Annotated in this window: 104 protein-coding genes and 1 pseudogene (1 of these 105 running past the window's edge); 71 read left to right on the top strand and 34 right to left on the bottom strand. The window is 60.4% G+C overall.

The genetic code is table 11. From position 1 onward, the window contains the following. Both FBY04_RS25225 and FBY04_RS25220 read left to right on the top strand, forming a co-directional pair. Window positions 1-137: the end of an FAD-binding oxidoreductase gene (locus tag FBY04_RS25225; RefSeq protein ID WP_306092733.1), read on the top strand. 1,285 nt of this gene lie to the left of the window's left edge; 137 of the gene's 1,422 nt are visible here — the last part of the coding sequence; its start codon lies off the left edge, out of view; its stop codon occupies window positions 135-137. An 18-nt stretch (window positions 138-155) separates the two neighbouring features. Then, window positions 156-515, top strand: a complete 360-nt coding sequence (locus FBY04_RS25220; protein WP_256667161.1) for a cupin domain-containing protein — start codon at window positions 156-158, stop codon at window positions 513-515. An 89-nt stretch (window positions 516-604) separates the two neighbouring features. On the opposite strand, the gene FBY04_RS25215 is transcribed toward FBY04_RS25220, so the two are convergent. Further along, window positions 605-1,906: a glycosyltransferase gene (locus FBY04_RS25215; protein WP_084317830.1), complete on the bottom strand. Its 1,302-nt coding sequence runs from the start codon at window positions 1,904-1,906 to the stop codon at window positions 605-607. A 96-nt stretch (window positions 1,907-2,002) separates the two neighbouring features. Beyond that, a complete protein-coding gene (locus FBY04_RS25210) occupies window positions 2,003-2,935 on the bottom strand; it encodes a GntR family transcriptional regulator (protein WP_145317730.1) in 933 nt (310 codons plus the stop codon). Window positions 2,936-3,129: 194 nt separating this feature from the next. Between FBY04_RS25210 and FBY04_RS25205 the strand changes: the two genes are divergently transcribed. The 11 genes from FBY04_RS25205 to FBY04_RS25155 all read left to right on the top strand — a co-directional run bounded on the left by FBY04_RS25205 (window position 3,130) and on the right by FBY04_RS25155 (window position 14,231). Then, on the top strand, window positions 3,130-4,185 hold the full coding sequence (locus FBY04_RS25205) for a spermidine/putrescine ABC transporter substrate-binding protein (RefSeq protein ID WP_145317727.1): 1,056 nt from the start codon (window positions 3,130-3,132) through the stop codon (window positions 4,183-4,185). A gap of 97 nt (window positions 4,186-4,282) precedes the next feature. Further along, on the top strand, window positions 4,283-5,143 hold the full coding sequence (locus FBY04_RS25200; RefSeq protein ID WP_084317827.1) for an ABC transporter permease: 861 nt from the start codon (window positions 4,283-4,285) through the stop codon (window positions 5,141-5,143). Further along, the gene (locus FBY04_RS25195; RefSeq protein WP_145317724.1) at window positions 5,140-5,946 is read left to right on the top strand and encodes an ABC transporter permease; all 807 of its coding nucleotides are present in this window, start codon (window positions 5,140-5,142) and stop codon (window positions 5,944-5,946) included. The genes FBY04_RS25200 and FBY04_RS25195 overlap by 4 nt, the downstream gene beginning before the upstream one ends. Next, window positions 5,939-7,018, top strand: coding sequence for an ABC transporter ATP-binding protein (locus tag FBY04_RS25190; RefSeq protein WP_145317721.1), 1,080 nt, complete (start codon window positions 5,939-5,941; stop codon window positions 7,016-7,018). Before FBY04_RS25195 ends, FBY04_RS25190 begins: the two co-directional genes overlap by 8 nt. 34 nt (window positions 7,019-7,052) lie before the next feature. Continuing rightward, window positions 7,053-8,336 (top strand): glycosyltransferase, encoded by a 1,284-nt coding sequence (locus FBY04_RS25185; RefSeq protein ID WP_084317824.1) that lies wholly within the window; start codon window positions 7,053-7,055, stop codon window positions 8,334-8,336. Next, entirely contained in the window at window positions 8,329-8,697 is a 369-nt protein-coding gene (locus FBY04_RS25180; RefSeq protein ID WP_145317718.1) for a cupin domain-containing protein, read from the top strand. The genes FBY04_RS25185 and FBY04_RS25180 overlap by 8 nt, the downstream gene beginning before the upstream one ends. 160 nt (window positions 8,698-8,857) lie before the next feature. Further along, a complete protein-coding gene (locus FBY04_RS25175; RefSeq protein ID WP_145317715.1) occupies window positions 8,858-9,202 on the top strand; it encodes a cupin domain-containing protein in 345 nt (114 codons plus the stop codon). Window positions 9,203-9,207: 5 nt separating this feature from the next. Next, window positions 9,208-10,281: an aminoglycoside phosphotransferase family protein gene (locus tag FBY04_RS25170; protein ID WP_145317712.1), complete on the top strand. Its 1,074-nt coding sequence runs from the start codon at window positions 9,208-9,210 to the stop codon at window positions 10,279-10,281. Further along, window positions 10,262-11,770 (top strand): aldehyde dehydrogenase, encoded by a 1,509-nt coding sequence (locus FBY04_RS25165; protein WP_084317821.1) that lies wholly within the window; start codon window positions 10,262-10,264, stop codon window positions 11,768-11,770. The genes FBY04_RS25170 and FBY04_RS25165 overlap by 20 nt, the downstream gene beginning before the upstream one ends. An 18-nt stretch (window positions 11,771-11,788) precedes the next feature. Continuing rightward, on the top strand, window positions 11,789-12,754 hold the full coding sequence (locus tag FBY04_RS25160; RefSeq protein ID WP_256667160.1) for an NTP transferase domain-containing protein: 966 nt from the start codon (window positions 11,789-11,791) through the stop codon (window positions 12,752-12,754). After that, window positions 12,747-14,231 carry an aldehyde dehydrogenase family protein gene (locus tag FBY04_RS25155; RefSeq protein WP_145317709.1) on the top strand — a complete coding sequence of 495 codons (1,485 nt, stop codon included), beginning with the start codon at window positions 12,747-12,749 and terminating at the stop codon, window positions 14,229-14,231. The genes FBY04_RS25160 and FBY04_RS25155 overlap by 8 nt, the downstream gene beginning before the upstream one ends. Window positions 14,232-14,647: 416 nt before the next feature. On the opposite strand, the gene FBY04_RS25150 is transcribed toward FBY04_RS25155, so the two are convergent. Beyond that, entirely contained in the window at window positions 14,648-14,848 is a 201-nt protein-coding gene (locus FBY04_RS25150; RefSeq protein WP_145317707.1) for a hypothetical protein, read from the bottom strand. A 235-nt stretch (window positions 14,849-15,083) separates the two neighbouring features. Here FBY04_RS25150 and FBY04_RS25145 point away from each other — a divergent pair, with 235 nt between their 5' ends. Then, window positions 15,084-15,278 (top strand): hypothetical protein, encoded by a 195-nt coding sequence (locus tag FBY04_RS25145; RefSeq protein ID WP_084317817.1) that lies wholly within the window; start codon window positions 15,084-15,086, stop codon window positions 15,276-15,278. Window positions 15,279-15,323: 45 nt separating this feature from the next. On the opposite strand, the gene FBY04_RS25140 is transcribed toward FBY04_RS25145, so the two are convergent. Together FBY04_RS25140 and FBY04_RS25135 are read right to left on the bottom strand one after the other, a co-directional pair. After that, window positions 15,324-16,361 carry an AraC family transcriptional regulator gene (locus FBY04_RS25140; RefSeq protein ID WP_145317704.1) on the bottom strand — a complete coding sequence of 346 codons (1,038 nt, stop codon included), beginning with the start codon at window positions 16,359-16,361 and terminating at the stop codon, window positions 15,324-15,326. A gap of 9 nt (window positions 16,362-16,370) precedes the next feature. After that, on the bottom strand, window positions 16,371-17,285 hold the full coding sequence (locus FBY04_RS25135; RefSeq protein WP_084323421.1) for a GGDEF domain-containing protein: 915 nt from the start codon (window positions 17,283-17,285) through the stop codon (window positions 16,371-16,373). Window positions 17,286-17,700: 415 nt separating this feature from the next. Between FBY04_RS25135 and FBY04_RS25125 the strand changes: the two genes are divergently transcribed. The 5 genes from FBY04_RS25125 (at window position 17,701) to FBY04_RS25105 (ending at window position 24,254) form a co-directional block, all read left to right on the top strand. After that, window positions 17,701-20,229 (top strand): TonB-dependent receptor, encoded by a 2,529-nt coding sequence (locus FBY04_RS25125; protein ID WP_145317698.1) that lies wholly within the window; start codon window positions 17,701-17,703, stop codon window positions 20,227-20,229. 67 nt (window positions 20,230-20,296) lie between these two features. Continuing rightward, a complete protein-coding gene (locus tag FBY04_RS25120; protein WP_145317695.1) occupies window positions 20,297-22,192 on the top strand; it encodes a phytase in 1,896 nt (631 codons plus the stop codon). A gap of 97 nt (window positions 22,193-22,289) precedes the next feature. Beyond that, the gene (gene tolQ / locus FBY04_RS25115) at window positions 22,290-22,991 is read left to right on the top strand and encodes a protein TolQ (protein WP_145317692.1); all 702 of its coding nucleotides are present in this window, start codon (window positions 22,290-22,292) and stop codon (window positions 22,989-22,991) included. 13 nt (window positions 22,992-23,004) lie between these two features. Then, window positions 23,005-23,451, top strand: a complete 447-nt coding sequence (tolR, locus tag FBY04_RS25110) for a protein TolR (protein WP_145317688.1) — start codon at window positions 23,005-23,007, stop codon at window positions 23,449-23,451. After that, a complete protein-coding gene (locus tag FBY04_RS25105; RefSeq protein WP_145317684.1) occupies window positions 23,448-24,254 on the top strand; it encodes an energy transducer TonB in 807 nt (268 codons plus the stop codon). The genes tolR and FBY04_RS25105 overlap by 4 nt, the downstream gene beginning before the upstream one ends. Before the next feature lie 50 nt (window positions 24,255-24,304). Here FBY04_RS25105 and FBY04_RS25100 read toward each other — a convergent pair whose 3' ends face one another. Next, the gene (locus tag FBY04_RS25100; protein ID WP_084323427.1) at window positions 24,305-24,652 is read right to left on the bottom strand and encodes a DUF6124 family protein; all 348 of its coding nucleotides are present in this window, start codon (window positions 24,650-24,652) and stop codon (window positions 24,305-24,307) included. 43 nt (window positions 24,653-24,695) lie between these two features. Next, window positions 24,696-24,833: an ash family protein gene (locus FBY04_RS33330; protein WP_159439527.1), complete on the bottom strand. Its 138-nt coding sequence runs from the start codon at window positions 24,831-24,833 to the stop codon at window positions 24,696-24,698. Window positions 24,834-25,328: 495 nt separating this feature from the next. On the opposite strand from FBY04_RS33330, the pseudogene FBY04_RS25095 reads away from it, so the two are divergent. Both FBY04_RS25095 and FBY04_RS25090 read left to right on the top strand, forming a co-directional pair. Further along, a pseudogene (locus FBY04_RS25095) lies at window positions 25,329-25,394 on the top strand (transporter); the annotation flags it as partial. A gap of 246 nt (window positions 25,395-25,640) precedes the next feature. Next, window positions 25,641-26,867 (top strand): RtcB family protein, encoded by a 1,227-nt coding sequence (locus FBY04_RS25090; RefSeq protein ID WP_145317681.1) that lies wholly within the window; start codon window positions 25,641-25,643, stop codon window positions 26,865-26,867. A 94-nt stretch (window positions 26,868-26,961) separates the two neighbouring features. Here FBY04_RS25090 and FBY04_RS25085 read toward each other — a convergent pair whose 3' ends face one another. From FBY04_RS25085 to FBY04_RS25070, 4 genes are all read right to left on the bottom strand, one after another. Then, window positions 26,962-27,375, bottom strand: coding sequence for a VOC family protein (locus FBY04_RS25085; protein ID WP_084323434.1), 414 nt, complete (start codon window positions 27,373-27,375; stop codon window positions 26,962-26,964). A gap of 149 nt (window positions 27,376-27,524) precedes the next feature. Next, on the bottom strand, window positions 27,525-28,136 hold the full coding sequence (locus FBY04_RS25080) for a hypothetical protein (RefSeq protein WP_256667159.1): 612 nt from the start codon (window positions 28,134-28,136) through the stop codon (window positions 27,525-27,527). A 99-nt stretch (window positions 28,137-28,235) separates the two neighbouring features. Beyond that, window positions 28,236-28,838, bottom strand: a complete 603-nt coding sequence (locus FBY04_RS25075; RefSeq protein WP_145317678.1) for a TetR/AcrR family transcriptional regulator — start codon at window positions 28,836-28,838, stop codon at window positions 28,236-28,238. After that, on the bottom strand, window positions 28,825-29,676 hold the full coding sequence (locus tag FBY04_RS25070) for a 3-hydroxybutyryl-CoA dehydrogenase (protein WP_084323436.1): 852 nt from the start codon (window positions 29,674-29,676) through the stop codon (window positions 28,825-28,827). The genes FBY04_RS25075 and FBY04_RS25070 overlap by 14 nt, the downstream gene beginning before the upstream one ends. 167 nt (window positions 29,677-29,843) lie before the next feature. Here FBY04_RS25070 and FBY04_RS25065 point away from each other — a divergent pair, with 167 nt between their 5' ends. The 3 genes from FBY04_RS25065 to FBY04_RS25055 all read left to right on the top strand — a co-directional run bounded on the left by FBY04_RS25065 (window position 29,844) and on the right by FBY04_RS25055 (window position 33,616). Further along, window positions 29,844-30,872, top strand: coding sequence for an AraC family transcriptional regulator (locus tag FBY04_RS25065; protein WP_084323437.1), 1,029 nt, complete (start codon window positions 29,844-29,846; stop codon window positions 30,870-30,872). Between the two features lie 170 nt (window positions 30,873-31,042). Continuing rightward, the gene (locus tag FBY04_RS25060; RefSeq protein WP_145317765.1) at window positions 31,043-31,639 is read left to right on the top strand and encodes a DUF6338 family protein; all 597 of its coding nucleotides are present in this window, start codon (window positions 31,043-31,045) and stop codon (window positions 31,637-31,639) included. A gap of 162 nt (window positions 31,640-31,801) precedes the next feature. Next, a complete protein-coding gene (locus FBY04_RS25055) occupies window positions 31,802-33,616 on the top strand; it encodes an ABC transporter ATP-binding protein (protein WP_084323439.1) in 1,815 nt (604 codons plus the stop codon). Window positions 33,617-33,619: 3 nt separating this feature from the next. On the opposite strand, the gene FBY04_RS25050 is transcribed toward FBY04_RS25055, so the two are convergent. The 3 genes from FBY04_RS25050 to FBY04_RS25040 all read right to left on the bottom strand — a co-directional run bounded on the left by FBY04_RS25050 (window position 33,620) and on the right by FBY04_RS25040 (window position 36,979). Beyond that, window positions 33,620-34,576, bottom strand: coding sequence for an alpha/beta hydrolase (locus FBY04_RS25050; protein WP_145317674.1), 957 nt, complete (start codon window positions 34,574-34,576; stop codon window positions 33,620-33,622). A gap of 135 nt (window positions 34,577-34,711) precedes the next feature. After that, on the bottom strand, window positions 34,712-35,710 hold the full coding sequence (locus tag FBY04_RS25045; protein ID WP_145317671.1) for an NAD(P)H-quinone oxidoreductase: 999 nt from the start codon (window positions 35,708-35,710) through the stop codon (window positions 34,712-34,714). Between the two features lie 57 nt (window positions 35,711-35,767). Further along, window positions 35,768-36,979 carry a YbfB/YjiJ family MFS transporter gene (locus FBY04_RS25040; protein WP_145317669.1) on the bottom strand — a complete coding sequence of 404 codons (1,212 nt, stop codon included), beginning with the start codon at window positions 36,977-36,979 and terminating at the stop codon, window positions 35,768-35,770. 112 nt (window positions 36,980-37,091) lie between these two features. Here FBY04_RS25040 and FBY04_RS25035 point away from each other — a divergent pair, with 112 nt between their 5' ends. Continuing rightward, a complete protein-coding gene (locus FBY04_RS25035) occupies window positions 37,092-37,967 on the top strand; it encodes a LysR family transcriptional regulator (protein WP_084323443.1) in 876 nt (291 codons plus the stop codon). Between the two features lie 105 nt (window positions 37,968-38,072). Here FBY04_RS25035 and FBY04_RS25030 read toward each other — a convergent pair whose 3' ends face one another. After that, window positions 38,073-38,795: a pirin family protein gene (locus FBY04_RS25030; protein ID WP_084323786.1), complete on the bottom strand. Its 723-nt coding sequence runs from the start codon at window positions 38,793-38,795 to the stop codon at window positions 38,073-38,075. A 314-nt stretch (window positions 38,796-39,109) separates the two neighbouring features. Between FBY04_RS25030 and FBY04_RS25025 the strand changes: the two genes are divergently transcribed. Together FBY04_RS25025 and FBY04_RS25020 are read left to right on the top strand one after the other, a co-directional pair. Continuing rightward, window positions 39,110-40,060 carry a GlxA family transcriptional regulator gene (locus FBY04_RS25025; RefSeq protein ID WP_145317667.1) on the top strand — a complete coding sequence of 317 codons (951 nt, stop codon included), beginning with the start codon at window positions 39,110-39,112 and terminating at the stop codon, window positions 40,058-40,060. A gap of 177 nt (window positions 40,061-40,237) precedes the next feature. Next, on the top strand, window positions 40,238-41,722 hold the full coding sequence (locus tag FBY04_RS25020) for a winged helix-turn-helix domain-containing protein (protein WP_145317665.1): 1,485 nt from the start codon (window positions 40,238-40,240) through the stop codon (window positions 41,720-41,722). On the opposite strand, the gene FBY04_RS25015 is transcribed toward FBY04_RS25020, so the two are convergent. Further along, the gene (locus FBY04_RS25015; protein WP_084323783.1) at window positions 41,687-44,497 is read right to left on the bottom strand and encodes a winged helix-turn-helix domain-containing protein; all 2,811 of its coding nucleotides are present in this window, start codon (window positions 44,495-44,497) and stop codon (window positions 41,687-41,689) included. The two genes, FBY04_RS25020 and FBY04_RS25015, sit on opposite strands and share 36 nt — an antisense overlap. A gap of 333 nt (window positions 44,498-44,830) precedes the next feature. On the opposite strand from FBY04_RS25015, the gene FBY04_RS25010 reads away from it, so the two are divergent. From FBY04_RS25010 to FBY04_RS25000, 3 genes are all read left to right on the top strand, one after another. Beyond that, window positions 44,831-45,406, top strand: coding sequence for a flavodoxin family protein (locus tag FBY04_RS25010; protein ID WP_084323782.1), 576 nt, complete (start codon window positions 44,831-44,833; stop codon window positions 45,404-45,406). Between the two features lie 31 nt (window positions 45,407-45,437). After that, complete coding sequence (locus tag FBY04_RS25005; RefSeq protein ID WP_084323781.1) at window positions 45,438-46,262, top strand: alpha/beta fold hydrolase; 825 nt, start codon at window positions 45,438-45,440, stop codon at window positions 46,260-46,262. 71 nt (window positions 46,263-46,333) lie between these two features. After that, window positions 46,334-47,776 (top strand): catalase, encoded by a 1,443-nt coding sequence (locus FBY04_RS25000; protein WP_276526379.1) that lies wholly within the window; start codon window positions 46,334-46,336, stop codon window positions 47,774-47,776. 167 nt (window positions 47,777-47,943) lie between these two features. On the opposite strand, the gene FBY04_RS24995 is transcribed toward FBY04_RS25000, so the two are convergent. Further along, window positions 47,944-48,360 carry a helix-turn-helix domain-containing protein gene (locus tag FBY04_RS24995; RefSeq protein ID WP_084323779.1) on the bottom strand — a complete coding sequence of 139 codons (417 nt, stop codon included), beginning with the start codon at window positions 48,358-48,360 and terminating at the stop codon, window positions 47,944-47,946. A gap of 211 nt (window positions 48,361-48,571) precedes the next feature. Here FBY04_RS24995 and FBY04_RS24990 point away from each other — a divergent pair, with 211 nt between their 5' ends. From FBY04_RS24990 to ycaC, 6 genes are all read left to right on the top strand, one after another. Then, on the top strand, window positions 48,572-49,555 hold the full coding sequence (locus tag FBY04_RS24990) for an MBL fold metallo-hydrolase (protein WP_145317661.1): 984 nt from the start codon (window positions 48,572-48,574) through the stop codon (window positions 49,553-49,555). Between the two features lie 31 nt (window positions 49,556-49,586). Beyond that, a complete protein-coding gene (locus FBY04_RS24985) occupies window positions 49,587-50,507 on the top strand; it encodes a LysR family transcriptional regulator (RefSeq protein WP_145317657.1) in 921 nt (306 codons plus the stop codon). A gap of 1,166 nt (window positions 50,508-51,673) precedes the next feature. Further along, window positions 51,674-52,090, top strand: coding sequence for a DoxX family protein (locus FBY04_RS24980; protein ID WP_084323879.1), 417 nt, complete (start codon window positions 51,674-51,676; stop codon window positions 52,088-52,090). Then, the gene (locus FBY04_RS24975) at window positions 52,083-52,673 is read left to right on the top strand and encodes an antibiotic biosynthesis monooxygenase (RefSeq protein WP_145317654.1); all 591 of its coding nucleotides are present in this window, start codon (window positions 52,083-52,085) and stop codon (window positions 52,671-52,673) included. The genes FBY04_RS24980 and FBY04_RS24975 overlap by 8 nt, the downstream gene beginning before the upstream one ends. Further along, a complete protein-coding gene (locus FBY04_RS24970) occupies window positions 52,670-54,508 on the top strand; it encodes an amidohydrolase (protein ID WP_145317651.1) in 1,839 nt (612 codons plus the stop codon). The genes FBY04_RS24975 and FBY04_RS24970 overlap by 4 nt, the downstream gene beginning before the upstream one ends. A gap of 69 nt (window positions 54,509-54,577) precedes the next feature. Continuing rightward, the gene (ycaC, locus tag FBY04_RS24965; protein ID WP_008032694.1) at window positions 54,578-55,204 is read left to right on the top strand and encodes an isochorismate family cysteine hydrolase YcaC; all 627 of its coding nucleotides are present in this window, start codon (window positions 54,578-54,580) and stop codon (window positions 55,202-55,204) included. 112 nt (window positions 55,205-55,316) lie between these two features. Here the strand turns inward: ycaC and FBY04_RS24960 are convergent, their stop codons facing one another. Continuing rightward, entirely contained in the window at window positions 55,317-56,750 is a 1,434-nt protein-coding gene (locus FBY04_RS24960; protein WP_084323876.1) for a mechanosensitive ion channel family protein, read from the bottom strand. 338 nt (window positions 56,751-57,088) lie between these two features. Further along, a complete protein-coding gene (locus tag FBY04_RS24955; RefSeq protein WP_145317648.1) occupies window positions 57,089-58,108 on the bottom strand; it encodes an alpha/beta hydrolase in 1,020 nt (339 codons plus the stop codon). Window positions 58,109-58,268: 160 nt separating this feature from the next. Between FBY04_RS24955 and FBY04_RS24950 the strand changes: the two genes are divergently transcribed. After that, the gene (locus tag FBY04_RS24950) at window positions 58,269-59,165 is read left to right on the top strand and encodes a LysR family transcriptional regulator (protein WP_145317645.1); all 897 of its coding nucleotides are present in this window, start codon (window positions 58,269-58,271) and stop codon (window positions 59,163-59,165) included. 140 nt (window positions 59,166-59,305) lie between these two features. Here FBY04_RS24950 and FBY04_RS24945 read toward each other — a convergent pair whose 3' ends face one another. From FBY04_RS24945 to gspG, 3 genes are all read right to left on the bottom strand, one after another. Continuing rightward, the gene (locus FBY04_RS24945; protein ID WP_178118325.1) at window positions 59,306-59,908 is read right to left on the bottom strand and encodes a hypothetical protein; all 603 of its coding nucleotides are present in this window, start codon (window positions 59,906-59,908) and stop codon (window positions 59,306-59,308) included. A 148-nt stretch (window positions 59,909-60,056) separates the two neighbouring features. Then, window positions 60,057-61,244: a type II secretion system F family protein gene (locus FBY04_RS24940; RefSeq protein WP_145317639.1), complete on the bottom strand. Its 1,188-nt coding sequence runs from the start codon at window positions 61,242-61,244 to the stop codon at window positions 60,057-60,059. A 12-nt stretch (window positions 61,245-61,256) separates the two neighbouring features. Further along, a complete protein-coding gene (gene gspG, locus FBY04_RS24935) occupies window positions 61,257-61,706 on the bottom strand; it encodes a type II secretion system major pseudopilin GspG (RefSeq protein ID WP_084322021.1) in 450 nt (149 codons plus the stop codon). A 195-nt stretch (window positions 61,707-61,901) separates the two neighbouring features. On the opposite strand from gspG, the gene FBY04_RS24930 reads away from it, so the two are divergent. The 20 genes from FBY04_RS24930 (at window position 61,902) to FBY04_RS24830 (ending at window position 84,381) form a co-directional block, all read left to right on the top strand. Further along, window positions 61,902-62,510, top strand: coding sequence for a lytic transglycosylase domain-containing protein (locus FBY04_RS24930; RefSeq protein WP_084322022.1), 609 nt, complete (start codon window positions 61,902-61,904; stop codon window positions 62,508-62,510). A 338-nt stretch (window positions 62,511-62,848) separates the two neighbouring features. Further along, the gene (mnxG, locus tag FBY04_RS24920; RefSeq protein ID WP_145317634.1) at window positions 62,849-68,677 is read left to right on the top strand and encodes a manganese-oxidizing multicopper oxidase MnxG; all 5,829 of its coding nucleotides are present in this window, start codon (window positions 62,849-62,851) and stop codon (window positions 68,675-68,677) included. 101 nt (window positions 68,678-68,778) lie between these two features. Further along, window positions 68,779-70,731 (top strand): YncE family protein, encoded by a 1,953-nt coding sequence (locus FBY04_RS24915; protein WP_145317631.1) that lies wholly within the window; start codon window positions 68,779-68,781, stop codon window positions 70,729-70,731. A gap of 13 nt (window positions 70,732-70,744) precedes the next feature. After that, entirely contained in the window at window positions 70,745-71,401 is a 657-nt protein-coding gene (locus FBY04_RS24910; protein WP_145317628.1) for an SCO family protein, read from the top strand. Next, window positions 71,398-72,018: an SCO family protein gene (locus tag FBY04_RS24905; protein WP_145317624.1), complete on the top strand. Its 621-nt coding sequence runs from the start codon at window positions 71,398-71,400 to the stop codon at window positions 72,016-72,018. The genes FBY04_RS24910 and FBY04_RS24905 overlap by 4 nt, the downstream gene beginning before the upstream one ends. Window positions 72,019-72,027: 9 nt before the next feature. After that, entirely contained in the window at window positions 72,028-73,578 is a 1,551-nt protein-coding gene (locus FBY04_RS24900; RefSeq protein ID WP_145317621.1) for an ABC transporter substrate-binding protein, read from the top strand. A gap of 15 nt (window positions 73,579-73,593) precedes the next feature. Then, window positions 73,594-74,547 (top strand): peptidylprolyl isomerase, encoded by a 954-nt coding sequence (locus FBY04_RS24895; protein ID WP_145317618.1) that lies wholly within the window; start codon window positions 73,594-73,596, stop codon window positions 74,545-74,547. A 223-nt stretch (window positions 74,548-74,770) separates the two neighbouring features. Beyond that, window positions 74,771-75,304: a response regulator gene (locus FBY04_RS24890; RefSeq protein WP_084322029.1), complete on the top strand. Its 534-nt coding sequence runs from the start codon at window positions 74,771-74,773 to the stop codon at window positions 75,302-75,304. 84 nt (window positions 75,305-75,388) lie between these two features. Further along, window positions 75,389-77,095, top strand: a complete 1,707-nt coding sequence (locus tag FBY04_RS24885) for a GspE/PulE family protein (protein ID WP_084322030.1) — start codon at window positions 75,389-75,391, stop codon at window positions 77,093-77,095. Further along, window positions 77,076-77,879, top strand: a complete 804-nt coding sequence (locus FBY04_RS24880) for a hypothetical protein (protein WP_145317615.1) — start codon at window positions 77,076-77,078, stop codon at window positions 77,877-77,879. The genes FBY04_RS24885 and FBY04_RS24880 overlap by 20 nt, the downstream gene beginning before the upstream one ends. A 1-nt stretch (window position 77,880) precedes the next feature. Next, window positions 77,881-78,426, top strand: a complete 546-nt coding sequence (locus tag FBY04_RS24875) for a PilN domain-containing protein (protein ID WP_145317612.1) — start codon at window positions 77,881-77,883, stop codon at window positions 78,424-78,426. Beyond that, the gene (locus FBY04_RS24870) at window positions 78,413-78,961 is read left to right on the top strand and encodes a GspMb/PilO family protein (protein ID WP_084322033.1); all 549 of its coding nucleotides are present in this window, start codon (window positions 78,413-78,415) and stop codon (window positions 78,959-78,961) included. The genes FBY04_RS24875 and FBY04_RS24870 overlap by 14 nt, the downstream gene beginning before the upstream one ends. Next, window positions 78,961-79,479 (top strand): hypothetical protein, encoded by a 519-nt coding sequence (locus tag FBY04_RS24865; protein ID WP_145317609.1) that lies wholly within the window; start codon window positions 78,961-78,963, stop codon window positions 79,477-79,479. Before FBY04_RS24870 ends, FBY04_RS24865 begins: the two co-directional genes overlap by 1 nt. Beyond that, complete coding sequence (locus FBY04_RS24860) at window positions 79,476-81,314, top strand: secretin N-terminal domain-containing protein (protein ID WP_145317606.1); 1,839 nt, start codon at window positions 79,476-79,478, stop codon at window positions 81,312-81,314. The genes FBY04_RS24865 and FBY04_RS24860 overlap by 4 nt, the downstream gene beginning before the upstream one ends. A gap of 2 nt (window positions 81,315-81,316) precedes the next feature. Next, on the top strand, window positions 81,317-81,790 hold the full coding sequence (locus FBY04_RS24855) for a type II secretion system protein (protein ID WP_084322036.1): 474 nt from the start codon (window positions 81,317-81,319) through the stop codon (window positions 81,788-81,790). A gap of 4 nt (window positions 81,791-81,794) precedes the next feature. Then, window positions 81,795-82,169 (top strand): type II secretion system protein, encoded by a 375-nt coding sequence (locus FBY04_RS24850; protein WP_084322037.1) that lies wholly within the window; start codon window positions 81,795-81,797, stop codon window positions 82,167-82,169. Further along, complete coding sequence (locus FBY04_RS24845) at window positions 82,144-82,683, top strand: type II secretion system protein (protein WP_145317602.1); 540 nt, start codon at window positions 82,144-82,146, stop codon at window positions 82,681-82,683. The genes FBY04_RS24850 and FBY04_RS24845 overlap by 26 nt, the downstream gene beginning before the upstream one ends. Continuing rightward, on the top strand, window positions 82,680-83,069 hold the full coding sequence (csgE, locus tag FBY04_RS24840) for a curli production assembly/transport protein CsgE (protein WP_145317599.1): 390 nt from the start codon (window positions 82,680-82,682) through the stop codon (window positions 83,067-83,069). The genes FBY04_RS24845 and csgE overlap by 4 nt, the downstream gene beginning before the upstream one ends. Beyond that, a complete protein-coding gene (locus tag FBY04_RS24835; protein ID WP_145317596.1) occupies window positions 83,066-83,497 on the top strand; it encodes a curli assembly protein CsgF in 432 nt (143 codons plus the stop codon). The genes csgE and FBY04_RS24835 overlap by 4 nt, the downstream gene beginning before the upstream one ends. Before the next feature lie 29 nt (window positions 83,498-83,526). Next, the gene (locus tag FBY04_RS24830; RefSeq protein WP_084322041.1) at window positions 83,527-84,381 is read left to right on the top strand and encodes a CsgG/HfaB family protein; all 855 of its coding nucleotides are present in this window, start codon (window positions 83,527-83,529) and stop codon (window positions 84,379-84,381) included. An 833-nt stretch (window positions 84,382-85,214) separates the two neighbouring features. On the opposite strand, the gene FBY04_RS24825 is transcribed toward FBY04_RS24830, so the two are convergent. From FBY04_RS24825 to FBY04_RS24810, 4 genes are read right to left on the bottom strand one after another with little or no spacing between them, the layout of a single operon-like run. Beyond that, complete coding sequence (locus FBY04_RS24825) at window positions 85,215-86,660, bottom strand: curlin (protein WP_145317592.1); 1,446 nt, start codon at window positions 86,658-86,660, stop codon at window positions 85,215-85,217. 27 nt (window positions 86,661-86,687) lie between these two features. Next, the gene (locus FBY04_RS24820) at window positions 86,688-87,149 is read right to left on the bottom strand and encodes a curlin (protein WP_145317589.1); all 462 of its coding nucleotides are present in this window, start codon (window positions 87,147-87,149) and stop codon (window positions 86,688-86,690) included. 59 nt (window positions 87,150-87,208) lie between these two features. After that, window positions 87,209-89,455, bottom strand: coding sequence for an Ig-like domain-containing protein (locus FBY04_RS24815; protein ID WP_145317586.1), 2,247 nt, complete (start codon window positions 89,453-89,455; stop codon window positions 87,209-87,211). A 35-nt stretch (window positions 89,456-89,490) separates the two neighbouring features. Then, window positions 89,491-90,837: a hypothetical protein gene (locus FBY04_RS24810; protein ID WP_084322048.1), complete on the bottom strand. Its 1,347-nt coding sequence runs from the start codon at window positions 90,835-90,837 to the stop codon at window positions 89,491-89,493. A 274-nt stretch (window positions 90,838-91,111) separates the two neighbouring features. Here FBY04_RS24810 and FBY04_RS24805 point away from each other — a divergent pair, with 274 nt between their 5' ends. The 5 genes from FBY04_RS24805 (at window position 91,112) to FBY04_RS24785 (ending at window position 99,582) form a co-directional block, all read left to right on the top strand. Beyond that, window positions 91,112-92,557: a HAMP domain-containing sensor histidine kinase gene (locus FBY04_RS24805; RefSeq protein ID WP_145317583.1), complete on the top strand. Its 1,446-nt coding sequence runs from the start codon at window positions 91,112-91,114 to the stop codon at window positions 92,555-92,557. Window positions 92,558-92,740: 183 nt separating this feature from the next. Then, entirely contained in the window at window positions 92,741-95,548 is a 2,808-nt protein-coding gene (locus FBY04_RS24800; RefSeq protein WP_145317580.1) for a multicopper oxidase domain-containing protein, read from the top strand. A 17-nt stretch (window positions 95,549-95,565) separates the two neighbouring features. Further along, window positions 95,566-96,576 (top strand): SCO family protein, encoded by a 1,011-nt coding sequence (locus FBY04_RS24795; protein ID WP_256667152.1) that lies wholly within the window; start codon window positions 95,566-95,568, stop codon window positions 96,574-96,576. A gap of 101 nt (window positions 96,577-96,677) precedes the next feature. After that, on the top strand, window positions 96,678-98,183 hold the full coding sequence (locus tag FBY04_RS24790) for an ATP-binding protein (RefSeq protein WP_145317575.1): 1,506 nt from the start codon (window positions 96,678-96,680) through the stop codon (window positions 98,181-98,183). Further along, window positions 98,152-99,582 (top strand): sigma-54 dependent transcriptional regulator, encoded by a 1,431-nt coding sequence (locus FBY04_RS24785; RefSeq protein WP_084322073.1) that lies wholly within the window; start codon window positions 98,152-98,154, stop codon window positions 99,580-99,582. The genes FBY04_RS24790 and FBY04_RS24785 overlap by 32 nt, the downstream gene beginning before the upstream one ends. Here FBY04_RS24785 and FBY04_RS24780 read toward each other — a convergent pair. Continuing rightward, on the bottom strand, window positions 99,573-99,968 hold the full coding sequence (locus FBY04_RS24780; RefSeq protein ID WP_145317571.1) for a hypothetical protein: 396 nt from the start codon (window positions 99,966-99,968) through the stop codon (window positions 99,573-99,575). The two genes, FBY04_RS24785 and FBY04_RS24780, sit on opposite strands and share 10 nt — an antisense overlap. A gap of 170 nt (window positions 99,969-100,138) precedes the next feature. On the opposite strand from FBY04_RS24780, the gene FBY04_RS24775 reads away from it, so the two are divergent. The 8 genes from FBY04_RS24775 to FBY04_RS24740 all read left to right on the top strand — a co-directional run bounded on the left by FBY04_RS24775 (window position 100,139) and on the right by FBY04_RS24740 (window position 107,799). Then, the gene (locus FBY04_RS24775; RefSeq protein ID WP_145317569.1) at window positions 100,139-100,945 is read left to right on the top strand and encodes a bifunctional 2-polyprenyl-6-hydroxyphenol methylase/3-demethylubiquinol 3-O-methyltransferase UbiG; all 807 of its coding nucleotides are present in this window, start codon (window positions 100,139-100,141) and stop codon (window positions 100,943-100,945) included. 234 nt (window positions 100,946-101,179) lie between these two features. After that, window positions 101,180-101,848: an ABC transporter ATP-binding protein gene (locus FBY04_RS24770; protein ID WP_145317566.1), complete on the top strand. Its 669-nt coding sequence runs from the start codon at window positions 101,180-101,182 to the stop codon at window positions 101,846-101,848. A gap of 1 nt (window position 101,849) precedes the next feature. Further along, a complete protein-coding gene (locus FBY04_RS24765; protein ID WP_145317563.1) occupies window positions 101,850-104,321 on the top strand; it encodes an ABC transporter permease in 2,472 nt (823 codons plus the stop codon). Beyond that, entirely contained in the window at window positions 104,311-105,378 is a 1,068-nt protein-coding gene (locus FBY04_RS24760) for a lipocalin-like domain-containing protein (protein ID WP_145317559.1), read from the top strand. Before FBY04_RS24765 ends, FBY04_RS24760 begins: the two co-directional genes overlap by 11 nt. A gap of 148 nt (window positions 105,379-105,526) precedes the next feature. After that, window positions 105,527-105,769, top strand: a complete 243-nt coding sequence (locus FBY04_RS24755) for a hypothetical protein (protein ID WP_145317556.1) — start codon at window positions 105,527-105,529, stop codon at window positions 105,767-105,769. A gap of 11 nt (window positions 105,770-105,780) precedes the next feature. Beyond that, the gene (locus FBY04_RS24750) at window positions 105,781-105,972 is read left to right on the top strand and encodes a hypothetical protein (RefSeq protein ID WP_145317553.1); all 192 of its coding nucleotides are present in this window, start codon (window positions 105,781-105,783) and stop codon (window positions 105,970-105,972) included. An 86-nt stretch (window positions 105,973-106,058) separates the two neighbouring features. Beyond that, window positions 106,059-106,643, top strand: coding sequence for a hypothetical protein (locus FBY04_RS24745; RefSeq protein ID WP_145317550.1), 585 nt, complete (start codon window positions 106,059-106,061; stop codon window positions 106,641-106,643). 334 nt (window positions 106,644-106,977) lie between these two features. Beyond that, complete coding sequence (locus tag FBY04_RS24740; RefSeq protein WP_145317547.1) at window positions 106,978-107,799, top strand: VanW family protein; 822 nt, start codon at window positions 106,978-106,980, stop codon at window positions 107,797-107,799. Between the two features lie 40 nt (window positions 107,800-107,839). Here the strand turns inward: FBY04_RS24740 and FBY04_RS24735 are convergent, their stop codons facing one another. The 7 genes from FBY04_RS24735 to FBY04_RS24710 all read right to left on the bottom strand — a co-directional run bounded on the left by FBY04_RS24735 (window position 107,840) and on the right by FBY04_RS24710 (window position 113,074). Continuing rightward, window positions 107,840-108,913 (bottom strand): DUF6708 domain-containing protein, encoded by a 1,074-nt coding sequence (locus FBY04_RS24735; protein WP_371927857.1) that lies wholly within the window; start codon window positions 108,911-108,913, stop codon window positions 107,840-107,842. Further along, window positions 108,910-110,013 (bottom strand): DUF6708 domain-containing protein, encoded by a 1,104-nt coding sequence (locus FBY04_RS24730; RefSeq protein WP_371927856.1) that lies wholly within the window; start codon window positions 110,011-110,013, stop codon window positions 108,910-108,912. The genes FBY04_RS24735 and FBY04_RS24730 overlap by 4 nt, the downstream gene beginning before the upstream one ends. Window positions 110,014-110,040: 27 nt before the next feature. Continuing rightward, entirely contained in the window at window positions 110,041-110,685 is a 645-nt protein-coding gene (locus FBY04_RS32460; protein ID WP_371927862.1) for a hypothetical protein, read from the bottom strand. Between the two features lie 140 nt (window positions 110,686-110,825). Further along, complete coding sequence (locus FBY04_RS32455; RefSeq protein ID WP_178118327.1) at window positions 110,826-111,092, bottom strand: hypothetical protein; 267 nt, start codon at window positions 111,090-111,092, stop codon at window positions 110,826-110,828. Between the two features lie 311 nt (window positions 111,093-111,403). Beyond that, window positions 111,404-112,339, bottom strand: coding sequence for a hypothetical protein (locus tag FBY04_RS32450; protein ID WP_178118326.1), 936 nt, complete (start codon window positions 112,337-112,339; stop codon window positions 111,404-111,406). Then, window positions 112,330-112,611 (bottom strand): hypothetical protein, encoded by a 282-nt coding sequence (locus FBY04_RS24715; protein ID WP_145317545.1) that lies wholly within the window; start codon window positions 112,609-112,611, stop codon window positions 112,330-112,332. The genes FBY04_RS32450 and FBY04_RS24715 overlap by 10 nt, the downstream gene beginning before the upstream one ends. After that, entirely contained in the window at window positions 112,601-113,074 is a 474-nt protein-coding gene (locus tag FBY04_RS24710) for a hypothetical protein (RefSeq protein ID WP_145317542.1), read from the bottom strand. Before FBY04_RS24710 ends, FBY04_RS24715 begins: the two co-directional genes overlap by 11 nt. A 106-nt stretch (window positions 113,075-113,180) precedes the next feature. Here FBY04_RS24710 and FBY04_RS24705 point away from each other — a divergent pair, with 106 nt between their 5' ends. Then, window positions 113,181-114,035: an SUMF1/EgtB/PvdO family nonheme iron enzyme gene (locus tag FBY04_RS24705; protein WP_256667150.1), complete on the top strand. Its 855-nt coding sequence runs from the start codon at window positions 113,181-113,183 to the stop codon at window positions 114,033-114,035. The last annotated feature ends 78 nt before the right edge of the window (window positions 114,036-114,113 follow it).

The raw sequence follows: 114,113 nt of genomic DNA, 5'->3' as shown, positions 1-114,113 counted from the left end.
TCCCGTTTCCACCCGAGCCCTTGCGTTACGCGGGCGTCTCGCTGGCGCAGCGTTCGCTGGCCCGCGAAGACCTTACCGGGCACCGCGACTGGCTGCTCAAGGGGTTTGATGCGTTGGGCATTGGCTTTGATTCTTGAACTGACGTGAGCATGAACATGAACAATCCCGATCACATCATCGATTTTGCCAGCCCGGAGTTGCCCGTCGTCGAACTGGAAACCAGCGATCCGGCGTTGGTCGACGCCCCGTATCGCAGTCGCAGTTGGCGGCACTTTGTGGCACCGCAGAAAAATGCTGTCGGAGGAATCTGGGAAGCCCCCGAGCACCTTGAGCGCTGTGAATGTGATTACGACGAGCTTTGCCATTTGCTCGAAGGGCACGTTCGGTTGACCGACAGCAAGGGCGTCAGCCAGGAGTTCAAGGCGGGCGCCACGTTCGTGGTCGCCGCCGGATTCAAAGGGACCTGGGAGAACCTGACACCGGTGCGCAAGGTGTTCATGATCCTCAGGAGCTGATGCCTGTAGGAGCGAAGCTTGCTCGCGAAAGCGGTGATCAGTGAATAAATCGGCGACTGACCTACCGCTTTCGCGAGCAAGCTTTGCTCCTACGGGGTGGCGTTTGCTTCAGTGTTGGGCAGTGCCATGATCGCCTTTGCGGCAATGTCAGTGCCACGGGTAGCCTGCATGTTCTCGCTTAACGATTCGAGACGTTGCTTCATTGCCTGATCCGCCAGCAGCTGTTCGAGCGCCGCAGGTAACGCGGACAGCGGATCGGCAAACCGCGGCAAGTACCGACCAACGCCGACTTCCTCGGCGCGTGCGGCGTTGTCGTGACCGTCCCAGCAGTACGGAATGATCAAGGACGGCAAGCCGAAGTACAGCGCTTCGCAGAAGCTGTTGTTGCCGCCGTGGTGGATGAACAGCTGACATTCCTTGAGCACGGCCGGCTGTGGAAACCAGCTGTCCAGGTACACGTTGTCCGGGACGGTGGTGTACATGTCCCGATAAGCGCCAACGTTGATGAGGAAGCGGTAGGGCAGATGTTCGATGGTGCCGATCAGGCGCTTCATCATGTCGGTGTCGGCGGCCCCGAGGCTGCCGAAGCTGATGTAAATCAGCGGCGCGTCGTTGTGCCTTGGGAAGTCGGGAACGATGTAAGGTGCCTCGCGACGTACGCAGCCGTCGAGGTACACATAGCGTTTTGGGTCCAGCGGTGGCTGGCGTTCATAACGCACCGGTGTGGGCGACAGCAGCAGGTTGAGCCACGGTGAATCGACGAGGAACTGGCCGGGCGGGCAGGGCGCGGTGCCGTTGTTCGCGAGAAACTGCGAAAAGCGTTCATGGGCCGGGGCGACGGCTTTGCGGTAGTGCTCGGCAAAACGCTCACGGGCCTCTGTGTCGCCGGCCAGGCAGCCTGACAAGTACGGCGGAACGGCGGCATCCGGCAATTCGGTTTCGGCGCAGGAAACCATCCGCACCCACGGGCATCCGGCGTTGGCGATGGCGGGGAACATGACCACGTTGTCGAGGACGATGACGTCCGGTTTAAGGCGGCCGAGCAACTGTTGCAGCGGCTTTTCCGCTTCGATCGCTGTGTCGATGATCGCTTCCCAGGCCGGCGCCACATAACTGTCGATCTGTGCCAGCGGGGTCTGGTCGAAGTAAGGAATATTGCGCTCGATAAAGCGCTCCCAGTAATGCTGGTGTTCCGCGGCGGACAGTGGGCTGGCTTGCGGAATCGGATACTCGTCGAAGCCGTATTCGGCGAAGAGTCCCTGGAAATGTTCGTGGCAGATAAAGACCGGTTTTGCTCCCAGCTCACGCAGTGACTGGGCGATACCAATGCAGTTCAAGGCCGCGCCGAAACTGGCTTCCGGAAACAAGGCGATCAGTTTGTGTGGGTGCATGGCGAAGAAAGTCCATGGCGGGTAAAGCCCGCCGTGCCTGAGATGACTGGATGCTGTCTTATTTTATAAAAAAAATCATCCTGTTTTTTGAAGTGTTCAGCGACGCCCGAACAAATGGCCCTGCGGAATCCCGCGATTGGCGGTTTGCGGGCGCTGGGCGGCGCTCAGGCGCAGGTGCAGGCGCAGCAGGTCGGCAGCGATCTCCAGTTGTCCGCGCTCGATGTGCGCAATGATTTGCAGGTGCTCGCGCAGAGCCTCCTGCAGACGATGCACGCTGACGGTCGGCAACAGATTCGGCAGGCGCCGCAGGCTCTGATGCTGCAGCAGGGCGTCGCCGATAAAGCGGTTGCCGCAGCTCTGGCCGATCAGTTCATGGAAGCTGATGTCCAGTTCGCGAAATTGCTGGGTGTCGAAGTGTTCGACCGGGCTTGAGAGCAAGGTTTGCATGGCGCTGCGCAGCAGTGCCAGGCGGTGTGGATCGGCGTTGAAGTGCGGGCTGAGCAGCGCTTCCGGCTCCAGGATCAGGCGGAATTTGAGGCTTTCTTCGAGGGCGGCGAGGCTGTTCAGTGAGGGGCGAAACAGCCAGGACTGGCCGGGGCCGCGCTCTATCGCCTGGCTTTCGCTGAGTTGCTGCAGGGCTTTCTGCGCCGCGGGCCGGCCGATGTCGTAACGACGCATCAGCTCGCTGATGCTGATGCTGTCCCCAAGGCGCCCGGCCATGCGGTCGCGCAATACCGAAGTTGCCAGTTCTTCTTCCTCGGCTTGTGGCAAGGCCGCGTTGAAGGCCTGGCCGCTCGGTGCGGCAAGCAGTCGATAGCCTTTGCCGGCTTCATGGCTCAGCAGGTTTTCTTCCAGCAGCACTTTCAGTGCGCCACGAATCAGGGTGCGAGACACCTGGAAGGTGCGCGACAGCGCTTGCTCGGCAACCGGGTCGCCGGCCACCAGCCCGGTTTCCTGGGTGTGTTCCAGAATCCGCCGGGCGAGTTCCAGATGATTGGTGCGAGGTTTTTTCTCGGGTGTTGTGCTCAAGCGTCTTATCTCTTTTGGTCGCTTTGGACTCAGGTGCTCATCTTATGCCATGCGCCGCTGAGTCGTCAGGCACGAAAAAAGCGTTGACAACTTTTCTTGCTGGTCCTAATTTCTAAAAAAAAACACGTGAAACCGTTTCTCTTTTCGCCGTACTGCCTTCGAACACAACAATAATCAATCGTCGGGTGAGTATTATGAGAAAGCTGAAAGGCCTTATGTGTCTGGGATTGAGCGTTTCCCTGGCGATCGCTTCACAGGCCGCAAGTGCAAAAGACATGGTGATTTCGATCTGGGACGGTTACATGGCCCCGGATGCGCTGGACAAGTTCAAAGCAGCCAGCGGCGTTGACGTCGACAAGGCTTTGCACGCGACCAATGAGGAAATCATGGGCAAGCTCATGGCGTCTGGCGGTGAAGGCTATGACGTTGTGTTTGTCTCCTCTCCCTTCGCCGAGGTCCTGCACAAGCAAGGTCTGCTGGCCGATATCGACCCCGTCAAAGTCCCCAACCTGAAAAACCTTTATCCCGAAGCCAACCAGCTGGAATACGACCCGGGCAACCATTTCTCGGTGCCATACACCTGGGGCACGACCGGGATTTGCTACCGCTCCGACAAGGTCACGCCGGCGCCGGTGAGCTGGAACGATCTGCTCAACCCGAGCGATGCGCTCAAAGGCAAAGTGACGATGCTCGCCACCGACCGCTGGATGCTCGGCGCCGGGTTCCTGGCCAAGGGCTGGTCGGTCAACGACAACGATCCCAAGCAGATCGCCGCCGTCCGCGATCAGTTGATCGCCACCAAGAAACGCATCCTCGCCTTCGACGACACCACCTTCTACTCCAAGCTCGCGTCCGGCGAGTCGCTGATGGCGCACGCGTGGGATGGCTGGTGCAACTACGGCACGCAAGCCAATGCGGCTATCAAGTTTGTCGTACCCAAGGAAGGTTCCGACCTCTGGGTGGACACCATGGTCGTGCTGAAAAGCTCCAAGCATCAGGAGGAGGCGTTCAGGTTCGTCAACTTCATGCTCGCCAAAGAAAACCACGCCTGGGTGGCGGAAAACATCCTCTACAAAGTCCCGAACCAGGCCGCAATGGCCGGTTTGTCCGCTGACCTGCTCAAGCAATATCCCAACCTGACGATCGCCCCGAGCGAACTGTTGAAGATGGAGCAATTGCGCGATCTGGGCGGCACCACGCAAAAGGCCTACACCCGGGCTGTCACCGAAATCATGGCGGCACAGAACTAAGTCTCGCCAAACGTAAGCCGCATCGATCCGGGGCATGCCCGTCATGCCTCGCCACGCTCGCAAGCCGCCTTCGTTCCGGGGCGGGAGGATATGGGTAATGAGTGCTTTGCATGCTGACAGGCGTCTGTCGGCCTGGCTTCTTGCGCCCGGCTTTGGCTGGCTGCTGATATTTCTGGTGGTGCCGTGCGTTCTGGTATTGGTCTACAGCTTCGTCGAGCGCGGTGCTTACGGCGGCATCGACTGGCTGTTCACCTGGGAAAACTACCAGCGCGCATTCGATCCGCTGTACCTCGGCATCCTGCTCAAATCGGCAAAAATCGCCGGGCTGGCGACGCTGTTTGCGGTGCTGATCGGCTACCCGGCGGCCTACGCGATTGCCCGTGCACCACGGCGCCACCAAGCGGTGTTCCTGTTTTTGGTGATGCTGCCGTTCTGGAGCAACTACCTGATCCGTACTTATGCCTGGATCGTCCTGCTCAATCGCGAAGGCCTGATCAACCGGATGCTGCAGATGTTCGGCTACAGCGGCGAACCGATCAGCCTGCTGTACACCGAGGCGTCGGTGGTGCTTGGGCTGGTCTACAACTACATCCCGTTTGTGATCCTGGCGATTTTCTCTTCGCTGTCACGCATCAACAACGAACTCTGGGACGCCTCGAAAGACCTCGGCGCTTCGGGCTGGATGACCTTTCGCCGGATCATCCTGCCGCTGAGCGTGCCCGGTGTCGCCGCCGGTGCCGTGTTTGTCTTCGTCCTGAGCATCGGCAACTTCATCACGGCCGACCTATTGGGCGGCAAACAAGTGCAGATGGTCGGCAACCTGATCTACTCGCAATTCCTCACGGCGCGGGACTGGCCGTTCGGTGCCGCACTGAGTTTCTTCCTGATCGCCATCATGCTGATCCTGTTGTTCGTCCAGGCTTTGGTGGCCCGTCGTGCAGAAGGGGGCCGCGCATGAGCCAGTCTCGTTCGCTGGGCGGCACCGCACTCAATACGCACCTGTGGCTGGTGTATGCCTTCCTTTATGTACCGATCCTGGTGTTGATCCTGCTGTCGTTCAACAAGTCCGGATTGCCGACGGCCTGGGGCGGCGTATCGCTGAAATGGTACGTGTCGCTGGCGCATAACTCGGCGATTTTGTCGGCGGCGCTCAACACCCTGATCGTCGCGCTGTCGGCGACCTTCATTGCCTGCGTGCTCGGGACATTCCTCGCGCTGGGCATCGAATTGCGTCGCAAGGACAACGACAAGGGGCAGGTGGTCGACACCTTGTTGATGGCGCCGATGATCATTCCCGACATCGTCCTGGCGATTGCGCTGCTGAGCTTTTTCAACCTGCTCAAGGTCGGGCTCGGCTTGCACTCGATCATCATCAGCCATGCCGTGTTCAACATCGCCTTCGTCTGCGCGGTGGTGCGCACGCGGCTCAAACACTTCGACTATTCGATTCTCGAAGCCTCGATCGACCTCGGTGCGAGCTGGTTCACCACGTTTCGCCGGGTGCTGTTGCCGGCGATTTTTCCCGGCGTGCTGGCGGGTGGTTTGCTCTCGTTCACGCTGTCGGTGGACGAATTCATCATCGCGTTTTTCAACTCCGGTTCCGGCCAGGCTTCCACGACGTTGCCGATGCAGATCTACGCCATGATCCGTTTTGGCGTCACCCCGGAAATCAATGCCCTGGCGACGCTGGTGATGCTGGTCAGCATCACCGCGCTGCTGGCTTCGCAGCGTCTCAACAAGGCTCCTCGCACCCATGAATAATTCATCTGCGGTACTGATCCTGGACAAGGTCAGCAAGTCTTATGGCAACGGTCTGGCGGTCGACGAGGTGTCGCTGAACATCCGCGAGAACGAGTTCTTTGCGCTGCTGGGGCCGTCCGGTTGCGGCAAGACTACGCTGTTGCGCATGCTCGCCGGTTTCGAAACCCCCAGCGCCGGCTGCATTTATCTGGATGGCAAAGACATCTCGCCGCTGCCGGCCAACAAGCGTCCGTTGAACCTGATGTTCCAGTCTTATGCGCTGTTTCCCAACATGACCGTGCGCAAGAACATTGCTTACGGGTTGGAAATGGAGCGCTTGCCCGAGGCAGAAATCCGTCGCCGGGTCGATGAAGTGCTGAGCACCGCACAGCTCGGTGAACTGGCCGAGCGCAAGCCGGATCAGCTCTCCGGTGGTCAGCGCCAACGTGTTGCGCTGGCGCGGGCGCTGGTCAAGCGTCCGCGGGTGTTGCTGCTCGATGAACCGTTGGGCGCACTCGACAAAAAGCTCCGGGAAAAGATGCAGCTCGAACTCAAGCGCCTGCAACTGGAGAGCGGCATCACCTTCATCATCGTCACCCACGACCAGGAAGAAGCGCTGGTGATGTCGGACCGCATGGCGGTGCTCGACGGTGGCAAGGTCTGTCAGTGCGGCAGCCCCACCGAACTTTACGAAAACCCCAACAGCCGCTTTGTCGCCAACTTCATCGGCGTCAGTAATCTGTTTGAAGGCGTGCGTTCGGGTCAGCACACAGTGCGCGTCAACGGTCAGGAGCTGGCTGTCGAGACCGACGCGCCGCTGGTGCCGGGTCAAAAGGTCGCCGTCGTCGTGCGCCCGGAACGTCTACAGGTGCTCACGGAGGAGCACGAGATGTGTGCCAATCAGGTGACCGGCAACATCGTCGAAATCGCCTATCACGGCCTCGACACCAACGTGCATGTACAGACGGCGCTCAGCGACAAGGCGTTGATCGTCCGGGTGCCATCCTCGCAATTCGAATTTGCGCATTTTGCTATCGGTATGAGCGTCCGTCTCGGCTGGCAGGCTCGCCACGCCCGTGTATTGACGCGCTGAACAATAAAAAGAGACCAGGCAGGAGTACCGCTCGATGAAACAGAAAGTGATCGCCTTCTTTCCGGAAGCCGCTTATGGCCCGGCGCTGAACTCAGTCGGCATCGCCCAGGCGTGCGAAGCCCTCGGCCACAAGGCGGTTTTCCTCACCGACCCCGGCATGAGCGGCGTGTATGCCGGCTACGGTTTTGAAGAACACATGGTCAACATGTCGGCGCCGATGCCCGCCGAGGAAATGGCCCGCTACTGGGTCGATTTCATCAACGGCCACATTCCCAACTTTCGCAAAACCCCGCTGGATCAAATCGACAACTACGTGAAGGAATGCTGGGCCGCCATCGTCGACACGGCCAAGTGGGCGCAGAAGGATTTGCCGGCGGTGCTGGACAAGGTCAAACCCGACCTGATCTGCGTCGACAACGTGATCCTGTTTCCTGCGATCAAGCAATACGGCAAGCCTTGGGTGCGGATCATTTCCTGCTCGGAAAACGAGATCGAAGACCCGGATATCCCGCCGCACCTGTCGGGGATGAGCGTTCACGACAAGGCCGGTCACGCGCAATTTCGCCAACGTTTTGAAGAAGTGGTCGGGCCGATTCATGAAGACTTCAACCAGTTCCTGCAAGCCCATGGCGAGCAACCGTATCCGCTCGGCACCTTCTTCGAAGCCTCACCGTACATGAACCTGCTGCTGTACCCGGACGCGGTCAAGTTCGAGCGCCGCCACCCGTTGCCGGCCGAGCGCTTTCACTACCTGCAAGGTTGCGTTCGCCACGATACGGCCTACGACATTCCCGAGTTTCGCGCCAATAACGACAAACCGTTGCTCTACGTCAGTTTCGGTAGCCTCGGTTCGGGCGACGTCGATCTGCTCCAGCGTCTGATCACCGCCGTTGGCAAGTTGCCTTACCGCGCATTGTTCAATGTCGGCGAGCACCTCGATGAATACCCGGACCTGCCCGACAACGTGCTGATCTCCAACTGGTTCCCGCAGCCGTCGGTGATTGCCCAGGTCGATGCGGTGATCCATCACGGCGGCAACAACAGCTTCACCGAGTGCCTGTTTTTCGGTAAGCCGGCGATCGTCATGTCCTACGTCTGGGACGGCCACGACAACGCCATGCGCGCCGAAGAAAGCGGTCACGGGTTCAAGCTCGATCGCTACGAGTGGAGCGAAGCACAGCTCGCGGAAAAGCTCGCGGCGTGCCTCAACGACGAGGCGATGCGCCAACGTCTGCAACGCACCAGCGCACAGATGCAATCACGCAAAGGTCCGGCGGACGCGGCCGCCATTCTCGACAAGGTGCTGAACAATGCCTGAGCAAAACACCACGGCGGGTATCACGCCGTACCTCGAAGCCGTCAGCAGTCGCACCGATCTGGTGGACTGGGGCGTGCAGAGCGACGCCGTCGAAGGCGTCTCGCAGTCCAGCGGCCGGTTGCTGTTCAAAGGTCCGAATAACAGTCCGGAAACCGGGCTCTGGGTCTGCACGCCTGGGCGCTGGCGACTGTCGATTCCCCGTGACGAGCTGTGTCACTTCATTGCCGGCATCGCCACTTACCGCAATGACAACGGCGAGGTGATCGAGATTCGTCCGAACACCCTGGTGCTGTTCCCGGCCGGCTGGACCGGCGAATGCCACGTCCGGGAAACCCTGCGCAACGTTTACATGCTGGCCTGAACCCGATGCCGATCAACTGAAAAACGACAATTACTGTAGGAGCCGGCTTGCTGGCGATAGCGGTGTTCGGGCGACACCTGTGTTGACTGTCACGCCGCCCGCAGCAAGCCGGCTCCTACAGGGGTAAATCCGAGACTGAATTTTTTTCTGGAGAAAATGAATGACTACCCCATTTCTGTACGACCCGCTGAGCCTCACTGACGTCAAGGATTGGGGCGTGATCCCGACCATGCTCGAGGGTGAATCCCGTGTTAGCGGCGTGGTGCTGCACAAAGGTCCCGAAGGCCAGTCCGAGTGTGGTGTGTGGATCTGCACGCCGGGCAAATGGTTCTGCCACGTCACCAGCGACGAGTTCTGCCATTTCCTCGAAGGCCGCTGCACCTACGTCCACGAATCCGGCGAAGTGATCGAGATCAAGCCCGACACCGCAGCCTTTTTTCGCAAGGACTGGAAAGGCGTGTGCACCGTCCATGAGACGGTGAAAAAGGTCTACATGATCCGGTGAATGCCATGACTGAGACACGTGCGTCAACGCCAACCCGCGAGGACCAGCGCGCAGCCTTCCTGGCGCGTGCCGGCTTCGCCGAGGCACAACTGATCGCGCTGCCGGCGGATGCCTCGACCCGGCGCTATTTCCGCTTGGACGGTGAAGGCCTGTTGCTGATGGATTCGCCCCCGCACAGCGAGCCGATCGGTCCGTTTGTCCACGTTGCCCGGCACTTGCACGGACTGGGGCTTTCCGCGCCGGCCTTGCTGCAGGTCGACGAGGCGGCGGGGCTGGCGTTGATCGAGGATTTCGGTCACGACACCTACACCCGACTACTCGCAGCCGGGCATCCGGAAGCGGCGCTGTATCGCTTGGCGATCGACGCGCTGGTGGCGTTGCACCGTGCGCCATCGACGACGGAAATACCGCCTTACGACGCCCGGCAACTGAGTGACGAGTGTGCGCTGTTTATCGATTGGTACGTGCCGTTGCTGATTGGCAAGGAGGCGGCGCTGGAGCTGCGCGAGTCCTACCTGGCGCTGTTCGCCGAGGCTTGCCGCGATGTCGCGCAACGTCGCGAAGCGCTGGTGTTGCGTGACTTCCACGTCGACAACCTGATGCTGCTCGAAGGCCGCGAAGGCGTTGCGGCCTGCGGCCTGCTGGATTTTCAGGACGCACTGATCGGTGCGGCGGCGTACGACTTGATGTCGTTGCTCGAAGACGCACGCCGTGACGTGTCCGAAGCGTTGCGCGTGGCGCTGCTGACGCACTACCTGATGCAGCGCCCGGAGCTTGATGCACCGCGTTTTCTCGAGGATTACCGGCGGCTGGCCGCTCAGCGTCACGCCAAGGTGCTGGGGATTTTTGTGCGCCTGGCGGGCCGCGATGGCAAGCACGGTTACCTGGCGCATTTGCCGCGCACCCTGGGTTTGTTTGTCCGGGCGCTGGAGGCCGAGGCCTTTGCACCGCTGCGCGCCTGGCTCAACGGGCATGTGCCGGGCTGGCGCGATGAGCTGCCGCCCGCGACTCTCGCAGCTTTGCGCGAGACCCCTTATCGATTGGTTCAAGGATTACCCCATGGCCACGTTCAACACTGACACTGCACTGCGTTTCATCAACTCTGAATACCTGCCGCTGACGAATGCCCGCGCGCGCGAAGTGCTCGACCCGGCAACGCTGCAACCTGTCGGGCAGGTCGGCCTGTGCGGCGAAGCGGACGTGCAGGCCGCCGTCGATGCCGCCACCGCCGCGCAGAAACAGTGGCGGCTGATCGACGCGAAAAGCCGCGCCGCACTTTTGCACGCGCTGGCCAACGCCATCGAACAAGACGTCGCCTGCAACCGTGAAGTAGCACGGTTGATGACCCTGGAAATGGGCAAGCCGTTTCCCGAAGCCATGGGCGAACTGGCCAACTGCGCGCCGATCTTTCGCTACTACGCGGAAATGGCCCGTGACGATGCCGGCAAGGTTGCCGGCACCACGCAGATCGGCTCGTTCCAGCATGTGCGCTATGAGCCGTATGGCGTCAGCGTGCACATCATGCCGTTCAACTTTCCGATCCTGTTGATGTGCTGGACGGTCGCTGCCTCGTTGGCCGCGGGCAATGCCTGCATCGTCAAACCGGCGGAAGCCACGACCCTGTGCACGCTCAAATTCATGGAGCATTTCACCTCGTTGCTGCCGGGGCTGGTGTCTTGTGTGCCGGGCGATGCGGTGACGGCGCAGTTGCTGGTGAAGTCGACCGGCACTCACGCGGTCGCCTTTACCGGCAGCGTGGCGGCCGGCAAAGCGGTGGCAGTGGCGTGTGCCGAACAGATGAAACCGTGCGTGATCGAGGCCGGTGGCAGCGACCCGCTGATCATCTCCAGACATGCGCCGCTGGACGTCGCGGCGGCAGGGGCGGTGACCGCCGCGTTCCACCTGAGCGGGCAGATTTGCACCTCGGCTGAGCGCTTCTACGTGGTCGATGAGATCCACGATGAGTTCGTCGCTAAGTTCGCTGAACGCACCCGCGCCTTGCGCATCGGCCATGGTCTGGAGCGTACGGAAATCGGGCCGATGGTCAGCGAAGCCGCGCGCAATAAAGTCATGCGCCTGGTCGACGACGCCCTGGCCAAAGGCGCGACGCTGGTCTGCGGTGGGCGGATTCCGCCACAGCACAGCGTGGGCTGGTTCTATGAGCCGACCATCCTCACCGGTGTGACCGCTGACATGGCGATTCTCCAGGAAGAGTGTTTCGGCCCCGTCGCGGCGATCTGCCGTGTCAGCGATTTCGACGAAGCGGTGCGGCTGGCCAATGATTCACCGTTCGGTCTGGGCGCCTCACTGTTTTCCACCGACCTTGCCGAAGCCATGGAGGCTGCCGAGCGTCTCGAAGCCGGAATGGTCTGGGTCAACAACCCACTGATCGACAACGATGCGTTGCCGTTTGGCGGCTGGAAGATGTCCGGCCTGGGACGCGAACTCGGACGTCAGGGCCTTGAAGCGTTCCGGCGCTCGAAAATGGTCATCATCGATCACCAGCCGAAAATTCAGGACTGGTGGTATCCGTATGCCGACGACGTGTTCTATCGCGATCAGGCTTGACTCATTGGGAGGGTCGCAATGAGCGACAACATTTCCTGGCCGACCCTGGCGGTGATTCTCGCTGCCGGGCAGGGCACCCGCATGCGTTCGCCGCTGCCGAAAGTCATGCACCCGGTGGGTAATCGGCCGCTGCTCGGCCATGTACTGGCGGCGGTCGAGGCGGCGGCTATCGATCAATGTGCGGTGGTGTTGGGCGCAGGCAGTCGGGTGGTTGCCGATTACTTGAAACAGGCAGCGCCGGCTGCGCGGACGTTTACCCAGCAAGCGCAGTTGGGCACGGCCCATGCGCTGCTTGCCGCCCGGCCCGCGTTGCAGGCCCATGAACAGGGTTGCGTGCTGGTGCTGTTTGGCGATTCACCCTTGATCAGCGCGCAGACCTTGTTACGACTGCGTCAGGCACTGATCGACGGTGCCGCCGTGGCGGTCGCGGGATTTCACACCGCACAGCCGGAGCCTTACGGACGATTGCTGGTGGAGGAGGGGCGCTTGCTGGCCATTCGCGAAGCCAGGGACGCCAGCCCGCAAGAGCTTGAGGTCAACTTCTGCAATGGCGGCGTCATGGGTTTGCGTGCCGACACTTGTCTGTGGCTGCTGGACCGGATCGGCAACCAGAATGCGCAAGGCGAGTTTTACCTCACCGATGCCGTGGCAGTGGCCAACAGCGCCAGCCTGCCGGTCACGGCGGTGGAAGTGGATGAAGACGACGTGCTCGGGGTCAATGATCGCGAGCAATTGCATGCGGCCGAGCAGCGTTTCCAGCAGCGTCGACGCCGTTCAGTCATGCAGTCCGGTGTCAGCCTGGTGGCGGCGGACACGGTGTTTTTCAGTGCCGATACGCAACTGGCCACGGACGTGCACATCGAGCCTTGCGTGGTGTTCGGGCCGGGGGTGAGCGTGGGCAGCGGGGTGCGGGTGGATGCGTTCAGTCGCCTGGAGAATGTTCGGCTGGAGCAGCCGGTGAATGAAGGAGTTTGTCATGCGTGACTATCAACGGCTGTATATCGGCGGCGAGTGGATCGCGCCAGTGCAGCGTGGCGTTTTCCAGACGTTTGACCCGAGCGATGAATCGGTGCTGGCACAGGTCGCTGCCGCCACGGTGGAAGACATCGACCTGGCCGTCGTCGCCGCGCGCAAGGCGTTCGACGAAGGTGACTGGCCGCGCTGGACGGGGGCGCAGCGAGCGCAGGTCCTGCGGCGAATCGCTGACGGCATTCGTGCGCGTCAGGACGAACTGGCCGCCATCGAAGTGCGCGACAACGGCAAGCCCCTGCCGGAAGCGCAGTGGGACATCGCCGACACCGCGGGTTGTTTCGATTTCTATGCCGGGCTCGCCGAAGGCGCGGACCAGCAAAGCGAGCAGTCGATCAGCGTGCCCGATGAGCGCTTCAATTCTTCGGTGATCAAGGAACCGGTCGGCGTGGTCGCCGCGATCATCCCCTGGAATTTCCCGATGCTGATGGCGTCGTGGAAAGTCGCTCCGGCGCTGGCGGCGGGCTGCACGGTGGTGCTCAAACCGTCGGAACTGACGCCGTTGACTGCTCTTGAATTGGCAACGATTGCCGATCAGGCCGGCTTGCCCGCCGGGGTGTTGAACGTGGTCAGCGGACTGGGGCGTGAGGCCGGTGCGCCGCTGGCCGAGCACCCGGACGTCGACAAGATCGCCTTCACCGGCAGCGTGCCGACCGGGCGCAAGATCATGCAAGCGGCGGCGGCCGAGATCAAAAACATCAGCCTGGAACTGGGCGGTAAATCGCCGTTCGTGATCTTCGCCGACAGTGACCTCGACGCGGCGGTGGAGTGGATTCTGTTCGGGATTTTCTGGAACCAGGGCCAGGTCTGTTCAGCCACGTCTCGAGTGTTGGTGGAGCGTGCCTTGTATCCGGCACTGTTGGAGCGTCTGATCGAAGCCACCGAGCAAATCCATATTGGCCAAGGCTTTACCGAGGGTGTGAAACTCGGGCCACTGGTCAGTCAGGGGCAATTGGACAAGGTGCTCGACGCCATTGCGACCGGTCAGCAAGAGGGCGCGCGGCTGGTGTCCGGCGGAACACGTCCGGCCCATCTGCAGAAGGGTTATTACCTGACCCCGGCGATATTCGCCGATGTGCCGGAGCACAGTACGGTGTGGCGCGAGGAGATCTTCGGCCCGGTGGTCTGCCTGCGTGCCTTCGACAGCGAAGCCGAAGCGATTCGCCTGGCCAACGATTCGCCCTTTGGTCTGGCGGCCGCGGTCATGTCCCGCGATATCCCGCGTTGTGAACGCGTGGCCCGACGCTTTCGCGCCGGGATCGTCTGGGTCAACTGCTCGCAACCGACTTTTGTCGAGGCCCCTTGGGGCGGCTACAAGCAGAGTGGTATCGGGCGTGAACTGGGCGAGTGGGGCTACAACAATTACCGCGAGACCAAGCAAATCACCCGATACAACGGCGAGGCGTGGGGCTGGTATTTAGGACCGGCCTGACCTGTCGCCGTACGCGTTTTCCCTGTAGGAGCTGGCTTTGCCAGCGATGATCGTTAACGATAACGCGTGCGCACTGGTTAAACGCGGGGCGCTTGAATCCATCGCCGGCAAGCCGGCTCCTACAGGTTTTGCGTGATCCCTACTATTACGCGACACAAAACCTGGAGCTGGCTTGCCAGCGATAGCGCCCGCACAGGCAACACAAAGCTGGAAAAACACAACGGATCGCGAATCAATGTTCTTGCACCCGCCGGCCACAAAATGAATCTCGTACCTTTCCTTCATCGGCCATATGCCTGTCCTTGGTGTTCACTTGAGAAATGTCATCATTTGCCTCAATTGAATGGACACGCTTTTGTCAATTAGCGAAGGAGAGCGCGAGTCAGTGACGCGGGCAAGTGCCGGAGACCCTGACCTCAGAGCACGTAACCCGCTGCCGGAGGATTGTCCTGTACGCCTGCGATGAAATGCAGTGGCATGTGTGAGGGTTCATCAGCGCAGGTGACTGCAAATCCACCGACCACTTGAGGCTGTCGCTCACACACTTCGGTCGACTCTCCCGCCAGTTTTTTCGCCATTTTCGCGTGGTTCGCTGCGATTTCATTGAGAGTTGACACGGTTACATCTCCGGTGACGGACCCAGCGTATCGCTGGCGTCCATAAGTATTGATTGATTGGCCGTCACGTCAGAATTCCGTCGTTCCGGGGCGGCTACGGCCAGCGTTTGCAAAGCTTGAGCCAGAGGTTGTTACAATTTCTTGACGGACGTTTCCAGGCGACGAATGGTGGTCGGTTGCTGGTTATGAATCGGGCGTAAACTGGCAGGGCTACTTCATCAAAAGGAGCCGCACCATGATTGCCGACCGAACGACCGCACAGACGTCTGCGGACAAAGCTGTCTGGGATCAATATTTCTGCGCTGCGCTGATTGCGGAAAGCCATCTGACGGCGCCCGTTGTAGGAGGGGCCACTCATGAGGACAGGCAGAATCTGTTGATTGAAAGAGCCAAGGCGCTCGCTGACAAAATGATGGATACCCGCCAATAAATGAAAAAGCCCGGCCTTTTGAGGTTGGGCTTTTTCATGCCTGTCTTAACCTGAAGTGAACAGCTGTCGGATCAGGTTCGGTGTACTGCCGGTCCAGCGCTTGAACGAGCGCCGGAAGTTCGCCGCATCGTTAAAGCTCAAATACTCTGCGACTTCCTCGTTACTGAACCCTTTGATCTGATACAGGTACAGCGCTACATGCTTGCGCACCCGATCCACCTGTTGCTGAAAACCGGTGTCGTGCTTTTGCAGTTTGCGTTTGAGGGTGGCGGGGCTCATGGCGAAGGCCTGAGCGGCTTGTTCAAGGCTCGGGGCCTTTCGTATATGGGTTTGCAGGTAGCGATAGAGGCAGTCGACGAAGCTTGAGGCAAAGCCCAGTTGTTCGATTTGCCCCTGGGCTTCCTGACGGGCGACCTGGCCGGCGGTGGCCGACGCGGCGGGCCAGGCGAGCGTGAGGTATTCCCGTGGGATGCGCATCAGGTCCAGTGGGCGGTTGAACTGGGTGTGCTCACCCAGATGCACCCAGTATTGCTCGACATAACGTGGTTCTGCATGGCTGAAGCTGCATTCCCACGGCAGGCGTTGGCCGCTCTGTGAGCGGCTCATGGCGACGATGGAGGTCATGCTCGCTTCCAGCAGAAAACGCCATTGTTCGCCCGCGCCGCAACTGTCCAGCCAATAGAACCAGGCGTGCTTTTCATCCAGCACTAACCGCGGCGTTGCGAGCGGGCTGAGCAGCGCCTGTTGCTGCACCAGCGTGTCGAGGGCCTGATGCAGATTTTGCGCGTGGCGCAAGGCATGGCTGGCCGGGCCGTAATGCCCCGGCAGCAAGCGCTGGCCGAACAGAAAGCTGCTGTCGTCGGCGTCCAGCAGCCGGCGGCTGTTGTTGATCAGCCCGAAAAACTGCTGCGGGCTGAGGCGGGTCTGGCCGGCGAGGATGTCTTCATGGAACAGGCCGGTGCCGCGCAGCAGGCGATGACTATCGATGTCCCGGGACAATGCCAGATCAATCAGGGTCGCCGGCTGGTAATGCCCGGGAATGAAACGGCTGTCGGTTTCGTACCACGTGGTTTTCAGGGTCATGACTGCGCCTCAGGCCGTTTTTGCCAACGGTTGCCTGGCCCGTGCCAGCGCAAGATTGAGGCGTTTGAGCAGGGCATCCGGGGCCTCGTTGACCGCCATGACCACTGCGGTACTGGCCGACAGGTGCACGCGCTCGCCGTGTTGCCGGGTTTTGTGTGCCAGGCCTTGAACCGCCTGTTGCAGCTCCAGCGCCAGCAGGCGTGCCTGGCTTTCGCCGGTGTTGGGCAGCAGCACCACGAAGCGGTCGCCGGCCAGTCGGCAGAGCAAGTCCTGGCGCCGCAGGTTGAGCAACAACAAATGACTGAGCGCCTGCAGCACCGCGTCGCCTTCGGCATGGCCGAACGTCTGGTTGATGGCCGCGAAGTTGTCGACGTCCAGCGCCAGCAACGACAGCGGCTGCTGTTGCCGCTGACTCTCATCAAGGCTTTCGGTCAGCTGCCGCTTGAGGTAGTCGGCGCCGCCCAGTGGCGTGAGTTTGTCGAACAGCCGGTGCTCGCGGAACAGCTTTTCACGCTTCTCCATTTGCGCACTGATCGCCAGTTGCTCGCGGTGCCAGTGATAGATACCGAGGGTCAGCAGAATCATGCCCACCGGCATCGGCCCGGACTCCAGCCAGTGGTCCCAGGTGATGCTGTCGGGCAGGCGGATGAACTCGTCGAGGCTGTCGATCCACCAGGAGAAAAAGATGCCGCTCAAGCCAAGCGCCAGGTAATTGGTGACGCGACCGGCCGGACGACTCTTGAGTACCAGCCCTAACCAGACCAATGCCAACAGCGCCGAGCCGCCTTCGCCGACGATGTCCAGCCAGACCCATTCGCTGATGCTTTTCAACTCGCCGCACGCCAGGTGCAACAGCAACCCTGCGTTCGCCGCCAACAGCAGCAGGGCGAGTTTCCAGCGATGGGGTTTGAGGACTGAGAACATGGCCGTGATCCTTTGGCGAAGAGGTGATGCGCGTCAGCACAGCAGATGTTTGTGACAGTGGGGTGACTGGGGTGGGAGGTCGAATCAGCTCATGGCGCGGCTTTTTTTTCTGCCCGGCGATAACCTGTGGCGAGGGGGTTTACCCCCGTTCGGTCGCGTAGCGACCGCCGTCAGGTGCACGGCGTGTTTGATGGGGAGCGCTTCGCACTCCAAAGGGGGTAAACCCCCTCGCCACAGGATTGGCGCCCGGCTCAGGTCATTTGAGCTCATTAACCGGCCTGAAACCTGGAAAACCCCCGGTTTACGCCGCTTTCCGCCCACCCCTGTCACAGAACCGTCATCCCCCGACCCTAGCTTGCCCTCCCAGTTGCCGGGTCACTTGCCTGGCGTTATCGGACTCTTGGGGGAGTACACCATGTACCAGCGCAGCAGCACCGCCGGGCTCGTCAGCTTTACGCTCACCGCATTGGCCATGGCGATGGCCAGCGAACGCCTGTACGCCGCCGAAACTGCCGCAAACACGGAACACGTCGAAGTGGTGGGGCAGGCGGCAAGCATCGATCAGGCGCTCAAGGAACAGCGCAATTCCGACAGCATCAAGAGCGTGGTGCATGCGGATGGCGTGGCACAGCTGCCGGACGAAAACGTCGCCGAAGCCGTGCAGCGGCTGCCGGGGATCAGTGTCGAGCGCGACCAGGGCGAAGGACGATTTGTCAGCGTGCGCGGCCTCGGGCCGGACCTCAACAGCGTGACCATCAACGGCACGCTCGTACCGTCGCCGGAAAGCGAACGCCGCGCCGTGGCCCTCGATGTGTTGCCCTCGGAGCTGGTGCAGTCGTTGTCGGTGATCAAGACCCTGACCCCGGACATGGACGCCAACTCCCTGGGCGGCACCGTCGACGTGAAAAGCCTCTCGGCATTCGATCACAAAGGCCTGTTCTACACCGGCAGCAGCGAAGCCAGTTATGACAAGAACACCCACCAAACCAGCCCGAAATTTTCCGGCGCCATCAGTGATCGCTTCAGCCTCGGCGACGGCATCGACAACTTCGGTGTGGCCGCCGCATTGAGCTGGCAGAAGCGCGATTTCGGTTCGGACAACGTCGAAACCGGCGGCGCCTGGGATTTCGAGCAAGGCGCCCGACTCGAAGAGTTCGAGCAACGCGACTACGACATCAGCCGCGAACGCGCCGGCGGTGGTCTGAACTTCGACTACAAGCCCGATGACCTCAGCAGCTACTACCTGCGCACGCTCTACAGCCGTTACAAGGACAGCGAAACACGCAACGCCGCCGCCTTCGAATTTGCCGACCCGCAAGCCGCGGGCGAGTTGGGCGACGCCGAAGGCTCGCGCAAACTCAAACAACGCGAAGAGACCCAGGAGATTCAATCCTACGTCCTGGGCGGCGAGCGCATGTTCGGCCTCTGGACCCTCAGTGGCCAGGCCGGCTACAGCCGCTCCGGCGAAGACAGCCCCGGTCACATTGCCAACGCTGCGTTCACCGGTATAGATGACTTTGCCGACAGCGGTTTCTACGACAAGGACAAACCACGGCCGATCATTGGCCAGGCCTTCTACGACCCGGCCAATTTCAGCCTCGACAAGGTCGAGTGGGAAAAGCAGAAAACCACCGACACCGAGAAAAACCTGCGCCTGGACCTGGCCCGGGATTACGACTTCAAAGGCTATGCGTCCCAGGTCAAATTCGGCGGCAAGGTCAGCCGGCGCAACAAGGACAACGACCTCGATGCCTGGGTCTATGAGGATTTCGACGACCTGGGTTTCAGCGATGATCAGCTCAACCTGTCGCACTTCACCAAAGGCACCGTGGACTATCGCCTCGGCCAGTTCGGCCCGGGGATCAGCGGCAGTGCGATCAAGCAGTTGATCGGCGGCCTCAATCAGGCGGACTTCTATGACGAGGTCGAATCGCGGGTCAACGACTTCAAGATCAGCGAAGACATCAACGCCGGCTATCTGATGAACACCATCGATATCGACGACTGGCGCTTCATCGCCGGCCTGCGCTACGAGGGCACCGAGTTCGAAGCCAAAGGCACCGGCGTGACCGATGGCGCGTTCACGTCCACTGACACCAAACGCAAGTATCACCACTGGCTGCCGGGCCTGCATGCGCGCTATCAACTGGACAAGAACACCCAGGTTCGCGCCGCGTGGACCAAATCCGTGGTGCGCCCGACCTTCGGCCAACTGGCGCCAGGGTTTGTCATCGACGATGACGAAGCCACGTTTGGCAACCCGGAACTCAAACCGCTGGAATCGAGCAACCTCGATCTCGGCATCGAGCACTACATGGGCCGCGCCGGCACCGTCTCGGCGTTCGTGTTCTACAAGGACATCAAGAACTTCGTCTACAACACCGATCTGGCTGGCACGGGTGCCTGGGTCGACTTCTCCGAAGCTCACACGTTCGCCAACGGTGACAGCGCCAAGCTCTATGGTCTGGAGCTGGCGTACTCACAGAAATTCGACTGGCTGCCGGCGCCCTGGAACGGCCTGCTGATTGGCGCCAACACCACCTTCAGCCGATCGGATGCCGAGATCAAAGGCTTTGACGCCGCCAGTGGCATCAACCGCAAGCGCAGCATCGATTTGCCCAACCAGTCCGACACGGTCGGCAACCTGATGCTCGGCTGGGAAGACGACAAGCTGAGCCTGCGCCTGTCGGCCAACTACAAGTCTGATTACCTCTTTGAGCTGGCGTCGATCAACGACAAGGCCCACGACCTGCACGTCGATGCCCAGACCTTTATCGATTTCAGTGCCCGTTACTCGCTGACCAAAAACCTGCAAGTCAGCTTCGAAGCGCAGAACCTCACCGACGAGCCATATTTCGTCTACACCGGCCATCGCTCCTATAACGGCCAGTACGAAGAATACGGCCCGACCTACAAGCTCGGCCTGACCTTCACCCACTTCTGAGCCCTGCTTTTTGTAGGAGCCGGCTTGCTGGCGATAGCCGTTACACGATTCCAGGACAAGGACATTCATGAGTATTTCTTTAAAACACTGGCTGGCCGTTTTGATCAGCCTGACCACCAGCCCGTTAATGGCCGCTACCCCAAGCCTGACCCTGACGCCCTGGGCGCCGAATCTGTCAATCGATGCCATGGCGTTTCTGTCCGGCACCGAACGCCTGGCCTCCAGCGAACGCGACGGCTTGCTGCTGTTGAATGCGCAAGGCCAGGAGCTGGCGCGTTTGAAGGGATCGTTCAGTGGCGTGGACAGTCGCGCCACCGGCCGGCAAGTAGTGGTTGCAAGCCTGGACAACAGTCGTCAGCAAGCGTTGTTGGTCAGTCTCGATCCGGACAAGCGCAGTTGGGGTCAGCCGGTGTATCTGCCGACGCGGGATTACCCGGTGAACGGCCTGTGCCTGTATCGCGACGAGGCCAGCAACCTGTTCCTGTTTCTGGTGGGCGAGGAGGGCAAGGGCGAGCAATGGCTGGTGGGTAACGACGCGACGCTCAACGCGCAACCACAACGGGTGCGCGGGTTGCCGCTGCCACCGTCGGCCACGGATTGTCAGGTCGACGACGGCGCCAATCTGTTGGTGGTCAACGAAGAGAATGTCGGTTGGTGGGCGTATCCGGCGCATCCAGAAGCCGATGTCACCCGCACGCCGGTGGACATGCGGGAACCGTTCGGCGAGATCAAAAAAACCGCTGGCGCCATGGCTTTGGTGCCGGGTGGCATCGTAGCGCTGGACCCGAAGTCGGGGCAGTTGCATGTCTATCAACAGCAAGGCGAACGCTGGATCGCTGAAGGCAGTATTGCGCTGCCAGGTTTGAAGGAACCGGAAAACCTCGCCCTGCGCCCGACCGCCAAAGGCCTGCAAATACTCCTGCGCGACGATGACGACGGTCGTTTGTATCAGGGCGAGCTGAACTGGCAGCCGACACCGATACCGTTGGCGCCGGTGCTGCCGAATGTGAAAGCACTCAGCCAGAGCGATCCGGTCGGGCGTCAGGGCGATGCGGCGGATGATCCGGCGATCTGGATTCACCCGCAGCAACCCTCGCTGAGCCGCATACTCGGCACCAATAAAAAGCAGGGGTTGCTGGCGTATGACCTGCAAGGCAAGTTGCTGCAAGAGTTGCCGGTCGGGCGCCTGAATAACGTCGATGTCCGAGCGAATTTCAAACTCGGACAACAGACCGTCGACCTCGCCGTCGCCAGCAACCGCGATCGTAACAGCCTCAGCCTGTTCAGCATCGATCGCCGCAGTGGCGAGCTACGCGAAGCCGGCGAGATCGCCACACCGCTCAGGGAAATCTACGGCATCTGCCTGTTCCAGCCCGCCAGTGGCGAGCTCTACGCCATCGCCAACGGCAAGGACGGCACGTTCCTGCAATACCGTTTGAGCGCACCGAACGGCACCGTGCAAGGTGAGTTGGCGCGTCAGTTCAAGGTCGACAGCCAACCCGAAGGCTGCGTGGCCGACGACCAACGTCAGCGGCTGTTTCTGGGTGAAGAAGATGTCGGCGTCTGGGCGGTGGATGCCCGCGCCGATCAACCGGCGACATTGACCAGCGTCATCAAGGTCGGCCCACAACTGCATGCCGACGTTGAAGGTCTGGCGCTGTATCAAAGTGAGGCTCGCGATTATCTGGTGATCTCAAGCCAGGGCAACGACAGCTACCTGGTGCTGGACGCCGAGCCGCCGTTCGCAGCGCGCGGCGCCTTTCGTGTCGGTCTGAACGCCGTGCTCGGCATCGATGGCGCGTCGGAAACCGACGGGCTGGAAGTCACTTCGGCGAACCTCGGCGGGCCCTGGAGCAAGGGCCTGCTGGTGGTGCAGGACGGCCGTAAACGCATGCCCGAACAGACGCAAAACTTCAAATTCGTGCCTTGGACCGAGGTCACTCAAGCCCTGAAGCTTCCTTGATCCGGGCCAGTCATCAACCTGTCATCCCACTTTCATCCAATAGCCCAACGGCCTTCGCGCATCGACGGCCGGGGAGCACCACACAAGGAGTTTCACCATGCAGGCCACGCTCGAACACATGACGATCTGGGGGCTGATCAGCGACGCCAGTCTGTTGGTCAAGGCGGTCATGCTCACCCTGTTGCTGGCGTCGTTGCTCAGTTGGTACCTGATCATCCAGCGCGGTCGCGTGTTACAGCAGCGCGAGCGGCAGATGAACGCCTTTGTGCAGCGCTTTCGCGGCGCGTCGGATCTGCAGCCGCTGTACCGGGAAACGGCGGGTAGCGAGAGCGGTGTGGAACCGATTTTTCACGCCGGGCTTCAGGAATTCACTCATCTGGATCAACGCGGGGGTAATGCAGCCGAGGTAGTGCTCGAAGGTGTCGAGCGTGCGCTGTATGTGGCGATCAGCGAGCAGGAAGTGCAACTGGAAAAAGGCTTGCAGTTCCTCGCCACGGTCGGCTCGGTCAGCCCTTACATCGGCCTGTTTGGCACGGTATGGGGGATCATGAACTCCTTCCTCGGCTTGTCTCAGGTCCAGCAAGCGACGCTGTCGACCGTGGCGCCCGGCATTGCCGAAGCGTTGATCGCCACGGCCATTGGCTTGTTTGCGGCGATTCCGGCGGTGATTGCCTACAACCGTTTTTCCTCGCGCAGCCAGACGTTGCTCACGCGCTACTACGCCTTCGGTAATGAATTGCAAGTGCGCCTGCATCGCACGCTGCACGGCACGCCGATGAACCTGGCCGTCGCCGCCTGAGAGGAGCGTGAAAATGCTGATCAAACCGCAACGCAAACATGGGCCAAAAGCCGAGATGAACGTGGTGCCGTACATCGACGTGATGTTGGTGCTGCTGGTGATTTTCATGGTCACGGCGCCAATGCTGACCCAAGGCGTAAAGATCGAACTGCCCAAGGTCGCCAGTGAAGCCCTGGCCACTGACGCGCGTCAGCAAATCCTCACGTTGTCGGTGAAAGCCGAGGGTGGCTACTACTGGAATGTCGGCAGCGAGCTCGACACCCAGCATCAGACCGACAGCGCCGTGACCCTCGATGACATGCGCGCGAAGGTCGCGCAAATCGTCACCGAACGGCACGACACACAGGTTTACATCCGCGCCGACAAGGACGCCGGTTATGGCAGCGTCGTCGCGGCCATGGCGGCGCTGCAGCAGGGCGGCGTCAGCAATCTCGGGCTGGTGACCGAGGCCCCGCAATGACGGCAATGATCATGCACAGTCCTTCGATGACGTTGCCGCCCAGTATTCGCAGCGGGTTCTGGCAGAACAGTCTGGCGGCGAGCCTGGCGGTGGCGTTGCACGCGGCCGTCCTCGCGTTGCTGGTGCACGGTTGGTCGCCGGAGAAACCGCGCGTCGAGCCGCCTTCCGTGCTGAGAGCTCAACTGGTGATGTTGCCGCCGGCACTGCAGCCCCTGGCGCCTGAGCCGACACCGGCGTTGGTCGAACCGACACCGCCAGAACCGGCGATTGCTGCGCCCGCCAAACCCGTCGTCGATCCACAGATCCAGGCGCAAAAACTCGAGCAGGCGGCGTTGGCGCGCAAGCGTGTCGAAGACAAAAAACGCGACCTTCAGGCCGAGCAACAACGCCAGCGGCTGGAAACGGAAAAGCGCACCCGCGACGCTGAACGACAGCGTCTCGCCGAACAGCAAGTGCAACAGGCGCAACAAGCCGAACAGGCACGCCTGAACGCGGATCGCGCCCGTCAACAAACGGCACAGGCCGCTGCCAACAGCCGCCAGTATTTGCCCTTGAGCAAGGAAGCACCGGACTACCCGCAACGGGCGCTGGACAAGAACATCGAAGGCGATTGCACCGTGGAATATACGGTCAACCCGCAGGGCAAGGTTGAGAACCCCAAGGTGCTCGACGGCTGTCATCCGCTGTTCATGCGTCCCTCGTTAGCGGCGGCCAACACCTTCCGTTATCAGCCGAAAGTCGTCGACGGCCAGGTGGTTTCGGTGCCGGCGGTGCGCAATACCTTTCATTATCGGATCAAGTGATTCGGTCAGTGGTCGCGACGAGGGAACACGCCCTCGCCACAGGGCGGCGGCTACTCGATCGGATCGAGTTGATCCAGCGCCCGATTCACGTTGAGTTCGCCCAGCATGATCACTTGGGCAATGCCCAGCAGGGTATTGCGACTCGGCCCGAGCGTACGGTCCGCCAGATCCATGGTCATGACATGGGCTGAGGCCAGTGATTCGCACGCGTGTCCCAGCAGGTCTTCGGTGTTGATGTGTGGATCGAGGGTGTACATCGTGCTCGGTGTGCGTGGGGTAGCACGGATGTCGGCGTGGGAGGGGATGCGGTCCGAGGTTTCGTCGGGGTTTTCCGGGTCGAAATTTTCGGAGGGGGATGTCGGATCGGTTTCTGGCGGGTTGGGCGTTACTTTGAACATGGATCGAACTCCTCATATCGTAAAAAAGGAGCCATCAGCCTCGCTACCAAACGAGGGGTGGTGGCCATACGCAGGTTGGTAGACCGGGATATGAGGAAACCGGCGCGCCCGAAGACGCCCTGTGCATGGCCACCATAATGCAGAGAAAAAACGCTGCAAATGATGATGCCGTACACCTCATATATCCGGGCTACCAAACCCGATCACTGTTTTTTCAGCGACCGACCAACGATAGAACCCGGGCCCAAGGCGCACAAGCCGGCGGATTCTGGCGTAACCGTAGGCAATGACGCAAGGCGCTGTAGCTTTCGTGAAGTAACCGGTGAGGCTTTTAAACACGGGCGTGTTTAACAGATCGAATCGATATCCAGCGGGGATCGCCATCGCCAGCAAGCCGGCGCCTACGGGTTTTGTGTATGCCCCCCCAATACCGAACAAACGACGACCTCTGTAGGAGCCGGCTTGCTGGCGATGGCGCCCGCGAGAACGCCATCGCCAGCAAGCCGGCTCCTACAGGTTTTGTGCAAGCCCGCCAATACCGAACACCCCACGACCTCTTGTAGGAGCCGCCAATACCGAACACCCCACAACCTCTGTAGGAGCCTGGCTTGCCAGCGATGGCGCCGGCCAGAACGCCATCGCCAGCAAGCCGGCTCCTACAGGTTTTGTGCAAGCATTGAAGGTGGGGAGCGAGGTGATCGCGTTCGTCAAATCCACCGAGGTCTCGATTGCCAAGCTCTGAGTCGGCCGTCAGGAAAACGACAACCTCTGGATCGAGCGGTCAGGTCGTAGGCTTTTCGCGCAAGCAGATTGGCGGTATTACACCGCGTGGTCGACACGAAAGACCGTTGCAGCGCTGCGGATGGAGAATGTCGAGGCGTTGATCGAGGATCTGCAACGTGGTTTCGCTGCGATACTATGAAGACTCAACAGACGGCTCAGTCTTCAGAACAGCGCCGAATCATCGGCCACTGGAAAGTACCGCATCATGCAAGACCGTACCTATCAACTGCTGGACGTCGCCAACGGCAAACCGATCAAGCTCTGGACCGAAGGCGTTCCGGTGGAAAACGAAGCCAGGCAGCAATTGATCAACACCGCGAAGATGCCGTTCATCTTCAAACACCTGGCGGTGATGCCCGACGTGCACCTGGGCAAGGGCTCGACCATCGGCAGTGTGATTCCTACCGTGGGCGCGATTATCCCGGCCGCCGTCGGGGTGGATATTGGCTGCGGCATGATCGCCGCGCGCACGTCGCTGACCGCTGCTGATTTGCCGGACAACCTGCATGGTTTGCGTTGCGCGATCGAGAAAGCGGTACCCCATGGGCGCACCGTTGGTCGTGGCGTCCGGGACAAAGGTGCGTGGGACAGTGTTCCCAAACAGGCCGAGCATGCCTGGGCTGCCTTGAACCCACGGTTCAAGGCAATCACCGACAAGTACCCGAAACTCGCCAGCACCAATAATCGCGGGCACTTGGGCACATTGGGCAGCGGTAACCACTTCGTTGAGGTGTGCCTGGATGAAGCCAATCGGGTCTGGTTCATGTTGCACAGCGGTTCACGTGGGGTTGGCAACGCCATTGGCAACCTGTTCATTCAACTGGCTCAGGCCGACATGCGCCAGCACATCGCCAATCTGCCGGACCGCGACCTGGCCTATTTCGAAGAAGGCAGCCGGCATTTTGATGATTACGTTGAAGCCGTCGGTTGGGCCCAGGATTTCGCCAGGCAGAACCGTGCGCTGATGATGCAATCGGTGATTCAGGCGACACGGAAAGTGATCAGCAAGCCGTTCGACGTCGCCCTGGAGGCGGTGAACTGCCACCACAATTACGTGCAGAAAGAGCGGCATTTTGGCCAGGATATTCTGGTTACCCGCAAAGGCGCGGTGTCGGCGCAGAAGGGAGAGTTGGGGATCATTCCGGGATCGATGGGCGCGAAAAGTTTCATCGTTCGCGGGCTCGGCAACGAGCAATCGTTCTGCTCCTGTAGCCACGGCGCTGGCCGCACCATGAGCCGAACCAAAGCGAAAAGCCTGTTTACCGTCGAAGATCAGATCCGCGCCACCGCCCACGTCGAGTGCCGCAAGGATGCAGCGGTGATCGATGAAATACCGATGGCCTACAAAGACATCGACCACGTGATGCACGCCCAGCGCGAGCTGGTGGAAGTGCTGCATACCTTGCGTCAGGTGGTGTGCGTGAAGGGATAGGCGCAGCCGTTACCGGTACTTGAACGCGATCTCTCGGTCCGAGCGTTTCCACCACGCCCAACCTTTTCAGGTTGGGCGTTTGCTTGCCTGAATGTCACTGATCCTTTTCGCAATTGACCATCCACGACACGCCAAACCGATCAACCAGCATCCCGAAACGTGCGGCCCAGAAGGTCGCTTCCAGAGGCATTTGCACGCTGCCGTCTTCGGCCAACGCGTTGAAGACACGCTCCGCCTCGGCAATGCTGTCGACATTCAGCGAGACCGAACAACCGGCCATGTCATCCGTGGGGCGATCAGGTGTGGTATCCGACCCCATGATTGCCTGATCGCCCACCGACAGGCGGGTATGAATGATCAGGTTGTGCAGGTCTGCCGGAAAGTGCTCGCGGGCCGGGCTTTCACCGAAGGTCATCATCATGTCGAGCTGGCCTTGCAGGGCTTGGGCATAGAAGGTGAACGCGGCTTTACAGTCGCCGTTGAAGATGAGGTAGGGATTGATTTTCATTGTGTGCTCCCGTTGACAACAGGCGGAGGAAAGTATGCCTGCAGGAGCAAGCACGCTCGCTCCTGCAACGGCATTAGCAAAGCCTTAGAGGTGGTAATTGGCAAAAATCGTTTAGATGTTTTTTCTATTGACGCGGTGCGGGTTATCGCTCAATCCACGATCACCGGGACATCGTCTTCGCCCAGGCAGACCGTCAACTGTTGACCCGCCTTGTTGACGGCACAGTTCGGTAACGATTGTTGTTTGAAGATGGCCATGGGCACGCCGACAAACAAGGTGAGCAGCGCGACTGCGACGGTCATCCGCCCAAGCATTTCGGACCGCGAGGGCGATGTTTTGGAGGCACTGCTTTTGATTCTTGAGCGAGCAAACAGACCGCTGCACAGGAACACCGCGCCGATCAGCATGGCCACACCGATCTGCTGTCGGCTGGTGCTCAAAATCAATTGGTCGGCGTTTGCCGGGTAGTTCAGTTGCCACCAGGCGCCAATGCCCAATGGCAAAAGTCCGGCGCTGATCCAGCCGTAGATCGATCCCGGCAACCGAAACACAACGGCAAGTAGCAGGCCGACGGTGGCAGCGCCCCAGCCGATAAGATAAAGCTGGGTCGCCATGCCGCCCCCCATAAAGGTTCCGCCGACATCAATGGGCGTAATCAGCGACCAGTCGAAGGCGGCGATGTGCAGAATCAGTACGAAGACGGCGATATAGCTCAGGGGGTAGTAGAGCCATGACCAGAGGGTGCGGGGACGGGATAACACACGAATTCCTTTTTGTGTTTGAGGGGGGCGCCATTATGCGGCGTGGGTTCACGCTTTGCATCGGTGGCTCGCTCGATCCACTGAAACCCGGCCGGTTTCTCAGGCCACTGCGCGTGGCACCGTGGGACGCAGCAAACGTTCAATGGCCCCGCCGACCAGGTTTTCCAGCATCTCAACCCGCTCGTGTTCCTCCAGCGTCTGGTGCGCCAGCCAGCTCGGCGCACTGTTGAGCAGGTTGGCGATGGCATGTGCGGCGGCAGGTTGCGCCTGTTCGCTGAGGCGGGCTCTGGTACCGAGCATCAGCAGTAATTTGCGTTCGTACTGTTCGCGTAACTGCCGAACGCGGGCCTGCTGATCATCATTCAGGCAGCCGCTGTCGCGTTCCGCCAGGCGGAAATGCCAGGGCATTTCCTGATGCAGGTTCAGGTGTGCGCGTATCAGGTTTTGCAACTTGTCGCGCTTCGCTGAAGTTTTTTGATCGATACGCCCAAGCGTCGACAACAGTTCTTCATAGAACTCTTCGATCAGGTCGAGCAGCAAGTGCTGCTTGCTGGGGTAATGGTGATACAACGAACCCGGGGCGAGCCCCAGGCACGTCGCGAGCTCACGCATGCCGACCTGCCCGAACCCCTTGCTGGCAAACAGCTCCAGCACCTTGTCCCGGTACTCGGCGAAACGTGAGCAACGCTCAGGCATAGGCATGGAAGCCACGCCCCGTTTTGCGTCCCAGGTAGCCGGCGGCGACCATTTCCTTGAGCAGTGGCGCGGGGCGATATTTGCTGTCGTTGAAACCGTCGTAGAAGGCTTCGAGAATCGCCAGCACGGTGTCCAGGCCGATCAGGTCCGCCAGCGCCAGCGGGCCGATCGGCTGATTGCAACCCAGGCGCATGCCGGCGTCGATGTCATCGGCACTGGCCAGGCCTTCCTGAAACACCAGGATCGCTTCGTTGATCATCGGCACCAGAATCCGGTTGACCACAAAACCCGGACGGTTACCGGCGGTGATCGCGGTTTTGCCCAGGGTCGTGGCCATGTCCAGCGCCAGCGCGTGTGTTGCGTCACTGGTTTGCAGGCCACGAATCACTTCGATAAGACCCATCACCGGCACCGGGTTGAAGAAATGCAGGCCGATGAAACGCTCAGGCTCGCTGACGCTGGCGGCGAGCTGGGTGATGGACAGCGACGACGTGTTGGAGGCAATCACACACTCGGTGCTGACCTGCGCGGCAATCTGTTGCAGCACTCGCAGTTTCAGGTCGAGGTTTTCGGTGGCGGCCTCGATGACCAGTTGCGCGTTTTGCAGGCTGCTGTAATCGGTGCTGGTGCGAATCTTGTCGAGGGCGGCGAGCTTTTGCTCCTGGGTCAGCGTGTCCTTGCTGACCTGCCTGTCGAGGTTTTTACTGACGGTAGCGAGTGCCTTTTGCAAAGCGCTCTCGGAGATGTCGATCAAGGTCACATTGAAGCCAGCCAGGGCACAGACTTGCGCGATGCCGTTGCCCATGGTGCCGGCGCCGATCACGCCAATGTTTTGCAGATTCATGTACACGTCCTTCCGGTCAAACCCTGCGATACCTTGGCCGAGGCAACGGCCGAAGGCGTACTATTGGTCGCGAGTCTAGAACCGGCGGGACGGTTGTCCTATGCCGAAACTGTTCAACGGTGCTGGTGTTTTTTGCCATTCGGGTGATTGGGGAGCGAAGCGTTCAGATGCGGGAAAAGGACTCGGTAGCCGCCTACTTCGTGCAGGCGATGATCCATGGGCTGGGGGACAATCCGCAGCGACAGCGGGCTGCGCTGGAACAGGCAGGTATCGACCCGGCGTTGATCGAGCAGCCCGTGGCGCGGGTGCCGGCCAGTGCGTTTGCCGCACTCTGGCTGATCCAGATCCGCGAGCTCGACGACGAATTCTTCGGGCTCGACTCCCACGGCATGCCGCCGGGCAGCTTCGCGCTGATTTGCCGCGCCTTGATTCAGGAGCCCGATCTGCACAAAGCCATGCGCCAGTGCCTGAGCAACTTTTCGCTGTTCCTTCGTGACTTTCGCGGCACGCTGACGGTACGTGGCAAACGTGCGGTCATCAGCCTGGATACCTGTGCGCAAAACGATGACGTTGCGCGTTTGGGCGAAGAGACGTTTCTGGTGCTGATGATCAGCCTGCTGTGCTGGCTGGGCGGGCGGCGCATCCCCATCGACCGTGCGGATTTTCGTCATGCGCGCGTGGCCCTCAGCGACGACCGTTTGCTCTGGGGTCCCAACCTGACCTTCGGCGCCGAGCGCACCGAAATCGAATTCGCCAGCCATTACCTGCGTTTGCCGGTGGTTCAGGACCTCGCCTCGCTGAAAGTGTTTCTGCGCACTGCACCGCAATGGCTGGTGATTCGCTTCCGCAACCAGCATGGCCTGGCGTCGCAGGTCCATCAGCGTTTGCGCAACAGTCATTACAGCCAGTGGCCGACCTTGCAGGCATTTGCCCTGGAACAACACCTCAGTCCCAGCACCTTTCGCCGCAAGCTGGAGCGGGAAGGGTGTTCCTATCAAGAGATCAAGGACGAAGTGCGTCGCGGCGTTGCGTTTGAACAGTTGCGTCAGAGCAAGGCCAGCATTGGTGACATTGCCGAGCAACTGGGTTTTCAGGAACCAAGTGCGTTTCATCGGGCGTTCAAAAAGTGGACGGGGGAGAGTCCGGGTCGGTATCGGGCGCGGTTTCAGGAACACATGACGTCGGATCCGGATTGAGTTTTTGTCCAGTTTTTCTTTGTTAAATGTAGGAGGATTTTCCGCTTGTAGTCCCGCTTGTAGTCCCGAAATCTCTTGTGACGACCGCACTTAAGCAATGGATGACACAGGCCGTAGAGGTGCTGTATTCATTTGCTCCGGGTCGATTTTTTCAATGGATTGGAAATGGCATGGATAGCTTGGTCAAGGAAGTCATTCCGTTACTGCAGTATTTGCTTCCCGGCTTTTTAGCCGCCTGGATTTTCTACTCGCTCACGGCGTTCAAACGGCCGGACACCTTTGGACAGATAGTCCAGGCGCTGATTTTCACGTTTGTGATTCAGTCACTGGTTGTCGGTTTGGAGGCGATGCTGCTTTTAACGGGGGAACACGTTTTTTCAATTGGCGCCTGGGACAAGAAATCGGAGGCATTATGGTCAGCGGTGATTGCGGTGCTGATGGGATTTCTTTCGTGCCACGTCGCAAACAGCGACAAGCTTCATGCGTTACTCAGGAGGCTGAAAGTCACCACCAAAAATTCGTTCCCCTGCGAGTGGTACAGTGCTTTTTTATCGAGACAGGGATTCGTAATACTGCATTTGACCGGAGGGAAGCGTCTGTTTGGCTGGCCAAGCGAATGGCCATCGGAGCCTGCCCACGGACAGTTTGTTCTCGAGTTTCCTCGCTGGATTGATAACCACGACAATCCGTTACCTGTCAGGGCCAAGGTTATTGTTATTGATGCTTCAAAAGTGCAGTGGGTCGAATTCGCAAAAACAATAGGGTGATCAAATGACATGCAAAATGCCTACAGAAATGCCGCCTGAGCTGAGGCGGTTAATGGAGGAATGGGAAAATGGTGGTCCTCCTCCCCCCGGACTGGTGATTCCAACCGGCCCTCCACCTTCAAGAAGAGAGTTTCAGAAACCGCGCAAGCGCAGCAGATAAACATGCCTGCGAGCCTTTCCCGAGTCACCTCATTGCTCGACCAGGCCAGACGCGCCTTGCTCCTTGTCTGGGGAACCTCTCGCGGGTTGTTTCTGGGCCTGGTGCTTGCAACCCTGATCGCTGGCATGCTCCCGGCGCTGGCCGCCTGGCTGGGCCAGCGCATCGTCGATGCCGTGGTGTTCGCCATGCAGTTGCATGCGCAGCAGGGCAGTGCGCCGTTATGGCCTGTGGTGCGTTACGTGCTGTTTGAAGCCGGTGTGCTTGCTTTGCTTTCCGGGACTCAGCGGGCGCTGTCGGTGCAGCAGTCGCTGTTGCGGGTGCAGTTGGGGCAGAAGGTCAACACGATGATTCTGGAGAAAGCCCAGACGTTGTCGTTGGTGCAGTTCGAAAATTCGGAATTTTACGACAAGCTGGTTCGGGTGCGGCGCGAGGCGTCGACCCGACCGTTGGCACTGGTGATGAAGTCGCTGGGGCTGATCCAGAATCTGATCGTGCTGATCAGCTTCGGTGTGTTGCTGGTGCATTTTTCGCCGTGGGCGCTGGTGCTGTTGGTGGTCGGCGCACTGCCGGTATTTTTTGCCGAGGCGCATTTCTCCGGTGACGCCTTCAGGCTGTTCACCCGCCGTGCGCCAGAGAGCCGGCAGCAGAACTACATCGAGACGCTGCTCTCCCACGAGGCTTATATCAAAGAGGTCAAGCTGTTCGGTTTCGCGCCGCTGCTGTTGAAGCGGTATCGCGAGACGTTCGCGCGACTCTACGCCGAGGACCGCCGGTTGACCTTGCGACGGGATGGCTGGGGTTTTGTGCTGGGGTTGCTGGGCACGGGGGCGTTTTACCTGGCCTACGCGTGGGTGGTGGTCGACACCGTTCACGGCAGTATCACCCTCGGCCAGATGACCATGTACCTGGTGCTGTTCAAGCAAGGTCAGACGGCGGTGAGCAGCAGCTTGAGTGCCATCAGCGGTCTTTACGAGGATGGCCTGTACCTGTCGAGTCTTTATGAATACCTGGCTGAACCCGTCGTCGCGGATACCGGGCATCTCACCGAGGGGGCGCTGCCCGGCGATGGTTTGCGGTTCGAGAACGTCGGGTTCTGCTATCCGGGGGCGAGCCGCGCGGCGCTGGAAGGCATCGATCTGCACCTCGTGCCGGGGCACAGTGTGGCGCTGGTGGGGGAGAACGGTTCAGGCAAGACCACGCTGATCAAGTTGCTGACCCGTCTCTACCGTCCCGATCAGGGCCGCATTCTATTGGACGGCAGCGATTTGCAGGTGTGGGAAGAAGGCGCACTGCGTCGGCGTATCGGTGTGATTTTTCAGGATTACATCCGTTACCAGTTCTCCGTGGGCGAGAACATTGGTGTCGGTGATACGTTGGCGTTCAACGATGAACAACGTTGGCAGGCCGCCGCCGCCGAGGGCATGGCCGCGCCTTTCATCGAGCGTCTGGATCGCGGCTATGCCACGCAATTGGGCCGCTGGTTTGCCGGCGGGCAGGAGCTGTCCGGCGGGCAATGGCAGAAGATCGCCTTGTCCCGGGCTTATATGCGCCGTGATGCCGACATACTGATTCTGGATGAGCCGACTTCAGCCCTCGACCCGGCGGCGGAAGCGGCGGTGTTCGAGCATTTCAGCGAGCACACCGAAGGTCGCATGACGCTGCTGATTTCCCACCGGTTTTCCAGCGTGCGCAATGCCGACCACATCATCGTGCTGGATCAGGGCGCAATCCTTGAGCGCGGCGACCACGACAGTCTGGTGGCGGCGGGCGGGCGTTATGCGCAGTTGTTCAACCTGCAGGCGCAAGGTTATCGATAGCCGTCAGGAGTCCTGGGTACCGCGAATCAATGCCGGCCCGGCCATCTGCGGCGGTTTTGCCTTCATCAAGCCTTCAAGTGCCTGGCGATACTGGGCGCCGCCCAGGCTCATGCTGTTGTTGTGCGTACCACCCGGCACCAGCAGCAGGCGTTTGGGTTCGCTGGCGGCATTGAACAACTGCTGGCTGAATCGCGAGGGCATGAACGCGTCGGCCAGGCCATGGACCACCAGCAGTGGCATATCGATGTCGACGATCTTGTCGATGGAATCGAATTTCTGCGACAGCAACCAGCGTACGGGCAGCCATTTCACCGGCAGATTACTTTCGGCCACCTGCGCAACGGCATCGCCCAGCGAAGTGAAGGTGGACTCGATGACCAGACCGCGCACCGGAACGACGACGTGGTCTTTTTTGGCCTGTGCGGCCAGTTCAGCCGCCAGGTCGATGGCCACGGCGCCGCCGAGGGAATGGCCGTAGATCAGGCGTTTGCTGGCGTCGGGTTGCATCGTCTTGAAACGTTCCCAGGCGGCCCGGGCGTCTTCATACACGCTGGTTTCCGATGGCAGATCACCTTTGCTTTGACCAAAACCGCGGTAGTCGATGGCCAGCACTGAGTAACCCATGGCGCGCAATTGCTCGATGCGGAATGCCTGACCTGTCAGATTCCAGCGCACGCCATGCAGATAGAGAATAGATGGTGCATCACGACGGGCGGCGGGCCACCACCAGGCATGCAGGTTTTGCCCGCCTTTGAAGCTGGCAGACTTGATGTCGAATTCCTGGACATCCTTCGGCAAGCCGCGATACCAGCCGGCGATGCCAGGCTCGATACGAAACAGCAGCTCGCGCTCGGTGTGCTCAAGCACTCCGCAACTCACCGGCAGACCGACAACCAGCAGGGCCATGCACAGCAAGGGCAGCCAGCGGCGGCGCAGACGTGTGAGCAGGGAGGAGGGCATTGGGTGGTCCATCGGTAAAAACTGAAGTTCGGTTTTTAACAGATGCGCCCCGGCGACGGGAACATTTTCGACAATCGTTCACCCATCCCTTTGTAGGAGCAGAGCAAGCTCTGCTCCTACAAAGGGGCGGTGTTGTTAATCCACTCGCAGCACAATCTTGCCAATATGATCGCCACCTTCCATCCGCGCATGAGCCTGCGCCGCATCGGCCAGCGGATAGACCTTGTCGATCATCGGCAGACACCGCCCGGCAGCCAATACCGGCCAGACGTACTCGCGCAGTTGCTCGGCGATCGAAGCTTTTTCTTCGCGGGTTCGCGAGCGCATCAGTGAGCCGGTGATCGTCGCGCGTTTGCTCATGATCGCCATCAGGTCGACGTCTTTGGCGTGAGCACCGCCGAGAAAGCCCAGCATCACCAGTCGACCCTCCATACCCAGCGCCGCGATGTTCGCATTCAGGTACGAGCCGCCCATGATGTCGAGAATCACATTGACGCCCTTGCCAGCGGTTTTTTCCTGAATCACCTGGACGAAATCCTGATCGCGGTAGTTGATCGCCTCCGCGCCCAACGTGCGGATCGCCGCGCACTTTTCTTCATTGCCTGCCGTGGCGAATGCCTTGACGCCGAACTCGCGACACAACATCAGGGCCGTCGTGCCGATACCGCTGGTGCCGCCGTGAATCAATGCCCGCTGGCCTTTGCTGGCGCCACCCATGTCGAACAGGTTCGCCCACACCGTGAAGAACGTTTCCGGGACCGCCGCCGCTTGCACCCAATCCATGCCTTGAGGAATCGGCAGTGTCTGGCTGGCGGGTGCGACGCAGTATTGTGCGTAGCCGCCGCCGTTGGTCAGTGCGCAGACGTTGTCGCCGACGATGAATTCGCTCACGTCTTTACCGACCGCGACCACTTCGCCCGCCACTTCCAGGCCAGGGATCGGGCTCATGCCGGGTTTCATCGGGTACTTTCCCGCCCGTTGAATCACGTCGGGGCGATTGACCCCGGCGGCGTGCACGCGAATCAGCACCTCGCCCACACCGGGGGTGGGGACGGCTTCCTGGCGCGGCTTCAACACCTCAGGGCCGCCGGGTTCGGTGATTTCGATCAGGGTCATGGTGGAGGGCAGATTCATGGGAGCGTCCTGTCTGGAAGGTGTTCAGTAAGTTGACCACATCAAGGTGGCAGTGACTCAGTTCAATACCGGTTGCAGCCGATCATGACGGTTCAGCAGGCGCATGGCAGGTTCCAGCAGCAGCGCCACGACAATGGCTCCCGCCGCGATGATGAACAACAACCCGTGATGCCCGCCGCTGGCGTTGAACAAGGCCGAATAGGCAAACCCGGCAATCGCCTGGAATGTGGCGAACGACACGGTGGCGCGACTCCAGGCCATTTGCTGCCGGTGATGCTGCGGGATCAGTTCGTGAACCCGGGCCAGTGCCAGCGGCACGATGCCCGGCGGGAACGAGCCGAGGATCACTGCCAGCAAGGCCAGCGCGGTGAATGAGCTGGAAATCGACAGCAGACCCACGGCAAGCGCCTGTACCACCAGCACCAGGCGAATGCTCAACCGTGCGCCCAGTTTGTCGGCCAGGAAACCGTAGCTCACCGGACCGATAATCGCGCCGAGACCGTACATCACCCAGATCAGCGCACCCACATGCGACCCGGCACCGAGCCCGCGGGCGACGTAATCCACCAGGAACACCATGGCGGGCACGAGGCCGGCCGCCATGAACGCGTACTGGGCAAACAACAGATAAACCTGCGGATCGGTCGGCACACTGGCTTCGTTACCTGACGGCGTGACAGTTGCCGGGTGCGCGGCCAACGGCCAACCGAACCAGCTGGCGGCGGTCAGTACCAGCGCCAGCAAACCGAGCCCGAACCAGGTGTTCTGCAAACCCAGGCTCAGCAGCGGCGGAACAATCGTGCCCGATCCGGCAATGCCCAAACCGATGCCCAGAAAAATCGCACCGCTGGCCAAACCCCGGCGGGCGACCGGCACATGCGGCAGCACGGTCGCGGCGACCAGCACCATGATCGCGCCGCCGGCGATGCCCGACAGCAGGCGCCAGCCGAAGAACCAGCTCACCGACAGCGGAAAGCCACAGGCGAAAAACGACAGCGTCACCGCCAGCATCATCAGGCGCAGCGCGCTTTTGTTGGAGGTGCGGCGGGCCAGCGGATGGCCGATCAGTGCACCGATCAGGTAACCGACCAGATTGGCGGCGCCGAGGTACATCACGTCGCTGGCGGAAAACCAGTGCGCCTGGATCAACGAGGGAATCAACGGTGTGTAGGCAAACCGCGCCAGGCCGATGCTGACCAGGCTGGCGCAGAGTCCGGCGAAGATCGGCAGCCATATCGCGCTGCGCGGGGTGGTTGATGTGCTGAGCATGGGGGCTGTCCTGTTGGTTTATCTATGGCGCCCAGCTTATTCCTGTTTTCTGATTCAATAACGCAGCGAGTTTGCGCTATCGTGATGCATATATGCATCAGTGGAGAGCCGTATGAATTGGGATGACGCACGGGTATTTCTGGCGGTTTGCCGGGAATCGACGCTACGCGGCGCAGCGCGGGTTCTGGGTGTCGATCAGGCCACCGTCGGCCGGCGAATCACGGCACTGGAAAAGTCCTTGAGTGCGACGCTGTTTCTGCGCACCTCCGAGGGGTACGCGTTGACCGCCGTTGGCGAAGCCGCATTGAAAGCCGTGGAAAAAATGGAGCATTCGGCGCTGGAACTGGAGCGCCGGATTCAAGGGCTTGATGATCGACTGACGGGTACCGTTCGGGTCAGCACCACCGACTCCATGGCCATCGACTTCCTGATCCCGGCCATTGCTCGCTTGCACGAGCAGCACCCTGACGTGCGCGTGCAACTGGACGCATCGACGCAAATGATCAGCCTGTCGAAACGCGAAGCCGACATCGCCGTGCGCAATACCCGACCGGACAACCCGGACCTGATCGCCCGGCGCATCGCGCGTTGGCCGGTGGGCCTGTTTGCATCGCAAGACTATGTGGACGCCCACGGCGTGCCCGCGCCGGGTTCGTTGTTCGAAGGACATGACCTGGTGGTGTATCAGCCGTATTTGCAGGGCAACAAGGAGATGACGCTGGTTTCGGAACCGCTGGGGCGCGGGCGCATCGTATCGAGCCTGAGTTCGGGGCTGCTTGTGCGTCGGGCCATTGCCGCGGGGATCGGGCTGGGGGAAATTCCGGTGTACATGGGGGAGAGGGACGGGCTGGTCAGGTTGTGGCCGGAGCGCACGCGACCGGTGCCGTATGACGTGTGGCTGGTGACCCATGAGGACTTGCGGCATACCGCCAGGGTTCGTGCGGTCATCGATGAAATTGTCGCGGTGTTTTCGGGGACTGGCGAGTAAAGCCTGAAAGATCGCCACCTCGCTGCGCTCGACAGCTCCTACAGGATTTGCGTGTACCTGTAGGAGCTGTGGAGCGCAGCGAGGTGGCGATTTCTTCACGCAGGATTACGGCATTTCAGGCAGTTCCTGGGGACGCAGGTCAAACACCAGCACTTCGGCATCAACACCATTACTCAAGCTCAACAGCCGTTCATCCCGAACCCGCACGCCATCGCCTTCCTGTAATTGCATGCCGTTGAGTTCGACACTGCCGCGAGCCACATGCACATAGGCATAGCGATTGGCGGCCAGTTCCAGGGTGGCGGATTCCTTGCCGTCGATCAGCCCGGCATACACCCGTGCATCCTGGCGCACCTTCAGTGAGCCGTTTTTCCCCTCGGGGGAGATGATCAGTTGCAGCCGGCCGCGTTTTTTCTGCGTGCTGAAATGCTCTTGCTGATAGCGCGGTTTGGCGCCGCTGACGTCCGGCACAATCCAGATTTGCAGGAAGTGCACGCCGCGGGTGGCCGAGTGGTTGTACTCGCTGTGCGCCACGCCGCTGCCGGCGCTCATCAATTGCACGTCACCGGGGCGGATCACCGAACCGGTGCCCAGGGTGTCCTTGTGTTCCAGGGCACCTTCGAGCACATAGGAGAAAATCTCCATGTCGCGGTGCGGGTGCTGGCCAAAGCCTTTGCCGGCGGCGACACGGTCATCGTTGATCACCAGCAGGTCGGAAAAACCCTGCTCTTTCGGGTTGCGGTAGTTGGCGAAGGAAAAGGTATGGAACGACTTCAACCAACCGTGATTGGCCGCGCCGCGATCGGAAGCTTTGCGAAGGGTCAGCATGATGAAATCTCCTGTTGGGACGTTGATTCGTCCGAGTGAGGAGAAGGTTAATGTTTATCGGTTGGTGCAATAAGTAGATGAAAATTGAAATACTGTCTCTATCAGGTTGACAATAATGAGCAGGCTGTTCCCGTTCCATTTGTCCATAATGCACAGCACGCCGAGCGCGTTCTCTGTAGGAGCCGGCTTGCTGGCGATAGCTGTGTATCAGCCGATATTGTTGGCAACTGACACTCTGCTATCGCCAGCTAGCCGGCTCCTACAGGGTTGTTGGTTAGCCAGTAATTCTTTTTTGATCTCAGTGATTTTGAACCATGAAAACCGTAGCAATGGTGCTGTTCCCCGACTTTCTCCTGCTCGACATGGCCGGGCCGATGGAGGTGTTTTCCATCGCCAATCGCTACCTGGCTCCGACGGAGCGCTATGAGTTGTCGACCATCGGCACCGAACACGGGGCATTGCGTGCGTCCAACGGCGTCAGCGTTCACCCCGACGTGCACATCGATCAGGCGGATCAAGCGTATGACCTGTTGCTGGTGCCCGGCGGTCCCGGTGCCTACAGCGAAAAGCACCCGCCGTTACTCGACTGGCTGCAAAGTGCCGTCAGCCGCGCAGGCGGTTATGGCTCGATTTGCACCGGTGCATTTGTGCTTGGGCACGCCGGTCTGCTCGACGGTTATCGCGTTACCACCCACTGGCATTACACCGAACGGCTGATCAAGGCCTTCCCCAAGGCGACGGTGGAGACCGATAAGATTTACGTGCAGGACCGCAACCTCATTACCTCCGGCGGCGTCACGGCCGGTATCGACCTCGCGTTGTCAGTCGTCGCCGAAGACCACGGCAAGAAAGTCGCCCAGGATGTGGCCAAGGTGTTACTGGTGGTGATGAAGCGCCAGGGCAGTCAGGCGCAATTCAGTCCGTTGATGGCCGCTGTTGCGCCCCATGAAACGCCGGTGACCCGAGTGCAGAACTACATGCTTGAGCATCTGGATGAGGCATTCAGTATCGAACGCATGGCGGGCCTGGCCACCATGAGTCCGCGTCATTTCGCCAGGGTGTTTGCCCGCGAAGTGAAGATGACCCCGATGGAGTTTCTACAAAGCGCCCGCATCGATTGCGCCAGGAATCTCTTGGAAACCACGGACTTGCCGCTCAAGACCGTGGCGTTCAAAAGTGGCTTCGGCAGTGTGCGGCACATGCGGTTTTTGTTCAGTGAAAAGCTTGGGTTGACGCCGACCCTGTACCGGGAACAGTCAAGCTAGAGCCTTCTTGTCCGTCTTGCGCACCGTGATGGCCGTGACGCTCCCATCGTTTCAGTTGTACCGTAACCGAGGCCTGCCAAGATACCGTTGAACTCTTTGCAATGGAGGTGCGCGAGCCTGGCGCGCGATGGATGTGCAGTCTTTCGAGCCGTCCCGGGTTTGCGCACGTGAACGTGCATGAACAGCTTTACAAATGTGAACAGCGACGCGGTGCTGCAATTCGGCCCCTACGCACTCCACCTGCGGCAACGGTTGATCCTGGACGGTGACCGGTCGCTGCGCATGGGCGGGCGGGCCCTGGATATTCTGCAGGTGCTGGTCCAGCGCGCAGGCACTGTCGTCAGCAAGGACGAATTGATCGCACTCGTCTGGCCGACGTCGGTGGTCGAGGAAATCAACCTGCGCGTGCACATCGCTGCGCTGCGTCGCGCCTTGGGCGACGGGCAGGACGGGCAGCGCTATATCGTCAACATTCCCCAGCATGGCTACAGCTTTATCGCGGCGGTGGAACGAGTGCCTGCGTGTTCTCTGGCGTCGATCGAGACCGTTCAGAAACCTCAGCACAACCTGTCTGCGCGACTGACACCGGTGACTGGCCGCGACTCGATTGTTGGCAGCCTGGTTCGGCAGTTGCCCGTTCGGCGCCTCATGACCGTGGTCGGTCCTGCCGGCATCGGCAAGACCACCGTAGCGTTGCGTGTGGCCGAGTTGCTCTTGCAGCATTTTCGGGACGGTGTCTGGAGGGTGGATCTGGCGGCGATCGATGACCCTGCGCAGGTGCTCGATCACCTGGCTTGCGCCCTCGAACTGGAGCCCGGGACGATACTGGATGACTTGGCGCAACGCCATGCGTTGCTGGTGCTGGACAATTGTGAACACTTGCACGAATGCTGCCGCACGTTGGTCGAGGACTTGCTGAAATCCGCACCGCGGCTGTCGATCCTGGTCACCAGTCGAGAGCCGCTCAACGCGCAGGGGGAATCGGTCCAGCGTTTGCCGCCACTGACGGTGCCACCGGCGTCGGGATTGCACAGTGTGGCCGAGGCCATGGGCTATTCAGCGGTGCAGTTGTTCGTCAGTCGCGCGCGCGCCCGCCAGCAAGGGTTTGCCCTGCGCGAACAGGACCTCAAGGTCGTTGGGGAAATCTGTCGCCGCCTCGATGGGTTACCGTTGGCCATCGAGCTGGCGGCCGCGCAAATCGACGCGTTGGCGCTGGTGGGTGTGCAAGCCCAGCTCGACAACTGTTTTCAGCTGCTGAGCCACGGCCGGCGCACCGCCGTGCCCCGCCATCAAACCCTTAAAGCGGCGCTGGACTGGAGCTATGAACACCTGTGTCCGCTGGAGCAAACCGTGTTGCAGCGTCTGGCGGTGTTCAAAATGGCCTTTACACTGGACGCGGCGATTGGCGTGCTCGGTTGCACGGCGCTATTGCCCGAGCGCCTGGTTGAAGTGGTGGAAAGTCTGGCGCTCAAATCGCTGTTGTCGCTGGAACAGGGCGGGGGGCTGAGACGGTATCGCTTCCTCAACACCACGCGCGCCTACGCCCTCGAAAAACTTGAGCACAGTGGTGAGCTGCCTGCCTTTGAAATGCGTTACGCCCGCTACATCAGCCGGACGCGCTGGACATCAAGCGGGCAGGTGGTGCTGCAACTCGTCGAGTAAACGACGCACCTTGGTCAGGTCCGGTGTGGCAAAACCCTCAGTGAACCGCTGGTAGATCGGTGCCAGCAGCGTGTGCGCTTGCCGGTGCCGCCCCTGGCGCTGCCAAAGCTGTGCCAGTGAAGTGGCGCTACGCAGTTCCCAGGCAAGGGCGCCCTGATGTTTTGCCACGTTCAAGGCCCGAATCAGCACGGCTTCGGCGGCTTCGGTTTTCAACGGGCAACCTTGCGCCAGCAGCGCATCAGCCTTGGCTCGCAGGATTTCCGCCGTGCTCCAGCCGGCCATGCCGGTGTCCGCCCGTTGCAACAAGGCGTCATCAACGAAGCCGGTGTCCAGCGTGACCATAATGTCCTTGATCAGCCCCGCGCCCGGCAGAAGGGACGAGCGAACCTCGGCGTGGTCGATCACCTGGGCGTAGTGCAGGGCCCAGGTGTAGAACAGCAGCACCGAGTGTTTTTGCGCTTGTTCCAGCAGCAAGCGCAAGAGTTCGCGAGCGGTGCGGGTGTCGCCGTTGTAATGAGCGATCAGGCAACTGGCCAGTGCCAGGGTGTAGCAAATGGAGGTGCCGTGGTTGATCTGCAGCGCAATGTCCAGGGCTTGTCGGGCAGTGCGCCAGGCCTTTTCCGGCTGTCCTTGCACCCAGAGGATGCGTGCCAGAACCGTCAGGGCGGCGACGCTCTGATCATAGTGCACGCCAAAACCGTGGCTGAAGCGATTGAGGTGCCCGCTCTGGGCCATGCGCTGCAGGACCTGCTCGGCATCAGCCCGCGCCTGGTGCTGGTCCCCGGCAAAGTGCAGCGCCAGCACCCGCAAGCGGTGGGCGCTGAGAGACAACACCGCATCACCGTTCAGCCCTAGCCTGTCGAATTGTCGGCTCTGTTCCAGGGCCGTCTGATAGTGCGCACAACTGAGGTTGACCGCGAGGTGCCCGGACACCGCCCGCAATTGACCGGCCACATCGTTGCACTGCCTGGCCAGGTTTCTGGCGCTGACGAAGGCTTCAACGGTCTCCGCCGAGCCGCCCTGGGTGTGATAGCACGAGCTGCCGAGGGCCAGCTTCAGGGCCATTTTCAGCCGAGGGCAAGGCTCGGGCGCCGCGTCCAGCAATGCCAGCGCCTTGCGCACATACACGCCGTGCTCCCTGAGCAGCGACAATTCCTGCCACAGCGGCGCTGACGTCGCAGCCAGACGGATCGCCAATGCTTGCGGTCCTTGCGCGTTCAATCCCCAGTCGAGGGCGGAACGAATGTCTTCCAGACTGCGGGCATAACGCTCGATCCACGTGTGCGTCTGGACCGTCTCCCATTCTTGTTGGGCCTGATGCATCAAGGCCAGGCAGCGTTCGGCATGACGTTTGCGGGTGTCCGGGAGGTCGGCGGCCTGGTCGAGTTTTTCCAGCGCATAACTGCGGGTCGTGTCGAGCAGGCGGTAAAACACCTCTTCATCGCCGACCTCCACGTTCAGCAGCGACTTGGCGACCAATTGTGTGATCGAACCAAACACCTCACGGGGTTCGATGTGTTCGCCGACGATCACCGCCGCTGCCGATTCCAGTGTGAAGCCGCCCCTGAACACACCCAGCCGACGCAGGCAGACTTGTTCACAGGGGCTGAGCAGTTCGAAGCTCCAGTCCAGCGTTGCACGCAGGGTTTGATGCCGGCCCAAGGTGGTCTGACAGCCTTGGGTGAGCAGGCGAAAACTGCCCTGCAGTTGTGTCAGCAATCCGCTCAGCCCGAGGCTGTTGACTTGCGCGGCCGCCAGCTCGATCGCCAGTGGAATGCCGTCCAGGCGTCGGCAGATTTCAATCGCCAGCGGCAGTTCGTCATCGGTCAGTTCGAAACTGTCGTGGCTGGCCATCGCCCGCTCGACAAACAGCTGCAGGGCCGAAAACGTCAGGGCCTGAGCGCGGTCGAGCACGGCGATGGGCGGGGGGCAGTCCAGTGACCCAAGGCGCTGGACGAACTCACCTTCGGCCCGCAGGCTCTCGCGGCTCGTGGCCAGAATGTGCACCTCGGGCGCGGCGCGCAGGAGGTTTTCACTCAGCAGGGCGATGGCGTCGATCAGGTGTTCGCAGTTGTCGATCACCAGCAGCATTTGCCGATCATGCAAAAACGCCGCGAGGCCGCTCATCGGTTCGGTGTCGTGCAAGGACAGTTCGAGCAAGTTCGCCAGATGCGCGGTGATCATCGCCGGGTCGTTGATCGGTGCCAGGTCCAGCAGGCGAATGCCGTGCCGATATTGCCCGATCAATTGCTCGGCGACGCGCAGGGCCACGGTGGTCTTGCCGATCCCGCCGGGACCGATCAGGGTGATGAAACGCTGGCGTGACAGCTGGGCCACCAGGCTGTCGACAAGGGTCTGACGCCCGATCATGCGGGTTCGACGCACCGGCAGGTTGTGGCCGCCTGGCGCCGGTGCCGGTGTCTCGCTCAGTGCCGGTTGCTCGACGTGCTCCAGCGAATACGGCGCGACAAAGCTGTAGCCCCGGTGAGCCACAGTGACGATGTAACGCTGGCCGGCCTGACCATCGCCCAAAGCCTTGCGCAATGCCGCCATGTGCACCCGCAGGTTGATGTCTTCGACTACGCTTTTGGGCCAGACCCTGGCGATCAGTTCCTGTTTGCTGACCACTTTCCCGGCGTGCTCCAGAAGGATCAACAGAATGTCCATGGCACGCCGGCCCAGACGCAGGGGCTGGTCGGCCTCCATCACCAGGCGTTGGCCGGGATAGATCCGGTAGGGGCCGAAATGGATGGCCTGTGCGAGGAAAAGGGACAACGGGTAACTCCTGCTTGCTGCCGTCTGGTATGCGGTTTTCGAGCATATTCGTCAGGTTTGTCGATCAGTGCAACTTGCCGTGCAGCAACTCCCGGGTGTTCGTCTGGCCTGGCAGTTTCCCGTCTCTGTTGCCGAGTTCCGTATTTATTGGGCGGGGAACTCGAAAAGGTGTCGCCTAGGCTTTTGGCGCGCCAGGGAAAATTAACAACGTTTAACTCGTGCTGCGTCTGGTCTACGCCCAAAACTCAGGGTCTTCAACTCCCACCGGTCAGCCGAAGGCTGAACCTTTTGGATTGATGCACAGGGATCGAACACACAGGGAGCGACGCCGGAATGAGCAACGTGGTGGTGGTCTATCACAGTGGCTACGGGCACACGCGGGTCATGGCCGAAGCCGTGGCCGGAGGTGTGGAACGTCACCTGGGCAGCACCTGCCAGCTGATTTCGGTCGAGGACGTGGACCAGCAGTGGGACCGTTTGCACAACGCCGACGCGATCATCTTCGGCGCGCCCACCTACATGGGCAGCGCCTCGGCGCGCTTCAAGGGGTTCATGGAAGCCACGGCGGCGTTCTACCTGGCTCAACCCTGGCGCGACAAACTGGCTGCCGGCTTCACCAATTCCGGCTGCTTGTGCGGCGACAAACTCAATACCTTGCTGCAGATGGCGGTTTTCGCCGCGCAGCACTCAATGATCTGGGTCGGTCTGGACCTGCTGCCTGCGCGCTCCGGCACAGGCGTGTTCGATGGGCAGCTCAACCGCCTCGGCAGCTCGCTCGGCGCCATGGCGCAATCGAATGTCGAACAATCCCCCGAATTCGCACCGCCCGCCGAAGACCGCTGCACAGCCGCGCACCTGGGCGAGCGCGTGGCGCGGCTGGCTGATCGCATGAACCACCCACCGGTTTGATTCACCCCAACCTTCACCAAGGAGATATCGCATGAGTACGTTCACGACCCGAGACGGCACCGAGATTTACTACAAGGACTGGGGCACCGGTCAGCCCATCGTTTTCAGCCACGGTTGGCCGCTGAACGCCGACAGCTGGGAATCGCAGATGATCTTCCTCGCCTCCAAGGGCTATCGGGTCATCGCTCACGACCGCCGTGGTCACGGCCGTTCCAGCCAGCCGTGGACCGGCAATGACATGGACACCTACGCCGATGACCTGGCGCAACTGATCGAGCTGCTGGACCTGAAAGACGCCGTGCTGTTCGGCTTCTCTACCGGCGGCGGCGAAGTGGCGCGTTACATCGGTCGCCACGGCACCGGCCGGGTGGCCAAGGCCGGGCTGATTTCCTCGGTGCCGCCGCTGATGCTCAAGACCGAAGCCAACCCGGGTGGTTTGCCGATTGAAGTATTTGACGGCATTCGTCAGGCCTCCCTGGTCGATCGTTCGCAACTGTACATCGACCTCGCCAGCGGTCCGTTCTTCGGCTTCAACAAGCCGGACGCCAAACCATCGCAAGGCATGATCGACTGGTTCTGGATGCAGGGCATGACCTCCGGCCACAAGAACGCCTATGACTGCATCAAGGCATTCTCCGAAACCGACTTCACCGAAGACCTGAAGAAATTCGACGTGCCGACCCTGGTGGTACACGGTGATGCGGACCAGGTGGTGCCGATCGAAGCCGCCGGCATTGCCTCAGCAAAACTGGTGAAAGGTTCTACCCTGAAGGTCTACCCGGGCGCCCCCCATGGCTTGACTGACACCCACAAGGATCAGCTCAACGCCGATCTGCTGGCGTTCCTCAAGGGTTGATGCACACCGGCGCGGGCGTAGATCCGCGCCGTTTTTGCTCCTGATGAGCCGATTTCTTCGAGTACATGACCATGAAAAAGCTGACCAATGCCACCGGCGCGCCGGTGGTCGACAACCTCAATATCCAGACCGCCGGTCCTCGTGGGCCGGCGCTCCTGCAAGACATCTGGTTACTGGAAAAACTCGCCCACTTCGACCGCGAACTGATCCCGGAGCGCCGCATGCACGCCAAGGGGGCGGGCGCCTACGGCACATTCACCGTCACCCATGACATCAGCCGCTACACCAAGGCCAGTATTTTCAGTGAGGTGGGCAAGGAAACGCCGCTGTTCGTGCGTTTTTCCTCGGTCGCCGGCGAGCGTGGTGCGGCGGATGCCGAGCGCGATATCCGTGGCTTCGCGGTGAAGTTCTATACCGACGAAGGCAACTGGGACATTGTCGGCAACAACACGCCAGTGTTCTTCTTCCGCGACCCGCTACGTTTCTCCGACCTCAATCACGTGGTCAAGCGCGACCCGCGCACCGGCCTTCGCAACGCCACCAGCAACTGGGATTTCTGGACCCTGCTGCCCGAGGCGCTGCACCAGGTGACCATCGTGATGAGCGACAGGGGGATCCCCACCAGTTTCCGCCACATGCACGGCTTCGGCAGTCACACCTTCAGCCTGATCGACCGCGACAACAAACGCGTTTGGGTGAAGTTTCACTTTGTCTGCCAGCAGGGCATCGAAAACCTCTCGGACGCCGAGGCAGAAGCCGTGGTCGGCAAGGATCGCGAAAGCAATCTGCGGGACTTGTACGAAGTCATCGAGCAGGGCAACTTCCCGCGCTGGAAACTGTGCATTCAGGTGATGGAAGAACAGCAGGCGATCAATTACCGGCATAACCCGTTCGACCTGACCAAGGTTTGGCCGCACGGTGAGTTTCCACTGATTGAAGTGGGCATCATGGAGCTCAATCGCAACGCCGAAAACCACTTCGCCGAGATCGAGCAAGCGGCATTCTCGCCCGCCAACGTGGTGCCGGGCGTGAGCTTCTCGCCGGACCGCATGCTCCAGGCGCGGCTGTTTTCCTATGGCGATGCCCAGCGCTATCGCCTGGGGGTGAACTTCAATCACATACCGGTCAACGCACCGCGTTGCCCGGCTCACAGCTACCATCGCGACGGCGCCATGCGCACCGACGGCAACCTGGGTGGCACCGCCAGTTATTTCCCGAACAGCGTCGGCGAGTGGCAGGATTCGCCGGAACTGGCCGAGCCGCCGCTGCCGCTGGAAGGTTTTGCGCAACACTATGATCATCGGCTGGAAGAGGATCATTACGAGCAGCCGGGCAACCTGTTTCGCTTGCTGGACCCGGCGCGTAAACAGTTGTTGTTCGACAACACCGCGCGAGCCATGAAAGGCGTGCCGCAGGCGATTCGTCAGCGCCATATCGACAATTGCACCAAGGCAGATCCGGCGTACGGGTTTGGCGTGGCCGAGGCGTTGGAGCGGTTGGTGCCGTTGGTTTAAACGATCCTGGCTTGCTCGCGATGGCGGTTTCACGGGCGCCTTCGCCGGCAAGCCGTGCTCCTCAGATTTTGTGTGAACCGTTAATGCCGGACATCCAGGCAACCCGCAGGAGCATGGCTTGCCGGCGAAGGCGCCCGTGAAATCGCCATCGTCCGCAAGCTGGGCACCTACAGGTTTATGCGGGGGAGGGAACGCACGGCCCGGCAACGCCACGCAAACGGATTGATGCCTTCGCTGCGAGTGAAAATGTGGCAGAAATGTGCCTGGTCACAGAAGCCGCATTCGAGGCTGATCTGGGTCAGGCTGAGGTCGGTGCTCTGAATCAGTTGCTTGGCGCGGGCGATGCGCTGGTGGCGAATCCAGTCCTGGGGCGAGAGGCCGGTGCTGCACTTGAACGCGCGCGAGAAATGGCTGCGCGAGAGCGCGCAGGCGCGGGCCAGTTCGGTCACTTCGATGGTTTCGCCCAGACGTTCGAGGATCAGTTGCTTGGCCAGGCTTTCGCGCCACGGGGTCAGGCCCCCCGTGTTTTTCTTTGGCGTTTCAGTGGCGGTCGCGCAGGCGACGTTTTGCTGAGAATGAGCCATGACAAATGTCCGTGTCGGTGAGCGTCATTCTTGGGCGCGAGCGCTCTGGCAGGCGAGTTAAACGTTGTTAATTTCGCCTGCGCGCAGTTAAGGACAACCGTGCCAACTCAGCACATCGCTGCAATTTTCAGGATGCAGGTCCCGTGCATGATTGATGTCATGTGGCGGACCTGTGCAGGGCCGCTTTCGCGATTCGATCAAGGGTGAAGGCATGAAACATTCTCTGGTTTGCGCGTTGGGCCTCGCGATGGCGCTGGCATCCGGCGTTTCCTCGGCTCAGGCACCGGCACAAGTTGGCTCGCAAGTGCCCGGCTATTTCCGATTGGCCGTAGGCGATTTTGAGGTGACGGCATTGTTCGATGGTTACAACGACCTGTCGCCCAAACTGCTCAAGGGCCTGACCCAAAGCCAGATTCGTGCGTTGCTCGCCCGTCGCTCGATTGAAACGCCGGGCGTGCAGACGGCGTTCAACGCCTTTCTGATCAACACCGGCAAGCAATTGATCCTGGTGGATACCGGCGCCGGTCAATGCATCGGTGCAACGGCGGGCATGCTCTCGGACAACATGAAAGCGGCTGGCTACGAGCCTTCGCAGGTCGACACGATCCTGTTGACTCACCTGCACCTGGACCATGTCTGCGGACTGGTCGATGGCCAGCAGAAACCGGTGTTTGCAAACGCCACGGTCTATGCCGCCAAGGCGGAAGCGGATTATTGGCTTGATCCTCAGGCCCTGGCCAAGGCCCCCGAGGGTGCGAAACCGTATTTCAAAATCGCCCAGGACTCCACGGCACCGTATGTCGCGGCAGGGCGTTTTAAAACGTTCGACGCTGGTCAGTCGCCGGTACCGGGTGTCGAGGCCACGCTTGAAGCCGGACACACACCGGGCAGCACCACGTACCGTTTCACTTCTCAGGGGCAGAGCATTCTGTTCATGGGCGATCTGGTGCATAACCTTGCGGTGCAGTTCTTGCACCCGGAAGTCTCGATCGGATTTGACGTCAACAGTCAGCAGGCGATCAAAAGTCGCGCCAAGGTTTTCAGTGATACCGCTGCGAGCAAGACGTGGGTGACGGCGGCGCACTTGCCGTTTCCGGGGATCGGTCACATCGCCGCAGAGGGCAAGCACTTCCAATGGGTGCCGGTCGAATACGGCCCCTACAAACGAGCGGCGAAAGTCCCGCTGATCGAGTAAAGTCCGATGCCCTCCCAAGGAAACCGTACCTATGAACCGTAATGATCTGCGTCGCGTCGATATGAACCTGTTGGTTATTTTCGAGGCGTTGATGTTCGAAAAGAACCTGACCCGCGTCGCCGAAAAACTGTTCATGGGGCAACCGGCGGTGAGCGCTGCGCTGGGGCGGCTGCGGGATTTGTTCGACGATCCGTTGTTGCTGCGCAATGGTCGCGGCATGGAGCCGACCGGGCGGGCGCTGGCCATTCTCAAGGAGTTGCAGCCGGCGATGGATGTCATTTCCGGGGCGGTCAGCCGGGCGAAGGAGTTCGATCCGACGACAAGCAGCGATGTGTTTCGCATCGGCTTGTCGGACGATGCTGAGTTCGGGTTGTTTCCGCCGTTGCTGCGGCAGCTGCAGGAAGAGGCGCCGGGGATTGTCGTGGTGGTGCGTCGCGCCAACTATTTGCTGATGCCGGCATTGTTGGCCTCGGGTGAAATTTCTGTGGGGGTGAGTTACACCACGGATTTGCCGGCGAATGCCAAGTGCAAGAAGTTGCGGGATATTCCGTGCAAGGTGCTGCGGGGTGATAAACGGCCGGGGACGCTGACGCTCGATGAGTATTGTGAACGGCCTCATGCCATGGTGTCGTTCTCTGGTGATTTGAGCGGCAATATCGATCTGGATCTGGCCAAGATCGGGCGGTGTCGGCGGGTGGTGCTGGGGGTTCCGCAGTTCAGTGGGTTACGGGCGTTGCTGGCCAGGACCGAGATGGTTGCCACGGTGCCGGATTATGCGGCGTGTGCGTTGGTTGAGGGGTGTGCGTTGCGTGCTGAGGATCCGCCGTTTCCGATTGAGGCGGCGCAGTTGTCGATGGCCTGGAGTGGGGTGCATGACAATGATCCGGCGGAGCGGTGGTTGCGGTCGCGGATCAGTGAGTTTATGTCGAGGCCTTTGCCGATTGTGGGTTGAACGTGGCGGCCTTTGGGCCGACCAGGTTTTTGTTGATCTGGGTGTATATCCATTTCTGCGGTAACGGCGGCTGGCGGTTTCGCCCTTACGGCGAGTCCCTTTTGGCAAACGCCCCAAAAGGAACCAAAAGGTCTCGCCCCGAGCGTCCGGCCCCTCGCTGAGGCTCGGCGTTCCTTCGCTCCGGTATTCATCCGGGGGCATCGCCCTCCGGTTGGCTTCGCTGGCACCTACATGCGATGAGTTCGACTGCGTCGAACGGCGCTGCGCGCCACTCCCCGGATGAACACCTCCACTCAGCCTCCCGAAGGGGCGGGTGAATCAAGATCAAGAGCTGCAGGCGAGCTAACGCTCGGCCTGATGAGTGGTGAGAAGCGGGTGTATGCCGATCTGCTTTTGTAGGCGCCGGCTTGCTGGCGATGGCGGCCTGCCAGCCGACCTGTTCTCGCCGACATACGCAGACCTCGTAGGAGCCGGCTTGCTGGCGAAGACGGCCTGCCAGCCGACCTGTTCTCGCCGACATACGCAGACCTCGTAGGCGCCGGCTTGCTGGCGATGGCGCCCTGCCAACCCACCTATCCTCGCCGACATACGCTGACCTTGTAGGAGCCGGCTTGCTGGCGAAGACGGCCTGCCAGCCAATCTATTCTCGCGGTTATACGCTGACCTTGTAGGAGCCGGCTTGCTGGCGATGGCGGCCTGACACCCAACCTATCCTCGCCGACATACGCTGACCTTGTAGGAGCCGGCTTGCTGGCGATGGCGGCCTGACACCCAACCTATCCTCGCCGACATACGCAGACCTCGCAGGCGCCGGCTTGCTGGCGATGGCGCCCTGCCAACCCACCTATCCTCGCCGACATACGCAGACCTCGTAGGCGCCGGCTTGCTGGCGATGACGCCCTGCCAACCCACCTATCCTCGCCGACATACGCAGACCTCGCAGGCGCCGGCTTGCCTGCGATGGCGCCCTGACACCCACCCCGTTTTCCGCTGAAGCCCCGAACCCTGTGGAAGCCGTCTCCCGCAGGGGATCTTCAGTGGGTGGTGGATTAGCGACGGTAATCAAAAAGAGCACGTACATTCAATTTTCCTCGTTCCCACACCGGCACTATCAAACGAGGTCCCGGCGTATTGAGCCGGTGGTTTTTTATTTGTGCAGGTATCCCATGAACGCTTCGCGGTTGAATGAGCGGGCTCAGGACGTCGGGCTGTTTTTTTTGCGGGTCAGCGGTGGTTTGTTTCTGCTGTGGGTGCACGGTCTGCCGAAGCTGCTTAACTACAGCGCTCAACTGCAAGTCATCGAAGACCCTTTTCACCTGGGCACAAACGTCACGCTGGTGCTGGCGATTTTTTCCGAGGTGTTGTGTCCGCTGTTGATCATTTTCGGGGTGTTGGTGCGTCTGGCATGCCTGCCGATTCTGTGTTTGCTGTCGGTCGCGTTGCTGGTTGTGCACCCGCAATGGAGCCTCGATGAAGGGCAGTTCGGCTGGCTGCTATTGATTCTGTTCACCAGCATTCTTATCGCCGGGCCGGGACGGCTGGCGCTCAATGTCCGATTCGCCGGAGCTTTGCGTTATGCCTGAATCCAATCGTTTCGAGGAAGTCGTGACCCTGGTCATCAAGCATCGGGTCAAGGCCGGTTTTGAAGTGCCCTATGAAGCCTGGTTGCGCAACATTGTCAGCATCGCCGGGCAGCAGGAAGGGCACCTGGGTGTCGACGTGATTCGCGGCAAAAGCGCCGGCCTCGACCTGTACACCTGCGTGCTGCGCTTTTGCTCCACCGAATCGATGCAGCACTGGCTCGATTCGCCGCAACGGCTGGAACTGGTCAACGAAGCCACGCCGATGCTGGCGGACGGCGACCAGACCGAGGTCAATCCGGTCAACGAATTCTGGTTCGCCCCGCAGGCTGAAGCCAGTTCACCGCCGCCGCGCTGGAAGCAGGCCGTGGTGACGTTGTTGGTGATTCTGCCGCACACCTTGCTGGTGCCGCTGATCTGGGGCCCGCTGTTGCAGCTCAATGCCTTTCTCTCGAATTACGTGGTCGCCACATTTCTGATCACGCTGACCATCGTCGTCTCGGTGGTGTATCTGTTCATGCCGATGGCGACGCGGTTGTTCGCGCCTTGGCTGTCCTCTTCCACTCAGCCCAAGGAAACGCGATGAACGCCGATCTGATTCTGTTCAATGGCCAATTTCATACCGTTGACCGTGAAAACCCGCTCGCCAGCGCCGTGGCCATCAGCGACGGTCGTTTCGTCGCGGTTGGCACTGACGCCGAAGCCATGGCCCTGCGCGGTTCCGGCACCCAGGTCATCGACCTCAAAGGTCGTTGCGTCATTCCCGGTCTCAACGACTCGCACTTGCACTTGATCCGTGGCGGTTTGAACTACAACCTCGAACTGCGCTGGGAAGGCGTGCCATCGCTGGCCGATGCCTTGCGCATGCTCAAGGATCAGGCCGACCGCACACCAACGCCGCAATGGGTGCGCGTGGTCGGTGGCTGGAACGAGTTCCAGTTCGCCGAAAAACGTATGCCGACCCTGGAAGAACTCAACCAGGCCGCACCGGATACGCCGGTGTTTGTCCTGCATCTGTATGACCGCGCCTTGCTCAACCGTGCCGCGTTGCGCGTGGCCGGCTATACCCGCAACACGCCGAACCCGCCGGGTGGCGAGATTGTGCGTGATGCCAACGGTGAGCCGACCGGCATGCTGGTCGCTCGTCCCAACGCGATGATTTTGTATTCGACCCTGGCCAAAGGGCCGAAGTTGCCGCTGGAGTATCAGGTCAACTCGACCCGGCAATTCATGCGCGAACTCAACCGTCTTGGCCTGACCAGCGCCATCGACGCTGGCGGCGGTTTCCAGAATTATCCGGACGATTACCAGGTGATCGAGCAGTTGGCCAAAGACCAGCAACTGACCATTCGTATCGCCTACAACCTGTTCACCCAGAAGCCCAAGGAAGAGCTGGCCGACTTCAAGAACTGGACCATCAGCGTCACCCTGCATCAGGGCGACGATTACCTCCGGCACAACGGCGCCGGTGAAATGCTGGTGTTCTCGGCGGCGGATTTCGAGGACTTCCTCGAGCCACGCCCAGACTTGCCGCAAACCATGGAAGACGAGTTGGAACCGGTGGTCCGCCACCTCGTCGAGCAGCGCTGGCCGTTCCGTTTGCACGCCACGTACAACGAATCCATCAGCCGCATGCTCGACGTATTCGAGAAGGTCAACCGCGACATTCCGTTTAACGGGTTGCCGTGGTTTTTTGACCACGCCGAAACCATCACTCCGCAGAACATCGAACGGGTGAGGGCGTTGGGCGGCGGCATTGCAATTCAGGATCGCATGGCGTTTCAGGGCGAATATTTCGTCGAGCGTTACGGCGCCAAGGCAGCCGAAGCCACGCCGCCGATCAAGCGCATGTTGGCTGAAGGTGTACCGGTCGGTGCCGGCACCGATGCGACGCGAGTGTCCAGTTACAACCCCTGGACCTCGCTGTACTGGATGGTCAGTGGCCGTACCGTCGGTGGCCTGGAGCTGCACGCCGAGGGACTGTCCCGCCAGACCGCGCTGGAACTGTTCACCCACGGCAGCGCCTGGTTCTCTTCCGAGCAGGGCAAGAAAGGCATGATCAAGGTTGGCCAACTGGCTGACGTCGCGGCCCTGAGCGCGGATTTTTTCAGCGTCGACGAAGAAGCGATCAAGTGGATCGAATCGGTGTTGACCGTGGTCGGCGGCAAGGTGGTGTACGCCGCCGGTGATTTCGAAAAACTCGGACCGGCCAGCGTGCCGGTGCTGCCAGACTGGTCGCCGGTGGTGAAGGTGCCGGGTCACTGGCGCCCGACTTCGCCGATGCAGGCGAAGGTTCATCATTGCAGCGGGCCGTGCGGCGTGCATGCCCACAGCCATGAAAAGGCGCGTTTGTCGAATGCGCCGGTCAGCGATTTCGCGGGTTTCTGGGGCGCCTTTGGCTGCTCGTGCTTCGCGTTCTGACGATCACAAGAAAGCGCCGATGCACAGCGTCGGCGCCGTATGTAACACCCATCCATCGAGGAGCTTCACATGAGCAACGTTCCGTACAAACGCCTGAATAAAGACGATGCGGTTGTCCTGTTGGTCGACCACCAGACCGGTCTGATCTCGCTGGTTCAGGACTTCTCGCCGAACGAATTCAAGAACAACGTACTGGCCCTGGGTGACGTGGCCAAGTTCTTCAAACTGCCGACCATCCTCACCACCAGTTTCGAAAACGGCCCGAACGGTCCGATGGTGCCGGAATTGAAAGAGCAGTTCCCGGACGCGCCGTACATCCCGCGTCCAGGCCAGATCAACGCCTGGGACAACGAAGATTTCGTCAAGGCCGTCAAAGCCACCGGCCGCAAACAACTGATCATCGCCGGTGTGGTGACTGATGTTTGCGTGACGTTCCCGACGCTGTCGGCACTGGCTGAAGGGTTTGAAGTGTTCGTGGTGACCGACGCTTCGGGCACTTTCAACGAAACCGTACAACAGGCAGCCTGGGCGCGCATGGCGGCGGCCGGTGCTCAACTGGTGAACTGGTTCTCGGTGGCCTGCGAGCTGCAGGGTGACTGGCGCAACGACATGGAAGGCCTGGCGAACCTGCTGTCGCCGCGCATTCCTAACTACCGCAACCTGATGAACAGCTATTCGGTGCTCACCTCGAAGTAAGGCTTCATCCTGTAGGAGCGGGCTTGCTCGCGATAGCGGAGTATCAGTCGATGAAAGTGTCGACTGACACACCGCTATCGCGAGCAAGCCCGCTCCCACATTGAGATTAGTTTTATGCCTGACGTTTCTGCAGCCAGCTCAGAAAACCTCCTTTCTTGATCGGCATCGGCTTGGCCAACAGCGCCAACCGGCTGTTCTGCTGCCTTACGGCCTGCAGCTTGTTCAATGCCCGACCCACTTCAACCCGTTGTTCCATGCAGCTACGGGTCAGGGATTTGTCGATCCGGTAAATGATGCACGAGGTCAGCGCGGTGAACGTCGCCTGCGACGGTGTATCGGTAAGGATGCTCTGTTCGCCCATCACTTCACTGGGCCCCATTCGACCGGCTTCGGTTTGCCCTGTGCCGTCGGGAACGGTGGCGCTGACCACGCCCGTGGCGATGACCATCAGGCTGTCCGGCACTTCACCCAACTCGAGCACCACCTGACCGGCCGCGTACTGCTGCGCAACCATCGACTGCGCCATCTGATCGCGTTCATCTTCACTCAAGGAACGGAAAACTTTCACCTCATCCAGCAACGCACGCGCGCGGGTTGTCGGTTCGATCACGCCGTCGAGCTGACGGGAAATGCCTGCCGCTTCGAGGTGTCGATGGGCCAGGTCGAACAGTTGATTACGCACTTCGCTTTTCTTGCCCAGCTCGGCGATGAACCCGCTGGCCACGTATTCGGACATGGTTTCGCCGGCCTCCTTCAGCACCGCTTTCGGTGCAGGGTTGAGCAACAACTGGCTGCTGCCCTGAAGCGTACGATCCAGTGCATCCAGTACCCGACGCGGGCGGATGTGGTTGGGCACCTGAATGCTGATCGACACGCCGTGCATGTTGTTCGGCCTGCTCAGATTGACGATTTTCGCCTTGGCCGCCACCGAATTCGGCACCACCGCGGTACTGCCGGCGCTGGTCAGCATGTGCGTCGCGCGCCAGTCGATGTCGAGCACTTTGCCCTCGACGCCGTCGATCATGATCCAGTCATCCACCTGGTACGGCTTGGTGGTGTTGAGCACGATCCCGGAAAACACGTCGCTCAAGGTGCTCTGCAATGCCAGGCCGACGACGATCGCGACCACCCCGGACGTTGCCAGCAAACCTTTCACCGGCAACTCCAGCACATAACCGGCCGCCGCAACGATGGCGATCAGAAACACCAACGCGCCGATGACGTCCTGCAGCAAGCGACCGCTATGACCGATGCGGCGCATCAGCACCAGGCCGATGACTTCGGTGAGCACCCGGGCGGCGTACAACCACCAGAGAATCCCCAGCGCCGTTGCGCCCAGTTGCGCCACGCGGTCATCTGCAAACAGCGGAGCCTGCAACGGACTGACGCCGGCGTTGATGATCAGCGCGCTGAACATCACGAACAGCGCCAGGCGCACACCGACCCGTGTGACGCGATGCTTGAACGGCGCGAGGTGCCACAGCACGGTGTCGATCACCAGCAGCAGGGCACTCCAGGACAGTAGATGGCTGTAGATGAGGGACATGGGAGAACTCCTGAAGACTGGTTTTTGTTGTCACGTGAGGAATGTCGTAGGAGCACGGCTTACCGGCGAAGACGCACTTGAGGACGCCATCGCCAGCAAGCCGTGCTCCTGCAATTTGACTCTGTGAACCCGATCCCCTGTAGGAGCCGGCTTGCTGGCGATAGCGCACTTGAGGACGCCATCGCCGGCAAGCCGTGCTCCTGCAAGTTGACTCTGTGAACCCGATCCCCTGTAGGAGCCGGCTTGCTGGCGATAGCGCACTTGAGGACGCCATCGCCAGCAAGCCGGCTCCTACAAAAAGCAGCTTCGCCACACATTGCTGTGTGGCGAGGTTGGACTCAGTTCAGATGCGTCTTGAGTTCCAGCGCTGCCTGACGCACCGCCGCCTTCACTTCCGGAATCTGGCTCAGCGGGTTCAGCAAACCGAAGTCGTGGATCATGCCGTTGTAACGCACTGCCGTCACTGGAACGCCAGCCGTATCGAGGTGGCGGGCATAGGCTTCGCCCTCGTCACGCAACACGTCGAATTCGGCGGTCTGCACCAATGCTGCCGGCAACCCTTTGAGCTGTTCGGCGCTGGCCTGCAACGGTGAGGCATGGATCTGCGCACGCTCGGCCTGGTCGGTGGTGTAGTTGTCCCAGAACCAGTTCATCATCCCTTTGGTCAGGAAGTGGCCCTCGGCAAATTGCTGGTACGACCCGGTGTCGAACTGCGCATTGGTCACTGGCCACATCAACAGCTGGAAGCGCAGCGCCGGGGTTTTCTGTTCCTTGGCCATCAACGCCACGACCGCCGCCATGTTGCCGCCGACACTGTTGCCGGCCACGGCGAGGCGCTTGCCATCGACGCCGATGTCCTTGCCATGTTCAGCCACCCAGCGGGTCGCCGCGTAGGCCTGGTTGATCGCGGTCGGGTAGTGCGCTTCCGGCGACGGCGTGTAATCGACATACACCGCGACGGCGTCGGAGCCGACCACGAGGTCGTGGATCAGACGCTGGTGAGTCGGGTAGTCGCCCAGCACCCAGCCGCCACCGTGGAAGAACATGAACACCGGCAATTCACCTTTGACCTTGGACGGACGCACGATCTTCAGGTTGATGGTTTGCCCATCGACCTTGATTGTACGGTCGCTGACATCCACACCCGACAAGTCAACCTTCACCGAGTTTTGCGCACCGGTGAGTACCGCACGGGCGTCTTTCGGACTCAGTTGCTCGAGCGGTTTGCCTCCACCGGCGGCGAGGGCTTCGAGGAAGGCTTGGGTGTTGTGTTCGACGCCTGGGCTGCCAGCGGCAAAAGCGTTGCCGACGGAGAGGGCGAGGAGGGAAGCGGTCAGGGTTTTTTTGACGAGGTTCATGAGGAAATCCTTTTTAATTAATTAGAGGTTGGTCACCTGAGGGTCAGGTTGCTGCTGCGCTGGGGTTCAGGCCTCAGCAACACCGTGGACACAGATTAATAGGGTGTCAGGAGGGGAAAAAGCGTCTATAAAGCGTTTAACTGTCAACTAGGGTGTGACAATGAACCCGTTCGAAGATATGCGTATTTTTTGCCAGGTCATGGATTCCGGCAGCTTCACCGCTGCGGCCGATCAATTGGGACTGTCCAAGCAGTTCGTCAGCCGGCGCCTGATGCAACTTGAAGAGCGCCTCGGCGTCAGGCTGCTCAACCGTTCGACGCGGCGGCTGGACGTCACGCCGCTGGGCCAGAGTTACTACGAGTCCGCGTTGCGCCTGCTCGGCGAAGTCGAGCAAGTGGAGCAGGGCATCGCCGGCCAGACTACCGAACCACGCGGCACCATTCGCGTGAGTGCGCCGTTATCGTTTGCACTGGCGCATCTGGGCTGCCTGCTGCCGTTGTTCTTGCAGCGCTATCGCGATGTCACGGTGGAAGTGGACTTGAGCGATCGCCCGGTGGATTTGCTCGGCGAGGGCTACGACCTGGCGTTGCGCATCGGCACCCTCGAAGATTCGACGCTGATCGCCCGACGTATCGCCTCCATCCAGCGGGTGTATTGCGCCAGCCCGGCTTACCTGGCCGAGCGTGGTACGCCGCTCAAACCGGAAGATTTGTACACACATGACTGCCTGCCGTATGGCCACGGGCGTCAGGTGCAATGGCGTTTTGAAGGGCAGGGCAAACCGGTGGCGGTCAATGTTACCGGGCGGATGCGCGTCAACAACGGGGAGTTGCTGAAGGATGCGGCCATTGCCGGGATGGGGGTTACTTACCTGCCGACGTTCATTGTCGGCGCGGCGTTGAAGGAAGGCCGGCTGGTGCCGGTGCTGGACGAGTTTCGCCCGCAGCCGCTGACGTTGTCGGCGGTGTACCCGCAGCATCGCCAGAGTTCGCGACCGGTGCAGGCGTTGATCGAGTTCTTGCGCGAGCGGCTGGATCAGGCTGAGGGTGGTCTGTAGGTTTCACGCGGTCACTTGTGGGAGCGGGCTTGCTCGCGATAGCAGTGTGTCATTCAACATTGATGTCGTCTGACACACCGCTATCGCGAGCAAGCCCGCTCCCACAGGGGGGGGGACGGCGTTCCTGAGATCAGTGGTGATCAGGTCCTTTTGTCATCCCCCGGCTCGCCACCGACATGCACGCCATGGTCATCACCGATTTCGCCGGAACGATGCACCCCATGGTCATCACCGATTTCACCGGAGCGATGAACGCCGTGGTCGTCGCCAATTTCGCCGGCGTGATGAACGCCGCGGTTATGGCCGATTTCACCAGCGTGATGAACCCCGTGATCGTCTCCCGGCTCGGCGTGGTTGCCGTTTCGTCCGGAGTTGGCCGAATGCCCGGAACGCCCCGAGCCATGGTCGTTGCCACTGTGGCCATGGCCACTGCCGCCATGACCATTGCCGTCGCCGCCATGACCGCTGCCACCGTGACCGCTGCCGTTGCCACCGTGACCGCTGCCGTTGCCACCGTGACCGCTGCCGTTGCCACCGTGACCGCTGCCGTTGCCACCGTGACCGCCGCCACCTCCACCTCCGCCACTGCCACCTCCGCCTCCGCCGCTACCGCCGCCTCCACCACTCCCTCCATCCTTGGCCTGAGCGCTTGATATGCCGGACAGGCTGTCCGGGATCAATACGGTAGACGCCGACAAAACTGCGCCAATGGCTACTGCCAGTAAAAGTTTGTTGATGTGCATGCCGTTCTCCGTCTTCTTATTCGGGTTGGAACGTTGATGAACACTGCAACGTGCTGCTGATTCAGTGGATGAACACCACAACGGACGGGTTTATTCAGGTGCAACGTCGATGAACGATGAGCGGTACGACCCGACCCTGTTCCAGAGGTTAATGAATGCTTGAGGCCAGCTCGAAAATCGGGATGTACATCAGGATCACAATGACCCCGATCAACAGGCCGATGAAGGTCATGAGCAAGGGTTCAAAAAGCCGCACGAACCATTCGATCCAGCGGCTGATTTCTTCGTCGTAGAAATCGGCGCTGCGTTCCATCATCTGCCCGAGGTTGCCGGACTGCTCGCCGGCGCGCAGCAAACGCAGGGACACCGGGGTCACAAGGTGGTTGAGCTCCAGCGCGGCCGACAGTGATTGACCTTCACGCACCCGTTCGCAGGCCTGGTCCAGGCGTACGCGGGAAGCAACGGTGAGCAGGCCGCGGACCATGCCCATGGCGGTGACGAGGGGGATGCCGCCCTGCAGCAGAATCCCCAGTGAGCGATAGAAGCGCGCCAGTTCGTACATGAAGATGCGTTGGTGAACGGCCGGAAGTTTTTCGATCACCCGGTCCACGCCCCGGCGAAAGGCCGGTTGGCGCTGGAGGAGCGCGAGGGCGACGACGGTCGCCGCCAACGTACCGAAGAATTCGACCTGATGGGCGTGCAGGAACATCCCGCTGCTCATCAGAATTTGCGACAGCCACGGCAGATTGTTGCCCAGCCCTTCAAACACCAGGCTGAAGCGCGGTACCACATAGCCCATCAGAAACAACACCACGCCACCTCCCACCACCAGCAACAGCATGGGGTAGATCGACGCGCTGACGATCTTCTGTCGAACCTCGTCCATGCGCTGGCGATAGCTGACGTAGCGACCCAGTGCATCGCCCACGGCGCCGGTCTTCTCGCTGGACTGCACCAGCGCCACGTAGAGAGGGGGGAACACCGCCGACAACTGGGCCAACGCCTGGGAGAACGATTTGCCCTCGTAGAGCAGGCGCACCAGTTCACTCAGGGTCTTGCGGGCCTGTGGCGCGGTTTCTTTTTCCGCCAGGCTTTCCAGCGCATCGATCAACGGCAGGCCCGCGTTAAGCAGGGTGGTCAGTTCCTGGCTGAACAGCACCAGGTTGAAGGTCTCACGCTTGTGCAATCGCAAGGCGCGCCAATGGCGCTCGGCGTGCAGGCTGACCACTCGCAAGCCCTGGTCTTCGGCGATGCGCCGGGCTTCGCTGTCCCCTTGGGCCTCGACCGTCATCGCGACCACACCGGCCTTGCCGACCGCCTTGAGATGAAAGCGCATGTTCGCCTCCCGTCACTGCCAACTGGTGACTTCGGCGTTTTCGCCTTCGCCACCGGGCTGGCCGTCCTTGCCCATGGACAGCAGGTCGTATTCGCCATTTTCGCCGGGGTAGCGGTAGGTGTAGTTGCGGCCCCATGGGTCCAGCGGCAGTTTTTTCTGCAGGTAGGGGCCGGTCCAGCGGGTTTCGTCGCTGGGCGCGGTGATCAGCGCCTGCAAACCCTGTTCGGTCGACGGATAGTGGCCGACCTCCAGACGGTACAAATCCAGTGCCTTGCCCAGGCCTTCGATTTGCGCCTTGGCCACCTTCACTTCGGAGCGGCCCAACTGGGCGAAATACTTCGGCGCGACGATGCCGGCCAACAGTCCCAGCACCACCAGCACCACCAACAGTTCGAGCAGGGTGAACCCGCGGTGAGTTCGCGGTGAACAGTGACGCGGTGCACTACACAGACGCTGATTCATGATGACCTCACACAGTCGGCAGAAGGGTCGCCATGAAGGACTATGCAATAGCCATGCTCACCCCCGGACATCCTGCTCAAACCCCTGAATTACTGGCCTTGGCGCTGACGGCACAGTGCTTGCGTATGGCTGGTGAACTACCGGTTATTGGGGCATTAGCCCCATTTTTCGGGGCCGGTCAGGGGAGACAGAACAATGAAAACACTCACCACAGGACTGCTTGGCTGTGTACTGCTGGCGGGCACTGTTCAGGCCGATGTATTCGTTTCCGTGGACACCAAGGGCAGCTACGTTCTGTCCAATGTCCACCGCCCCGGTCGCACTTATGAACGGGTGATTCGCGAACCGGAATCGCCGCTGGTCAGCCTCGATCAACAGCCCCAGATGATTGCCCGACAACCCTACGCCGAGCTGGTTTCCGCGGCCGCCAAGGCCAATGAATTACCCGCGGCGCTGTTGCATGCGGTGATCCAGGCCGAGTCCCATTATGACTCTGACGCAACGTCAGCCAGAGGTGCGGGAGGGCTGATGCAATTGATGCCCGACACCGCCCGTGAGATGGGCGTGACCAACGTCTACGACCCCAAGGCCAACATCCAGGGTGGGGCCAAATACCTCAAGCGCCTGATGACCCTGTTCGACAACGACATCGCCCTCGCCGTGGCGGCCTACAACGCCGGGCCGCAAGCGGTGCTCAGCCGTGGCGGGGTGATTCCGCCGTTCGCCGAAACCCGGCGTTATGTGCCGAGCGTACTGCGCCAATACCGCCGCTTGCAGGGCCTGGCCGTGGATGCGCCGCTGTGATCGGGAGTTGCCCCAAAAGTGGGGCAAAGCCCCCCCTTATCCCTGAACACCCCAATTCTCTGTAGGAGCGAGCTTGCTCGCGATGGAGTGTCAGTCGACACCTATGTCGCTGACCCACCATCGCGAGCAAGCTCGCTCCTACAGGGATTTGCGTTTTGGGCGAGATGGATTCCAGCTTGAAATGTGGGGGGGAAGTGGGTGGGGAATATCCCCCGACTTATCAAATCATTTACATAACATGATGAAAAATAACAAAAATATTTATGGCATGCGGATTGCTCAAGGGGATTTGTCGAGAATTAATCCTGTGAGCAGCACCCACAGAGAGGCCCGCGATCATGACCGGCAGAACCCACGCCCATCACCCGGTTAACCTGCTGCTGTTTCTCGCGTTGATGCTGGGCGTCGGTTTGGCCGAGGCCGCCGTACGGTGCGAGCGCAATCTGGTGGCGAACGTCGTGGCGCTGGATCAGCCGCTGATGTTCAACCGCCTCGGTGCACAGAACGTAAACGGCATGATGTTCGCCCTGCGTCGCGATGTGGTCGATGACCATGAAATATCCCTGGCCCGCGGTGGTGCGGCCGTGCCGGGCAAAGTCTCGCTGCGGCCCGACAAGCGCCCGCGTCCGTTGGTGCTGCGGGTGGCCGCCGGTGATTGCCTGACGATCAACCTGCAGAATTTGCTCGCTTATCAGGCCAACCCCGGCAGCCACGACGGCGGCGGGGAAGAAGAGGGTGAGATTGAGGGTGAGGTAGAAATGGGTGCCGCAGACGAGTTCAAAGTCGATGAGCAGGTCACCGACCGCCATGTCGGCTTCCAGGTCAACGGAATGCAAGCGGTCAACAGCATCGACGACATTGCGTCCTTTACCGGGCGCAACGCCAACACCTTGATCCCGCCGGGCGCGACCCGTTCCTACACCTTGTACGCCGAACGTGAAGGCGCCTTCGCCGCCAGCAGCCGCGGCGCAACTTTCGGTGGCGAAGGCGATGCAGGCAACGTGGCCAACGGCCTGTTCGGCGAAGTGGTGGTGGTGCCCAAGGGGGGGCGTACCTACCGCAACACCTTGACCGAAGAAGAAATGCGCCTGGCCAGCACCGGCCGCACACCGGCCGGTCAACCGATTGTCGATTACCAGGCGCGCTACCCGCAGCGCGAGCCGTGGATCCGTGAAGGCAAGGCCGGCACGCCGATCATCAACATGGTCGACGGCACCGAAATCATTTCCAGCGAGAGCGATGCGATCGTGATGGGCAGCAACGCCGACGGCAGCTTCCCACCGTCGACCTATCCGCTGGAAGCTGTCGGCAAACGCAACCCCGCGCTGCCCAACCGGCTGGAACCGTTCCGCGATTTCGCGTCGCAGTTCCAGGACGAAACCGCCGCGACCCAGGCATTTCCCGCGTACTGGGAAGACCCGGTCATGGCCCATGTGCTGGAGCCGACTCGCGATTCGTTCATGATCAATTACGGTTCCGGTGGCATGGGTGCCGAGGTGGTGGCCAACCGGCTGGGTGTAGGGCCGATGCACGATTGCCTGTCCTGCGCCTATGAAGAATTCTTCCTCAGCTCGCACACTGTCGGCGACGTGGCGATGCTGGTGGACGTGCCGGCCAACGCAGGCCTGGAAAACATTCGCCCCGGTGAAACGCCGCGCGCCGATCAGGTCGGGGTCAAGGCGACCATGGCGCTGTATCCGTCCGAGCCGGCCAATGTCAACCACAGCTACATCGGCGACTTCGTCAAATTCCGCAACACCCACAACGGCCACGAGCAGCACATCTTCCACCTGCACGGGCACCAGTGGCTGTTCAACCCCAATGACGACAACTCCGATTATGTGGATGCCCAAGGCATCGGGCCGGGTGCCGGCTACACCTATGAAATCGCCAACGGCGGTTCGGGCAACCGCAACCGTGTGGCGGGCGATGCGATTTATCACTGCCATTTCTATCCGCACTTTGCCCAGGGCATGTGGAGCATGTGGCGGGTGCACGACGTGTTTGAAGAAGGCACCAAACTGGAAGTCTCCCAGCAAGGTGCCGACGGTTATCACAGCGAACCTTACGCGCTGCGCAGCGGCAAACCGGCCGCTGGCGCCCGGGCCTTGCCCGATGGCGAGATCATTGCCGGTACACCGATTCCGGCGGTCGTGCCGCTGCCGGGCAAAGCCATGCCGCCGATGCCGGGCAAAGTTGCGGTCGTGCCGAAAATCGGGCAGACCCTTGTCGCCGCCAACGACGACGATGATGATGAAGAGGGCGATGACGGTGAGCATCAGGGCGGTGGCGTCCAGGCCATTGGCTCCCTGGCGCTGGTCGACCGCAGTGAAGCCAACCGCAATGCCGACGGCAGTCTGAAAAACCCGGGCTATCCGTTCTGGATCGGCGGCATGGAAAGTTCAGTCGGCCAACGCCCGCCAACCCCGCCGCTGGACATGCTCGACGCCGCCAGGGCCCAGGCCCTGAAGACCAGCGCCAATGCCTTGTGGGCGAATCTCGACCCGGCGCAGTCCGGTGGTTGGGATGGCGGTCTCGGGCGTCACTCCCTCGACGGATTCTCTGCCGGTGGCGAAGCGAACACCGTGACCACATCGCTGGATTTCTCCAAGGCAGTGATCCGCGCCAAACCGCTTTACCTGCCGGAAGAGGGCACCGAAGTGGAACAGGCGGCCATGGCCTTCCACGCAAAAAAGGATCACCCAAGCTACGCCGTGCTGCCCGGCAATCAAGTTGTCGCGCGCGCCTTCCGCACTAACGGTGCGCTGCCAATCGCCGGTGCGCCTTTCTACGAGCCGTGCATGGACGACCGGCAAAAACGCCTGACCAGCAGCGCTGGCATCGGCGAGTTTGCCAGCGGCGAACGGCTCGACGGCATGTCTTTCAGCGGGGCTTCGACGTTCACGGCTGACCGTCCACGGGTCTACAAAGCGGCGAACATTCAGTTTGACGCGGTGTACAACAAGGTCGGCTATCACTTCCCGCAAGCACGCATTCTGGCGCTGTGGGAAGACGCCTGGCCGGTGATCACCAAACAGCGTCCGCCAGAACCTCTGGTGATGCGCATGAACACCTTCGACTGCGTGCAATACCAACAAACCAACCTGGTGCCGGCTGCCTATGAAATGGACGACTATCAGGTGCGCACGCCCACCGACGTGATCGGCCAGCACATTCACCTGCCGAAGTGGGACCTGACGGCGGCCGACGGCTCGGCCAACGGCTGGAACTACGAAGACGGCGTACTTTCCCCCGGTGCGGTGCAAGAACGCATCCACGCCATTCGCGAGTTCAACCAATGCACGGGCAGCGACCCGCGTGACGGCACGGCAGCCTGCCCGAAAGCCAAAAATCACCCGTACTTCGGTCAATTCGGTCGGGCCGACTGGGTCGGTGCGCGCACGGCGATGCAGCGCTGGTTTATCGATCCGGTGGTGAACAGCAAAGGTGTCGACCGTGGCCTGGGGACCATCTTCACCCATGACCACCTCGGCCCATCGACGCACCAACAGATTGGTCTGTACGCCACCGTGCTGGCTGAACCGGCCGGTTCCACCTGGTTCCACGCCGAAACCGGCGAGCCGTTGTACAGCGGCGCGCGGCAGGACGGCGGGCCGACGTCGTGGCAAGCGGTGGTGTCCACCGGTGACCTGGACGGCGACGGAAAAAACGACAGCTTCCGTGAATTCTTCCTCGAATACAGCGACTTCCAGCACGCCTATGAAGCCGGTGTGTACGTCGGCGCAGGCCCGAATGGCGTGCCGAACCCGCAAGCGTTCCCGGCCACCGCGGACAGCTTCCGCTACGCGATCAACCCGCCGGTGCGCAATAACGCCAGCACCCTGCTGGATGGCGTCCTCGAAGTGCAGGGCGGCATGGTTCCAGGCTGCCCGAGCCGGCCATGCCCGCAAGCGATCTCGGTCGATGACCCCGGCATGTTCGTGGTCAATTACCGCAACGAACCGCTGGCCCTGCGGGTGTACGACCCGAACAAGGTCGGCCCGGATGGCAAGCGCGGCATGCAGGCAGACGGCCTGGGCGGCGACCTCGCATATGCCATGCAAAGCCGCACCGACCGCGCCATCCCGGCGATGAACCTGGCACCGAACCTGATCACCGCGGCGACCGGCCCGACCGGCGGCAGCACGCTGTTCCCGCCACACATCAACCGTGGTGGCGCCGAACCGGGCGATCCGTTCACGCCGATGCTGCGCACTTACACCGGTGACAACGTGCGGCTGCGGGTGCATGCCGGCGGCCATGAAGAAGAGCACAACGTGACCCTGCACGGCGTGAAGTGGCTGCAAAGCGGTTCCGGTTACGGCAACAGCTCCAACTCTGGCTGGCGCTCATCGCAGATGGTCGGGATTTCCGAGCAGATGGGCTTCAATGCGCCGGTTGCGATGATGTCCAGTTCAGCGGCGACGACGGGCGACTATCTGTACTCGATGGATGCTTCTCTGGAAGGTTACTGGAGCGGGATCTGGGGCGTGATGCGCAACTACACCGCACAACGCAATGATCTGTTCGCGTTGCCGAACAACCCGAAACCGGCCGGTATGCGCAACACGGTGGCCTTCGACGGCGTCTGCCCTCGTATCAGCGCCAACCCCAACGGCATCGGCACCCGGCCGACGGTGCAGCGCAACTACGAAGTGGTCGCAGCGCTGGCCAATGACATTCTCGGCAATCCGCTGAACCTGACCCTCGGCGATCCGGCGGGGATCCGGCAACACGTGGGTGGGCCGTTGAATCCGGCGGGCGGCACCCTGGTGTTCAATTCGCGGCTGGTCAATATTGCGCAAGTCACCGTGGAGGACCCTGAAGACGGCGAAACCATCACCATCGGCGGGCAAAGCGGACCGCTGCATGACCCGACCGCGATCCTCTATGTGCGCAAGGCCGACCTCAATCCGGTCACCGGCAAGCTCAAGCCCGGTGTGCCTGTCGAACCGCTGGTGCTGCGCGCGACGGCAGGTGACTGCATCAACATCACTCTGGAAAACCGTCTGCCGATGGTCATGCCGGACCTCGTCCAGACGGCGGTGATGCAAGGAGTGGTCAAGCGTGATCGCAACAGCGGCCAGGGTTCGACCACCTTCAGCAACAACTTGATGCGGCCGTCCAGCCACGTGGGGCTGCACGCGCAGTTGCTGGCGTACGACATCACCAAATCCGACGGCAGCAACGTCGGAGCCAACCCGATCCAGACTGTTCCGCCACGGGTCGGCAACAGCGGTGCGTACCCTAACCGTACTTATCAGTACTACGCCGGGCACCTGGAGCGTGAAGGCAAACCGATCACCCAACTGGGCCGCAGCGTCGACAACATCAACGCCACGGCGGTGGAGTTCGGCGGGCTGAATTTCACCCCGGCGGACGTGATCAAGCAACCGCAGAAAGGCCTGGGCGGAGCGATGAGCATCCTGCCGATCGGCGCCACCTGGGTTGAAGATGTGCGTAAGGCGAACGCGACCGTCACCGCGCCGGGGCAGACCACTTACCGCGACTTTGCGATGGTCTGGCAGAAAGCGTTGAACATCCGCTGGGCCAACGGCCGGCCGGTGGAAGGCATCGCCGCGGAAGGCTTCGGCGTGCCGACCGATCCGCAGGACAACTCGAGCATGGCCATCAACTACAAGGCCGAGCCGCTGTGGTATCGCTTTGGCCTGGCGCCGGATGCACCGTTCGGCCACGCCGACGGTGCGGGTTACGGCGACATGCCCAACGCGCACATGGCGTTCAGCAATGCGCTGGTGGGAGGCGATCCGCAGACGCCGGTGCTGTACGTGAAACCGGGGCAACCGTTCCGAACGCACATCCTGATGCCCTCCGGTGGCAGTCGTGGCACGACCTTCCAGCTGGACGGTCACGTCTGGTCGCTCAACCCGTTCCAGTCGGAGAAGAGCGACACCGGGGGTTACCCGATGAGTACACCGGGCGTGGGTTCGGTGCGGTTCGGCTACAACCCGATGTCGATGTACATCGGCGCCCACGAAAGCATCCTGCCGGCAGCGCACTTCAGCTTCATGCACCCGAGCGCCGGGGGCAGCAACGCGATACCGGGCGACTACCTGTTCCGCGATTACGCCGCCTACGGCAACACCGCCGGGTTGTGGGGGTTGCTGCGGGTGACCAATGAACCAGAACCGGCCCCGGCGCCGTAGATACCGGGAATGGGGTGGATCACACCACCCCTGTGGGAGTGAGCCTTTGTGGTGAGGGGATTCAGCGGGGTTCTGGCAGTGATCTGATGGGGTCAAATTTGATGAACAGAACAATAATAATTGCCAGTTGTGCGTCGATTGTCGGGATTGCGCTGATCTGGATCGGCGTCTGGCGCACGACACCGGCGGCCCTGCTCAGCGAGGTGGAGCTGCCCGATACCTGGAGCAGCCAGAAGCTTGAACGCGACGGTGTATCGGTAGAGCTGGACCTGCGGCCATTGGCCGAGGACGGCGTGTTGCGCGAAGGCGAGTTTGCCGACGTGCTCTTCCGGGTCAGCGACAGCACGTCGGGCCAACCCCTTTCAGGCGTCAATCCCGGAGCGTGGATGGACCCGGAAACCGTCGCCGCCGATCAGGCTCAGGGCCGTGAACGGAGCTGCAAATCCCGGGTTGGGGTGTTCCTTAAATCGAGCATCGGCGCGCGACCGTTGCTCGACCTGAACAGCTACTTCCTGCTGGTGATGAACCGCGATGCGAGCGTCTCGGTGGTCGATCCGTCGGTCTCGGTGGGTGGCATCACCAGCACCTTGGGGCGCATCGACATCAAGCAGCCGCCGATGGATTGGGTCACCCGCAAGGACAACAAACGCGTGTTCATCTCCATGCCCACGGCCGGCGAAGTGGCGGTGATCGACAGCGAGCAATTCAAGCTGATCGATTCGGTCAGCGCTGGAAGCCAGCCCGTGCGCCTGGCCTTGCAACCCGACGAGCGCCTGCTGTGGGTCGGCAACAATGCCGCGAAAGCTGAAGCGTCCGGGGTCACGGTAATCGACAGTCAAAGCCTGAAACCTCTGAAACAGCTGGCGACCGGCCGCGGGCATCACGAAATCGCCTTCAGCAAGGACAGCCGTTACGCCTTCGTCAGCAACCGCGATGACGGCACGCTGAGCATCATCGACATCGCCAGCCTGATCATCCGCAAGCAACTCAAGACCGGTTCGAACCCGTTGTCGGTGGCGTACTCGCCGCTGTCCCAGGCGGCGTATGTCGCTGACGGCAAGGACGGCACCATCACCGTGGTCGATGGCGCCAGCCTCGACGTGCGCCGGGTGATCAAAATCAAACAGGGCCTGGGCCCGATGGGTTTCAGCGCTGACGGCCGTTTCGGCGTCGTGCTCAACACGCTGGAGAACCAGGTTGCCGTGATCGACGCCGCCACCGATTCGCTGATCCATGAACTGGACGTGTCCGCCGAACCCTACCAGGTGGTGTTCACCAAGGCCTACGCCTACGTGCGCGGACTGGCGTCGCCCAAGGTGACAATGGTCAACCTGTCGTCGCTGGGCGAGGGCCGCACGCCGATCAGCCAGGGTTTCGAAGCCGGGCCGCAGGCGCCACGGCTGGCTGGCGATTTACCGCTGGCGTCGAGCCTCGCGGTGTCGCGGGACGACAACGCAGTGTTCGTGGTCAATCCGGTGGACAACACCACCTATTACTACGCCGAAGGCATGAACGCGCCGATGTCCGGCTACCCCAATCGCGGGCAGGTGGCGCGGGCGGCCATGGTCATCGATCACAGCCTGCGAGAAGTCGAGCCGGGGCTGTACGGCGCGCGGATCAAACTGCCAAACGCCGGGCGTTTCGATGTGGCGTTCCTGCTCAATCAACCCAACATCATCCATTGCTTCACCGCGCTGGTTGAACCGGACAAAAGCCTCACCCGGCACCCTGGCGTGCCGAAAGTCGAGTTCATGCTCGACAAGTCCACAGCGCTCCTCGACCGTCCATACACCGTGCGATTTCGCATCGTTCAAGGCCAACAGAAGGCTCAGCGCAGCGGCGTGAAGGATGTTCAGGTGCGCTACTTCCGCGCCCCGACGTCGCGGGCTCGGGAAGTCGCCGCGTTCGAAGTGGGCAACGGTATCTATGAAGCGCCGGTGACCCTCGACCTGCACGGCGCCTGGTACCTGTACGTACGGGCCGCGTCCCTTGGCGCGAATTTCGACGACAAGACTTTTGCCAGCGTTCGGGTCTTGCCCGGCGATGCCCACTGAAGAGGAAGTCGACATGAACCGATTCGCACGCCGTGGACTGCTGACGTTCTACCTGTTGGCCGCCGGTATCGGGCAAGCCCTGGCGCACTCGGCGGATGAACACGCCGGGCACGATATGCCAGCCAAAAGCACCAGCTCGGAAAGTGCCCAGGTCAAATTCGCCGACGTGACGCTGGTGGACCAGAACGGCCAACCGGTGCGTCTGGAAAAAGACCTGGTGACCAACAAAATCGTGGTCATGAGTTTCATCTACACCAACTGCACCACGGTGTGCCCGGTGGTGTCGTCGATCATGGGCAAAGTGCAGAAAAAGCTGGGTGCACGGGTGGGCAGCGAGGTGCAGCTGGTGTCGATCAGCATCGATCCGCAGCGCGATGACGCCAGGCGCCTGAACGATTACGCCCGCACCTTTCAGAACGGTCCGGGCTGGAGCTGGCTGACGGGGAGCTCGCAATCGATCAACGCCACCCTCAAAGGCCTCGGCACCTTCAGCGGTGACTTCAAAAACCATCAACCGCTGATCCTCGTCGGCGACGGCAACAGCCGCCACTGGACGCGCTATTACGGTTTCACCGACCCCGTCGTGCTGACCCGTGAAGTGGAAAAGCTCAGTGGCCAGCGCAATGCCCATGCCAAGCACACCGCCATCGCCATGGAGCAGCAGCCATGAGACCCCTCGACTGGATCACCCTGATGGCGTGCTTCTTGATTTTCAGTGCGATGGCATTTGCTCATGAAGGGCACGAGGAACCCGCTCCAGCGATGGCTGCCGCACAACCGGCGAGCGGTACGCGGGATGCGAAAACCTGGTTCACCGATACGCCGTTGCAGGACCAGAACGGCGAGACCCTGCGCTTCTACAGCGATGTGTTGCACAACCGCGTCGTGCTGCTGAATGTGATTTTCACGCGTTGCAACGATGCCTGCCCGCTGATCACCCGCAAGCTCAAGGAAGTGCGTGAGTTGCTGGGCGACAAGGCGAACAGCATCACTTTTATCTCCCTTACCAGTGATCCGCTGCGGGACACCCCGGCGGTACTCAAGGCTTACACCTTGAAGCAGGGCGTCGATGGCCCCCACTGGCTTTTTCTCACCGGCGACAAGGCGCAAATGGACCTTGTACTCGGCCGTATCGGCCAGATCGTGCCGACCCCCGAGCAACATTCAACACAGCTGATCGTAGGTGACGTGGCCAACAAACGCTGGAGCAAAATCCGGCCCGATGCTCCGGCCGCCGCCATTGCCCAGCGCTTGCAATTGCTGACAATGCCCGTGGCCGGTCGCTGAGACCGCGCCATGAAAACCTCCCTGATCCTCGGCCTGCTCCTGACCAGCAGCCTTCATTGCATCGCCGATACGTTGCCCTTGAGCCCTGAGGAAAGCGCCGGTAAACGGTTGTACCGCGAGGGTGTGTCGAGTAGCGGCGAGCCGATCATGGCCCGGGTCGGGGCGGCGGGCATGCTGCTGCCAGCCACCAGCCTGCCGTGCGCCAATTGCCACGGCACCGACGGTCTGGGCCGGCCCGAGGGCGGGGTGCGACCGCCGGAACTGAGCTGGTCGCGTCTGACCAGCACCTACGGCCAACGGCAAATCAATGGCCGCAACTACCCGGCGTACACCGAAGGCACCCTGGCGCGGGCGATCCAGGAGGGCCGTGATCCCGGTAACAATCACCTCGACCCGGCGATGCCGCGGTTCGTGCTCTCGATGAAAGATCAGCGCAACCTCACGGCCTACCTCAAACGCCTGGCCGATGAGCGCGACCCCGGCTTGACGCCTGACAGCCTGCATGTGGGCACGCTGTTGCCCAGTCAGGGAGCGTTGGCCGAGGAGGGCGCGACGGTGGCCGCGGTGCTCAACGGCAGCGTGGCGCGAATCAACAAGGCGGGGGGGATTCATGGTCGGCAGTTGCGCCTGACAATCCTCGATCCGGGGCCGGACCGTATCAGTGCCGAGCGGGCGCTGGATCAGTTGATCGATCAGGAGCAGGTGTTTGCCCTGATCGCGCCGCTGGCACCGGCACTCGACACGCAACTGGTTTCGCGTCTGGAGCAGGCGGGCATTCCGCTGATTGGCCCACTTTCGTTGCAGGGCACGGCGCAGAGCAGTCGGCAGATTTTCGAACCGATGCCGGGGGCGCGCGAACAACTGATCGCCCTGGCCGATTACGCCTCCGCCAGTTTGCGCGTACTCCAGGGCCCCACGCTGATTACCTACACCGAAGATCCCGGTCAACGACTGGCAGCGCAGACCCTCAGTCAGTACCTGCAAGATCACGCCTGGCAAAATGTCAGCCTCAAGGCCTACGACTCGGCACAGGACGAACTGCCGCTGGGTTCGCGCTCAGTGTTTTACCTGGGCTGCGGCAGTGATTTCAGCCACCTCGCCGAGCGGTTGCAGACGGCGGGGCAGGTTCCGTACCTGTTCGCCATGTCGAATCAGGTGGCGGGTGACCTTTTACAAGTGCCCAACGGTTTTTCCCGGCGGGTGTTCCTGTCCTATCCGTTCGTGCCCAGCGACTGGACCCTGGCCGGACGCCTGGCCCTGACCCAACTGCGCGAACAGCAGGGGCTTGGCGGCCAGCACGCGGTGCTGCAAGTCGGCGCGTTCAGTTCGATGCTGCTGCTCAGTGACGGCATGAAGCAGGCCGGTCGCGACGCCAGCCGCGAGAAGCTGATCAATGCGCTGGAAGGCCTGCATGACTTCGATACCGGACTGACACCGCGCCTCAGCTTCGGACCGGGCCGACGCCTGGGCCTGAACGGCGCGCATATCGTCACCGTGGACTTGCCCGACCAGCGCTTCTACCTGGTCGCGCCTTACAAGCCCATTACCGCGACACCCTGACCGGAGGCCTCGATCATGAAGCTCAAGACCCTGTTGATCGTGCTGATCCTGTGGTTGCCCGCGGCATTTGGCAGCAATGGTCCAGTGGCCGCGCGGGTCAATGGCGAGGAGATTTCCGAGTTTCGCCTTGAGCGTTACTTCGCCGAGTACCTGGAGGATCAGGGCCGGGCGCTGGGCAGCATTCGCAATCCCGCGGCGTACAAGCAATTGCGCCAGAAGGCGCTGGATGCGTTGATCGACCGCGAGTTGCTGTGGCAGGAAGCGCTCAGGCGTGGGGTGGTGATCAGCGATGCCGCGGTGCAAAGCCAGGTTGAACAGACCCGGCAGGCCATTGGCGGTGCCGAGAAATTCGCTCGTCGTCTGGAGGATGCCGGTTTCGACGAGGCCGGTTTTGTCGAATACACCCGCCGTGAGCTCGCGGCCCGGCAGGTGTTTGCCGACCTGACCACCGTCGATGGACCGGACGAAAAACAGGTCCGGGCATTCTATGAAGAACACCGCGCCGAGATGCGTCGGCCCGAAGCAGTGCAGGCGCGGCACATCCTGATCAAGGTGCCTCAGGATGCCGATGCCGCCACTGTCGAAGCGGCCCGGCTACGCTTGCTCGAGCTGCAAGTGAAAATCAGCCAGGGCGCCGACTTTGCCAGCGTGGCCCGGACCGGTTCGGAAGATGCGTCCGCGAGCGAAGGTGGAGATCTGGGTTATTTTCCTCGTGGACGAATGCTGCCCGCGTTTGAAACGGCAGCCTTTGCCCTGGCGCCGGGTACGGTCAGTGAACCTGTTCGCACACCGCTGGGCTGGCACTTGATCTACGTACAGAACCACTTGGAGGCGGCCGATGTCTCAGAGCAACAGGGACTTGAACGGGTTCGGGCGTACCTTTCCCGACAACAACAGGTCGAGGTCCGTCTTCGGGTTCTGGCGCAGTTGCGATCGCGCAATCGAATCGAACGGATTGACGATGACTGAAGGTTCCCCCCCCAATAGTGGGGAAAGCTTCAGCGCAACGCCGTGTGCTTCCCCGCCTTTGGGGGCGAGGGTTGCCCGAACGAAAAGGCTTTTCCATGGATATCAATTACATGCAGCGGTAAATCAGCCGGTGCTCAGCCTGGCATGAAGTGTGCGTTAGCCTCAGTAAGGCGCGCACTCCGTCAGGCTCGGAACTCGGACCTGCGGTTTCAAGGAGTCCACCTTGTTAAACAAAGTACTGGTTGTCGAAGACGAAGAGCTTCTTGCCGAAAACCTCAAGGATTACCTTCAGGCGCAAGAACTGGACGTCCGGATTGCACATGACGGTGCGACGGGTATCGGTGAAGCCGAACAGTTTGCACCCGATGTGATGGTGTTCGATTACCGCTTGCCCGATATGGAAGGCTTCGAAGTGCTCGGTGCCATCCGCCAGAACAGGAAGTGTCATTTTGTGCTGATTACCGGGCACCCAACCGCTGAAGTCTGTGAGCGGGCCCGGCAACTGGGAGTCAGCCATATCCTGTTCAAACCGTTTCCATTGGCGGAGCTGGCCCGTGCAGTCTGTGACCTTCTGGGCATGGAGCGCGGACTCAAGGCGGGCATGAGCCGGTCCGAAGGTTTTGTCGAGCGACGCCAGAGCAAGACCGAGAGTTTCCCGCTGCAGTTGTACGATGGCAGTTGGGTGCTGGCGGATCGTCGACGAAATTCATCGACCTCCAGGGCACCGGACGACGAACAATTGCTCACCGGGGAGTAGTGGCGCGACAAGCCGTTCCGGTGATCGCCGTAATTGCTCGCCGCGTCGACAGGGCTCAAAGCCCCCGGCGTTGGAGAGCAAGCCATGGATCGTCTATCCCTTGCCGTCGAACCGGCGCAGTCGGAATGTGAACCGTCTCGCTTTTCCAGTGAGCAACTGTCCCAGGCACGATCGCTGGCCGCCAGTTCCGGCGAACGTATGCTTGAAGCCCTTGGGGTGTTGTGCGAACTGGCCCCCATGCCCTTCATCCAGCGCCTCGGCGCAACCCTGCATTACCCGGTGCTCGAGACCGACAGCCTGTTCAAGGCCACCCCGGTGTTCGACCGGGTCACCCTGGCCCAATGCCTCAAGCGCGAATTCATCCTGCTGCGTCACGACGATGCGGTCATCGGTGTGTTTGCCGATCCGTTCGACCCGGCCCGTCTGGCCTGGATCGATGACTGTCTGCACGGCGCGCCGCTGTACCTGGTGCATGCCGACGACCTGAAGGCGTATCTGGCGCGCCACGAAGAGAGCTTCCACGCGGTGGAATCGCTCAACGCCCAGGCTGACGCCAACATCGAAGTCGATACCCTGCAAAGCCTGTCCCTGACCAGCATCAGCGAAGACGCCAGCGTCGTCGTCAAACTGGTCAACTCGACCTTGTACGACGCCTTGAAAATGCACGCCAGCGATATTCATCTGGGCACCACCGGCAGCGGTCTGGTGATCAAGTACCGCATCGACGGCGTGCTCAACAACATCAGCAAGATCCAGGGCAGCGAGTTTGCCGAACAGGTGATTTCCCGGGTCAAGGTCATGGCCGAACTGGACATTGGCGAGAAACGCGTACCTCAGGACGGTCGCTTCAAGATTGGCATCAGTGGCCGGCAGATCGACTTCCGGGTCTCGATCATGCCGAGCATTTTCGGCGAAGACGCGGTGCTGCGGGTGCTCGACAAACAGGACTTGGCGGACAAGGTCTGCGGCGTCCAGTTGCAAGCGCTGGGCTTTGAAGACGAAACCCTGCGGCAGCTGCGCAGGCTGGCCGCCGAACCCTACGGCATGGTGCTGGTGACCGGCCCCACCGGCAGCGGCAAGACCACCACGCTGTACGCGATGATCACCGAGATCAACCACGGCGTGGACAAGATCATCACCATTGAAGACCCGGTGGAATACCAGTTGCCGGGCGTGCTGCAAATACCGGTCAACGAGAAGAAAGGCCTGACCTTCGCCCGGGGGCTGCGCTCGATCCTGCGCCATGACCCGGACAAGATCATGGTCGGTGAAATCCGCGACCCCGACACCGCGCAGATCGCCGTGCAATCGGCGCTCACCGGGCACCTGGTGTTCACCACCATTCATGCCAACAACGTGTTCGATGTCATCGGCCGTTTCACCCAGATGGAAATCGACCCCTACAGCCTCGTCTCCGCGCTCAATGCCGTGCTGGCCCAGCGCTTGATCCGCCTGGTCTGCACCACGTGCAGCGCGCCGAGTCACCCGACCGACGATGAATTGCGTGCCTCGGGCCTTGATCCGCATAACGTCGATCACTATCGCTTCGTTCACGGCAAGGGGTGCGGCCATTGCCGGGGCACCGGTTATCGCGGGCGCACGGCGATTGCCGAGCTGCTGCACCTGGACGACGAGCTGCGGCAGATGATCGTCGAGCGCCAACCGATTTCGAAAATCAAGGTCCATGCGTGCAAACGTGGCTTGCGCCTGCTGCGCGAGTCGGCGCTGGAACTGGTTGCAGAGGGGCGGACCACGCTTGAGGAGATCAATCGTGTCACTTTTGTCTCGTGATCGTTTTGTCGCCGTCATCGGCGCCAGTGGTATCGGCCTCGGCCAACGCCGTGGCAGCGAAACCCTGTGGCTGGGCAGCGTCGGATTCATCGACGAAGGCTTTCACGCCTGGGCGGTGGCGTTGGACACCCTTGACCATCTGCTGGCCGACCACACCCGTGCCGGTGCCGAATTGAGCGTGGTGATTTCCGGGCACTTCAGCCGCTTTTGCCTGGTGCCGTGGAGCGAACAGATCAGCAGTCCCGACGAGTTGATCGGCTTTGCCCGGCTGTGCTTCGAAGACCTTTACGGTGCGCCGGCTCAACCCTGGAGCCTGGTGCTCTCGGCAGAACCGGCGGGTTACGACCGGATTGCCTGCGCGCTGCCGCAGGAATTGCTGGGGCGTCTGCGCACACTGGTCAGCGCCCGTGGCCTGCGCTTGCGTACGGTGCAGCCGTACCTGATGGCGGCGTTCAACCATTTCGACAAAAGCCTCGATACCGGCAACTTCCTGTTCGTGGTCGCTGAACCGGTGCGCAGTGTGTTGCTGCTGGCACGGGAAGGCCGCTGGGCCTCGGTGCGTTCGGTGGGCAGCAGCGACAGCGACGCCGCACTGACTGCACTGATCGGCCGCGAAAGCCAATTGCAGGCCTCCACCAACGAGCGGCCATTGAACGTCTACCTGCATGCCCCTGCACGCATCGACGTGCAGCCCGATGTCCCCGACGTGCACTTGCGCACCCTTGAAGAAGGCCGGACACCCGTACGCGATTGCCTGTACGTCATGTCCCGGGCGGTGGCCTGAAATGCGCGCCCTGAACCTGGACTTTCAGCCGCGTCGCCGCTCCGGCCCGTTGGGCTGGAGCCTGTTGGCCGGGGGCGTGGTGCTGACCCTGAGTTGCGTCCTGGTTCAGCAGCACCTCAGTGATGAAACCGCGCAACAGCAGGGGCATCTGCAAACCACCCAGCGCGTTCTCACCGGCGACAGCGGTGACAAAGTCAGCCTGACCCCGGCGCAAATACGCGAGCAGGCGCAGAACCTCGCCGAGATGCGCAAGGTCTCCCAGCAACTGCGCCGGCCCTGGGAAAACCTGTTCGCGATGCTTGAAGCCATGCCTCGCGAAAACATCGCCTTGCTGACCCTGACACCCGACGCCCGCAAGGGCCAGGTGCGGATCAGCGCCGAGGCCAAAGACCTGGATGCCATGCTCGACTTCCACCGCAACCTCGAGGCCAGCGACGAGCTGTCCGATGTGTCGCTGCTCAGCCACGAAATCGTGGCCAACGTGCCGGAGCACCCGGTGCAATTCAACCTGTCGGCTACCTGGGAGATTGGCGATGCGAATCCCTAGATTGATCGTCCACGAATACCTGCAAGGCCTGGGCATTCCCGGTCTGGTGGGGCTGGCGATGCTGGTGCTGGCGTTGGTCTATGGCCTGGCGGGGCTGCTACCGGACTGGCAGTCGCTGCAACAGCTCAGCCAGCAGACCCGCGAAGCCGGCGATTACCTGGCCAGGGTTGAAGACGGCAGCGTCGCCCCCCCGGTGGTGCCGCAACGTCAGCTCGACGACTTCCACAGCAAGTTGCCTTCGCAACCTCAGGCCACGGTGGCCATCGACAGGATCTACGCCCTGGCGGCCCAGGAACACATCACCCTGGCACGGGGTGAATACGCCCTGGGCATCGACCCCAAGACGCATCTGGCCCGCTATCAGATTCTGCTGCCGGTGCGCGGCAGCTACCCGCAACTGCGGCGCTTTCTGCATGCCTTGCTCGGCCAGTTGCCGGCGGTGGTGGTGGAGGACGTGGAGTTCCAGCGCAAGAAAATCGCCGACACCGACCTGACCGGGCGGATCCGCATGACCCTTTACCTGTCGAGGTCATGATGAATACCAAGCGCGTAGCGGGGTGGGTGGGGTTCTTCGGCATCGCGGCGGCGCTGGCCTGGTTGCCCGATTACTTCATGCCGGTCGATGAGGACGATGCCAGCGTGGCCGTCGTCGCCAACCCGACCCACAGCAAAACCCGTGGCGCCCTGCCTGCCGCACCAGCGTCTGGCAAACCGGCGGTGGTGAAAGACTTGAGCCCGGCAGGTGACCTGTTCGCCGCCCGCAGCTGGAAAGCGGCGCCGACCCTCGCCAGCGTCATCGAACAACCCGTCAATGAAACCCCGGTGGTGCAAGCCCCCAGCGCACCGCCGATGCCTTTCCAGTTCGTCGGGAGGCTGGATGACCGTTCCGACCTGCAAGTGTTTTTGCAGAACGGCGAAAAAATATACGTCGTACGCAAAGGGGATGTGATCGACGAAACCTGGCGGATCGAAGCCATTTCCGATGTGGAACTGAGCTTCGTCTACCTGCCTTTGCATGTGTTCCAGACCTTGTCTGTGGGGAGCGCGCCATGAACAGAAGCCGTTTGCTGATGAGCCTGGCCTGCCTTTGCGCAGGGCTGGCGGCGTGCAGCTCCGCACGGGTCGCCAACAAGGAAGCGTCCGAGCTGATCGAGCAGGGACAATACGAAGCTGGCCTGGCGCGCATCGAAGAAGGGTTGCGGGAAAACCCTCGCGACACCGAACTGCATCTGGCCCTGAATACTGCACATACCAAAGCCATTACTGCATTGCTGACCGCCGGCGATAATGATCGCGCACACCGGGACTTCGCCTCGGCACGGGTGAACTACAGCCGGGTACTGACCATCGAGCCGAACAACCGCCGCGCCCAGGATGCGATGCGCCAACTCGAGTACATGCGCAGCATGGACGAAAAACTCGAGTTGGCCCGCGGCGACCTGCGTCGTGGCGACATCTACGCGGCTGATCGCCAGGTCAAACAGATCCTCGAACTGGACCCGCAAAATAACGGCGCCCTCGAACTGCAGGGCAGCATCCGCCTGGTCCAGAGCCGCAACGTGATCCCGTATCCACAACTGCGTACGCGCCTGAACCGGCCGGTGACGCTGGAGTTTCGCGACGCCAACCTGAAAACCATTTTCGAAGTGCTGTCCCAGGTCGCGGGGTTGAATTTCATCTTCGACAAGGACCTGCGCCCTGACATGAAAGCCACGATCTTCGTGCGGGACGTGCGCATCGAAGACGCGGTGGAACTGCTGCTGCAACAGAACCAGTTGCACCAGAAAGTGGTGAACGAAAACACCTTGCTGATCTACCCGGACTCCCCGCAAAAGCTCAAGGATTACCAGGAGCTGGTGATGCGCACCTTCTACCTGACCAGCATCGATGCCAACACCGCACTGAACATGATCAAGACCATGCTCAAGACCCGCGACGTGTTTGTCGATGAACGCCTCAACACCTTGACCATGCGCGACACCGAAGACGCCGTCCGCATGGCGGAAAAACTTCTGCAATCGCAAGACCAGTCAAACCCGGAAGTGGTGCTGGAAGTGGAGGTGATGGAAGTCGCCACCCAGCGGATTCTTGACCTTGGCCTGCAATGGCCGAACACCTTCGGCGTGGTCAACAGCGACGGTTCGCCGGTGCAGTTGCTCAATCAACTGAAAGGCATCGACTCCGGCCGGATCACCATCTCGCCATCGCCCCAGCTCAAGATCAACGCCCAGGACAACGACATCAACACCCTCGCCAGCCCGGTGATTCGCGTCAGTAACCGCGAGCAGGCGCGCATCCACATTGGTCAGCGTGTGCCGATCATCAGTGCCACCTCGGTGCCGTCGACGCAAGGGCCGGTGATCACTGAAAGCGTCACGTACCTGGACGTCGGTCTGAAGCTGGAAGTGCAGCCGACCGTGCACCTGAACAACGAAGTAGCGATCAAGATCGCCCTGGAAGTCAGTAACGCTACGCCGCTGGAACCGACCCGCCAGGGCACGATTCCGGTTCAGGTCGATACCCGTAACGCCCAGACCACCCTGCGCCTGCATGATGGCGAAACCCAGATCCTCGCCGGCCTGATGCGCAACGACCATGGCGCCACCGGCAACAAGATCCCGGGCCTCGGCGACATCCCTGGCCTGGGCCGGTTGTTCGGCAGCAACAAGGACAACGTCAGCAAATCGGAACTGGTGCTGTCGATCACGCCGCGAATCGTGCGCAACCTGCCGTACCAGAGCCCCTCGGACATGGAATTCTCGACCGGCACTGAAACCAGCATGCACATACAGGCACCGGACCGGCAGATGAAATCGTCGATGCCTAACGAACACATCGACCGGCCGGTGGCGGCCACCGCACCCCAGGTCGTGATCGGAAAGCCGTGATCATGAGCGCCTCGCAACGTGGTTTTACCCTGATTGAAGTCGTGGTGACGCTGGCCCTGATCGGGCTGTTGGCCGGCATGGCCGCGCCGCTGACCGAGACCGTGGTGCGCCGGGGCAAGGAGCAGGATCTGCGCACGGCGCTGTACCAGATCCGCGATGCCATCGACGCCTACAAACGCGCCTACGACGCCGGTTACATCGAGAAGTCGCTGGACAGCAGCGGCTATCCGCCGAACCTGAAAGTACTGGTGGACGGTGTACGCGATGTGCGCAGCGCCAAGGGCGCCAAGTTCTATTTTTTGCGCCGCGTGCCCCATGACCCGCTGGCCCCGGTCAAGCGCGACGACGAAGGCGGCTGGGGGCTGCGCGCCTATGACAGCACGGCCCAGAACCCCCGCGAAGGCCAAGACGTCTTTGACGTTTATTCGAAGGCGCGCGGCAAGGGTCTCAACGGTATTGCGTACCGGGAGTGGTGAGCTTATGCGTCGGGAAAAGGGTTTTACCCTGCTGGAACTGATGGTGGTCATGGCAATCATCGCGACCTTGATGACCATCGCCATGCCACGCTATTTCAACAGCCTCGAGGCCTCGAAAGAGACCACGCTGCGCCAGAGCCTGTCGGCGATGCGTGAAGCGTTGGATCACTATTACGGCGACACCGGGCGTTATCCCGATTCCCTCGAGCAACTGGTGGAGCAGCGCTACCTGCGCAACTCGCCGATGGACCCGATCGCCGAGCGCAAGGATCTGTGGGTCATGGTCGCACCGCCGGACGGCGTACCCGGCGGGGTCGCCGATATCAAAAGCGGAGCCACAGGGAGGGCGCGGGATGGCAGCCTCTATTCCGAGTGGTAAGCCGTTCGGCGAGGGCGGTTTCACTTACCTGGGCGTGCTGTTCCTGATCATGCTGATGGGCATGGGCCTGGCCAGTGCAGGCGAGTTGTGGTCGACCGCTTCGCGCCGGGATCGTGAACGCCAGCTGCTCTGGGTCGGTACGCAATACGCCCAGGCATTGCGCAGCTATTACCGCAGTTCGCCAGGGCTGGCGCAGTATCCGAAAAACCTCGAAGACCTGTTGCAGGACGAGCGTTTTCCCAACCCGAAACACCATATTCGGCAGCTGTATCCGGACCCGATCAGCGGTGGTGAATGGATCTTGATGCGTGGTTTCGACGGGCGCATCACCGGCCTCAACAGCGCCTCCACGGACAAGCCGCTGAAGCAGGCGGATTTCCCCGCGCAGTGGTCGGACTTCACCGGCATGGCCAGTTACAGGGACTGGCAGTTCGTGGCCGAGAAATCCTTCCTCGATGGCACATCCGGGTCTGCCAAAGGCCAGTCGAAATTGCCCCAGGCGTTACAGCCATGAACAGATTCTGTTGGGTCGTGATCCTGATGCTGACGTCCGCTGCCGCTGCGGCCGGCGAAGAGGACGAAATGATGGGGTTCATCGTCGATGACACGATCTCGCACATCGGCCACGACTTTTACTACTCATTCAGTGAACGCCTGCGCGCCACCAGCCCGATGGATTTCAACCTGGTGGTGCGCGAACGACCTTCGGCGCGCTGGGGCGCCCTGGTCACCGTGGAATATCAGCAGCGTCTGGTTTACCGGCGTTTTCTGCCGCCGAACACCGTGGAACTCAAGGACGAGGCCTATGACGCCGCCGACTGGGTTCGCGGGCAGATCGTCCAGCGCAAGCTGGAAGCCATGTTGCAGGACACAACGGACCTTGAGAGGGACGAGTTATGAAAACAAAAACGTTCTCGCAGCGCCCCGGGCTTTCATGGGCAGGCCTGTGCCTGTTCGGGCTCGGCAGTTGTGTGGTCCAGGCCACGGAGCTGGTCTATACGCCCATCAACCCGTCGTTTGGCGGCAACCCGTTGAACGGGACCTGGCTGCTCAACAACGCTCAGGCCCAGAACGACTATGACGATCCCGACTTGAAAAAACGCACCGCCGCGGCCGGTACTTCGGCGCTGGAGCGGTTCACCAGTCAGTTGCAGTCGCGGTTGCTCGGGCAGTTGCTGGACAACATTTCCGCGGGCAACACCGGGAGCCTGACCACCGACGCTTTTATCGTCAACGTCGTCGATGATTCCGGGCAGTTGACCATCGTCGTGACTGACCGAGCGACCGGTGAAATCTCGGAGATCCAGGTGAGCGGCCTGGCCCCTTGACGGGATCGGGTTGATGGGGAGGGAAGGACATGAAAAGAATAATGGTGCTGGGGCTGATGTTGGCGATGTTGCAAGGGTGCAGTCTGCGCGAGCCGATCGGGGCTGAGCAGGACACCGAAACACCGACGCTGACCCCGAGGGCGTCAACCTACTACGACTTGATCAATATGCCGCGACCCAAGGGCCGGTTGATGGCGGTGGTGTACGGTTTCAGGGATCAGACCGGCCAGTACAAACCGACGCCGGCCAGCTCGTTTTCCACCAGCGTAACCCAGGGGGCGGCGAGCATGCTGATGGATGCGTTGCAGGCCAGTGGCTGGTTTGTGGTGCTGGAGCGGGAAGGGCTGCAGAACCTGCTGACCGAACGCAAGATCATTCGCGCCTCGCAGAAAAAACCGAATACGCCGCTGAATATCCAGGGTGAACTACCGCCGTTGCAAGCCGCGAACATGATGCTTGAGGGCGGGATTATTGCGTACGACACCAATGTGAAAAGTGGCGGGGAAGGGGCGCGTTACCTGGGTATCGATATTTCCCGGGAGTATCGGGTGGATCAGGTCACGGTGAACCTGCGGGCGGTGGATGTGCGCAGTGGGCAGGTGCTGGCCAATGTGATGACCAGCAAAACAATTTACTCCGTGGGCCGTAGTGCCGGGGTGTTCAAGTTTATCGAGTTCAAGAAGTTGCTTGAGGCGGAGGTCGGGTATACCACCAACGAGCCGGCGCAGTTGTGTGTGTTGTCGGCGATCGAGGCGGCGGTGGGGCATCTGTTGGCGCAGGGGATCGAGCGGCGTTTGTGGCAGGTGGCGGGGGATAATTCGCCTCAGAGCAGTGAGACGCTCGATCGTTACCTGACCCAGAACAAGGTGCCTGAAGAGGAGTGAACCGAGGCGGCCTTCGGGCCGACCTGGTTCTTGCTGATGTACCCGGACCCCCTGTAGGAGCTGGCTTGCTAGCGATGGCTGAGCGTCAGGCGGCTTGTTTTTTGATGGTGTACATATCCATTCCTGTGGTCATGGCTACCAATGGTTCCGCCCTTACGGCGGGTTACTTGGAAAAGCGCCAAGTAACCAAGCGCCAGCGCCCCTGACGTACGGTGGCTCGCTCCGGTCCTGCTCCGTGGGCCCGCCGCCATCGGCCATCCATGGCCGGGGGCGGCTAACCCGGCATCCTTGCCGGGTTGCCCACTGCGCAGAACCTGCGCTCGGCCTTCCGACGGGGCAGATCAAGATCAAAAGCCAGATCAAAAGCCAAAGCGAGGCGGCCTGGTAGCCGACCTGATGTTCGTCAGATCATCGGGGGTGTACACACACCAGTGTCATGCCCGTCAACAATCCCCTGTGGGAGCGGCGGTGCGACGATTCGACTTGCTCGCGAATGCGGACTGACATTCAGCATTGATGTCGACTGACTGGACGGGGCAGATCAGGATCAAAAGCCAGATCAAAAGCCAAAGCGAGGCGGCCTGATAGCCGACCTGAAGTCTGTCAAAGCCATCGGCGTTAAACACCAATCTCATGCCCACCAAAAATCCCCTGTGGGAGCTGGCTTGCCAGCGATGGTCGTTAACGATGACGCGTGTTGTCTGAAGGAACGCGATGTCTGGGCATCCATCGCTAGCAAGCCAGCTCCTACAAGGACCGGCGCGCCCTGCAAACATCAGGGAAAAAAAACCGCGTCCTCTTCAAGGGCCGCGGTTTTTTTTATACCCCTGCAATTACTGCTGCAACACCGTCGCCCGGTTATCCATACCCACTTGTTGAATGGTCGCCATCTGCGTCACGCCACTCTGATCCACATTGGCAATGTTCCCGGTACCGCCCTGGGTCACATACGCCACGTTCATCGTGTCAGCCTGTTTCACAGTGATCTGGTTATCGTTGCCCCACTGGCTGGTAGAGGCCAGGTTGCCGGTGCCGGACTGGTCGAACGCGGTGCTGTTGTTCATGCCGGTGCTGCTGCCCTCGACCAGGTTGGCGGTGCCGCGCTGGTCGGCGATGAGGACGTTGTCGCTGCCGTTCTGGTCGAAGTACAGCTCGTTGTAGCTTTCGGCCTGGCTGACGGTGGTTTTGTTGCCGGTGCCGGTCTGGTGGGTGGTCATGATGTGGCCGACGCCGTCCTGGGTGAAGTTGGCAATGTTTTCCTTGCCGTTCTGGGTGATGGTTGCGCTCTGGTTGCTACCGAACTGGCCACCTTTTTGCGGACCTTTCCAGTTGCTGGCGTAGACCTTGTTGTCGCTACCCACCGAAGTGGCGGTGAGTGAATGGCCTTCGCCGGTCTGGTAGGTGAAGTGCGTGTTGCCCGTGCCTGTCTGGTACAGCGCGATGGTCGAGCCAGTGGATTCGAACTGATCGGCGTAGATCGCGTTGAGGTCGCCAACCTGAAACACGTGTGCGGTGTTGTTTTCGCCGAAGCTCTGGTCGACCACGGTTTCGTTGGTCAGGCCGGTCTGGTTGACGGTGGCACCGCTGCCGACTTGTCCGTCCTGCCAGATTTCAGTGCCGTTACCGTCGCCGAGCTGGTTGATGGTCAGGTTGCCGCCGTCGCCATTGCGCTGGTCGCCGTAGGCATAGTTGCTGGTGCCTGTCTGGTTGATGTCGATCCGGCCGCCCATGTGGTTGATCTGTTCGGCGGTGGCGTAGTTAGTGGTGCCGTACTGGATGATCACCGCGGTGTTGGCGATGCCGGGCTGGATCTGTTCGATGTAGGCTTCATTGCTGTCACCGAACTGGAAGGTTTGCCCGGTCGTGCCGTCCTGGCTGTCCTGATAGACGAATGAGAAGTTGCCGGTGCCTTGCTGTTGTTGCAGCACTTCACCGCCCCCTGCGCCGATCGACTGGCTGGCGTGGCTGGTGTTGAAACTGCCGGTCTGTTGCTGGGTGATGGTGCTGTTGTTTTCGAACAATTGCTCGGCATAACCGGCGTTGTAATCGCCCACCTGGTTCTGGTCGATGGTGCTGGTGGCCGTGTCCTGCTTGGCGGCCGCGTCGTTGCCCTGGCCGAGTTGCTGCTGTGTGGCGGTGCTGAAGGGGGCCAGGGTCTGCTTCACGTCGGCGACGTTGGCGGTGCCGGTCTGGTCCTGGGTTGAAAGGCTGTCGTTGGCCAACGCCTGGGCACTGACAATGACCAGGATGGCGGCGGTGAGGGGCGTCAGTTTGAACATGGTGAAACCTCCATGTGTTGCAGTGCTTTAGCGGTATTGTTTGACCGAAACGCTCATGCCGTTTCCCGACTGGCTCACGGCGCTGGTAAGCCCCGTGCCGGCCTGGTCGATGCTGGCGTCGTTGTTGTTGCCGTTCTGGGAAATCTGCGCGCGGTTCTGGCTGCCGGTCTGCGTGATCGAGGCGGAGTTGCCGGAACCTTGCTGATTGATCATCGCCATCAGGTCGCTGCCTTGTTGCAGGATGTAGGCTTCCTGATTGCTCCCCGACTGGACGATGGTGCCGAGCAACGACTGGCCGTTCTGTTGCAGCAGCGCCACGTTGGCCTGGCCGTTCTGGTCGATCAGCGCGTGCTGGCCAATCGGCGGTGGCAACTCGCCGAGGTCGGTGCCGGGGCCCAGGTCGTCGTTCTCCATCAGGTCGTCGGCGCGCACGCCCGCGCTGCTGCAGAGCAGAAGCAGGCAGAGCAGGGTGGCGATCGACGTTCGCATCGTGTTGTCCTTTGGGCAGAGGCCCGCCCCATCAACCGTGCGGTCGATGGGGCGAGGGCTCAGTTCGAAACCACCGACACCGTGCGCACGGTGCCTTGGGACGAGTTGATGGTGGCGGTCGGGTTCGCCGACGGAATCACCGTGGTGGTGTTGTTCACCGTCAACCGCCAGCGACCGGTCACCGGCACCGTGGCGGTGCCCAGGGTCGCCAACCCGGTCGGGGTGCTGACCCGGACGGTGATGGTGTTGCCGGTGGTCACCGATGAGGTGCCCGCAAAGTCCCAGGTGAAGCGGTTATTGGAACGTGCCGACACCGTAGCCGTGGTCACCGTGAAGGTTTCTGCCGGTGGCCGGGGCGAGACTTGCACGGTGACCGTCGCCGGTGCCGTCGACACGGCGCCCAGGCTGTCTCGGGCGAGGTAGGTGAAGGTCGTGGTGAACGCCGTCGTGACTGTGGCCGGTGGGGTGTAGGTGATCACCGTGCCGTTGCTGCTGACGGTACCGCGACCCGCCGCTGGCTGGGTGAAACTGGCGATGGCCAGCGGCACGTTGCCTTCCGGATCGGTGTCGTTGAGCAGCACATTGATCGGCACCGCCACGCCCAGCGTTGCGATGCTGTCCGCGACAGCCACGGGTGGCCGGTTAGGCACCACGGTGATGGTCACGGTCGCCGGGGTTGCCGAGGCCAGGCCTTTGACGTCTTGAGCCTTGTAGGTGAAGGTCGTGGTCAGCGGCACCGTGACCACGGCTGGCGGTGTGTAGACCACGGCGGTCGAACCGCTCAACGCCACGGTGCCTTGCCCGGTGGCCGGTTGGGTCAGCGCGGTGATGCTCAACGGTACGTTGCCGTCCGGGTCACTATCGTTGGCCAGCAGGTTGAGGGTCAGCGGCACCCCGAAGATGGTACTGCCGGTGTCGGCAACGGCCAGCGGCGGCTGGTTCTCTCCGCTGTTCGGTGCCGTTCCGACCACCACAACCGGTTCGGTGTCACTGCCGCCCGCAGCGGACTTGACCGTGACGCTGGCCGGTGGCTGTGGCAGGTCGGTGACAGTCAGGCGTTGCAGGGTGCCGGACTTGGACAGACGTCCGTAACCCTGAGCGACCATGTCCGGCACTGTCACTTCATCCGTGGAAGTGGCCTCGATCAGCAGGCTCTGATTGCTGAAGTTGTAGCGAGCGGTCTGGATTTTCACCAGGTCAGTGACCTTGCTCGACACCGCCGTGGGGCGAGTGGTGCCCGTCGGGTTGGTGGCGGTGAGCACGACAACCGAAGGCACCGTGCCGGTGATCAGATGCTGGCCGAAGAACAGCCCGTTGTTGTCGCCCACCAGGTTGGTCTGGCACGGCGAAAGCGGTGGCCCGGGAACCAGCGCAACGGTTTCTCGGAAGCACAGCGTCGAGCTGTTGTCCGCTTTGCCAAAGACTTCGATCCGGGTGCTGCTGCCGGTGCCGGAGGGAATGCGCCGGTAGGTGGCACGGTCCATTTCCACATGGGTTTGCGCACGGTTGTCGAGGACTTTGCCGGCGAGGGTGAAGAGGTTGGTCTGAATGGTCCCCGCCGGCCCGGTGATGCGCACGAAGTTGGTGTTGTTCGGGCTGCCGGTGACGGCTTCGGTAAGGTTCGGGTCGCCGACGAAGGTTTCGACGGTGCCGGTGTCCGGGTTCACCTCGGTGTAAGGGCCGTTGACGCTGCGCAGGAATGGCCCGATGGCACCGCTCAGGGCGCCGCTGAAATTGCCCGGCGCGCCGATGCCGACATCTTTGGTGATGTTGATCGCACGCCGGCCCGGCGTGGTGACGTTGACCGTTTCCACGCCATAGGGGTGGGTGATGGTGTAAGTCCCGGCGGTGGGCACGTTCACCCGGATGCGAATCCGCGCGAAGCTTTGCTGATCGCCATCGATGGGGTTTTCCGAGGCGAATGCCGCTTCGATCCCGGCCACGTAGACGTCCATGCCATAGCCGGCGGCGTTGTTGGCGATGGAGGTTTCGGCGAGGAACCAGAAGGCTTCCGGCGGCCAGTTATCCGGGAACACCATCGGCTGGCTGTCGTCGTAGATGCCGGGTTCCGGCAGCAGGGTGCACATGTAGGATGGCGGCACCGTGACCGGTACTCGGGAGCTCGTGGCCCGGGACTGACACAGCTCCATCGACAGCTGATTATTGTCTTGATACCACATGGGGAATTTCCCCGTGGCGAAGGTGTAGGGGCCAGGGTCGACGGCGGCGAGTTGCGCATACGCGCTGCCGGACAACGATAGAGTCAGCCCGAGGGCGTTGAGCGCCAGGCGCGGCCAATTGTTCATGATGCCTCCTGATGAGGATCTGGGCATGTGAGCGTTCATTGCACGATGACCACTTCTTCGGTATCGCTGCCGCCATTGGATGACGTCACCCGAACCTTGGCCGGTGGAATCGGGGAGATCCCGGTCGCGAGGGTTTTCACTGCGCCGTCGCCACTGAGCGCGCCGATGGCAGCGCCGGTGCCTGAGGTGGCGGTCAGCACTGGCGGCGAAGTTTCGTCGCTGGTGGAGGCCACGACCGTTATTTGCCCGGTGCTCAGGCTGTACTCGGCGCGCTGGATCACCACCAGGTCGGTCAATGGCATGGGCAAGGTGGTCGGTGTGCTGGTGGGGATGGCCAGGTGGTTGTCGGCGGTCACCTGCAAGGTGCCTGGCAAGCTCGGGTTGGTCGACGACTGCGCGTACCAGTTGCCGGTGGTGTTGGCTTCGCGCAGGTTCAGCACCGGGTTGTTGCTGTCCAGGGTGACGGTGGCGGGAGGCGGCGGAGCCATGACGAATACATCCTGCTGCGCCACCGGTGCGCTGTCGCCGGCATGTCGCGAATAGGTGCTGCGCTGGGGGATCATCGGCGTCGGCCGGATCACGCTCGACAATTTGCCCGAGACGGCGAATACCGTGGTCCGCAGGTCCAGGCCTCCTGGCCCTTCGATACGGAGGAAGTTGGTGTTGAACGGGCTGCCGGTGACGGCTTCTTCGAGGTTCGGATCGCCGATGAAGGTTTCCGCCTGACCGGTGACCGGGTTGGTTTCGGTGTAGGGGCCGTTGACGCTGCGCAGAAAGGGGCCGACATCACCTTTGAGGGCGCCGTCGTAGGTCTTCGGCGTACCAATGCCGATGTCCCGTGTCATGTTGATCGCGCGCCGACCGGGCGTGTCGACGTTGAACACATCGACACCGTAGGGATGGGTGATGACGTAGGTGCCGGCGATGGGCACATCGACACGAATGCGCACCCGGGCGAAGCTGACCTGGTCGCCGTCAATCGGCTCTTCGGCGGCGAAGGCGGCTTCGATGGCCGAGCCATAGGCCAGGTCGATGCCCCTGGCCGCATCGACGATCGTACCGTCGACGGTGAACCAGAACGCTTCATCGGGAAAGTTGGTCGGGAAGACGATCGGTTGCGCGTCGTCGAACACCCCCGGCGTCGGCAGCAGGTTGCACATGTAGGTCGGTGCGCCCGGAGCGCTGGGCACCCGTGAACTGACGGCCTTGGACAAACAAAGATCGAGGGTTCGACCATGCGTGTCCTGATACCAGGCAGCGAAAGATCCGTTGGCGGGCAAGTAAGGCCCCGGATCGACAGCAAACAGCGCCGCCTGGGCGAAGCCTTGGGCCAGAGCGGACACGACCAGGGCGATCGCGGTTTTGGACAGTAAAGGGTGCATGAGTATTCCCTCTATCAGAGACCTGCCCCGTGGGGAGGGGTCAGTTGACGGGGAGGGTCGGCAACTTCCATACCAATCTCGGAAAACGGCCGTCAGAGGCCCGGAATCAGGGCTTGTTACGCTCTCGAGGCGCTGGAATGCCGGTCTGGCATCAGGGCCACTGTCCCCAGATTTGGGGGGGGGGATGGAACGTTGGGGAAGTGCGGACCCGGGGCCGGGCAAACCGCCATGGGTGGGCTATAACCAATGGGGGGAACCGCCGGGATGTGCGCCCATGAACTTGCCTACGCAATTGCTCCAGTCCGAGGAGGGCACACGCCTGAACTCGCGCAAGCAGCCGTTCAACCTTCTGCGCTGGTTTTCGCTCATCAGCATGGGAGTGATCGGCACTGTGGCGGTGGCGCTGGGCGCGGTGTCCACGCGGTTTGTGATTACCGAGAGCGTACAGCGCGATGCGATGTTGACCTCGCAGTTCATTCAGACGATCGCTTCCGCCGAAATGCGTCATGTGTCGATTCCGAATGTGCGGACCATGGGCGAGCTGCTGGACCCGCGCAAAGACCGGGACTTCCCGGACGTCGACCCGATGGACCGCGCCAGTGTCCGGGGCGAATTTCTCGACCATATCGAGCACCTGCCAGACGTGATCCTGGCCAACATTTATGCGCCCGATCGCATGGTGGTCTGGTCGACAAACCCGGCATTGATGGGAACCACCATCCAGGCTGACGAAGACCTGGAGCAGGCGTTTGCCTCCAGGAAACCGGTGTCGACCAGCTACCACAATGTCGACAAGACACGCATGGAACAGAAGTTCATATCGCCACCGGATTTCATCTTCATCGAAAACTACATTCCGCTGTTCGATGCCGATGGCAAGAACGTCACCGCGATGGTGGAGATCTACAAGGAACCCAAGGACCTGATCAACCGTATGGAGCGCGGCCTGGTGTTGATCTGGCTGGCCACCGCACTGGGCGGCGGGCTGATTTATCTGGGGCTTTACTGGATCGTGCGCCGGGCGGCAAATCTGCTGGCGGAGCAACAAAAGCAATTGATTACCAACGAGACGTTCGTTGCCCTGGGTGAGATGTCATCGGCGGTGGCCCACAGTTTGCGTAACCCGCTGGCGACCATTCGTTCAAGCGCCGAGCTGGCGCTGGAGTTCGACAGCGGCCCGGCGCACAAAAACATCACCGACATCATCGGTCAGGCGGATCGCATGTCGAAATGGGTAAGGGAACTGCTGCAATCCTTGCGCCCGCTGCATGATGAGTCTGAACCGGTGAACCTGGTGGCGGCGTTGCACGACAGCCTCATGGCGTTCGAACAGCAGATCGCCAATGCCGAGGTTCACGTGGTGTTTGAGCCGAAGGACGCGCCGATGGTCCTGAGCCAGTCAATACAGTTGTCGCAAATCCTCAGCAGTTTGCTGGCCAATGCGCTGGAAGCCATGGACAAGGGCGGCACCCTGACCATCACTCTGGAAACCACTGATGCCCGAGGCGTCAGCGTGGTGCTGAGAGACACGGGCAAAGGCATGAGCGAGGAACAACGCAGCCTGGCCTTCCGGCCGTTTTTCACCACCAAGCAAGGCGGGCTGGGCGTCGGGCTGGTGCTGGTCAAACGAATCATGGAACGCTACGGCGGTGCCGTGAGCCTGGAAAGTTGCGAGGGCGAGGGCACGTGCGCACGCCTGTCGTTCAAGCGGATTCCCTGAAACGGGGATGAACTTTCCCCGGTAACGGGTGTCATTCCCCAGTCTTTTGTTCGGACATGGCAAATTGATGTTGATAAGCCATTGTTTCGCAGGGAATTAATCTTTCGCATAAAACCGTTACAAGTCTGGCGAGCTCCTTGCAAAACCCCCATTACCCCCTTCACATCTTCGAGGCGGCTGGTGATGGACAGAAAAGCGCGGCACCCCTGCAAATGGCTTGGCCTTCTGGCGCCCCTGAGCGTCCTGCTCGCAACGATGCTCGGCACAACGAGCCTGCGCGCCGGCCCGATCGACGACGAAGGACAGCCCGGACCGACCGACCCTTCGGCGTACCACGACGAACCGGCTGACCGACAGGGGGCCTTGGACGCCATTTTGACCATGCCACCGGCCAACCTGGATTCCTTCGATTTGCCGGGGGGCGTCAAAGGCACCCGTGACACCCCGCTCAAGGAAAACATCCTGCCGCCGGCGGTGCAGACCAGCTTCAATTACCCCACCAACGGAAAACCCAGTCCGCTGTACGGTGCTCTGCCGTTCACTCAGCAGTTGCTGCTGTTCGAAGAATTCGGTCTGGAAAAACTCGACCCCACCACCCCGGCGGCGCCGTTGCCGTTTCCACCGGCCGCCATTGGTCCGCTGCCGCAACAGGATCCCACCAGCGTCGCTCGCAGTGCCCCACCGAGCGCGGCGCTCGACGCTTTCATGCGGCAACCGGGGCTGACTCCGTTCCCCAGTCATTATTCCAACGTGGTCGACCGCAACCCTTGGCAGAAGCAGATCGAATTTTTCCTCAACCGCCGTATCGGTTCGTCGGCTGAAGGCCGTCCACCAGGAAAAGGCTGGTCGCACCAGCGCTGGAACGAGTTTTACCCGCAGATGGCCTACAAGACTGTGCAAACCGGCGCACGAGTGAATACCGGCTTGCGTGACAGTCGTCAGATGCACCGCTATGCCATGGGCGAGTTTGGCCCTGGCGGCCTCTATTACAACGTGGCTGGCCTGCCGGCGACCGCAGGCACCGCCAAAGGCGTCAATGCGCGTTTTCACCCGAAAATGCCGGTGCAGAACCACAACGCGGTCTGGACCTTCGACGGCACCTTCCCGCCCAAGTTACTCATGGTGCGTTACGGACAACCCGTGTTGATGCGCCATTACAACGGCTTGCCGATCGACCCGTCAGCGAACATGGGGTTTGGTCTGCACACCCTTTCCACCCACGAACACAACGGTCATCAACCGGCGGAAAGCGATGGTTATGCCAGCGCATTTTTCTTCCCCGGGCAATTCTACGACTACCGCTGGCCGATCCAGCTGGCCGGTTACGACAGCATCAACACCAAGGCTGAGGATCCGCGTGCAGCTTTTCCGTGCTCGCCGGGCGAAACCCTGTGGACCAACGACCTCACCCCCAGCCGCAAGACCTGCGACAACGGCACGATCAAGATCCGCGGCGACTGGCGCGAAACCATGAGCAGCCATTGGTTTCACGACCACATGCTCGATTTCACCGCGCAGAACGTCTACAAGGGCAACGCGGCAATGATGAACTACTACAGCGCCCTGGACCGTGGCAATGAATCGGTGAATGACGGCGTCAACCTGCGTTTACCAAGTGGCAATGCCCTGCCTTGGGGTAACCGCGACTACGACGTCAACCTCGTGTTTGCCGACAAGGCGTGGGATAAAAACGGTCAACTGTGGTTCAACCCGTTCAATACCGACGGCTTCCTCGGTGATCAGGTGCTGGTCAACTGGCAGTGGAAACCGGTCCTGGATGTGCGCGCCCGCAGCTATCGGTTACGCATGCTCAATGGCTCAGTGTCGCGCTACTTCAAACTGGCGCTGGTGCGCGAAATCAAGGGCACCGGCGGCGAGTTTCCGGGGCCTGTCGGGTCGGGCGTGTCGTATGCTCGCGTGCCGTTCCACATGATTGCCAACGACGGCAATATCATGGAGCACAGCGTGCCGTTCGACGGCACCATGGACCTGGATGCCGACGGCGATATGAAGAATCACAACGCGATCCTGCCCACCATGGGCATCGCCGAGCGTTTCGACATCATCGTCAACTTCGCGAAAAACGGGGTCAAGGCGGGCGACAAGCTGTTCTTCGTCAACCTGCTGGTGCATGAAGACGGCAAGGGCCCGGAAGAGCCCGTCTCCCTGGCTGACGTGCTGTCCGAGAAATACAAGGCGATCATCAAGCAAACCAGCAAGGGGCCGAAGTGGGAAGACGGTGACCCGGCGGTAGGCAAGGTGTTGCAGTTCAACGTCAAGGCTTACACCGGTCAGGACCTGGCCATGGACCCGGCTGCCTATGAACCGGCCAAACCGGGCAAGGCTGAAGGCCTGGTGATGATCCCGCTGAAACTTCACCGCGATAATCTGGCCGACAAGGCGCTGCTGGCCAAGGCCCGTCACCGCACCTTCACCTTCGGTCGTTCCGACGGCACTGATCTGGCGCCGTGGACAATCAAGACCGACGGCGGTTTCGGTTTCAGCATGGACCCCCGTCGCCTGAACGTCTCGACCAAACTGGCCTCCGGCCCGACCGATGCCGGCATCAGCGGTTTCGGTACCCTGGAAGTGTGGAACATCAAGCTCGGCGGCGAGGGCTGGAGCCATCCGGTGCATGTGCACTTCGAGGAGGGGATCATCCTCAGTCGCGGCGGCAAGCTACCACCGGAATGGGAAAAATGGGCACGCAAGGACGTGTACCGCATCGGCCCGGAAAAGGACGGCCTGGACAGCGTGGAAATTGCGATCCACTTCCGCGAATTCGCCGGGACGTACATGGAACACTGCCACAACACTCAACATGAGGACAATTCCATGTTGTTGCGTTGGGACGTTGAGAAACCGGGGCAACTGCAATTGATGCCGGTTCCGCTGCCGAGTTGGGATGGCGTGCGCTACGTGAACTCGGCCGCGCTGCCAACCTTCCGCACCGGCGATGGCTACGGCCCTCAAGCGGTGATGAAACCATGATCCGAAGGGGAGCCGACATGACACTGCACACGCCGCGCTCCCGTGCGTTGGGCATGCACCTGATTCTGGTACTGGTGACGTTTCTGCTGGCCAGTCAGGTGCTGCACGCTCATGACGGAGTACTGGCGCCGACGGAATCGGCGACACCCTGGGGCGGTGATTACTTCCCCAACACCTTGCTGACCAACCAGGACGGTCGGCAGGTGCGTTTTTTCGATGACCTGATCAAGGGCAAAGTGGTGGTGATCAACTTCATCTTCACCACGTGCAGCGACTCCTGCCCGCTGGAAACCGCGCGCCTGCGCCAGGTGCAACAATTGCTGGGGCCCCGGGTTGGCCAGGACATTTTTTTCTACTCGATCAGCATCGACCCGTTGAGCGATACACCCGAAGTGCTCAAGGCCTACGCCCAAAAGTTCAAGGTCGGACCGGGCTGGCAGTTTCTCACCGGCGAATTCGAGGCCGTCACCGATTTGCGCAAAAAACTCGGGCTGTTCATCGAAGGCGTCGACAACGGCCGCAACAAGGACCACAACCTGAGCCTGATCGTGGGCAATCAGGGCACTGGTCGCTGGATGAAAGCCTCGCCGTTCGAGAACCCGTGGATCCTCGCCGATCAGTTGGCCAATACCTTGCAGAACTGGAAGCAACCCAGCATTGAAGAGAATTATGCCGATGCGCCCGAGATCCGCCCGCCGAGCAACGGCGAAGAGTTGTTCCGCACCCGTTGTGCTTCGTGTCACAGCCTCGGGCCGCAAGACGGGCAGGGCATCGGCATGCGCAACATCGGCCCGGACCTGATCGGCGTGACCCGCCTGCGGGATCCCGCCTGGCTCAATCGCTGGATCCGCGAACCGGATCGCATGCTCGCCGAAAAGGACCCGATTGCGCTGGAGCTGTTTCAACGCTTTGACAGGATCCCAATGCCAAACCTTCGCCTGGATGAGCGCTCGGCACAGTCCATCGTCGAATTTTTGCAGGAGGAAACCGATCGTCAACAACCGTTGCAGGCCGCGCAGGTGCCATAGCAGCTAATTACTGTTATCGAGCCGTCAGGCGCGATCAATGCCACCTACACTGATTCGAAATGCCGCTGAAAAGGCTACATGCCAGCCACCAGGACCCGTCCATGCAGATACTCGAACAACCCAAGTTACCTGCACCGCCGAACACGCCGCCGAACACGCTGGCGGGAGATGCGGGCTGGCGGGGCCGCTTCAATCTGCTGCGCTGGTTTTCCATCGGCAGCTTTTTGATCATCGCCGCCGTGGCGTTGGGGCTGGGCTACATTTCCACGCGTTTCGTAGTCGAGGAGAGCATCGAACGCGATTCCATGCTGACCGCGCAATTCGTTCAGGCCATCGGTGACGCCGAAATCCGCCACGCATCGATCACCCCGAACAGAACCATGGGCGAAATGCTCGACCCGCGTCAGGACAACGCCTACCCCGATGTCAATCCGGGTGCCCGTGCCGCCTCGCGCAACGAGTTTCTCGATCATGTGGAACATCTGCCGGACGTCCTGCTGGCCACGGTGTACGCCCTGGATCGTACCGTGGTGTGGTCGACCAACCCGGAGTTGATCGGTGTGCGCATTGAAGATGATGAGGAGCTGGACGAGTCTTTCGCGATGAAGGAAGCCGTGTCCACCAGCTACCACGAGATCGATGAAGAACGACCCGAGCAGAAACTGCTGCGCGAGCCGGAGTATCTGTTCATCGAAAACTATATTCCGATGTTCAATGCCGACAAGACCAAGGTCATCGCCATGGTCGAGGTCTACAAGGAGCCGGTTGATCTGGTTGCGCGCATCCAGCGCGGTTTCAAGTCGATATGGGTGGCGACCGTGCTTGGCGGTGTCGTCATCTACCTTGGGCTGTTCTGGATTGTGCAGCGTGCGGCCAAGCTGCTCGAGAGCCAGCAGAAACAGCTGATCGCCAACGAAACCTTCGTGGCTCTGGGGGAAATGTCCTCGGCGGTTGCCCACAGCTTGCGTAACCCGCTGGCAAACATCCGCTCCAGCGCCGAACTGGCCCAGGAGATCGCCAGCCAGAGCTCGCAGAAAAACATCGGCGACATCATCAGTCAGGTTGATCGCATGTCGCGCTGGGTTCGCGAGCTGCTGGTGTCGTTGCGGCCGATGACTGACGAGTATGAAACAGTGGATCTGGTGCTCGCCATTGACGACACCCTGAGTGCCTTCGACGCGCTGATCAACCGCTCCAATGTCGACGTTCGCTTCACCCCCAACGCCTGCCCGCCGGTCGTCAGCCAGCAGGTGTTGCTGACGCAGATTCTCAACAGCCTGTTTGCCAACGCCCTGGAAGCCATGCCCAAGGGCGGTGTGCTGAGCATCGAGATTGAGTCGCCGCAAGCCGGGCATGTGCGCATGACCCTGAGCGATACCGGCAAGGGCATGACCAAACAGCAGCAGCAAATGGTCTTCAAACCGTTTTTCACCACCAAACAAGGCGGATTGGGCGTCGGCCTGGCCCTGGTCAAACGAATAATGGAACGCTTCGAGGGCTCGGTCGAACTGGCCAGTCAGGAGCGGCAAGGAACTCGCGTCAGTCTTAACTTTAAAGTGGCAACGGGAGGGGAATATGGGGCAGAGCATTCTGCTGGTCGAGGATGATGAACTCCTTGCCGAGAACATTCAGACCTATCTTGAGCTCAAGGACTTCGATGTCACGGTCTGCCACTCGGCTGAAGAGGCGCTGGAGCAAATGCGCATGTTCGCCCCGGACGTGGTATTGACCGACAACTCGCTACCGGGCATGAGCGGTCACAATCTGATCCAGAAGCTGCGCATCAGCGCGCCGGAGCTGAAAGTGATCATGATGACCGGCTATGGCAATGTCGAAGACGCCGTGGTGGCGATGAAAGAGGGCGCGTTTCATTACGTCACCAAGCCGGTGGCGCTGCCAGAACTCAAGCTGTTGCTGGACAAGGCCCTGGCTACCGACCGGATGGAGCGAACGCTGTCGTTCTATCAGGAACGCGAAGCGCAGAAATCGGGGGTGCAGGCGTTGATCGGCGAATCGGGGCCTATGCTCTATCTCAAAGGCACTATTGCGCAGTTGCTTGACGCCGAGCGCCGGATGGCCAACACCGATCTGCCGCCCGTGCTAGTGGAAGGCGAGACCGGCACCGGCAAGGAGCTGGTGGCCCGCGCGCTGCATTTTGACGGTCCGCGTGCCAAGGGGCCGTTCATTGAATTCAACTGCGCATCGATCCCTTCCAACCTGGTGGAGTCGGAGCTGTTCGGCCATGAGAAGGGCGCGTTCACCGACGCCAAGGACCGTCGCGTTGGCCTGGTCGAAGCGGCCGATGGCGGAACATTGTTTCTTGATGAAGTGGGTGAAATGGACCTGCTGCTGCAGGCCAAACTGCTGAAGCTGATCGAAGACCGGACCATTCGCCGGGTCGGTTCGGTGAAAGAGCGCAAGGTCAATTTGCGGGTGATCAGCGCCACCAACTGTAACCTCGAGCAAATGGTCCAGCAGGGCAAGTTTCGCCGCGACCTGTTTTTCCGCCTGCGGATCATTTCGATCAAGGTGCCGCGCCTGTACGTCCGCGGCGAAGACATCCTGCTACTGGCCCGGCATTTCCTGGCGATCCACGGCAAACGCTATGGCAAACCGAACCTGTATTTCAGCGATCAGGCCGAAGAATTGCTGCTCGGCTATAGCTGGCCGGGCAACGTGCGCGAATTGCGCAACATGCTCGAACAAACCGTGCTGCTGGCCCAGAGCGACACCATCGCCGCCCACCAGTTGAACGTCTGCCTGAGCCTGGTGGATGAACCGCCGGCGATGCCGGAGGCGCAACCACACAGCGAACCACGTCCGGTCTACAACGGCAACGAGTCGATGAACCTGCCGGAAGTGGAACGCGACATGGTGCGCAAGATGCTCGACCGGACCGACTGGAACGTCACTAAATCCGCACGACTGCTGGGCCTGAGCCGCGACATGCTGCGTTACCGGATCGAAAAACTCGGCCTCGCACGCCCGGACAAACGTCAATGGTAAACGGGCGTCGCCAGGCCCTGGCGACTGAGGCAGGCCAGCAGGCATGTGGGGTCGACGACTTCTTCGTTCACGTAGACACCGCGTTCCGGATCGTAGGAGCGGATGAACACCCGGACGGTGGCATCCGCGACCGTCGGCAACCGTGAGTCGGAGAACTCATGCTGGCTGGCGATCGGGATGAAATCCAGAGGAGGTGTCGGGATGTAAGAGCGCGGCGGTACCGTGCTCAGGGTCGGCGGAACGGGGTGGGCGAACGGCTGGTTTTCGCCGTAATAGTTGAACTCGCTGCTGTACTCGGACGTGGGTACAAGGCTGTCTTGCGCGTGAACGCCGTTGGCGGCGGTCAGGCAGAGGGCGAACAACAACGGCAGATGGGTGTGTTTCATGGCAGTACCTGCGAAATCGGTTTTCCCGCATTTCCCCAAGGTCATTAACTATAGCTGCCGGATGTGGGCGATGCCTGGCTTACAAGATTCCAACAAACGCCACGTGGGTTTTTCAATAACGCTGATCTAGACTCGGCCGGTCTGATAAAACCCGAGTTCTGGAGTGTGCAATGGAAATGCCGTCAAAAGAAAAGGCCATCGCCAGCAACCGCGATGCCTGGAATGACTCCGCCCGACACCACAAAGACAATCCTGAATGGCCCTCGCTTCTGACGGCGGTCACTCAAGGCGATTTTTGCTGCATCGACGACACCTTGCGCGGTGTGCTGGAACAGGTCGGCGTAGACGGCAAGGACGTTGTGCAATTGGGCTGTAACAACGGTCGTGAAAGTCTTTCACTGTTTGCATTGGGTGCCCGCAGCGTCGTGGGTGTTGATCAGTCCGAGGCGTTTCTCGATCAGGCGCGGGAGCTGGCGACGCGTTCGCCGCACGCACCTGAATTCATCGAGGCCGACATCCACCATCTGCCGAGGGAACTGCATGAGCGGTTCGATGTGGCGCTGATCACCATCGGCGTCCTGAACTGGATGCCGGACATCGGCGAATTTTTCCGCCACGTCGCACAAACCCTCAAGCCCGGTGGTGCACTGGTGGTGTACGAAACCCACCCGTTTCTGGAAATGTTCGACCCCGAAGCCGCCGACCCGTATGGCTTGGCCAGTTCATACTTTCGCAGCGAGCCATTCGTGCAGGATCAACCGATCGTCTACGAAGGCAAGGTCGAGCAGCCCGCCGCGACGTCCTACTGGTTCGTCCACACGCTGGGCGAGATCTTCACTGGCGCCATCGAGGCGGGATTGCAGATCAGCCACTTCAAGGAGTATCCGCATTCCAATCGTGAGGAGCTTTATGACCGCTATCAGAAGCAAGCGGCGCAGTTACCGTTGTGTTTTACATGGGTGGGGGTGAAGCGCTGAGACCGAGTCGGCTCCTGCAAAAATCAACAACACCGCTGTACCTGTAGGAGCGTGGCTTGCCCGCGAAGAGGCCGGCCCATTCACCGCACATGCAAAGGTCTTCACCACCGCGCCCAATCACCTGATCACCTTTCCAGGATCAGCTCGTCGGCGCAGAAGGACCGCAATCCCCAACGGACAAAACCCATCCCGGCCCGCTATCCTTTGCCCCACGCCCCTCAAACAGGTTCACCCATGCTTCAGGTCCAAGGCGTCTACAAAAGCTACGCCACCCCGCAAGGTCCGTTGCCGGTATTGCAAGGTGTCGATCTGACGCTGAAACCCGGCAGCAGCCTGGCGCTGATGGGCGAGTCGGGCAGCGGCAAAAGCACCTTGCTGCACTTGATCGCGGGGTTGGACAAGGTCGATCGCGGCAGCATCCGCAGTGGTGAACATCAGCTTGAACGGATGAGTGAGGGACAACTGGCGTACTGGCGGCGGACTGAAATCGGTCTGGTGTTCCAGCAGTTCAACCTGATCGGCAGTTTGCGCGTGGAGGACAATCTGGCGTTTCAGGCGCGGTTGGCCGGGCGGCACGATTCGCGCTGGCAGGCGCATCTGGTGCAGCGTCTGGGGTTGGGGGATTTGCTGCGGCGTTATCCGGAGCAGTTGTCCGGCGGTCAACAGCAGCGGGTCGCACTGGGGCGGGCGCTGGCGTCGCAACCCAAACTGCTGCTGGCCGACGAACCCACCGGCAGCCTCGATGAAACCACCAGCGATGAAGTGCTGAAGTTGTTGCTGGAGCTGCTCGACGACAGCCCCACGACGTTGTTGATGGTCACTCACAGCCCAAGAGTGGCGGCGCGACTGGCAGAGAAAGTGGTGTTGCACCGTGGTCGTCTGGCTGGCGCGGACGAGCGCTGAGGTGCGGGTTTTTCGCGAAACGATGCGGGCGCTGCTCAGCCATTGGCGGCAGCACCCGGTGCAGTTTTTCAGTGTGCTGACCGGGCTCTGGCTCGCCACCAGCCTGTTGACCGGCGTGCAGGCGCTGAACAGCCAGGCGCGGGAAAGTTATGCGCGGGCCAGTCAGTTGATCGGCGGCGAACCCCAGGCCAGCCTCAGTGCGCCGGGTGGCGGGACGTTTTCCCAGGCCTTGTTTGTCGAACTTCGCCGTTCAGGTTGGCCAGTGTCGCCGGTGCTGCAAGGGCGAGTCACGCTCAAGGGCCATGAAGATCAGCGCTTGCAGCTGATGGGCATCGAGCCGGTGTCGCTGCCGACCGGTGCGGCGGTGGCCGGGCAGGCGATGGAGATCGAGCAGATTGTCGGGTTCTTCAGTCCGCCGGGCAGCACCTGGATTTCGCCGCAGACCTTGCAAACGTTGGGGATGCGCGAAGGCGAGCAGCCTTTGAGTTTGAGCGGTACGGCATTGCCACCGTTGCATGTTCAAGCCGACATGGCCCCCGGTGTATTGCTGGTGGATATCGGCTTCGCTCAACAGATTCTGGGGCTGCCGGATCAACTGTCACGGTTACTGTTGCCCAAGGATTTCACCAGAACGTTGCCTGATCAGTACAAAGGCCATCTCCAATTAAAAACCAGCGGCGAAGAGAACAATCTTTCGCGCCTCACCGAAAGCTTTCACCTGAACCTCGATGCCCTGGGTTTTCTGTCCTTCGTGGTCGGCCTGTTCATTGTCCATGCCGCCATCGGACTGGCGTTGGAACAACGTCGAGGGCTGCTGCGGACCTTGCGCGCCTGCGGGGTCAGCGCTCGAATGTTGATCGCTTGCCTCGCTGTTGAACTGGGTGGTCTGGCGATGATCGGGGGCCTGGCAGGCGTCGCCAGCGGCTACCTGCTGGCCAGTGTGCTGCTGCCAGACGTCGCCGCCAGTCTGCGCGGGTTGTACGGCGCCGAAGTGGCGGGGCAGTTGAGCCTCAGCCCTTGGTGGTGGCTCGGCGGAGTTGGCCTGAGTCTGCTCGGCGCGTTGCTGGCCGGTGCCAACAGCCTGTTGCGGGCGGCGCGTTTGCCATTGCTGGCCCTGGCCGATCCGCAAGCCTGGCATCAGGCCCACGCGCGTTGGTTGCGGCGACAGGGTTGGGTTGCAGCGATTTCGGGCGTGATCGCACTGCTGGCGTTGATCTTTGGCGACAGCCTGGCCAGTGGATTCCTGCTGATGGCCGCGCTGCTGATCGGCGCGGCACTGGCGCTGCCGGTGATGCTCGATACGGTGCTGAACCTGGTACTGCAGCGCAGCCGTTCGGTGCTCGGTCAATGGTTTCTCGCCGATTGCCGTCAGCAGTTGCCGGCCCTGAGCCTGGCGTTGATGGCGCTGTTGTTGGCACTGGCGGCGAACATCGGCGCCGGCAGCATGACCGCCGGTTTTCGCCAGACCTTCAGCGACTGGCTCGAACAACGGCTGACCGCCGAGCTGTACGTGAACCCGCAAAACCCGGCCCAGGCCAGAGAACTGCAGAGCTGGCTCAAACAGCAACCCTCACTCAGCGCGGTGCTGCCCAGCTGGCAAGTGTCGATCCAGTTGCAGGGCTGGCCAGCGGACGTGTTCGGCGTGATCGATCACCCGACGTACCGCCAGCACTGGCCGTTGCTGGAAGCCTTGGGCGACAACCCATGGGACCGACTGGCCAAGGACGACGCGCTGATGCTCAGCGAGCAACTGGCCCGGCGCCTGAAGGTGCGCCTCGGCGACCACCTCACGCTGCCCACGCCAACCGGCCCGTGGTCGCCGCGAATCGTCGGGATCTACGCCGACTACGGCAATCCGAAGGGCCACATCCTGGTCAACGTCGACCACCTGCTGCGCGGCTGGCCGCAACTGACACCGAACCGCTTTAACCTGCGCATCGAGCCGCCGCTGATCCCGGCGTTCCTCAAATCGTTGCAAACACGCTTCGCCCTGGACGACAGTCGCATCATCGATCAGGCCCGGCTCAAAGGCTGGTCCACGCAAGTGTTCGAACGCACCTTCGCCGCCACCGCCGCGCTGAACAGCCTGACCCTGGGCGTCGCGGGCGTGGCGCTGTTCATCAGCCTGCTGACCCAGAGCCAAAGCCGTCTCGGACAACTCGCACCGTTGTGGGCGTTGGGCGTGACGCGCCAGCAATTGATGCTGCTCAACCTCGGGCAAACCTGGTTGCTGGCGGTGCTGACGCTGGTCCTCGCGTTGCCGCTGGGCATCGCACTGGCGTGGTGCCTGGACACGGTGATCAACGTTCAGGCGTTCGGCTGGCGCCTGCCGTTGCGGTTGTTCCCGCTGCAGCTGGCGCAGTTGATGGGGCTGGCGTTGCTGGCGACCTTGCTGGCGTCGGCGTGGCCGTTGTACTCGCTGTATCGCTCGCAACCGGCGGATCTGCTGAGGACCTTTGCTCATGAGGATTAAACTCGGCGCATGGTTGCTGATGCTGCTGTTGAGCGGCTGCGAGGACTCGGCGCCGGTTGATAAAGGCTTTGCCGGTCTTGGCGGTGAGGCCGCTACATTTACACCGGTGGTGCCCGGTCGGGTGTTCAGCTTTCCGGCGGATCACGGCCCTCACGATGGATTTCGCATCGAATGGTGGTACGTCACCGCCAACCTCAAGGACGATCAGGGGCGCGAGTTCGGTGTGCAATGGACGTTGTTTCGCAGTGCCTTGAAAGCCACGCCCGAAGTGGCAGGTTGGGCTAACCAGACGATCTGGCTGGGCCATGCAGCCGTGACCTCGGCGACGGTGCATCACGCGGCTGAACGCTACGCCCGTGGCGGCGTCGGGCAGGCCGGGGTGAGCGTGCAGCCGTTCAATGCGTGGATCGACGATTGGCGGTTCAGCAGTCAGGGTGCCGATGCGCTGTCGGACCTTCAACTCAGCGCCCGCGACAAGCTTTTCAGCTACCAACTGCGGCTCACGTCCACGCGTCCGCCGGTACTGCAAGGCGAAAAGGGCTTCAGCCAGAAATCCGAACAGGGCCAGGCGTCGTACTACTACAGCCAGCCGTTTTTTCAGGCCAGCGGTACGCTGGAGGTCGACGGCAAGACTTATCAGGTCAGTGGCCCGGCGTGGCTCGATCGAGAGTGGAGCAGCCAGCCGTTGACCACGAACCAGAGCGGTTGGGACTGGTTTTCGCTGCACCTGGACAGCGGCGAACAGGTCATGCTGTACCGCATGCGGCAGAAGAACGGCGAGCCGTATCTCACCGGCACCTGGATCGACGCCCAGGGCCAGACACAGTTACTGCCTGCCTCCGACATCCGCCTCACACCGCAAGACACCGCCACCGTCGCCGGGCGCTCAATGCCCGTGCGTTGGTCGATCAACATCCCCGCCAGACACCTCGACATCACCATCAATGCGCTCAACCCCAATGCCTGGATGGATTTGCGCATTCCGTACTGGGAAGGCCCCGTACGTCTGAGCGGCAGTCACGCGGGGCAGGGCTATCTGGAAATGACCGGTTATTAAGATCAAAGGATCGCAGGCTTCGCCAGCTCCTACAGGAGATCGCGCCACTGTAGGCGCTGGCGAAGCCTGCGATTTTCTGATCTTGAATCCACAGGAACTACGACCATCGCCCGGCCCTCTACCGTACGAACGCCAACCGGAGCCCGCCATGAGCGACGACCTCAAACCACCCGACCTTGCCGCGTGGCAGCGCCTGTTCGAGGACAAGGCCTACTGGCAGCAATCCCCTGACGCCCATTACACCGAGCTGCTGCGCGTGGCCGACGATCTGTTGGGGCAGGGCGCCATCGACCTCGACCAGTGGCAGGCCCTGAAAGCCAAGGCCGATCAATCCCACAAAGACTCGCCTGGCGTGAACGTCGCCCACGAGGTCGACGACCCCGACGCCTGAGGAGAACCATCATGAACCGCCAACCGCCTGACACCTCGGAACACCCCGACGAACCGCGTCCACCCGGAGAAGTCGAGCGCGACAACGACGCCCTGCGCCCCACTGATCCGACTCGCCGCAAGGACAGCGGCAAAGGCACCGACAGCGGCGAATCCACCGACAGCGGCGAATCCACCGCGCAGGAGACGGCGGAAAATCGCTGAACAGCGTCTATGCTCAGTGGCACGGACGGCGCTGAGTCTCGGTTCAGAGCCGTCCGCTGCCATTCATCACAGGGAACGTAGCGCTTATGAAACTTCATGCACTGACCAAAGCCATCACCCTCGCCACCGTATTGTCTGCTGCCAGTTTCAGCGTCATGGCAGCGGATATCCCGCTGTCTGTGGCCGTGGAAGCCGATCAGGTCACGACCAAAGTCCTGGCCGTCGACGCCGCCAAGCACCAAGTTGTCCTTGAAGGTGCCGAAGGCCGACAGGTTCATGTCCAGCTCAGCGACAAGGCCAAGAATCTGGGCAACCTGAAGGTCGGGGATCAGGTCAAAGTCGAAGTGATCCGCTCGGTGGCGGCCTACCTCGATACCGATGTCGACAAAGGATTGCCTGGCTCCATCGAGCGCACCGGTGAAATCCGCGCAACAAAAGACAATCCCAGCCCGGGCGGTGAAGCGTTCCGTCAGGTACAGGTTCAGCTGAAAATCACCGACATCGACCTGAAGAAAAACCAGGTCACTTTCGAGAACCCGGCGGGCCAGTCGAAAACCGTCAACGTCGAGAAACCTGAAGTTCAGAAAAAACTGAAGGACTTGAAAGTGGGACAAAGCGTTGTCGTCACTTACACCGATGTATTGAAAGTGACCACTCAACGCGAAAGTTGAGTATTGACTCTATAGTGCCGATTGTTCTTGTATAACTTTTTGTACAAGAATAATCGGCTTTTATGGTCGAACTGGTGAGTTTGGTGGGAGTATGTAAGTTATATTTTGTATGACATTCAATCATTGTTCGATAAATTTCATGTTATATGCGCGGACTTATTCAAAGAGTTCCACTAAAATACTTTCCGTTCGCCCAGTGGCAGGGCTCTTTACCGGTGCATGGATTGCCAAGGCCATTACACTGGGCGAACACCTTCTTCGGGCGTGCTGATCCGTTAAGATACGCAGCATTTTCAGATCAAGGACGAAAACGGCTGCCGCCGTTCTGACACGGATGAAACCACTCTCCCTTTATCACCCGGCTCTCTACTGGCTGCGCGTGTGGCAAAAAAGACTGTTCCGCCAACTGGCCTGGCGCTTCTCCCGCAAGCATTACGCCCGCCCGAAAGACGCCTTTGAGCGTTTGCCGTTCCGCTACCTCAAACACACCTCCAAACTGATCCGCAAACTCGGCAACTCCGACCTTGCCCAGCAACACAACAAAGTCGTGAACCTGAAACTGGCCGTGGATTCAATTGATGGCGTTGTCATTGAGCCTGGCGAATACTTTTCCTTCTGCCGCCTGGTCGGCCGACCAACCCGAAAACGCGGCTATGTCGAAGGCATGGAACTGTCATTCGGTGAAGCGCGCAGCGGCATCGGTGGCGGGATTCGTCAGCTGAGTAACCTGATTCACTGGATGGCGATTCACTCGCCGCTGGTGGTGATTGAGCGATCGAATCACAGCTTCGATCCGTTTCCGGATGAGGGGCGGGTACTGCCCTTCGGTTCCGGGGCAGCGATCTTTTACAACTACATCGACCTGGTATTGCATAACCCGACGGATCGGCACTTTCAGCTGAAGTTGAAGGTGGGCGAGCAGCAGTTGGAAGGGGAGTTGTTGTGCGATCAGGTGCGGGAGTTTTGGTATCACGTTTATCAACGTGGGCATCGGTTTGTGCGTGAGGGGGAGCGGGTGTTTCGGGAGAATGAGATCTGGCGGGAGATAAGGAGTAAGGGGCAGGATAGTCGGGTGTTGGAGAGTGCGCGGCTTTATAAGAATCGGGTGTTGGTTAAGTATGAGGTTGGGGAGGAGGTGTTTGAGGTGGGGGGATAAAAAATGGGCGATCAATCAGATCGCCCGTTTTTTTTGGGTTTTATTCGGGGGTTATCCTGGTTTCGAAATACGCACTAAAGCTCTTCCCTTGGGCGAAGGCCTTTTCGATTTTGGCGCTTTGTATATTCAACTCAGCACTTGGCTTCTCCCATTGCTCGGGTGGCAAGGGCCGGGACCAGTCTGAAATCGAGTCAGGCAGGCTTTTCATGCTGTAGCCATGATCCCACTCGGCGACCCAGTACGGGAATCGCCACCAGGTCATTACATGGGACAGATACCAGCAGCCAACACCCAGCGCTGAGCGCTCGTTGTGCCGGTACTCCTCGTGCATATCTGCACGTTCCTGATCGAAGGTATGGCGGCCTTCGTAAGGCGCATTGCCGGGGCAGTATTGCGGTCCCTTTTCCATATAAACGCGGATCGCTTCCCAAGTACCGAACCCATGGATAGGTGTCGCCATAGCTCGATTCACAAAATGGACTTTGTCGGCCTTAAGGTCGTCGAAGGCCATGCCGAAGGTGTAAGTGCTCATTGTGCCTACGCCGGTTGAACCGGTGCTGACGGAGAGCCAGGAGACCAGTTTTTCCCATGGCTGGATGACGGGTTCGTCGGAGTTGTTGGGGAAGAAGCAGACTTCGCGGCGTTGGCGGTTGAAGCGGATGGGGCGGGTTTTGGATTTATCGAGGGTGGTACTGATCACAACATACAGTCCTAAAACTGCTGCGCCAGCTGCTCCCCAAGCGCCGATGGCAGCGCCAGTGGGGAAAAACTCAATGAAAATGTTTATAAATGTTCGGCCGTAGGGATCACCGATACTCATCAAACCTGCGATGAAAGGTCCCACTATCAAACTTACAATCAGCAAGAGCATTACACTCGCGATCATTACTCTGGTTTGGAAAGCCTTATTAAAGTTGCTACTACCCACATCGAGATAAGTATCGTTGACGTCGAGAAAGCTTCCATCCAAGTCCATTGGCGTCTGCCCGGTAGGAATCGGTAATGGTGAGAAGAACACCGCCTCGCCAGTGGCAAACCGTCGGGACTCGCCAGTAACAGGGCGCTGATTGCTCAAGTCCCGCCAATCACCGGGCTGTTTGATCTCTGCATTCATAATGCCGAGCTACCTGCTGACTTTTTCGCCTCGGTTTTACTTAAGTTTGCGTTGAAGTACGTCATGAAATCCTGTCCTTGAGCAAAGGCTTTTTCGATCTTCACACTTTGCTCTTTTAAAGCTTGGCTTGGCTTCGCCCACTGCTCAGGCGGAAGAGGTTTAGACCACTCAGAAATGGATTCAGGTAGAGATTTCATGCTGAAACGGTGGTCCCACTCCGCAACCCAGTACGGAAAACGCCACCAGGTGATCAGGTGTGTCAGGTACCACCAACCAACTCCTAAAGCGGAACGTTCGTTGTGCTGGTATTCCTCGTGCATGTCTTGTCGTTCTTTATCGAAGGTGTGGCGGCCTTCGTAGGGAGCTTTGCCAGGGCAATACTCCGGACCTTTTTCCATGTAGACACGTATGGCTTCCCATTTGCCTAGTCCATGAACAGGACTCATGACCTCCTGTGTAAGAAAGTGCACCGTATCGGCCTTGGGATTATCTATGGCCATACCAAAGGTGTAGCTACTGATTACGCCTACTCCGGTGAATCCGGTGCTGACTGAGATCCACGCAACCGTGTCTTCCCAAGGCTGGATCACGGGTTCATCGGAGTCGTTCGGGAAGTAACAGACCTCTCGGCGTTGACGGTTAAATCGGATGGGGCGGGTGCGGGCTTTGTTTCTTGTGGTGCTGATAATCGCGTACAGGCCAATCAGCGCCGCTCCCCCTCCACACCAGAGCGCTAGTGATAGCCCGAACTCAAAAAAATCGTTGAAGTAAAACCAAAAGCTTCTGCCGAATGGATTTATGAATGCTGCGAAGCCCATCAAGGTTGGGAGAACAAATAAACAAACGATAACTACGACTGTCGGGAGTGACACCGCTAATCGTGCTTGGAAAGACTTGGTGAGATTGCTGCTGCCCAAGTCCAGATAGGTGTCGTTGACTTCAACAAAACTACCGACGAGATCCATTGGAATTTGCCCGGTAGGAACCGGCAGTGGAGATAGGAACAATGCTTCGCCAGTGGGGAACCGACGAGTTGCCCCAGCGACAGGGCGCTGCTGTTGAATATCGAACTCATCGTACTGCGCAGAGGTAGGTGTCATACAGGATAACCATAAAGTGGATTCGGCCTAGGACGCGTCCACTGCAGGCTCTTTATCCGGTTCGGCAAATTTCACCTTGAAATAATCCAACAGGTTCTGGCCTTTGGCGAAGGCCTTCCGGATTTCGGCGCTCTCCTTGAGCAACGCTTCGCTCGGCATAGCGTGTTGCTCGAGGGGGAGAGGTTTTGACCATTCCAGGACTTCTTTAGGGAAGGCGGCTTTGGGGCGGTTGTTGATCCAGGCTGCGATGTAACAAGGTATCGTCCAGCCACTGAAAAACTGAATTATCAAAAACTCCCAGATATACCGAAGGAATGAATGATGAGAACGGTATCCCTGTCTACACATATGGAAATACGCGACTGATCCTGCTTCGAATTCATCTGATTGCCCCATTGGTAATGCTTGAGGCCCTTCTTCCATATAGACGCGTATAGCCTCCCACTCAGCTATGGCTTGGTTCAAGTTTCCACTAGGAACACTGACCCAAAGCACGTCGCCATTTTTGTCGCGAAGTCCGATCATCAGTTTGAACTCTGGGATTACAGCATATTGAGTGATCAGTTTGCTAACTGAAACGCTCGCGATTACTTCTTCCCAAGGCTCATAACGAGGGGACATTCCCTTCTTGGGAACAAAAACAACTTCCCGGCGCTGGCGATTAAAGCGTATGGGAGGTTGATTGCTGGCTTGGCGAATTGCAAAGAAAAATACGCAAAGGTAAAGAGTGGCAAGCGCGCCAACAAAACCCCAAACCGCAATGCTTGTAAAGAAATCCAGCCAACTACTCCAAAACGGTTCTACATCTCTTCTTAGCCAAGACCCAAACCCCGTTGTAAAAAAAGAAAAATCAACAAGAACATCACTGCACCAATTCCTGCTCGGGCCATAAACTCAAAACTTCCTCGAGAAAGGGCAAAGTCTAAGAAGACTTCATTGGCAGAGCGGTGAAGTTGGCGCGCACTGAAAGGCAGCACTCCGGTCGGTACCGGTTTTGGTGATAAATAGACTATCTCAGTACCCGGCTCTCTCTCGACATCACCTGCATGAGGTAGCCGATCATATTTGTTTTTAAGCATGTAAATGCTCCGGTTTCACGTCGACCCACTGTAATGGCGTTCGACTGGCTCGGACGGATGGCTCGCCATTAACGACGGTATTTTTTCCAGCCCCAAGAAAACTTAAAGATACAGGGTAATATAGGTATTCGTCCGTAGCTTTCAGGGGGGCGTTCGCAATGTCAGGCTGAACGCTAAATCGCAATTTAAGTTGTGATTGCTCACCGCACCAGTTTTCAGGTACGACGAGCCGAGCGTAAGGGGGTTGATATTTGCCAGACTTAGTCCATCTCTGACATCAATGCCCACATCTCATAAGGAACTATTTGTCTCTACTTCTCAATATCAACCAATCTCGTGGTAGGACCATCTGATTGCAGGCGCTCCAGCACAATCTTCGGCCAACGATTACGCGAGCGACGTTTAGCTATTTTGTACGTGAAATCTTGAACTAGGTTCAGGGGGTGGAAAAACAAGTTTCCCAAGAACATCGCGGCATCAATGCCACTTAAATAGTTTTTACCATTGGCAGCAGCTTTTTTTTCTGTAATGACTTGTAGGGTGTGACCTAGAAACTCCGACTGTTTGAGGTTCGATGCTAGTAAATCTTTTATGAATGTATCTGAATTGCTTGAGTTGCCATTTTTGTCAAACCAAGGCCCGTTATTCATGTAAGCGCGGATGTACTCCCAAAAGCCCTTTTGCATTTCAAGGGTTTTTCCTATTGGAGAACCAAGGCTAATCATCAATGCATTTTCTGGGTCGCCGAATCGCTGGACCATGATTTCCAAAGAGGAGTTTTTCATTCCGGCGGTATAAGGTCCGACCATCTGAAATTCGCACGTTAGTGCTTCCATGCCATCCCAGGGGGCATGAAACAGTTCCCCGTTGTTGTCAAAATATACTTCGCGGGTGCGTCTGTTGAACATTATAGGTAAGGGTAGTCGGCGAAAAATCTCCCAAAAAAACGGGATCAGAACCAGTGGAGTTGCGACAATCAGAGCATTGCCGGCACCTGCGTAATTGCCATTTGCGAGTAGCCACAGGGCTATAAGCAGGCAGGGAATCGACCCGAACGCCATTACGCCCGTGAGGAGACCTCGGTCCGTATCTCCTCCGGTTTTTAACGACAAAAAATTCTCAGTATGCTCATCGGTGATGAACAACTCCATCGGTGCTTCGCTGGTAGTTTCATTCCATTTTAAGCTGGCATGAGGCACCGCCCCGTACTTGGCCCGGGCTTGATGGGCCAGATTCTTCACAACCATGCGAGTTCCTTGATCTCAATTGGTGGCAAGGTCATACCTTCTAGTGGTGAATAGCTAAGCATGCCATTTATGCTTTTCAGTGCTCTACCGTTACGGTCAACGTGATAAACACGTCGATAAACCGCTACACCCTCTTCTGTAGCAACGCGGCTTCCTTCGTGACGATCAAAGCCATTTCCTGTCCATTTTACTTTCTCTCGCTTACCACCGTAACCGAAAATCCATCCCCATACCTCTTCCCCTTCAAATAAGATCATGTCGTCAGTCAACACGCTTTTTCCTGGCATGACGCAGCATGAGATAGGTGCTTTCGATCATGCCTTTATACGGGTTCAGTTCATTTAAGCGAGATGCTTCGAAACTGATAGGAAAAATGACTTTGTAGAACTCGATCATAGAGGATTTGTAGTTGTTGGACCAATCAGCAGGAGCGACCCCAAATTTTGTGCCTTTCACCCATTTTTCCAATGGGGTGTCTTGAGTGTAGAGTCGTGCAAATACCCCCCCCACTATCAAAATGGTCACTCCCAACGCCTTAAAGGCTAGATGGGGGGCTTGACTGACTCCTCGGCCAATCGCTGCAGCGTCACCAAGAATGACCGCAGCTCGTGCTGCCCGAACAGCTCTAAATGTCTGAACATAGATGGCCAGATTCGCTCCCGATGCTGCGCTCAAACCTGCGCTGATTCCAGCAGTATCAAAGTCACCATTACGGTATGCCTCGAAGGTATCCAAACCATAGACAAATACCGAGATATTGAAAGGCTTTGTGCGGGACTTTGCTGTGCGGACAGGGGATGTTAATGTTCGGACTTTGTCGCATTTTATAAGGATATTTCCAGTGCTACGTCAGCTCGTACTTGCCCTGCCAGCCATGATGTTTTTAGTCGGTTGCGAGGCGGAATCCGGCCCTTTGCCTACCAGCAAGAGTCTTGCACCAGAGAAAGTTTCCAGCATCGCGGCCACCATTGCGAAGAAGTACCCTGATCTTTCCAGCGAACTACGCGGTAAGGTGCTCAACTCCGTCGTGCAGTCCATCGACAATATGGTGTTTGTCGAGGGTGGACAGTTTGATATGGGGGACTTTGGCTGGATTTGTGAGTACGACGAAAAGGATGTGTGTACTTGGCCTTGCGGGCAAGATCATGAGCAGATGTGTAACATTAGTCCTGATGGTGATGATGATTTCGTACACCCGGTAAAGCTGAGTGGTTACTACTTATCGAAACTTCAGACTACGCTTGAGCAGTTTGATCTGTTTTTTGTCGCGAACGGAAAGCCTTTATTTGACACTAAATATCGAAATAGAGAAGATCTAAAAGACACACTTTATAATCCAACGCTACCTGCTCCCACTCAAAGCTGGCAGGAGGCTAAAGATTACTGCCAGTGGATTGGAAAACTAAGTGGTTATCCCGTGGACCTTCCCACTGAGGCCCAGTGGGAGTATGCAGCCCGCAATCGAGGCGAACATGTGCTGTTTCCGACCGATACTGGGAGTCTAAGTTATGGGAAAAATTTTCCAATGGAGTCTGAAACAGCTACTTTTTCTGTAAAACGTTTCACACCCAACCCTTTAGGCCTCTACGATATGTCAGGCAATGCTACTGATTGGGTCAATGATTGGTATGGCAAAGATTATTATCAGCACTCTCCATTAGAAAACCCAAAGGGACCAGATGAACGAGCCCCATGAAAGACAGGACACCGTTTCCCCCTTACGATAAGGGATAGGCAAACGGTTATGTTTATGACTAATAGCAACGATAAGAGT

The sequence above is a fragment of the Pseudomonas sp. SJZ080 genome, assembly GCF_007828295.1.
Lineage (GTDB): Bacteria > Pseudomonadota > Gammaproteobacteria > Pseudomonadales > Pseudomonadaceae > Aquipseudomonas > Aquipseudomonas migulae_A.
Note: the sequence above shows the minus strand (reverse complement) of the source record. Positions and strands in the feature narration are given on the sequence as shown.

What these genes read in the sequence shown, in the direction of transcription:
- FBY04_RS24870 (WP_084322033.1), top strand. Translation starts at nt 78,413, where the DNA reads ATGCGAATCCCTAGATTGATCGTCCACGAATACCTGCAAGGCCTGGGC.
- FBY04_RS24830 (WP_084322041.1), top strand. Translation starts at nt 83,527, where the DNA reads ATGAAAAGAATAATGGTGCTGGGGCTGATGTTGGCGATGTTGCAAGGG.
- FBY04_RS24770 (WP_145317566.1), top strand. Translation starts at nt 101,180, where the DNA reads ATGCTTCAGGTCCAAGGCGTCTACAAAAGCTACGCCACCCCGCAAGGT.
- FBY04_RS24875 (WP_145317612.1), top strand. Translation starts at nt 77,881, where the DNA reads ATGCGCGCCCTGAACCTGGACTTTCAGCCGCGTCGCCGCTCCGGCCCG.
- FBY04_RS24730 (WP_371927856.1), bottom strand. Translation starts at nt 110,013, where the DNA reads ATGACACCTACCTCTGCGCAGTACGATGAGTTCGATATTCAACAGCAG.
- FBY04_RS25040 (WP_145317669.1), bottom strand. Translation starts at nt 36,979, where the DNA reads ATGCTCAGCACATCAACCACCCCGCGCAGCGCGATATGGCTGCCGATC.
- FBY04_RS24805 (WP_145317583.1), top strand. Translation starts at nt 91,112, where the DNA reads ATGAACTTGCCTACGCAATTGCTCCAGTCCGAGGAGGGCACACGCCTG.
- gspG (WP_084322021.1), bottom strand. Translation starts at nt 61,706, where the DNA reads ATGAATCAGCGTCTGTGTAGTGCACCGCGTCACTGTTCACCGCGAACT.
- FBY04_RS25005 (WP_084323781.1), top strand. Translation starts at nt 45,438, where the DNA reads ATGAGTACGTTCACGACCCGAGACGGCACCGAGATTTACTACAAGGAC.
- FBY04_RS24950 (WP_145317645.1), top strand. Translation starts at nt 58,269, where the DNA reads ATGAACCCGTTCGAAGATATGCGTATTTTTTGCCAGGTCATGGATTCC.
- FBY04_RS24865 (WP_145317609.1), top strand. Translation starts at nt 78,961, where the DNA reads ATGAATACCAAGCGCGTAGCGGGGTGGGTGGGGTTCTTCGGCATCGCG.
- FBY04_RS25065 (WP_084323437.1), top strand. Translation starts at nt 29,844, where the DNA reads ATGCGGGAAAAGGACTCGGTAGCCGCCTACTTCGTGCAGGCGATGATC.
- FBY04_RS25035 (WP_084323443.1), top strand. Translation starts at nt 37,092, where the DNA reads ATGAATTGGGATGACGCACGGGTATTTCTGGCGGTTTGCCGGGAATCG.
- FBY04_RS25125 (WP_145317698.1), top strand. Translation starts at nt 17,701, where the DNA reads ATGTACCAGCGCAGCAGCACCGCCGGGCTCGTCAGCTTTACGCTCACC.
- FBY04_RS25020 (WP_145317665.1), top strand. Translation starts at nt 40,238, where the DNA reads ATGAACAGCTTTACAAATGTGAACAGCGACGCGGTGCTGCAATTCGGC.
- FBY04_RS25075 (WP_145317678.1), bottom strand. Translation starts at nt 28,838, where the DNA reads ATGCCTATGCCTGAGCGTTGCTCACGTTTCGCCGAGTACCGGGACAAG.
- FBY04_RS24780 (WP_145317571.1), bottom strand. Translation starts at nt 99,968, where the DNA reads ATGAAACACACCCATCTGCCGTTGTTGTTCGCCCTCTGCCTGACCGCC.
- FBY04_RS25030 (WP_084323786.1), bottom strand. Translation starts at nt 38,795, where the DNA reads ATGCTGACCCTTCGCAAAGCTTCCGATCGCGGCGCGGCCAATCACGGT.
- ycaC (WP_008032694.1), top strand. Translation starts at nt 54,578, where the DNA reads ATGAGCAACGTTCCGTACAAACGCCTGAATAAAGACGATGCGGTTGTC.
- FBY04_RS25165 (WP_084317821.1), top strand. Translation starts at nt 10,262, where the DNA reads ATGGCCACGTTCAACACTGACACTGCACTGCGTTTCATCAACTCTGAA.
- FBY04_RS32455 (WP_178118327.1), bottom strand. Translation starts at nt 111,092, where the DNA reads ATGCTTAAAAACAAATATGATCGGCTACCTCATGCAGGTGATGTCGAG.
- FBY04_RS24785 (WP_084322073.1), top strand. Translation starts at nt 98,152, where the DNA reads ATGGGGCAGAGCATTCTGCTGGTCGAGGATGATGAACTCCTTGCCGAG.
- FBY04_RS25160 (WP_256667160.1), top strand. Translation starts at nt 11,789, where the DNA reads ATGAGCGACAACATTTCCTGGCCGACCCTGGCGGTGATTCTCGCTGCC.
- FBY04_RS24985 (WP_145317657.1), top strand. Translation starts at nt 49,587, where the DNA reads ATGAACCGTAATGATCTGCGTCGCGTCGATATGAACCTGTTGGTTATT.
- FBY04_RS24885 (WP_084322030.1), top strand. Translation starts at nt 75,389, where the DNA reads ATGGATCGTCTATCCCTTGCCGTCGAACCGGCGCAGTCGGAATGTGAA.
- FBY04_RS25140 (WP_145317704.1), bottom strand. Translation starts at nt 16,361, where the DNA reads ATGACCCTGAAAACCACGTGGTACGAAACCGACAGCCGTTTCATTCCC.
- FBY04_RS25060 (WP_145317765.1), top strand. Translation starts at nt 31,043, where the DNA reads ATGGATAGCTTGGTCAAGGAAGTCATTCCGTTACTGCAGTATTTGCTT.
- FBY04_RS25055 (WP_084323439.1), top strand. Translation starts at nt 31,802, where the DNA reads ATGCCTGCGAGCCTTTCCCGAGTCACCTCATTGCTCGACCAGGCCAGA.
- FBY04_RS24760 (WP_145317559.1), top strand. Translation starts at nt 104,311, where the DNA reads ATGAGGATTAAACTCGGCGCATGGTTGCTGATGCTGCTGTTGAGCGGC.
- FBY04_RS24775 (WP_145317569.1), top strand. Translation starts at nt 100,139, where the DNA reads ATGGAAATGCCGTCAAAAGAAAAGGCCATCGCCAGCAACCGCGATGCC.
- FBY04_RS24815 (WP_145317586.1), bottom strand. Translation starts at nt 89,455, where the DNA reads ATGAACAATTGGCCGCGCCTGGCGCTCAACGCCCTCGGGCTGACTCTA.
- FBY04_RS24990 (WP_145317661.1), top strand. Translation starts at nt 48,572, where the DNA reads ATGAAACATTCTCTGGTTTGCGCGTTGGGCCTCGCGATGGCGCTGGCA.
- tolR (WP_145317688.1), top strand. Translation starts at nt 23,005, where the DNA reads ATGCTGATCAAACCGCAACGCAAACATGGGCCAAAAGCCGAGATGAAC.
- FBY04_RS24835 (WP_145317596.1), top strand. Translation starts at nt 83,066, where the DNA reads ATGAAAACAAAAACGTTCTCGCAGCGCCCCGGGCTTTCATGGGCAGGC.
- FBY04_RS25145 (WP_084317817.1), top strand. Translation starts at nt 15,084, where the DNA reads ATGATTGCCGACCGAACGACCGCACAGACGTCTGCGGACAAAGCTGTC.
- FBY04_RS24845 (WP_145317602.1), top strand. Translation starts at nt 82,144, where the DNA reads ATGGCAGCCTCTATTCCGAGTGGTAAGCCGTTCGGCGAGGGCGGTTTC.
- FBY04_RS24860 (WP_145317606.1), top strand. Translation starts at nt 79,476, where the DNA reads ATGAACAGAAGCCGTTTGCTGATGAGCCTGGCCTGCCTTTGCGCAGGG.
- FBY04_RS24995 (WP_084323779.1), bottom strand. Translation starts at nt 48,360, where the DNA reads ATGGCTCATTCTCAGCAAAACGTCGCCTGCGCGACCGCCACTGAAACG.
- FBY04_RS24820 (WP_145317589.1), bottom strand. Translation starts at nt 87,149, where the DNA reads ATGCGAACGTCGATCGCCACCCTGCTCTGCCTGCTTCTGCTCTGCAGC.
- FBY04_RS24800 (WP_145317580.1), top strand. Translation starts at nt 92,741, where the DNA reads ATGGACAGAAAAGCGCGGCACCCCTGCAAATGGCTTGGCCTTCTGGCG.
- FBY04_RS24855 (WP_084322036.1), top strand. Translation starts at nt 81,317, where the DNA reads ATGAGCGCCTCGCAACGTGGTTTTACCCTGATTGAAGTCGTGGTGACG.
- FBY04_RS25180 (WP_145317718.1), top strand. Translation starts at nt 8,329, where the DNA reads ATGCCTGAGCAAAACACCACGGCGGGTATCACGCCGTACCTCGAAGCC.
- FBY04_RS25085 (WP_084323434.1), bottom strand. Translation starts at nt 27,375, where the DNA reads ATGAAAATCAATCCCTACCTCATCTTCAACGGCGACTGTAAAGCCGCG.
- FBY04_RS25025 (WP_145317667.1), top strand. Translation starts at nt 39,110, where the DNA reads ATGAAAACCGTAGCAATGGTGCTGTTCCCCGACTTTCTCCTGCTCGAC.
- FBY04_RS24910 (WP_145317628.1), top strand. Translation starts at nt 70,745, where the DNA reads ATGAACCGATTCGCACGCCGTGGACTGCTGACGTTCTACCTGTTGGCC.
- tolQ (WP_145317692.1), top strand. Translation starts at nt 22,290, where the DNA reads ATGCAGGCCACGCTCGAACACATGACGATCTGGGGGCTGATCAGCGAC.
- FBY04_RS33330 (WP_159439527.1), bottom strand. Translation starts at nt 24,833, where the DNA reads ATGAGGTGTACGGCATCATCATTTGCAGCGTTTTTTCTCTGCATTATG.
- FBY04_RS25175 (WP_145317715.1), top strand. Translation starts at nt 8,858, where the DNA reads ATGACTACCCCATTTCTGTACGACCCGCTGAGCCTCACTGACGTCAAG.
- FBY04_RS24980 (WP_084323879.1), top strand. Translation starts at nt 51,674, where the DNA reads ATGAACGCTTCGCGGTTGAATGAGCGGGCTCAGGACGTCGGGCTGTTT.
- FBY04_RS24750 (WP_145317553.1), top strand. Translation starts at nt 105,781, where the DNA reads ATGAACCGCCAACCGCCTGACACCTCGGAACACCCCGACGAACCGCGT.
- FBY04_RS24740 (WP_145317547.1), top strand. Translation starts at nt 106,978, where the DNA reads ATGAAACCACTCTCCCTTTATCACCCGGCTCTCTACTGGCTGCGCGTG.
- FBY04_RS25050 (WP_145317674.1), bottom strand. Translation starts at nt 34,576, where the DNA reads ATGCCCTCCTCCCTGCTCACACGTCTGCGCCGCCGCTGGCTGCCCTTG.
- FBY04_RS32450 (WP_178118326.1), bottom strand. Translation starts at nt 112,339, where the DNA reads ATGGTTGTGAAGAATCTGGCCCATCAAGCCCGGGCCAAGTACGGGGCG.
- FBY04_RS25220 (WP_256667161.1), top strand. Translation starts at nt 156, where the DNA reads ATGAACAATCCCGATCACATCATCGATTTTGCCAGCCCGGAGTTGCCC.
- FBY04_RS25135 (WP_084323421.1), bottom strand. Translation starts at nt 17,285, where the DNA reads ATGTTCTCAGTCCTCAAACCCCATCGCTGGAAACTCGCCCTGCTGCTG.
- FBY04_RS25120 (WP_145317695.1), top strand. Translation starts at nt 20,297, where the DNA reads ATGAGTATTTCTTTAAAACACTGGCTGGCCGTTTTGATCAGCCTGACC.
- FBY04_RS24955 (WP_145317648.1), bottom strand. Translation starts at nt 58,108, where the DNA reads ATGAACCTCGTCAAAAAAACCCTGACCGCTTCCCTCCTCGCCCTCTCC.
- FBY04_RS25045 (WP_145317671.1), bottom strand. Translation starts at nt 35,710, where the DNA reads ATGAATCTGCCCTCCACCATGACCCTGATCGAAATCACCGAACCCGGC.
- FBY04_RS24960 (WP_084323876.1), bottom strand. Translation starts at nt 56,750, where the DNA reads ATGTCCCTCATCTACAGCCATCTACTGTCCTGGAGTGCCCTGCTGCTG.
- FBY04_RS24745 (WP_145317550.1), top strand. Translation starts at nt 106,059, where the DNA reads ATGAAACTTCATGCACTGACCAAAGCCATCACCCTCGCCACCGTATTG.
- FBY04_RS25170 (WP_145317712.1), top strand. Translation starts at nt 9,208, where the DNA reads ATGACTGAGACACGTGCGTCAACGCCAACCCGCGAGGACCAGCGCGCA.
- FBY04_RS24795 (WP_256667152.1), top strand. Translation starts at nt 95,566, where the DNA reads ATGACACTGCACACGCCGCGCTCCCGTGCGTTGGGCATGCACCTGATT.
- FBY04_RS24735 (WP_371927857.1), bottom strand. Translation starts at nt 108,913, where the DNA reads ATGAATGCAGAGATCAAACAGCCCGGTGATTGGCGGGACTTGAGCAAT.
- FBY04_RS24895 (WP_145317618.1), top strand. Translation starts at nt 73,594, where the DNA reads ATGAAGCTCAAGACCCTGTTGATCGTGCTGATCCTGTGGTTGCCCGCG.
- FBY04_RS24970 (WP_145317651.1), top strand. Translation starts at nt 52,670, where the DNA reads ATGAACGCCGATCTGATTCTGTTCAATGGCCAATTTCATACCGTTGAC.
- FBY04_RS25195 (WP_145317724.1), top strand. Translation starts at nt 5,140, where the DNA reads ATGAGCCAGTCTCGTTCGCTGGGCGGCACCGCACTCAATACGCACCTG.
- FBY04_RS25105 (WP_145317684.1), top strand. Translation starts at nt 23,448, where the DNA reads ATGACGGCAATGATCATGCACAGTCCTTCGATGACGTTGCCGCCCAGT.
- FBY04_RS25010 (WP_084323782.1), top strand. Translation starts at nt 44,831, where the DNA reads ATGAGCAACGTGGTGGTGGTCTATCACAGTGGCTACGGGCACACGCGG.
- FBY04_RS24975 (WP_145317654.1), top strand. Translation starts at nt 52,083, where the DNA reads ATGCCTGAATCCAATCGTTTCGAGGAAGTCGTGACCCTGGTCATCAAG.
- csgE (WP_145317599.1), top strand. Translation starts at nt 82,680, where the DNA reads ATGAACAGATTCTGTTGGGTCGTGATCCTGATGCTGACGTCCGCTGCC.
- FBY04_RS24930 (WP_084322022.1), top strand. Translation starts at nt 61,902, where the DNA reads ATGAAAACACTCACCACAGGACTGCTTGGCTGTGTACTGCTGGCGGGC.
- mnxG (WP_145317634.1), top strand. Translation starts at nt 62,849, where the DNA reads ATGACCGGCAGAACCCACGCCCATCACCCGGTTAACCTGCTGCTGTTT.
- FBY04_RS24825 (WP_145317592.1), bottom strand. Translation starts at nt 86,660, where the DNA reads ATGTTCAAACTGACGCCCCTCACCGCCGCCATCCTGGTCATTGTCAGT.
- FBY04_RS24900 (WP_145317621.1), top strand. Translation starts at nt 72,028, where the DNA reads ATGAAAACCTCCCTGATCCTCGGCCTGCTCCTGACCAGCAGCCTTCAT.
- FBY04_RS25200 (WP_084317827.1), top strand. Translation starts at nt 4,283, where the DNA reads ATGAGTGCTTTGCATGCTGACAGGCGTCTGTCGGCCTGGCTTCTTGCG.
- FBY04_RS25000 (WP_276526379.1), top strand. Translation starts at nt 46,334, where the DNA reads ATGAAAAAGCTGACCAATGCCACCGGCGCGCCGGTGGTCGACAACCTC.
- FBY04_RS25155 (WP_145317709.1), top strand. Translation starts at nt 12,747, where the DNA reads ATGCGTGACTATCAACGGCTGTATATCGGCGGCGAGTGGATCGCGCCA.
- FBY04_RS24915 (WP_145317631.1), top strand. Translation starts at nt 68,779, where the DNA reads ATGAACAGAACAATAATAATTGCCAGTTGTGCGTCGATTGTCGGGATT.
- FBY04_RS25190 (WP_145317721.1), top strand. Translation starts at nt 5,939, where the DNA reads ATGAATAATTCATCTGCGGTACTGATCCTGGACAAGGTCAGCAAGTCT.
- FBY04_RS24755 (WP_145317556.1), top strand. Translation starts at nt 105,527, where the DNA reads ATGAGCGACGACCTCAAACCACCCGACCTTGCCGCGTGGCAGCGCCTG.
- FBY04_RS24905 (WP_145317624.1), top strand. Translation starts at nt 71,398, where the DNA reads ATGAGACCCCTCGACTGGATCACCCTGATGGCGTGCTTCTTGATTTTC.
- FBY04_RS24790 (WP_145317575.1), top strand. Translation starts at nt 96,678, where the DNA reads ATGCAGATACTCGAACAACCCAAGTTACCTGCACCGCCGAACACGCCG.
- FBY04_RS25070 (WP_084323436.1), bottom strand. Translation starts at nt 29,676, where the DNA reads ATGAATCTGCAAAACATTGGCGTGATCGGCGCCGGCACCATGGGCAAC.
- FBY04_RS25100 (WP_084323427.1), bottom strand. Translation starts at nt 24,652, where the DNA reads ATGTTCAAAGTAACGCCCAACCCGCCAGAAACCGATCCGACATCCCCC.
- FBY04_RS25185 (WP_084317824.1), top strand. Translation starts at nt 7,053, where the DNA reads ATGAAACAGAAAGTGATCGCCTTCTTTCCGGAAGCCGCTTATGGCCCG.
- FBY04_RS24945 (WP_178118325.1), bottom strand. Translation starts at nt 59,908, where the DNA reads ATGCACATCAACAAACTTTTACTGGCAGTAGCCATTGGCGCAGTTTTG.
- FBY04_RS25205 (WP_145317727.1), top strand. Translation starts at nt 3,130, where the DNA reads ATGAGAAAGCTGAAAGGCCTTATGTGTCTGGGATTGAGCGTTTCCCTG.
- FBY04_RS25090 (WP_145317681.1), top strand. Translation starts at nt 25,641, where the DNA reads ATGCAAGACCGTACCTATCAACTGCTGGACGTCGCCAACGGCAAACCG.
- FBY04_RS24810 (WP_084322048.1), bottom strand. Translation starts at nt 90,837, where the DNA reads ATGCACCCTTTACTGTCCAAAACCGCGATCGCCCTGGTCGTGTCCGCT.
- FBY04_RS25215 (WP_084317830.1), bottom strand. Translation starts at nt 1,906, where the DNA reads ATGCACCCACACAAACTGATCGCCTTGTTTCCGGAAGCCAGTTTCGGC.
- FBY04_RS24940 (WP_145317639.1), bottom strand. Translation starts at nt 61,244, where the DNA reads ATGCGCTTTCATCTCAAGGCGGTCGGCAAGGCCGGTGTGGTCGCGATG.
- FBY04_RS24850 (WP_084322037.1), top strand. Translation starts at nt 81,795, where the DNA reads ATGCGTCGGGAAAAGGGTTTTACCCTGCTGGAACTGATGGTGGTCATG.